Source organism: Pseudomonas putida (assembly GCF_028682475.1).
GTDB lineage: Bacteria > Pseudomonadota > Gammaproteobacteria > Pseudomonadales > Pseudomonadaceae > Aquipseudomonas > Aquipseudomonas putida_AG.
Genome location: NZ_JANHLE010000004.1, coordinates 1 through 115,343 on the forward strand (window position 1 = coordinate 1; position 115,343 = coordinate 115,343).

Here is a 115,343-nt window from a genome sequence, read left to right on the forward strand (position 1 = left end):
CTCCGGCATTACCTGGAACATCTAACTCGTTGAATCTCAAGGAGTTTTCCGTTCCGACTGCGCCGGAAGTGGGGCGAATTATAGAGAGATTAAACGGGGCGTCAAGGACTTATTTACGCTTTTGTTGCAGAAGCTGTTTTTCGACTCGCGAGACGCGGAATACGCTTGGCAAACAGCGGGATACGCAGCGCCAGCAGAACTGCGCCAATGCCCGCATAAACAGCCCACTCCGTGAGATCCGCCCGCACGATCCAGAGAAAGTGCAACAAACCCAACACCAGAATCACGTAGACCAGTTTGTGCAACTTCTTCCAGCGCGCCCCCAGACGTCGCTGACTATAGCGATTGGAAGTTATGGCCAAAGCCAGCAATCCCAAAAAGCCCAACGCCCCGACAATGATGTAGGGCCGCTTGCTCAACTCCACGCCCAACTGCCCCCAGTCCAACCCTAGAACGAAGACCATATAGGACGTCATGTGCAGCACTATATAAGCAAAGCACCACAACCCTAGCTGCCGACGCGAGACGATCCACCCCGCCCAACCGGTCAAACGCTGCAGTGGCGTCATGCTCAGGGTGATCAGAAGAAAGATCAGCGCGCCTAATCCCAGCCGGTCGACCAGAATCTTGCCAGGATCTGGCCCGAGCGCATTCATCGCCGCCTCATACAGCCACCACAACGGCCAGACGCTGGCCAGGACAAAGATGCCGAGACGAAACAGTGGATAGCGCATCAATAGTTCTTCCGCAGATCAAGCCCGCTATAAAGCCCCGCCACTTCCTCGGCGTAGCCGTTGAACATCTGGGTAGGCCGCACATTGGGACTGAACAGCCCACTGGGCAAGCGTCGCTCCCGGGCCTGGGTCCAGCGCGGATGATCAACCTCGGGATTGACGTTGGCATAGAAGCCATATTCTTCGGGCGCAATGGCCTGCCAGGTAGTACGCGGCTGCTCAGCCACCAGACTGATGCGCACAATCGACTTGATGCTCTTGAAGCCATACTTCCACGGCACCACCAGGCGTAACGGCGCCCCATTCTGATTGGGCAACTCGCGCCCATACATGCCAACAGCCAGAATCGCCAAAGGATTCATCGCCTCATCCAGACGCAAGCCTTCTACATAAGGCCAGTCGATGAGGGCAAAGCTGGAGCGCTGCCCCGGCATGCTCTTGGGGTCCTGCAGTGTCTCGAAGCGGATGTAGCGCGCCTTCGAGGTTGGCTCTACCTGCTTGAGCAGGGTCGACAGCGGAAAACCAAGCCAGGGAATGACCATGGACCAGGCCTCGACGCAACGCAGACGATAGATTCGTTCCTCCAGCTGATAAGGCTGCATGAAGTCTTCCAGCGCATAACGCCCAGGCTTGCCCACCTCGCCGTCAATCACCACCGTCCAGGGTTCGGTCTTCAGACTGCCGGCATTGGCCGCCGGATCGCCCTTGTCGGTGCCGAATTCGTAGAAGTTGTTGTAGTGAGTGGCGTCTTTGAAAGGCGTGGTCGCCTCCCCCGGCGCTGTGACCGCTTGCCAGCGGGTCACTGCCAGCTTGTCATTGAACCAGGCTGGCGCCGCACCCGCCTCGACATCGGCGTAGCGCGACATTTCAGCAGCGCTGGCCCATCGAGGCAGTGCAGACACCGCCAATGCGGCCGCCGTACCGCCGAGCAACGCGCGACGCGAGACATAGAGGGATTCTGGAGTGACGTCCGACTCGTGGCAATCGGAGGCTTTGGACAGCTTGATGAGCATGATGGCTCCGTAGAACTGGAGGACTGATGCACCAGTAGACTACGGAGCCCGAGCGAAATTACATCACTCGACGTTTTTACGCCGACGCATGCGCAACAGGTATTGCACAGGACCGGAGGCCGCATAGCCGAGGAACACCAGCAACAGAATGCGTGGTGGATCACTGAAGACTACCGCGAACACCAGCACCACGGCGAGGATCGCTACGAACGGCACACGCCCTTTGAGATCCAGCTCCTTGAAGCTGTTGTACTTGATGTTGCTGACCATCAGCATGCCCGCCGCTGCCACCAGCAAGGCCACCAGGAACGAAAGCTTCGAGCCCTGGATGCCAAAGTCGCTGAAGGCCCAGACAGTACCGGCCACCACGCCTGCCGCTGCCGGACTGGCCAGGCCGATGAAGTAGCGTTTGTCGGCCGTGCCGACCTGGGTGTTGAAGCGCGCCAGGCGCAACGCAGCGCCAGCGACATAGATGAAGGCGACCATCCAGCCGACCTTGCCCATGTCACCCAGAGCCCAGCCGAACGCCAGCAACGCAGGCGCCACACCAAAGGCCACCATGTCCGACAGCGAGTCGTACTCGGCACCGAAGGCGCTTTGGGTATTGGTCATACGCGCAACACGGCCATCGAGGCCGTCGAGCACCATGGCGACAAAGATGGCAATGGCGGCAAACGCGAAATACTTGCTCGCTTCACGCGGATCGCCAGCGCTCAGGGCAGCCTGGGCACTCATGGAATTGATGATGGAATAGAAACCGGCGAACAGGTTCGCGGTGGTGAACAGGTTGGGCAGCAGATAGATACCGCGATGCCGAACTTTGCGTCCTTCGGCGTCATGCCCTTCTTCAACATGCTCATCGATCGGTAGCAGGCTTTCGGCGTCAGAGGCCTTGTTCGGCTCTTCGGGACGTTCGCTCATGGACATTACCTTGCAACGGTGTGGAAAGTTTCGACAGAGGTCTGCGACGAGGGTTCGCCGACAGACGATGAAGCTTTATACCAGAAGCTGACCGCCTAAACGAAAAAACGCGGCCGAAGCCGCGTTTTCATCGCATCAGAACCAGATTAGTTCTTGGCCTTGTCGACGATTTTGTTAGCGGCGATCCAAGGCATCATCGAGCGCAGTTGCTCGCCGATGACTTCGATGCCGTGAGCGGCGTTGTTACGACGCTTGGCGGTCATCGATGGGTAGCCGGTAGCACCTTCGCTGATGAACATCTTGGCGTATTCGCCGTCCTGGATGCGCTTCAGGGCGTTGCGCATGGCCTGACGGGATTCGGCGTTGATGACTTCAGGGCCGGTCACGTACTCGCCGTATTCGGCGTTGTTGGAGATCGAGTAGTTCATGTTGGCGATACCGCCTTCGTACATGAGGTCAACGATCAGCTTCAGCTCGTGCAGGCACTCGAAGTAGGCCATTTCTGGCGCGTAGCCCGCTTCAACCAGGGTTTCGAAGCCAGCCTTGACCAGCTCGACGGTACCACCGCACAGAACAGCCTGCTCGCCGAACAGGTCGGTTTCGGTCTCGTCCTTGAAGGTGGTTTCGATGATGCCGGTACGGCCGCCACCGACGCCAGCGGCGTAGGACAGCGCAACGTTCTTGGCGTTGCCAGAGGCGTCCTGGTAGATAGCGATCAGATCAGGAATACCGCCGCCTTTGACGAACTCGGAACGCACGGTGTGACCTGGCGCTTTTGGCGCGATCATGATCACGTCCAGGTCAGCGCGTGGCACAACCTGGTTGTAGTGGATGGCGAAACCGTGGGAGAAGGCCAGGGTGGCGCCTTTCTTGATGTTCGGTTCGATTTCGTTCTTGTACAGCTGGCCTTGGAATTCGTCCGGGGTCAGGATCATGACCAGGTCGGCAGCCGCAACAGCAGAAGCCACGTCGGCAACTTTCAGGCCGTGAGCTTCAGCTTTGGCAACGGTGGCCGAGCCTTTACGCAGACCGACAGTGACATCCACACCGGAGTCTTTCAGGTTGCACGCTTGAGCGTGACCCTGGGAGCCGTAACCGATGATGGCAACTTTCTTGCCCTGGATGATCGAAAGGTCGCAGTCTTTGTCGTAGAAAACTTTCATGAACATACCCCTGTTATCTCGGCCCGATAGGGCCATCGCTAATTTTTTGAGTTAGATGCTGAGCACTTTGTCGCCACGGGCAATGCCGGTAACGCCGCTGCGCACTGTTTCGAGAATGGACGCGGTACCGATGGCCTGAATGAAGCTGTCAAGCTTGTCGCTGGCGCCAGTCAGCTGCACGGTATAGACGCTGCTGCTGACATCGACGATCTGCCCACGATAGATATCGGTGGTGCGCTTGATCTCGGCACGCTGTGCGCCCGTGGCCTTGATCTTGACCAGCATCAGTTCACGTTCGATGTGCGCGCTTTCCGAGAGGTCAACCAGCTTGACGACTTCAACCAGCTTGTTCAGGTTTTTGGTGATCTGCTCGATCACCTCATCATGACCGACCGTAGTCAACGTCAGACGCGACAGGGTCGGGTCTTCGGTCGGCGCTACGGTCAGGCTTTCGATGTTGTAGTTACGCTGCGAGAACAGACCCACCACGCGAGACAAGGCACCGGGTTCGTTTTCCAACAGCAGGGAAATAATGTGCCGCATGATTAGGTACGCTCCGTCTTGCTCAGCCACATGTCGCGCATAGAGCCGTCTTTGATCTGCATCGGGTAGACGTGTTCGCTGTTGTCGACCTGGATGTCGATGAACACCAGGCGGTCTTTCATCGCGAACGCTTCTTCGAGCTTGGGCTTGAGGTCCTTCAGGCTGGTGATGCGAATGCCCACGTGGCCATAGGCCTCAGCCAGCTTGACGAAGTCTGGCAGCGATTCCATATAGGAGTGCGAGTGACGGCTGTTGTAGGACATGTCCTGCCACTGGCGAACCATACCCAATACACCGTTGTTCAGGTTGACGATCTTCACCGGCAGGTCGTACTGCAGGCAGGTCGACAACTCCTGAATGTTCATCTGGATGCTTCCCTCGCCGGTGACGCAGGCAACGTCCTGGTCCGGGAAGTTCAGCTTGACGCCCATGGCCGCCGGGAAACCGAAGCCCATGGTGCCCAGACCACCGGAGTTGATCCAGCGATTGGGTTTGTTGAAGCGGTAGTACTGCGCCGCGAACATCTGGTGCTGGCCAACATCGGAAGTGATGAAGGCATCGCCCTTGGTCACTTCGCAGAGGGTTTCGATCACGGTCTGCGGCTTGATGACGTTACCGTCGCCCTTGTCATAAGGGAACATGTCACGATCACCGCGCCATTCTTCGATCTGCTTCCACCAGGCATCCATCGCCGCTTTTTCCGGCTGCTCGCCGATTTCGCGCAGGGTCGCAACCATCTCGGTCAGGACGCTCTCGACCGGACCAACAATCGGCACGTCGGCCTTGATGGTCTTGGAGATCGACGCCGGGTCGATATCGATGTGGATAACCTTGGCATTCGGGCAGAACTTGGCCGGGCCGTTGACCACGCGATCATCAAAGCGCGCACCGACTGCGAAAATCACGTCGGCGTGATGCATGGCCAGGTTGGCGGTATAGCTGCCGTGCATACCGAGCATGCCGAGGAACTGGCGATCGGTACCCGGATAGCCACCCAGACCCATCAGGGTATTGGTGACAGGCAGATTGAGCATCTGCGCGATCTCGGTCAGGGCAGCCGAACCGCCACCGAGGATCACGCCGCCACCGGCATAGACCACTGGACGCTTGGCAGCCAGGAGCATTTCAGCTGCTTTGCGGATCTGCCCCGAGTGACCACGGACAGCCGGGCTGTAAGAGCGCAGCTTGACCTTTTTCGGGTAGACGTATTCGAACTTCTCCGCCGGGTTGGTCATGTCTTTGGGGATATCAACCACCACCGGACCCGGGCGGCCAGACTGCGCCAGGTAGAAGGCTTTTTTCAGGACTTCCGGGATTTCCGAGGCATGTTTGATCATGAAGCTGTGCTTCACGATCGGCCGGGAAATACCGATCATGTCGGTTTCCTGGAAGGCATCGGTACCGACCATGGTGCTAGGCACCTGGCCAGAAAGGATAACCATCGGAATGGAGTCCATGTACGCAGTGGCAATACCGGTAATGGCATTGGTTGCGCCCGGACCGGAGGTTACCAGGACCACGCCGGCCTTGCCGGTGGCACGGGCATAACCGTCCGCCATATGGGTAGCCGCCTGCTCGTGACGAACCAGGATGTGGCTTACTTCCGGTTCTTTGAACAGGGCATCGTAAACATGCAGGAGAGCACCACCAGGGTACCCGTAGATGTGCTTAACGCCTTCGTCACGCAAAAAGCGGACGACCATCTCAGCGCCAGATAAAAGCTCCACGTTGTTCACCTCTAAAACGCCAGAATACCGCCCACGGTGGACGGGTCTTAATAGGTTTACTGCCAAGCAGAGCATGAGCGACGGAATCGCCGACTACGTCAGCACTGACTGAGCAAGTATTGGGAGCGCCCCAAAGTGTTGCGGGGTTTTCCCACCCAGCGCGAGGTAACGCGTTGCGGGGTGTAACAGGTCGGCGCGGGTGTGCGCCTCATGATCTGCTTAGCGGGTCTGCTTCTGGCAGTCCCTCTACAGCGGAATCTGGATTCTTCTTTTTCGGCGCGCGCAAGTCAAGAAAAATTATTGCCAATTTATCGCGAGGACGAACTACAGCCACCACTAATGCCAGTGACAGCAGCAGAAAAACAAACATTACAAACAAAAAGAGCCACAATCTGTGGCTCCAAGGGTGAAAAGAGGGAAATTCAGGCAGATGGACTGATCAATTGGTCAAACTCTGCTAGCAGCCTGCGTAGCTCGCGGCTTTGCTCCGAGCGATCGGCATAAACCGTTTCAGCCATGACCAGGATCCCGGAGGCGTTTGGTAGCGCCAGGCCCTTCTCGAGAATCTCTTTCATTTTCGGCAGGAAAATCCACTGCAGCCACTGATCGAAGTTCATGCTGTCGACCGCAAAGGGCACCGTGCTGGCCAGTGCCTGGGCACTCGGCGCAGTGTCACCCCACCAACCCTGGGCGTGCAGCTCGTGCTCGATCAGCAACAGGTGATCGGCGATATCCAGAATGCGCGGGTCCATTACAGGTTGACCTGGGCTTTCTGCCGCGCCAGCGCAGCACCGGCCGAGTCACCTTGTTTCTCGCGCGCCTGGGCAATGATGCCCCACAGGCCTGCTTGCAGGTCGGGACGGCCGTTGGCATAGGTCAGGGCACGACGGGCCAGCTGTTCCGATTGCGCTGCATCACCCTGAGCCAGGCGCACCTGGGCCAGACGGTAGAGCACCTGCGGCTCACGTGGGGCGATACGCTGGGCACGCTCCAGGCTCGACGAGGCACCGTTGTAATCACCACTGCCCTGCTGTTGCTGAGCGGTGGTCAGCAGCGCCAGCACCGGGCCGTCGAGCTGTTCGTCAGCCGACAGGCCACCACTGGCCGCGCCACTGCGTGGGATGCCGCTAGGCGCGCTCGGAGCGCTGGTACTCGGCATGGTGTAGCTGCCGGCATTGCTCGAACCGCTGTCGAACGGCACCGAATTGCCTGGCCCCGGCGTGATCGGGCCGGTGCTGATCGGCGCAGACGCCGTCGAAGCCGGGAATGTCTGGATCGGTGCCGCGCCCGCGCCCTGCGGAACCATCACGGTGACACCGGAGTCCTGCGGCACGGCCTGGGCCTGACGCGTACCGGCGTTGACCTGGGCACCACGGCTGGCCGTGACCCGTTCGCTATTGGACACACGCGTGCTCGAGTCGACCACGGGAATCGAGCCACGCTGAACGTTGGCGCAACCGTTGAGCAAAGCCAGTGCCGTCAAGGCAGGAAACCACCACTTGTTCACTTCACACCCTCTTTGCTTAATTCATCCAGCCCTTGACCCAGTCCATGACGGACTCGGCGGGATCCTGCGTACCGCCACAGGCGGCGCCGGCAGGCGGCTCACTGCCGCGAATATACGGCATCTGTACCGCGCCCGGGCAACTGCTGTCGGAGCCCTGCCCGGAGTGCGGGTCAATCCAGGCCTGGACGACGTTGTCAGGCAACGGCATGTCCAGCGGCAACGGGTCGGCCTTGCGCATGAAACTGGTCCAGACCTGCAGCGCGCCGGTGGCGCCGGTGAACGGCGTTTTGCCGTTATCGTCACGACCGAGCCAGACCACCGCCAGCAAATCCTGGCTGAAACCTGCGAACCAGCTGTCACGCGAATCGTTACTGGTACCGGTCTTGCCCGCCAGGTTCAACGAACTTGGCAAGACACTGTAGACCGAGCGCCCGGTGCCTTCGCGCATCACCCGCTGCATGGCGTTCTGGACCAGATAGATAGCCCCCGGATCGAAGCTCTGCTGGATCTGGAACGGATAACGCTTGAGCGGTTCGCCCTCGGCGGTCAGCACGCTGCGGATGCCGCGCATCGGCGTATTGAAACCACCGTTGGCCAGGGTCTGGTACATGGTCGCGACTTGCATCGGCGACATGCCGCCGGCGCCCAGCAGCATCGACGGGAAGGCCGGCCAATCGACATTCACGCCCAGCCGGCCAATGGTTTTGAGGACATTCGGCACGCCCAGTTCCAGGCCGAGCTTGGCCGTCGACAGGTTGTAGGAGTTGGCCAGGCCCTGGTACAGGTAGATGGTGCCATGCGAGCGACGGTCATAGTTCTGCGGCCGCCAGACCTGGCCATCGCCACCCTTGACCGAGAACGGTTCGTCCTGCACCCAGCTGGTCAGGGTGTATTGGCTCGGCTTTTCCAGCGCGGTCAGGTAGACCGCCGGTTTGACCAGCGAGCCGATCGGCCGTACGGCATCAATCGCCCGATTGAAACCGGCAAAGCCGGCCTGACGGCTGCCGATCAACGCCTGTACCTCACCGGTTTCAGGGTTGGTGACCACCATCGCGGCCTCGACCTCATCAGCACCTTTGCGTCCGGCCAGGCGCTTGAAGGTCTCGGACATCGCCGATTCGGACTTCATCTGCAGGATCGGGTCAAAGCTGGTGAAGATACGCAGGCCTTCTTCGGTCAAGTCTTCGTCACGGTAGTCCTGGCGCAACTGGCGTTTGACCAGATCAAGGAAGCCGGGGAACGAGCTGTCCGCCAGGCTGCCGCGCTTGGTCACACCCAGTGGCATTTTCTTCGCTGCGGCAACGGCTTCTGGCGTGGCCACGCCCTGCTCGGCCAGCAGGTCCAGCACCAGGTTACGGCGCACGGTGGCGCGGTCCGGGTAACGCCGCGGATTGTAGTAGGACGGTCCCTTGACCATGCCCACCAGCAACGCCACCTGATGCAGCTTCAATTCCGACAGCGGCTGGCTGAAGAAGAACTGGCTGGCCAGGCCAAAACCGTGCACCGCACGCTGACCATCCTGACCGACGAACACTTCGTTGAGGTAAGCCTCAAGGATCTCGCGCTTGTCGTAGTGCAGTTCCAGCAGCAAGGCCATCATGGCCTCGGTCAGCTTGCGACTGAGGCTACGTTCGTTGGTCAGGTAGAAGTTTTTCACCAGCTGCTGGGTCAGGGTACTGCCGCCCTGACGCATGGCACCCGACGATGTGTTGACCCACACCGCACGGGCAATCGACTTCGGCGATACGCCAAAGTGACTGTAGAAGTCGCGGTCTTCCACGGCCACCAGGGTTTCCAGCAGGTACGGCGGCACCTGATCGAGTTTGATCAGGATGCGGTCTTCAAGGTTCTTTGGATACAGGCCGCCGATCATCAGCGGCTCCAGGCGAACCACGTCGAGCTTGGAACCATTGAGGCCACTCAAGCCCGCCACATAGTCACCGGAGAAGCGCACGCGCACCGCTTGCGCCTGCTCCATGCCTTCATAGAACTGGAAACCACGGGTATTGAGGTCGACGGTATTGCCACTGACGGCGGCGGCACCCGGGCCGTTGGCGACGCTTTCACGGCGATAGCCCAGGGCATCGAGTTCGATGAGGAAGTCGTTTTTGCTCAGTTTCTGCCCGACGAACAGTTCCAGCGGCCGGGCATACACCTTGGCCGGGATGGTCCAGCGCTTGCCGGAGAACTTCTCCTGGACCACAGCATCGAGGTAAATGGCAAAGCCGGCCAGCACCACAAGGCCAACCAGGCTGAGCTTGATGGCCCAGCCCAGCCAGGCGCGCGAGCGGCCAGACGGGCGTTTTTTAGCGGTACGGGGGGATCGGGTACGAGTCATGGCGGCGGATTATACGCACTTTATTGATCCTCGACAGGCGCCCTCCGGCGGTTTGCACCAGCCTCACTTGCGGCCATAATGGCCCACTCGAAATCACCAAGACCCAGAAGGATCGCCCGTGAGCCAAGCCTTGATCACCGCGCTGCAGAACCCCGCCCTGTTCCCTCACCCGGTGAAGGAGTTTCAGCTCATCGAGACCCATATCTCCTGGGTACTGCTGACTGGCGACTATGCCTACAAGATCAAGAAGCCGATGAATTTCGGCTTCCTCGATTTCACCGAGCTGTCTGGACGCAAGCACTTCTGCAACGAAGAGCTGCGCCTGAACCAGCGCCTGACCGAAGGCCTGTACCTTGAAGTCCTGCCGATCACCGGCAGTGCCGAAGCGCCGCAACTGGGCGGCGAAGGCGAAGCGATCGAGTACGCGCTGAAAATGCGTCAGTTCCCGCAGAACCAGATGCTCAGCACCCTGCAAGCCAACGGTGAACTGAACGCCGAACACATCGACCAGATGGCCCGGCAGATCGCCGAGTTCCACTTGCAGGCACCCAAGGTTTCGGTGGAGCATCCGCTGGGCACCCCGGACAGCGTCATGGCACCGGTTGAGCAGAACTTCGAGCAGATTCGCCCGTTCCTCAGCGACAAAGCCGACCTGCAGCAACTCGATGCCCTGCAGGCCTGGGCTCAGGACAGCTTCAAGCGCCTTCACGGCCTGCTCGAAGCACGCAAGGCCGAGGGTTTCATTCGCGAGTGCCATGGTGACATCCACCTGGGCAACGCCACCCTGATCGACGGCAAGGTGGTGATCTTCGACTGCATCGAGTTCAACGAACCCTTCCGCCTGACTGACGTCTATGCCGACGTCGGCTTCCTGGCCATGGACCTTGAAGACCGTGGCCTGAAGTCGCTGTCGCGGCGCTTCATCAGCCAGTACCTGGAGCTGACTGGCGACTACGCCGGTCTGGAATTGCTGAATTTCTACAAGGCGTACCGCGCCCTGGTTCGGGCCAAGGTTGCGCTGTTCAGCATGCCGGCCAATGCCGATGCCGTGCAGCGCGCCACCACCCTGCGCACCTACCGCAATTATGCCAACCTGGCAGAAAGCTATAGCGCCATCCCTTCGCGCTTTCTGGCCATCACCCACGGTGTTTCCGCCGTCGGCAAGAGCCATGTCGCCATGCGCCTGGTCGATGCCCTGGGCGCGATCCGCCTGCGTTCGGACGTGGAGCGCAAGCGTATGTTCGGTGAACAGCAGACAGGCGATGTCGGTCAGTTGCAACAAGGCATCTATAACAACGATGCCAGCCAGGCCACCTATGCCCGCCTGCACGATCTGGCCAAAACCATCCTGCGTGCCGGTTTCCCGGTGGTCATCGACGCGACCTATCTCAAGCAGGCTCAGCGTCAGGTGGCAGCCAGCATTGCCGGCGACACCGGGGTGCCCTTCCTGATCCTGGACTGCAATGCACCAGACGCGGTCATCGCCAGTTGGCTGGCACAACGTCAGGCCGATCAGAACGACCCGTCGGACGCCACCCTGGAAGTGGTCAAGGCTCAGCAAGCCAGTCGTGACCCACTCAGCGCTGAAGAACTGCTGCAAAGCAAGCGCGTCGAGACCAATGAAAGCGGCAGTCTCGACCTGTTGGTCAAGCAGATCCGTCAGCGTCTGCCAGGGCTCTGATGCACCTCAGGACGTGAAGCAGTCGACACTTCACGCCTGATCTCCGGCGCCTCCGCAATGATGGCACTATAGTGTCATCTAAGTGCACACAAGGAGGCGCCCTCATGAATCAGCCACGGCAACTGGACAGCGCACTGTATGCGCTGGTGCATGACGAACAGATCGCCAGCTTCAACCGCGAAAAACCCAGGGACGCCAGCATCGACTTTCGCGGTGGCGATTTCCGCGGCCTCGACTTGCGGGAACTGGACACCAGCGGAATCGATTTCACCGATGCCTACTTCCGCGCCGCCGATCTGCGCGGCCTTGACCTGCGCCACAATGGACTCGAAGGTGCGAGCCTGTCGCATGCACAGATCTCCGGCACCTACTTCCCCAGTGAACTGAGCGCCGACGAAATTCTCATGTCGGTCAATTTCGGCACCCGCCTGCGCTATCGCACCCGCTAATTTACCGTTAAAGCCCCGCCTGCCGTGGCCTGGCGGGGTTCTTTCGGCTACTTGTCGGCAGCCCGATGGCAAAACGCCGCGTATTTCCCAAGTGCCGCTACACTGCTCATTGACCTGCCAACGATTCCTCCACAAGACCCGTTCAGCCGTCGCAAGGAGGCTTGATGAACGATGAACTCCAGCATCTGAAAAACCTTGGCAAGACTTCCGCGCAGTGGCTGCATGCGGTCGGCATCCACAGCGCTTCGGATCTGCGCCGACTGGGGGCGGTGAACGCCTACAAGGCGGTGCGCACCCGGGGCTTCCGGGCCTCGAAGGTGCTGCTCTACGCGATTGAAGGCGCCTTGCTCGACGTGCATTGGAATGACATTCCGGCCGAGCGCAAGGAGGCCCTGAACCAACAGCTCGATGCAAAAGCCGTTCAGAAAAATAATTGAGAATGTTAAGTAGCGACGGTTGACACCGTAATGATAATCGTTATGATTACCACAACTGGTCGCGAGACTGGTTGGGTAAGCTGAAAGCCCCTGGTTCGGACTCTCAGATTATCTCCTCATCAGGCTAATCACGGTTATTGACCCGGCTCTTTGCCGGGTCTTTTTTTTGCCCGGAGTTGGTATCGTTTGATAGCGTCAAACCAACAGTGACTCCAGGTAATTCCCCGCTATGCATTTTCTCTGCTCATCCGACCAATTAGGCGAAGGCCACAGTCGTGGCTTCAGCGTTGACGACACCGCGGTGTTTGCCGTGCGCCGCGCAGGCCGGGTCTACCTGTACCGCAACCGCTGCCCGCACCGCGGCATCCCGCTGAACTGGGAGCCGGATCAGTTTCTCGACAGCAGCGCCAGCCTGATCGCCTGCGGCCGACATGGCGCCCTGTTCCTGATCGAGTCCGGTGAATGCGTGGCCGGCCCCTGCGCCGGAGAGCAGCTGAGCGCCCTGGACTGCCTTGAAGACACCCAGGGCATCTGGCTCATGGCGTAAGCAGTACCGGCAACGCCCGGTCGATGTAGACCTGCTCGCCATCGACGCGCGTACCATAAGCCAGCACCTCGACGCCATCGGCCACCGCGGCGCGCAACGCTTGCGCGTAAGCCGCATCGATTTCATCGGCGGGCCGTACGGCTTCGACAGCGCTGAGATTGACGCAATACAGCTGCACCGCCCGCACGCCTTGGCGGGCCAGCGTCGCCAGTTCACGCAGATGCTTGGCGCCCCGCTGGGTGACCGCATCGGGAAAAGCCGCAACGGCTGAACCGTCAAAGCCCAGGGTCACGCTCTTGACCTCGACATAGGCCGGCCCATCGGCAAACTCCAGTCGAAAATCCACACGGCTGCGCTCCTCGCCGTAGGCCACTTCGCGTTTGAGCCCGGTAAAACCGGCCAGTTCGCTGATGATTCCGGCGCGCAGGGCTTCCTCGACCAGCGCATTGGCCCGCCCGGTATTCACACAGGCCAGGCGCCCTTGTGGTGTCTCACTGATTTCCCAGGTGCCAGGCAACTTGCGTTTGGGATCATTGGAGCGACTGAACCAGACCTGCCCACCTTCAACCATGCAATTGAGCATCGAGCCGGTGTTGGGGCAATGGATGGTGATCTGCTCGCCACTGGCCAGTTCGATATCGGCCAGAAAGCGTTTGTAACGGCGCAGCAGTCGCGCGGTTTCCAGAGGTGGAGAAAAACGCATCAGCCTTGCCAGCTCCGCAGACCACGGGCAATGCGCTCCACCGCTTCCTGCAGACGAGACAGGCTCTGAGTGTAGGCAAAACGCACATGGTGCCCGGCCTGATAGCGACCGAAGTCCAGGCCCGGGGTGAAGGCGACATGCTCGGTTTCGAGGAAATGCTGGCAGAAAGCGTAGGCATCACCGCCAAAGGCGCTGATATCGGCGTACAGATAAAACGCCCCCTGCGGCTCAACGGCAATCTTGAAGCCCAGTTCACGCAACGCTGGCAACAGGAAGTCGCGACGACGGCCGAATTCGGCACGACGTTCTTCCAGAATCGCCAGTGTCTGTGGCTGGAAACAGGCCAGAGCAGCATGTTGAGCCATGCTCGGGGCGCTGATGTAAAGGTTCTGTGCCAGCTTTTCCAGGTCACTGACCGCGGCCGGTGGCGCTACCAGCCAGCCAAGGCGCCAACCGGTCATCCCGAAGTATTTGGAAAAACTGTTCAGCACGAAGGCCTGGTCATCGACTTCCAGAACGCTGGCTGCATCCATGCCGTAGGTCAACCCGTGGTAGATCTCGTCGACTACCAGATGCCCATTGTGAGCGCGGGTTGCCGCAGACAGGCTGGCCAACTCGCTACGCTCGAGCACGGTGCCGGTCGGGTTGGCCGGGGACGCCACCAGTGCGCCGACGGTGTCCTGATCCCAATAGCGTTCGACCAGATCGGCGGTCAGTTGATAGTTGACCTCGGGGCCCACCGGTACCAGCTGCGCGCCGCCTTCGACCAAACGCAAAAAGTGCCGGTTGCACGGGTAGCCGGGATCGGCCAGCAGCCAGTGTTTGCCCGGGTCCACCAGCAAACTGCTGGCCAGCAGCAAGGCGCCGGAGCCGCCCGGGGTGATGAGGATTCGTTCGGGGTCGATGCTCAGGCCATAGCGCTGCTGGTAAAAGCCGGCAATCGCCTCACGCAGCGCCGGCAAACCCCGCGCCGCGGTGTAGCGGGTATGTCCGGCGGCCAGGGCAGCCTGGCCCGCCTCGACGATCGGCGCGGCGGTGGTAAAGTCCGGCTCGCCGATTTCCAGGTGAATCACATCACGACCGCTGGCTTGCAGCTCGTTGGCGCGGGCCAGCAGGGCCATGACGTGGAAGGGTTCTATGGCGCGGCTGCGCGCACTGTAGGACTGGGCCATCAACCTTCTCTCAATTAGGTCTAGAATGATGATTCTACCCGTGTGCTGAAGCGAACGTGTGGCTAAACCTGCTGTCAACCACGAAGACACCGGGAGTAGCGCGCCCCGATTCGATCTGGTAAGTTCGGCGGCTCGCAGTCGCAGGGCCGGCGGGCGCCGGAGATGGAGCAGCCTGCGCAATGGATTAGAAGAGTGAGAGGCGGTCTATTCATGTCCACCCAAGAAAAGCAACAAAGTCAACTCGTTCGCGGCTTCGAACCCTATAAAGAAACCAAGGGTGAGGAGTACATGGGTGTCCCCATGCGCGCGCACTTCACCAAGCTCCTGCAGAAATGGAAACTGGAGCTGATGCAAGGCGTGGACGCGACGGTGGACCACATGAAAGACGAGGCAGCCAACTTCCCTGACCCGGCCGATCGCGCCAGCCAGGAAGAAGAGTTCGCCCTGGAGCTGCGTAATCGCGACCGCGAACGCAAGCTGATCAAGAAAATCGACAAGACCTTGCAGTTGATCGAAGACGAAGAGTACGGCTGGTGCGAAAGCTGCGGCGTGGAAATCGGTATTCGTCGTCTGGAAGCCCGTCCGACTGCAGACCTGTGCTACGACTGCAAGACACTGGCGGAAATCAAGGAAAAACAGGTCGGCAAAGCCTGATCTGACCAGAACGGGGCGCTCAAGGCGCCCCGCTTCATTTATGGCCGTGACGATTGCCCAGTACCTGCATTGATGAGTATGAACAACCCTCGCTACATCGGGCGTTTCGCCCCTACCCCAAGCGGTTTCCTGCACTTCGGTTCGCTGGTCGCTGCGCTCGCCTCCTGGCTGGATGCCCGCGCGGTTGGCGGCCAGTGGCTGCTGCGCATGGAAGATATCGACCCGCCCCGCGAAGCCCCCGGTGCTCAGGCAGCAATCCTGCACACCCTGGAAAGCTACGGCCTGGAGTGGGATGGCGAGGTGGTCTACCAGAGTCAACGCCATAACGCCTACGCCGAGGTGGTCGAGCATCTGTTCCGCCAGGGCCTGGCCTATGCCTGCACCTGCTCGCGCAAGCAACTGGAGGGTTACAACGGCATTTACCCCGGTCTGTGCCGCAACCTCGGGCATGCCCAGCAGGATGCGGCCATTCGCCTGCGCGTGCCGGAGCTGACCTACCGCTTCGAAGACCGCGTTCAGGGCCTTTTCGAACAGCACCTTGGGCGTGAGGTGGGGGATTTCGTCATCCGTCGTCGCGACGGCCTCTATGCCTATCAACTGGCGGTGGTGCTGGATGATGCCTGGCAAGGGGTGACCGACATCGTGCGCGGCGCCGATCTGCTGGACAACACACCGCGCCAGCTTTACCTGCAGGAACTGCTGGGGCTGTCGCAGCCGCGTTACCTGCATGTGCCACTGATTACCCAACCCGATGGCCACAAGCTGGGCAAGAGCTACCGTTCCGCGCCGCTGCCCGCCGAACACGCCACGCCACTGCTGCTGCGAGCCCTGCGCGCCCTGGGACAAACCACCGATGCCAGCATGACGCAAGGCTCCCCGGCCGAAGTGCTGGCGCACGCTGCTTTACACTGGACCCCTGACGCTATCCCTCGTCGCCTGAGCGTGCCTGAAGCGGACCTTCACTGATCGGGTGGGAGCGGGCTTGCCCCGCGACATGATGCGACTGACAAACCGCAATCGCGGGGCAAGCCCGCTCCCACCTAGCCAAGCCTGTTACACCAACAAAGCCCAATAAATTCAAATCTTTGGCTAAATGGCTCAAGGACGTTTGCAGCCGTCAGCCCATCCGTTACCATCGCCGCAGCCATTTGCGCCAATAATAAGTCCAAGCCGCAGCGCCCTAACCTTTGAGGCCAGCATGTATATCTATCGTTTGGTCCTGCTTCTGGTCGTGGGGATCTATCTGTTCTCCCCGGCCATCATGGACTGGTGGATCGAGCCCACCGGAGCCTGGTATCGCCCTTACCTGCTCTGGCTGATCCTGATCGTCGTGACCTTTATCCTGCAGAGCCAACGTGATGCCGATGAGCTTTAGCCTGACCCAGATGATCCTGATCAGCGCCGCCTACCTGCTGGTGCTGTTCGGCGTGGCCTGGATCAGCGAACGCGGGATGATCCCGCGCGCGATCATTCGCCACCCCCTGACCTACACCCTGTCGCTGGGTGTCTATGCCAGTGCCTGGGCGTTCTACGGCTCGGTCGGCCTGGCCTATCAGTACGGCTACGGCTTTCTGGCCTGTTACCTGGGGGTTTCCGGTGCCTTCCTGCTCGCGCCAGTGCTGCTCTACCCGATTCTGAAGATCACCCGCACCTATCAGCTGTCGTCGCTGGCCGACCTGATCGCCTTCCGCTTTCGCAGCACCTGGGCCGGGGCGCTGACCACGGTGTTCATGCTGATTGGCGTACTGCCGTTGCTGGCCCTGCAGATCCAGGCCGTGGCCGACTCGATCACTATCCTCACCGGCGAGCCGGTCAAGGCCCGGGTGGCGCTGGCCTTCTGCGCCCTGATTACCTTGTTCACCATCTTTTTCGGCTCCCGGCATATCGCCACCCGGGAAAAACATGAAGGTCTGGTGTTCGCCATTGCCTTTGAGTCGGTGATCAAGCTGCTGGCCCTGGGTGGCATTGGCCTGTACGCGCTGTACGGGGTATTTGGCGGACCGCACCAGCTGGAAGTCTGGCTGCTGCAGAACCAGACCGCCCTGGCCGCCCTGCACACACCGTTGCAGGAAGGCCCATGGCGGACCCTGCTGCTGGTGTTCTTCGCCTCGGCCATCGTCATGCCGCACATGTATCACATGGCCTTTACCGAAAACCTCAACCCGCGCTCGCTGGTCAGCGCCAGCTGGGGTTTGCCGCTGTTCCTGCTGCTGATGAGCCTGGCCGTGCCTTTGATCCTCTGGGCAGGCCTGAAGATGGGTGCCAGCACCAGCCCGGAATACTTCACCTTGGGCCTGGGGATCGCCGCCAACAACCAGGCGCTGGCGCTACTCGCTTATGTGGGTGGGCTGTCAGCCTCCAGCGGCTTGATCATCGTCACCACCCTCGCCCTCTCGGGCATGGCCCTGAACCACCTAGTGCTGCCGCTGTACCAGCCACCGGCCGAGGGCAATATCTACCGTTGGCTGAAATGGACCCGCCGCGCACTGATCGTCGCGATCATCGCCGCCGGCTTCGGCTTCTACCTGACCTTGGGCAGCCAGCAAGACCTGGCCAACCTCGGCATCGTCGCCTTTGTCGCCACCTTGCAGTTCCTGCCGGGTGTACTCTCGGTACTGTACTGGCCGACCGCCAACCGTCGCGGTTTCATCGCCGGTTTGCTGGCCGGGATCCTGGTGTGGATGGTGACCATGTTGCTGCCCCTGGTGGGCAACCTGCAGGGCTTCTACATCCCGTTGCTGAACATGATCTATGTGCTCGACGACACCAGTTGGCACATGGCGGCCATTGCCTCGCTGGCGGCGAACGTGTTGCTGTTCACCTTGATCTCTCTGTTCACCAACGCCAGCAGTGAAGAAGTCAGCGCCGCCGAAGCCTGTGCGGTGGATAACGTCCGCCGCCCGCAACGCCGCGAGCTGCATGCCGCCTCGCCACAGGAGTTCGCCACGCAACTGGCCAAGCCGCTGGGGGCGAAGGCCGCACAGAAGGAAGTGGAACAGGCCCTGCGTGATCTCTACCTGCCCTTCGACGAACGCCGTCCCTATGCCTTGCGCCGCCTGCGTGACCGTATCGAAGCCAACCTTTCGGGGCTGATGGGGCCGAGTGTGGCCCAGGACATGGTCGAGACGTTCCTGCCTTACAAGTCGGGTAACGAAAACTACGTTACCGAAGACATTCACTTCATCGAAAGTCGCCTGGAAGACTACCACTCGCGCCTCACCGGCCTTGCCGCCGAGCTCGACGCCCTGCGCCGCTACCACCGCCAGACCTTGCAGGAACTGCCCATGGGCGTCTGCTCGCTGGCCAAGGATCAGGAGATCCTGATGTGGAACAAGGCCATGGAAGAGCTCACCGGCATTCCCGCCAAACGCGTGGTCGGTTCACGCCTGACAACCATCAGCGAACCCTGGCGCGGTCTGCTGCTGGGCTTCACCAACATCCCCGACGAACACCTGCACAAACAGCGCCTGGGCCTCGACGGCCAGACCCGCTGGCTGAACCTGCACAAGGCCGCCATTGACGAGCCGCTGGCGCCGGGCAACAGCGGCCTGGTGGTGCTGGTCGAAGACCTCACCGAGACCCAGGCCCTGGAAGACAAGCTGGTACATTCCGAACGCCTGGCCAGTATCGGCCGCCTTGCAGCCGGGGTGGCCCACGAAATCGGCAACCCGGTCACCGGCATCGCCTGTCTGGCACAGAACCTGCGCGAAGAGCGCGAAGAAGACGGCGAGATTACCGAGCTGAGCAGCCAGATCCTTGAGCAGACCAAGCGCATCTCCCGCATCGTCCAGTCACTGATGAGCTTTGCCCACGCCGGCAGCCATCAGCACAGCGACGAGCCGGTGTGCCTGGCCGAAGTGGCGCAGGACGCCATCGGTCTGCTGGCCTTGAACCGGCGCAATTTCGAAGTACAGTTTTTCAACCTGTGCGACCCCGAGCATTGGGTCGATGGCGACCCGCAACGCCTGGCCCAGGTCCTGATCAACTTGCTGTCCAACGCCCGCGATGCCTCACCGCCCGGCAGTGCCGTGCGGGTCAAGAGCGAAGCGAGCGAGCATACCGTTGACCTGATCGTCGAGGACGAAGGCAGCGGCATTCCGAAAAACATCATGGATCGTCTGTTCGAACCCTTCTTCACTACCAAGGACCCGGGCGAAGGTACCGGACTGGGGCTTGCTCTGGTCTATTCCATCGTGGAAGAGCATTATGGACAAATCACCATCGACAGCCCGGCCGATGCCCAGAGCCAGCGCGGCACCCGAATCCGAGTGACCCTGCCGCGCCATGTCGTAGCGACGTCCGCTGTGAACTGAGACCGTCGAGAGAATTGAATCAATGCCGCATATTCTGATCGTCGAAGACGAAACCATCATCCGCTCGGCACTGCGTCGACTACTGGAACGGAACCAGTATCAGGTCAGCGAAGCCGGATCGGTGCAGGAAGCACAGGAGCGCTTCAGCATTGCCACCTTCGACCTGATTGTCAGCGACCTGCGCCTGCCTGGCGCCCCGGGTACCGAACTGATCAAGCTCGGCCAGGGCACGCCGGTACTGATCATGACCAGCTACGCCAGCCTGCGCTCTGCCGTCGATTCGATGAAGATGGGCGCAGTCGACTACATCGCCAAGCCTTTCGACCATGACGAAATGCTCCAGGCCGTGGCGCGCATCCTGCGTGACCGCCAGAACGCGCCCGCCGCTCCCGCCGAGGCCCGCGGCAACGGCAAGAGCGGCATGGCCGACAAAGGCAGCAGCAATGCCGCCAATGGCGAGATCGGCATCATCGGCTCCTGCCCGCCGATGCAAGACCTGTACGGCAAGATCCGCAAGGTCGCCCCGACTGACTCGAATGTGCTGATCCAGGGCGAATCGGGCACCGGTAAAGAGCTGGTGGCCCGCGCCCTGCACAACCTCTCGCGCCGCGCCAAGGCACCGATGATTTCGGTGAACTGTGCCGCCATCCCGGAAACTTTGATCGAGTCGGAACTGTTCGGCCATGAGAAAGGCGCCTTCACCGGTGCCAGCGCCGGTCGTGCAGGTCTGGTCGAAGCCGCTGACGGCGGCACCCTGTTCCTCGACGAAATCGGTGAACTGCCGCTGGAAGCCCAGGCTCGCCTGCTGCGGGTACTGCAGGAAGGCGAGATCCGCCGGGTCGGTTCGGTGCAGTCGCAAAAGGTCGATGTGCGCCTGATCGCTGCGACCCACCGCGACCTGAAAAACCTCGCCAAGATCGGCCAGTTCCGTGAAGACCTTTATTACCGTCTGCACGTTATCGCCCTCAAGCTGCCAGCCCTGCGTGAGCGCGGTGCCGACGTCAACGAAATCGCCAATGCCTTCCTCGCCCGCCAAAGCGCGCGTGTCGGCCGTAACGACCTGCGCTTCGGCCATGATGCCGAACAGGCGATCCGTCATTACTCCTGGCCGGGTAACGTACGTGAGCTGGAAAACGCCGTTGAGCGTGCGGTGATTCTCTGCGAGAGCCCGGAAATTTCTGCCGACCTGCTGGGCATCGATATCGAGCTGAGCGACCTGGAAGACGACGAACCGTTCGCCAGCCTGTCCGGCAATGGCAGTACAGCCAACAACACCAGCCATGAACCCACCGAAGACCTGTCCCTGGAAGACTACTTCCAGCACTTCGTCCTCGAACACCAGGACCACATGACCGAGACCGAACTGGCGCGCAAACTCGGGGTCAGTCGCAAGTGCCTGTGGGAACGCCGCCAGCGCCTGGGCATCCCGCGGCGCAAGAGCGGTGCCACCAGCGACAGCTGATCCCTTTCAGCTGTCACCCGGGCGAAAAGCGGTAACACGGCGAAATGTGAAAAAACTGTTACCTCGCCACAATCTCGTAACAAAAACCGGGGCTTACGGTAACGAAGCCCCGGTTTTTTTTCGCCCCAGCAAGGCCACAAAAACGCTCCAAGCCCTTGTTTTACTGGGGTTTGCAAAAGTTGGCACGGCACCTGCTATATGTTTGGTACAAGAACAATAACAAGCACTGCAAAAGACAATAAAAATAAGACGAATCGGCTCACGCACAATAAGAACAAGACGGCGGAGGCGCAGCTAACTGATTCTTTTGGAGAGGAGTTGTATTTGGGGCTTGCCCCACAACCAGGCAGAGAACAATAAAAACTGCACTCAAGCAGGGCCTGAACTGGTTGGATCGCATGATCATTGCAACCTCAGCGACCAAAGCAATCCGTTTGCTCTTGAATCCCGGTTAGGGAGATCGTCCACAAGCTTTGCGTTTTGTGGATAGGGCACTCAACAAAAACAAGAAGCCCGGCAAAAAAATAATAAGAGCACACAACTACTTCTTGGGGAGCTTCGGCTCCCCTTGTAGTTTCTCCCCTCCGCATCACCCCTGCTTCGCTAGCGCCTACACCATCCCCCCAGTAAATGCTAGAATCCCCGCCCATCATGCGGCCATTCTTCGTTTTTGGCCGAACATTCCTTCAAACAGTGCATCCCATGCTGAAGAAGCTGTTCCAGTCGTTCCGTCCTCCCGTACGTGGCCCGCACCACAAGCGCACCACGCCTGAAGTGATCAATAGCGGTCAACACTCGCTGCAACGTGGCCAATTCAGTCGTCATGCGGTGAGTATCGTTGAGCGCCTGCAAAATGCTGGCTACCAGGCCTACCTGGTCGGCGGCTGCGTGCGCGACCAACTCCTGGGGATCACCCCCAAGGACTTCGATGTCGCCACCAGTGCCACCCCTGAGCAAGTCCGCGCCGAATTTCGCAATGCGCGCATCATCGGCCGCCGTTTCAAGCTGGTTCACATCCATTTCGGCCGTGAAATCATCGAAGTCGCCACCTTCCGCGCCAACCACCCGGAAAGCGAAGCAGAAGACAGCCACACCTCGTCGCGTAACGAGAGCGGGCGCATTCTGCGTGACAACGTCTACGGCACCCTGGAAGAAGACGCGCAGCGCCGCGACTTCACCATCAACGCCCTGTACTACGATCCGGTCAGCGAGCGCATCCTCGACTACGCCAATGGCGTGCACGACATCCGCAATCGTTTGATCCGCCTGATCGGTGACCCGACCCAGCGTTACCAGGAAGACCCGGTACGGATGCTGCGCGCCGTGCGTTTCGCCGCCAAGCTGAACTTTGGTATCGAGAAGCACACGGTGCAGCCGATCCGCCATCTGGCGCCGATGCTGCGCGAAATCCCGTCCGCCCGCCTGTTCGAAGAAACGCTCAAGCTGTTCCTCTCCGGGAACGCCGCCGACACCTTCGAGATGCTGGTCGACCTGCAGCTGTTCGATCCCTTGTTCCCGGCCAGTGCCGAAGCCCTGGAAGAACACCCGACCTACACCCACACCCTGATCAGCCAGGCCTTGGTCAACACCGACCTGCGCATCAAGCAGGGCAAACCGGTAACCCCGGCCTTCCTGTTTGCCGCCCTGCTGTGGCCGGCCTTGCCAGGTCGCGCCCTGCGCCTGCAAAGCCGTGGCATGCCGCCGATTCCGGCGATGAACGAAGCCGCGCACGAACTGATCAGCGAACAATGCCAGCGCATTGCCATTCCGAAACGCTTCACCTTGCCGATCCGCGAGATCTGGGACATGCAGGAGCGCCTGCCACGCCGCAGCGGCAAGCGTGCCGACCTGCTGCTCGACAACCCGCGTTTCCGTGCCGGTTACGACTTCCTGCTGCTGCGTGAAAGCGCAGGCGAGGAAACCGATGGCCTGGGCCAATGGTGGACCGACTACCAGGACTGCAACGACAGTGAGCGGCGCGACATGATCCGTGACCTGGGCAGTCGCGATGAAGGCGCCGCTGCCGGCCCGCGCAAACGCAAGCGCAGCCCGAGCAAGCGCAAACGTGCCGACGGCGGCGCAGGCGAATAAGCATGGAACGCGTGTACATCGGCCTGGGCAGTAATCTGGATGAACCCCAGGAGCAACTGCGCAGCGCAATCAACGCGCTGCGCGATCTGCCCGGCACAACGCTGGCAGCGGTTTCTGCTTTCTACAGCAGCGAATCGCTGTCACCCGGTCAACCGCGCTACACCAATGCCGTAGCCGCCCTGGACACCGCATTGGCCCCTCTGGACCTGCTCGACGGCCTGCAGGCCATCGAAGCCGCCCAGGGCCGTGAACGCAAGGAGCGCTGGGGGCCGCGCACCCTGGACCTGGATATCTTGCTGTATGGCGATCAGCTGATCGACATCCCGCGCCTTAAAGTCCCGCATTACCACATGCAGGCGCGACCGTTCGTCCTGTACCCACTGGCCGAACTGGTCCCGGCCGACTTCCTGCTGGCCGACCAGCGCAGCCTTGCACAGTTACTGGCAGATTGCCCGTTCGTCGGCCTGGAACGCCTGTAACCGGGCGTTCCCCCACAGGGTAACGCCCGTAACAGTGCATTCGTAACAATGCGGTAACAGGGTAATTGACTTCAGCCCCCACCCTCACGACTATAGGCGTCCGGTGGCGCCTGCGCGCCGCAAAAAGGCGTATATAGGCCTGGAACAGGTCGTAATTAAAACACCACGATCGATGATGTGCTGTTCCAGAAGATGAATACACGCGTTGTACGCAGTCGTTTTTCACAGCGCCTGAATGAGGATTCCTTTTCATGCCAGATGTAACCCTGACCACCCTGCAGAGCCTCAAGGCCAAGGGTGAGAAAATAGCCATGCTGACCTGCTACGACGCAACCTTCGCCCAGGCCGCCAGCCGTGCCGGCGTGGAAATCCTGCTGGTCGGTGACTCGCTGGGCATGGTCCTGCAGGGTCATGACAGCACCTTGCCGGTGACCAACGCCGAAATGGCTTACCACACCGCCTGCGTAAAACGCGGCAATGAAGGCGCATTGATTCTCGCTGACCTGCCATTCATGGCGTGTGCCACCATCGAGCAGGCTTTCGCCAACAGCGGCGCCCTGATGCAAGCCGGTGCGCACATGGTCAAAGTCGAGGGCGCTGCCTGGCTCGCGGAAACCATCCGCCTCCTGGCCGAACGCGGCGTTCCGGTCTGCGCGCATATGGGCTTGACCCCGCAAACCGTCAACATCCTCGGCGGCTACAAGGTCCAGGGCCGCCAGGAAAACCAGGCGCGGCAAATGCGTGCCGACGCGATCGCCCTGGAACAGGCTGGCGCAGCAATGCTGCTGCTCGAATGCGTACCCAGCGAGCTGGCTGCTGAAATCACCCAGGCGGTGAGTATTCCAGTGATCGGTATCGGCGCCGGCAGCGCGACCGACGGTCAGGTATTGGTGCTGCACGACATGCTCGGCTTGTCGCTGACCGGACGCGTGCCGAAGTTCGTGAAAAACTTCATGCTCGGCCAGAGCGATATCCAGGGTGCGCTCAAAGCTTACGTAACAGCCGTCAAGGACGTCAGTTTCCCAGGCAGCGAACACGGGTTCAGTGCATGAATACAGTCAAGACCGTCCGCGAACTGCGCGCCGCCGTGGCGCGGGCACGCAGTGAAGGCAAACGCATCGGTTTCGTACCGACCATGGGCAACCTGCACAGCGGCCATGCCGCGCTGGTGACCAAGGCCGCCCAGCGCGTCGATTTCGTCGTCGCCAGTATCTTCGTCAACCCGCTGCAGTTCGGCCCCAGCGAAGACCTCGACAAATACCCGCGCACGCTGGCCGCCGACCAGGAGAAACTGCTCCAGGCCGGTTGCCACCTGCTGTTCGCCCCCAGCGTCGAGGAGATGTATCCCGACGGAACGGACGGCCAGACCCGCGTCAACGTTGCGCAACTGTCCGAAGGCCTGTGCGGCGCCAGCCGTCCGGGGCATTTCGAAGGTGTGGCGACGGTGGTCAGCAAGCTGTTCAACATGGTCCAGCCGGATCTGGCCGTGTTTGGCCAGAAAGATTTCCAGCAACTGGCTGTTATTCGCGCCTTGGTGCGTGACCTGAACATGCCGATCCAGATCATTGGCGAGCCGACCGTGCGTGCCGAGGACGGCCTGGCGCTGTCGTCGCGCAACGGCTATCTGAGCGAAGAACAGCGCGCCATCGCTCCGGCGCTGTACCGGCTGCTGAGCCAGATGGCCAGCGCCATCGAACAGGGTGAGCGCGACTATCCAGCGTTGATCACCAACGGTCAGCAACAGCTGCAAAACGCAGGTTTTCGCCCCGATTACCTGGAAATCCGCCAGGCCCTGAGCCTGCGCCCGGCAACCGCCGAAGACCGCGATCTGGTGATCCTCGCCGCCGCCTTCCTCGGCGCCACCCGCCTGATCGACAACCTGCACCTGAACCTTGATAGCCAGTAACAAGGTCGCCCGCCGAGCCTACTCCCTGTAACCTGGGCTGATGCCTATAATTGGCATCAGCCTGCAAACGGGGCGCTGGTTTCAGTGTCCAAGGCAGTTCACGCAATAAGGAAATCTGCAGCGATGGCGTATTACCGCACCCCTCACGATGTCACCGTCCTGCCCGCCTGGCAGGCGCTCCAGCAGCACCGCGAAGCCATGCAGGACTTCAGCATGCGCGACGCATTCGCTGCCGAGCCGCAGCGCTTCGACCAGTTCTCCCTGAGCACCTGCGGACTGTTCCTCGACTACTCGAAGAATCTGATCAATGGCCAGACTCGCGACATGCTGGTCAATCTGGCCAATGAAGTTGGTCTGCAAGAGGCAATCAAGGCACTGTTCGCCGGCGAAATTCTCAACGCTTCCGAAGGCCGCCCCGCCCTGCACACCGCACTGCGCCGACCAGTAGGCGACAAATTGAGTGTCAACGGCGTCAACGTAATGCCCGAGGTGCACAAGGTCCTTAACCAGGTCACTGAGCTGGTTGGCCGCATCCATGACGGGCTGTGGCGCGGCTACAGCGAGAAGCCGATCACCGACGTGGTCAACATTGGTATCGGTGGTTCGTTCCTCGGCCCCGAGCTGGTTTCCGAGGCATTGCTGCCCTACGCCCAGCGCGGTGTACGCTGCCATTACCTGGCCAATATCGACGGCAGCGAGTTCCATGAGCTGTCGGCCAAGCTGCGCGCTGAAACCACCCTGTTCATCGTTTCCTCGAAATCCTTCAACACCCTGGAAACCCTGAAGAACGCCCAGGCCGCTCGCGCCTGGTACCTGGCCCAGGGTGGCTCGGAAGCCGAGTTGTACAAACACTTCATCGCCGTGTCGAGCAACAAGGCCGCCGCGGTGGCCTTCGGCATCCGCGAAGAAAACATCTTCCCGATGTGGGACTGGGTCGGTGGTCGTTACTCGCTGTGGTCGGCCATTGGTCTGCCGATTGCCCTGGCCATCGGTACCGCCAACTTCAAAGAACTGCTGTCCGGCGCCTACACCATGGACCAGCATTTCCAGAACGCGCCGTTCGAGCAGAACATGCCGGTGCTGCTGGCCCTGCTGGGTGTCTGGTACGGTAACTTCTGGGGTGCGCAGAGCCATGCGATCCTGCCGTACGATCACTACCTGCGAAACATCACCAAGCACCTGCAGCAGCTGGACATGGAATCCAACGGCAAGAGCGTTCGCCAGGACGGCACACCGGTCAACCACGACACCGGTCCGGTGATCTGGGGTGGCGTCGGTTGCAACGGTCAACATGCCTACCACCAGTTGCTGCACCAGGGCACGCAACTGATCCCGGCGGACTTCATCGTCCCGGTGGTCAGCTTCAACCCGGTTGCCGACCACCATCAATGGCTGTACGCCAACTGCCTGTCGCAGAGCCAGGCGCTGATGCTCGGCAAAACCCGTAGCGAAGCCGAAACCGAGCTGCGCGACAAGGGCATGAGCGAGGCCGATATCCAGAAGCTGGCGCCACACAAGGTGATCCCGGGCAACCGTCCGAGCAACACCCTGGTGGTCGAGCGCATCAGCCCACGCCGTCTTGGCGCGCTGGTGGCGATGTACGAGCACAAGGTGTTCGTGCAGAGCGTGATCTGGGGCATCAACGCCTTTGACCAGTGGGGCGTGGAGCTGGGCAAAGAGCTCGGCAAGGGCGTCTATCAGCGTCTGACCGGTGGTATCGAAGAGGCTGCCGAAGACGCGTCGACCCAAGGCCTGATCAACTTCTTCCGCAGCCGTCACCGCGGTTGATCGCCTGCGCTACCCCTGGCTGAACGAACACCGCCAGGGGTAGCGGCTACACTGTCCTGACAAAAACAATCAGGACAGGACCCCGCCATGTTCGATATCAGCGACTTTCCCCAAGCCGATGCCGTCAGCAAAGCGGCGCGTCTGAGCCAGGCCGATTATCAGCGCCTGTACCGCCAGTCCATTGAAGACCCCGATGCTTTCTGGGCCGAACAGGCCAAGGCCCTGGACTGGATCAAACCCTGGAGCAGCATTCAGCAGAGCGACATGAAGACCGGCCAGGCCATCTGGTTCAAGGACGCCCAACTCAACGTCAGCTACAACTGTATCGACCGTCACCTGGCCACTCGGGGCGACCAGCCGGCGATTGTCCGTGAAGGCGACAACCCCGCCGACTCCAGCGTCATCACCTACCGTGAACTGCACCAGCAGGTCTGCCGTCTGGCCAATGTCCTCAAGCAACGCGGAGTGAAAAAAGGTGATCGGGTGTGCATCTATATGCCCATGGTCCCCGAGGCTGCCTACGCCATGCTCGCTTGCAGCCGCATCGGGGCAATTCACTCGGTGGTGTTCGGTGGTTTCTCGCCCGACGCCCTGCGTGATCGCATCCTCGACGCCGATTGCCGCACCGTGATTACCGCCGATGAAGGCATTCGCGGTGGCAAGACCGTGCCGCTGAAGAACAACGTCGACAAGGCCTTGCTCAGTTGCCCGGCAGTCAGCAGCGTGGTGGTGATCAAGCGCACCGGTGGCAAGATCGACTGGAATGAAGGTCGCGATCTCTGGTACCACGACGCAATCAAGCAGGTCAGCGATAACTGCCCACCCGAGCCGATGGACGCCGAAGATCCGCTGTTCATTCTCTATACCTCCGGCAGCACCGGCAAACCCAAAGGCGTGCTGCACACCACTGCCGGCTATTTGCTGCAGGCCACCCTGACCTTCAGGACCGTGTTCGATTACCGCGATGGCGAGGTGTTCTGGTGCACCGCCGATGTCGGCTGGGTCACAGGCCACAGCTACATCGTCTATGGACCACTGGCCAACGGCGCGATCACCCTGATGTTCGAAGGCGTGCCTAACTACCCCGACGCCTCGCGCTTCTGGCAGGTAATCGACAAGCACCAGGTGAACATCTTCTACACCGCCCCCACCGCCCTGCGCGCCTTGATGCGTGAAGGTACAGGCCCGCTGCAGAACACCTCACGCAAAAGCCTGCGCCTGCTCGGCAGCGTGGGCGAGCCGATCAATCCGGAGGCCTGGGAATGGTACTTCGAGGCCGTAGGCGAGAAACGCTGCCCCATCGTCGACACCTGGTGGCAGACCGAAACCGGCGGCATCATGATCAGCCCATTGGTAAGCACCCGGCGGATAAAGCCTGGCTGCGCCACCCAACCAATGTTCGGCGTACAGCCGGTGCTGCTCGATGACCAGGGCAAGCTCATCGAAGGCCCGGGCAGCGGCATGCTGGCAATCAAGGCCAGCTGGCCCGGACAGATCCGCAGCGTGTATGGCGACCCGCAACGGATGATCGACACCTACTTCAAGCCGCTGCCCGGTTACTACTTCACTGGCGACGGCGCCCGCCGCGACGCCGACGGCGACCTGTGGATAACCGGGCGTATCGACGATGTGATCAACGTTTCCGGGCACCGTATCGGCACAGCCGAAATCGAAAGTGCGCTGGTATTGCACGACAGCATCGCCGAGGCCGCCGTAGTCGGGTACCCTCACGATCTCAAGGGGCAAGGCATCTATGCCTTTGTCACGCCCATGAACGGGGTCAACCCGGACGACACGCTCAAGCAGCAACTGCTGGCGCTGGTCAGCAAGGAAATCGGCAGCTTCGCCAAGCCGGAACTGATCCAGTGGGCGCCAGCGCTGCCCAAGACCCGCTCAGGCAAGATCATGCGCCGCATCCTGCGCAAGATCGCCTGCAACGAACTGGACAACCTGGGTGACACCTCGACCCTGGCCGACCCCAGCGTGGTCCAGGGCCTGATCGACAAACGTTTGAACACATAACCGGCAGCACCTCCTGGCTGCCTCGCACGCAAGGTAACCATGGAAGCGATTCGCCGCCGCATCGAAACCCAGGTGATGAGCCTGACCGGCTTGTCCCTGGGGCAACTTGACCTGGAAAACCCCAAAGGTGACCCCGGCCTGTTCGGCCCGGACAGCATCACCTGGCGAGTGCATGGCGACTTCCCGAGCATGCTGATCGGCGGTATCGGCGCCTTGCTCCTGCAACTCTTGCACCCGCTGGCACTGTCCGGCGTCTGGGATCACTCCAACTTTCGCCAGGACCTGCTCGGGCGCCTGCGGCGCACCAGCCAGTTCATCTCCGGCACCACCTTCGGCGCCACCGGCGATGCCAACTGGCTGATCGAAAAAGTCCGTACCATTCACCTGCAGGTGGTCGGCACCAGCGCTGACGGTCGCCCTTATGCCGCCAGCGATCCCGACTTGTTGACCTGGGTGCATGTGGCCGAGGTCAGCAGCTTTCTTGCCGCCCACCTGCGTTACCGCAATCCGCATCTGCCCCTCGCCGAGCAGGACGCCTACTACGCCGAAATCGCCCTGATCGCCGAACGCCTGGGGGCCCGGGATGTACCACGCTCTCGCCAACAGGTAAGCGACTACCTGCAGGCCATGCGTCCACAGCTGTATGCAGACGAACGCAGCCAGGAAGTAGTGCAGGTACTGCTCGATGCGCCTGCGCCCAGCCGTCTGGCCAAGCCGGTAGGCAACCTGATGCTGCGCGCTGGTATCGATCTGCTGCCGGAATGGGCCCGCGACATGCTGGAGCTGCAACAGCATCCATTGCAGCGGCGTTTGATTCGCCTGGGTATCAACAGCACGGCCCCGGTGCTGCGCTGGGCCATGCGAGACGGCTCGGCACATCGCGCACGGCGGCGTATGGGCATCCACTGAACACGACCGGGCGGTTCGCCATTGGCGATACCCGAAGCATCTATGCCACCATGGCGGTCGATCAAAGGCCCTACCGGGGCCCGTGCTGTTCTGACGCCAAATCGAATAAGAGTGAGGACCCGCGCCATGCAAGATGTTGTTATCGTTGCCGCCACCCGGACCGCTGTCGGTAGCTACCAGGGAGCGCTGGCCGCTATTCCCGCCGTCGACCTCGGCGCCGCGGTGATTCGCCAACTGCTGACTCTGACCGGCATCGATGCCGAGCTGGTCGACGAAGTGATCCTCGGCCAGGTGCTGACCGCTGGTGCCGGACAGAACCCTGCACGTCAGGCCGCCATCAAGGCGGGCCTGCCCCACGCAGTACCGGCAATGACCCTGAACAAAGTCTGCGGCTCCGGCCTCAAGGCCCTGCACCTGGCAACCCAGGCCATCCGCTGCGGCGACGCCGAGGTGATCATCGCCGGCGGTCAGGAAAACATGAGCCTGGCCAACTATGTCATGCCGGGCGCCCGTACCGGTTTGCGCATGGGCCACAGCGCGCTGATCGACAGCATGATCAGCGACGGCCTGTGGGATGCCTTTAACGACTACCACATGGGCATCACCGCCGAGAACCTGGTGGAAAAATACGGCATCAGCCGTGAAGACCAGGATGCCTTCGCCGCCGCCTCCCAGCAAAAAGCCGCCGCCGCCATCGAAGCCCGACGCTTCGTCGACGAAATCACCCCGATCCTGATCCCGCAGCGCAAGGGTGATCCAATTGCCTTCGCCACTGACGAACAACCGCGTGCCGGCACTACCGCCGAGTCGCTGGGCAAGCTCAAACCGGCCTTCAAGAAAGACGGCACCGTCACTGCCGGTAACGCCTCGTCGCTCAACGACGGTGCCGCTGCCGTGATGCTGATGAGTGCAGCCAAGGCCCAGCAGCTGGGGTTGCCCATCCTGGCGCGAATCAAAGCCTACGCCAACGCCGGTGTCGACCCTGCGATCATGGGCATCGGCCCGGTCAGCGCCACCCGCCGCTGCCTGGAAAAAACCGGCTGGGATCTGGCCGACCTGGACCTGATCGAAGCCAACGAAGCCTTCGCCGCCCAGGCCCTGTCTGTGGGCAAGGAGCTGGGCTGGGATGCCAGCAAGGTCAACGTCAACGGCGGCGCCATTGCCCTGGGCCACCCGATCGGCGCCTCGGGTTGCCGGGTGCTGGTGACCCTGCTGCACGAAATGATCAAGCGTGATGTCAGCAAAGGCTTGGCCACCCTGTGCATCGGCGGCGGTCAGGGCGTTGCCCTGGCGATCGAACGCTGATAGCTGCGGGAGGGGCTGCAACGGCCCCTCCCCTGGCTTGACCTGATAAACTGCACGTCCGCAAACCAAGGCCACGTGCATGTCCCTCTTGAATCAGGCGCTGCGCGCCGCCCTCGACGCCCGCCAGGGCCTAATCGCCGAACTGCATGCCCAGGGCACCGACTGCTATCGCCTGTTCCATGGCAGCCAGGAAGGCGCCAGCGGCCTGACCGTTGACCGTTATGGCCCGCAACTGCTGGTGCAGAGTTTTCACCAGACGCTTGAGCGCAGCGCCTTGCTTGAACTGCACGCCATGATTCAAGCGCAGCTTGGCCTTGAACTGCTGCTGGTCTACAACGACCGCTCCCAGGGCAACAGCCGCATCGACCGCCGTGACCCGGTGTACCAGGCCAGCGAAACGGCCCTGGCCGACCATGTCGGTCATGAATGGGGGCTGAACTACCGTGTCCGTGGCCGTCACGCCGGGCAAGACCCGCTGCTGTTCCTCGACCTGCGCAATGCCCGCGGCTGGGTCAAGCAACACAGTGCCGGCAAGCGTGTGCTGAACCTGTTTGCCTATACCTGCGGTGTCGGCCTCAGCGCTGCCGCGGGCGGTGCCCGTGAGGTGTGCAATCTGGACTTCGCTGAAGGCAACCTGGCGGTGGGCAAGGAGAACGCTGCGCTCAACCCGGAGCTGGCACCGATGGGGTTCATCCAGTCCGATTACTTCCCGGCGATCCGCCAGTTCGCCGGCTTGCCCATCAGCCAGCGCCGCGGTCACAAACTGCCGCCGTACCCACGCCTGGAGCAACGCCAGTTCGATCTGGTATTTCTCGACCCGCCGGCCTGGGCCAAGAGCGCCTTCGGCACCGTCGATCTGTTGCGCGACTACCAGAGCCTGCTCAAGCCGGCCCTGCTCAGCACCGCCGAGGACGGCGTACTGATCTGCTGTAACAACCTGGCCAAGGTCAGTCTCGACGACTGGCGCGAACAAGTGCTGCGCTGCGCCGAAAAAGCCGGGCGCCCGGTACGCGACTGCCAGGTGCTCACACCGGCCAGCGACTTTCCGTCGCAGGACCAGCAACCACCGCTGAAGACCTTGATTCTTCAGCTTTAAAACAAAGAACCGGGAATTTCCGAGCTATCTTCGGAACCGTTTTTACGTGCCATACTCCAAGCACTTCCGTTCCAGACAGACGACGCCGCACATGCCCAAAGGATTGAAACGCGCCCTCGGCGCCATGTTGGCCGCTTTGGCCCTGTACAGCCTGCTTGGCTTTCTGATTCTCCCAGGGGTTGCCCTGCGTATCGCCAACCAGCAATTGACCAACTACGCCACGGTGCCTGCGCACTTGCAGCGTATCGAGCTCAACCCCTTCAGCCTTGAGCTGACCCTCTGGGGCCTGCAAATTGGCGAGCCGGGCAAAGAGCAGGTCGGCTTTGAACGCCTGTATGCCAACCTTGAACTCGACAGTCTGTGGACCGGCGCCCTGCACCTGGCAGGCATCGAACTGGAAAAGCCGCGCACCGAATTGCTGTTCGCCAAAGACGGCAGCCTGAACCTGGCCCAGCTGTTCAAACTGCCGCCCAGTGAAACTAAACCCGAAGCGCCGCCGAGCGACCCTTTCCCGGTGCGCATCGGCAGCATCAAGCTCATCGAAGGCTATCTGCACTTCGAGGATCTGCGTCCCAGCGAGCCTATCGAGTTCCTCTACGACTCGATGAATCTTGAGTTGAAAAACCTCAGTACCCTGCCTGAAGACAGCTCCGACATGACCTTGGTAGCCATCGGACCACATGGCGGGCGCATAGACTGGAGCGGGACCATCAGCCTTGTGCCCATCGCTTCCGAAGGCACGCTGAAAGTCACCGAAGGCAAGATGAAAGGCTTCTGGCCCTATGTCCGCGATGCCGTGCCGCTGGTCCTGGAAGAAGGTGTCATCAGTCTCGACACCCACTACAAGCTGAACCTGTCGAAGGAAACCGAGCTGCTGCTCGACAACACTTCGGTGAGCATCGCGCCCTTTGCCATCAAGGCACCGGATGGTCGCCCACTGGCTCGCCTGGCACGCCTGGATATCAGTGAAACCTCTGTCGACCTTGCCAAACAATTGGTAACCGTAGGCAAGATCCGCAGCGAAAAGCTGGAAACCTGGGCCGCGCTGGAGGCCGATGGCCAACTCGACTGGCAAAAGTTGTTCGCCAGCCAGCCGGCCAAGGCCACGCCGAAGGAGAAAGCCGAACCTGCCGCAGCCGAACCTGATACCCAGGCGCAAGCGACCGCTGCCGAACCAGGCAAGCCCTGGCAGGTACTGCTCAAGGATGTGCAACTGCGTAACTATCAGGTCCACCTCGCCGACCGCTCGCAAAAGCAGCCGGTGGCGCTGGACGTGGCCCCGTTGAACCTCGACCTGCAGAACTTCGACAGCCTCAATCAGTCGCCTTTCACCCTCAAGCTCGATACCGGCGTGGGCAAGTCAGGCAAGTTGCAGGCGGCCGGTGAGGTCAACCTGGCACCCGTAACCGCCAAGCTCAAGGTCAGCACCCAGGACATTGACCTGCGTATCGCCCAGGCCTACATCACCCCGTACATCCGCCTGGAACTGCGCAGCGGCATGCTCGGCAGTGATCTCAACGTCAACCTCAGCAACGTTGACCCGCTGGCCTTCAGCATTGACGGCAAGGCGCAGGTCAACCAGCTGCATACTCTGGATACCATCAAGGACCGCGATTTCGTCAAATGGCAGCAACTCAACCTCGACGGGCTGTCCTACCGCCACGGTGACGCGTTGAGCATTGGAAAGGTCAGTCTGAAGCAGCCTTACGCGCGCTTCATGATCAACGAAGACCGCACCACCAGCGTCGATGACCTGCTGATCCCGCAACCAGCAACCGCGCAATCCAGCGCCCAGACAAAAACCAAGTCAGCAGCCAGCAGCGACAAGCCGCTAGGCATCCGCATTGGTGCAATCGATATCAACGATGGCTCGGCAAACTTTGCCGACTTCAGTCTGACCCCCAACTTCGCCACCGCCATCCAGCAGCTCAACGGACAGATCGGCACCATCGACAACCGCCAACCGAAGCCGGCCAAGGTCGATATCAAGGGCAAGGTTGATCGCTATGCCCCGGTGACCATCAAAGGCGCGCTGAACCCCTTCGACCCGATGGCCAGCCTGGATATCGCCACCAGCTTCAAACGCGTCGAGCTGACCACCCTGACGCCTTACTCGGGTAAATTTGCCGGCTTCCGTATCCGCAAGGGCCGGTTGAACATCGACCTGCACTACATCATCACCAACGGCAGGCTCAAAGCCGAAAACAAGGTGGTGGTCGAGCAGCTGCAGCTGGGCGAGAAGGTCGACAGCCCGGACGCGGTGGATCTGCCGATTCGCCTGGCCGTGGCCTTGCTCAAGGACACCGAAGGTAAAATCTCCATCGAACTGCCGGTGACCGGTGATCTGAACGATCCACAATTCAGTGTCATGCCGATTGTCTGGCAGACCTTGCGCAACCTGGTGCTGCGCGCCGCCCAGGCGCCATTCAAGTTCATCGGTGGCCTGATCAGCGGCGGCGACGCCCAGGACCTGGGCAGCGTCGCCTTCGCCGCCGGTTCCAGTGACCTGGCTCCCGATGCGCAAAGCGCCCTCGACAAACTTGCCGCGGCGCTCAAGGAACGCCCTGCCCTGCGCCTGGAGATCGAAGGCACCAGCGCCCAGAGCAGCGACGGGCCGTTGATTGCCCAGCAGCGTCTGGAGCGTGAATACCAGAGCACCTACTACAAGATCCTCCAGCGGCGCGGCGACAAGGTGCCGGCCCAGGCTTCGGAGCTCAAGGTCCCCGATGGTGACAAACCAGCGATGCTCGAAGGCATTTACCGTGCACGGATGAAACAGCAGCCACCCGCCGAATGGGAACAGCTGGACCGCGAGCAGCGCACCACGCAGCTGCGCAATGCGGTGCTCAAGTCCTGGGGTGAAAGCGCTCTGCTGCTGCGCCAGCTGGGTCAGGCCCGAGCCAGCAGTATCAAGGACTACCTGGTGGACAAGGCCAAGCTGGAGGACGATCGGGTGTACTTCATCGATGCCAGCCTCGGCCAGGCCGAAGCGGATGGCCGGGTGATCACGCCACTGCACCTGGATGCCGAGTAACCAACTGGTGGGATTGGCTCCCACCGGTATTTTCCCTGACCCGATAAAGAAGCCCCGGCAACCAGTTTATTCCCCCCAATTGGGGATACATAGCTGGGGACTTTTCAGCATTTTTCTACATCAATACCCCTTTCCGAGGGGTATTTTTTTGCTCCGTGAACGTGAAAGCCATACCGTGATCTAGCATGGTATGTAGACGCCATTCAGTTCTATGTAATCCATATGCGCCATAGGAAAGTGGATAGCAAACCAAAGCACAGATAGGGGGCGAGCTCATGTTTGTGACAGTCAGGGCTCGCGTCTATACAGATGCCACAGGTGTCTACACTGAGCTTCCAGTGCTTCTGACGCCCAGTGGTGTGTTGGAGCCGTTGCTCGACTACTACCTTTTCCGCAGCCACGACCGCAGCCTGACGTGGATGACGAAGGTTGCTCGCTCGGTTCGGATGTTCCTTGAGTATCTACAAATCAATCCTGAAGAATGCGACATCTTTCGACTCTTTCAGAATTTCGCTCAACGCCTCTACACCGGAACATTCAACCGCGATACAGGCCTCGACCCGACCGAATTATGCTGGGCTCCGAGATCTCCCCAAGATGCTTCGCACATCGTCACCCACCTGACTGACTTCTTCGAATGGCTTAGCGAGATGCGCCCCGAAGCTGCAAAGGTGAACCCACGGTACGCTGGTGGCGCCTTCGACCGACAGACTGAAGAGGCAGCTTACCAGTACCGACGCAGTAAGGCCTTTCTTGGCCACACTTGGGCGGCAAACGCATCCCCCATACAGACCGGACACCGGGTGCGAGGCCGACGCCTGCCCAAGGTGGAGAAACCTGAGCCGCCAAGTTTCCCGGAGGAGCGCTTTGAGGAGCTGCTGTACAAGGGGTTCTGCGTTGGCGGACGTTACGACTATCGCGGGATGCTCATCACATTGTTGCTGCACGGCGCGGGCTTTCGCGAGTCGGAGCCTTTTCATCTCTACATTCCTGACGTGATACCTGACCCTGTCAACAAGAGTAAAGCGGCGGTCCTCATTCACCATCCGTCGTACGGTTCGGCACCTGAGGATTGGCGCGATGAGCAAGGACGATCACGTAAAGGTAATCGAGCGGAATACCTCGTCCACCAGTTCAGCCTCGCGCCCCGTACTGACCTGATGAACCACCGTCACGCGGGCTGGAAAGGCGGACTGCACGATGGCCCCTACTACAAGCAGGCATTTTGGTTCTTGCCTGAGTATGGCGAGTGGTTCCTGAGCCTTTGGTATCGCTATCTGGAGCAGGTGGCGAACGTTGAACGCGACCACCCTTTCGCCTTCATAAACCTTAGTCGCGAGCCCGTCGGTGCGATGTACACGCTAACCCAGTACAACAAGGCACATGCCGCTGCCTCCGAGCGCATTGGTCTCACAGTCGGTAAAGCACTGGGAACTACGCCGCACGGCCACCGTCACGCGTATGGCCGCCGGCTGCGCAACGCTGGAATCGACAAAACGCTCATCCGTCGCTTCATGCATCACGCCTCGCTGGAAAGCCAGGAGGTTTATACGCAGGCGAATACCCGTGAGGCTCTAGCAGCACTAGAAACAGCAGCGCAGTTGCTGCGAGAAAAGCACACCGGGACATTCTCCGTGTCTAGCTAATTGTTTTCCATTATTGAAATCAAAGAACGAAGGGGGGCTGATGGCTGACAGAAAAAAGACTGTACTCAATCCCATCACTGTACCCCCCTCAAGGGTAGCCGGAGTTACACGTGAAACGGACATCACACTTGGCTGGGTCGAGCGTGACTATCCGCAACTAGCCGTCTGGCGCAACTTGGCTGTGGACTGGTTAGAAGGCGAGATGACAGGCGTCAGCGAAAAACTGTTTGGATTGGTGGCCTTCTTAGAGCGTTTTCTCATTCATCAAAACCTCCCACTTGATCCGGCGGTGATTCTAGCGCGAGACTCAGTTTTACCTGACTTTTACCGGGTGGCGTGCCCGGACTCGGCAAAAGGAGTCAGGTACAACAACTGCATCCATGCATTTCTAAGTTTCGTTCTGCTCCGTGACTTCAGTGAACTAGGAGACAACGGTCAGCCAATAGTCTCCCCAGCGTTCCATAATCCAGTGCCACGTCGCTCGGCTTCTGGCCTACCCAAGCGCGACGAAAGCGTGTACTCACCGTTGCCCTATGGCTACATCGAGGAGCTGCGGCAAATACTTGCTGCAGGGCCGGATTTTCGTGACTGGCATTGGGCCCAGGGGGGCCTTGGTGAAGTTGGTCTGTGCGGGCCCGGTGGGCCTGCTTGGTTCGAAGTGGTAGCGGAGCAAATTGATCGGAGCGACCCAGATTGCGTATGGCGTGAGCGATCGGTAAACGACAAGATACGTTTAGAGATGTGGAGCCCGGTTCGTTGGGTGGCGCTGTTAGTAAAACTTATCTTGCCACTCCGTACCTTACAGGTACGCATGCTGGACTCAGGCGAAGCTGACACTTGGCGCTATGCGGCAGAAACTTGGGAACTGAATAGAGGCCGACTTGCGCAGGGCAGCGAACGCAGACCTCTTCAACAGGGTGTATTTCGTCAAGGCACCCCACTCGCTGATGGCGAAGGGGCTTCGGTCGTGCTCTATGTCAACACTAACAAAACTGCTGATAAAGCCAAGCAAAGTTCCCAAAAAGGCTACTTACTTCCGTGGGCGCTCGGTGGCCCGGTGCATCAGGACGTGTTCTACTGGCTTGAAAAGCTCCGCAACTGGCAAGAAAAGTACAACCCAATTTCGCAGCGTACATCTTGGGCAAAGCTAGATAGTCGTCACATCAAAGCCAAGAGCAAGCTGCAACTAGCCGGATATTCCGATGCTTGCTTTCTGTTCCGTCTGGCGGAGGCGCGACCGAGCGAGCGTCATCTTCCGTTAACTCAAGACTCATTAGATAAACCTTGGTTCAACCTGCTTGACGCACTCGAGCTACGGCTTAATGAGCGCAGGGAGACCCACTCCAATGGGCAGTCAATAAAATTTCTTCCTCCTTTGGAGGAAAGAAAGACATCCTCGAAAAAAACTCTTTTTCCTCTGCATAGTTTGCGAGTCTCTCTCATCACCGCGCTTGCATTAGAGGGGATGGTGCCGTTTCCTATTCTTCAAAAGCTCGTAGGTCATAGCCGCCTGCTGATGACACTGTATTACACTAAACCAGGTGCTTCCTATATCAGCGACACGTTGTTAAAGGCTGTAGAGCGACTTGAAGCACACAAGGAAGCAAGCATTCAAAGCTTCCTTCTGGATACCGAATATGCCGAGCTCTTAGAAAAAGCCATCTGCAACAACGTGTCTGGTATTGCTGCAGCTATACCTCAGCATCCCGCAGCTAGGAATGCAGTTGGGTGGATGCCGATGCACCACGGGCTTTGCTTGGTCGGCGGCAACACTAGCGAAATTGAAGATAATGGCTCGGTTGGCGGGTGCTACAACGGTGGGCCGTTAACAGGGTCACCGAGTTTGAAAGTGCATGGACCCGTGCCGGGTGGTAGTAGAAATTGCGTTCGTTGTCGCTGGTTCGTTACTGAGCCACACCACCTACCTGCACTGGCTTCCCATTTCAATACATTGGCCTATCACTTTGACGAGGCGCGTAACGCTTGCATAGCCAACGAGAAAAAGTTGCATGACTTGAAAAAACAGAGAGCCGACGCAGAGGAAGAAAACCGACCATTTGTGCGGATCGACGCATATCGGCAGTCAGAGCGAGTGTGGGAGAAAAGCATGAAATGCTTCAGCGACCTTGCCGAGGACTTAGTCGCCTGCTGGCGTCTCATTGAGCGCTGTAAGGCTACTCTTGACGCCCCTATAGGCGATGGTACGCAACTGGTTGCTGCTGGCACGGTAGCTGATGTGAATATTGTATTCGAAGAGTCAGAGTCGGAGTTACTCCAGCTAGCAGGTGTATGTGAAAGCGTTGAGGTCTATCCAGACCTAGAACCGGGTAGGGCAGTCTTCCGCCGTAGCCAGTTGCTCGATGCAGTTCTTTATCGTGAGGGACAACCTCCTGTGTTTATGCTCTTGACAGAACAGGAGCAATTGCTCGCCGGCAATATGTTCATGCGTCACCTTGCTCAGAAAATGAACCCAGAGAATCCCGTACTCGGCCAACGGCAAGTGATTCATTTGATTGACTCAGGGGTGAGCCTCAGTCATCGCTTCGACGTGGACCTGACTACCCTGCTACCGACGGCAAACGGCATCCGGGATTCTTTCGCCAGGCATCAAGTGCAAGGAGGAGATGAAACATGAACGGCAATACGGACATCCATCCGGATGCTATCTTGGAGGCGTTGCTCGCCAAAGGCGGACGCTCAAACCGGCGTGCCAACCTTACGAAGGTGCACGACCTTTGCCGCAAACAGCATGAGGGTAACTCTCGAGACTTTTCATTGCCTGCTATTGGTCGCCTGGTGGAGGCGGATGGCATCATGAAGGGGCGGGCGCTTTATAACGCTCAATCCGCTGATTATCGAGTGCTCATTGAGGCTTGGGCAACTTACGCTGGGCCGCCTAGACCAAAGCAGGCAAAGATGCTGGCGAGTCATGAATATCTGATGCGCATTGAAGATCCAGCCATCCGTTCCATCATGCAAGCCATCATTGCCGAGCGAGACAAGCTCAAGGCACAACTCAACGTCCTGAAGGCCAACACGCAAGTGACTGTAGATCGGCGTCCACTGGGTGTAAACATTGCGGCTGCTCCTGGAGTGCAGCCGATGGCGGTGCTCGCCCTTGCCGCGCAACTGACGGCATCAGAGCATGAAGCCTTGCTTAAGGCGGTATCACCCGAGTACTTAGAAAAGTGCGGTCTACGGGAAGGCAGTCACGGCGAAATTATCAATGAACGCGGGCGGACGCTGTTCGAAGTTGGCTTTGCTCGGGCGATTCGCAAGGTACTGGGCGATTGAATCCTGATCAGAACTAAGTCTGATTTTTACCGACAAGGCCAGTGGTAGCTGGGATAGGTCCACTGAAAAAACATGGGGCACTATATGACTATGACACCATTAGATGACTTTCTTGGGTTTATTGAACAAAAGCATGGCGAGGAGACTTGGGTTTCACTCTATAAGCGAATAACCAAGGATGACAAGAGTGAGGATGGCGCGTTTTATTCTGCGCTTGTCAGCCAAAGTGCAACGGAAAGAGCTATAAGGCAGCCAAGTTGGGACTTGATGCTCGGCGGAGGGGGCCCTGGCCTCGTCATGGGCTACGAAAATGGTGAAGAGGTAACTACATATTTAGCACAAGGCGATGGCGAATATCGTCGCATCGTGATATATCGAGATTTTCATGGAAGAAAAGACAATTACTTCGAGATCCTAGAAGAGTTTCGATTATTTCATAATCTTTATTTCGACCAAAAATCGTCTACCTACTTAGCCTTTGATGACGCGGGGGATGAAGTCGAAGTCATAAAAATTCTCCCCTCCGAAATCAAAGTCAGGAAAGGATATTTGAAGTCTTTCATGGCAGCCACACAGACGAATTTATTACTTTACTTTGAGTTTACAAGGCACTTCACGTCTAATATTGGCTATAAAGACGACATAAAGAATGACAATCTCTGCATAGTGATTTACTCTGGCCAATCCTACTCAGAGGGATTTAGCTATTTCACTAGGGCTCTGGGAAAAAAGCTGATCCGCTGCGAGACGATTGAGAAGTCTGGAGTATGGCCTTTCACTGCAGCGAAGAAGTATGAAGATTTCATAATAGGCGGCGACCTTGACGCACCTATCGAGTACAACTGTGACCCTGATGAGTTAGCTAATTATTTCGGCGCAAACCCGAATGCTCCGCACTATTTAACACCTGTATTTTTCAAAAAAGAGGTTATGCAAAAATACTACAACTCCTGTGACTATGAAATTAGTGATGGCTACCTGTCTAGAAAAGGCTCATGGAGTCTACGATTCGATAACAATGCGCCAGGACATGTATCGGTTTTTTTAGGTGACCTAGGGAGAGACCTACCATCTAAAGAGCAGGTTTATTGGAAGAGCTTCAACTTTGTTCCTGATGGACACAGCATTAGCGAGACAAATTACCAAAGAAGTTTTCTTGGGAACTTCTATGATCCAGAAAGCCCCGAGCATAAATTTAAATATGCATTTGTAGAAGTCCAAAAAATCTGCTCAGAAAAGCTTGGGTGGTCACTATTTCTACCCTTGGCAGATAAAGACACTCACTTTCTTAACTCCATTCGCTCAATGCTCACTCGCGAACAATCAGAATTTGACGCATTGATTTTAGCTATTGCGAAAATTACTATTGACTCCGTCAACGTCAAGGGGCTTAGAAAATATTTAGACCAAGATGACGAAAGCAAGTCCATTGTACTGCTCGGAATGTTCCTACAGAAGTTGAATATTCAAAATCATGAGGAGTTATCAACTTTTCTTAGAGGAGTTCAGTCCGTACGATCTAGCGGCGTTGCTCATAGAAAAGGTACAGAGTATGACAAGGTCATAGCCAAACTGAACATAGATGAAGACAATTATCAGGCGGAGTTTGATGAAATACTTTCAAAATTTGTCTCATTATTTGAATCCATTGTGAAAGCAATTTGACATTTAAATTATTGTTAGATTCCAGTAACTAGCTAGTTCTGGAAACTAACAATATAGCTTGACACATGCCCACGGAGCCCCACTGGTAGTACGCGACCCTATACGGGAGGGCGGAACGAGGAGTACATCGCTCCGGTGGAAGGGATCGGCCCCCCGTGAAGTTCCTCCGCCATCCGAATTTTTGCGTCCATCCATTCCCGATACACGTCAATGCGCTCGTTGATTAGGGGGTGATTATCCGCAGACGCCGCAACCACGAACGCAATTGCCTGCCCTACCTCGACACAGGCCAGCAGCCCCAGGTTAACGTGCCAACTGTTTTGTCCATACACACCAGTCAATGAAAATCCGTGCATTCCATTGTCAATCGGACCAGAATCTTCTAAGTGATCGATCACGGATTTCCGGTTGGGGTGTGCCCCGAAGTCGATCGAGGCAGCATAGTGCGCCTGAACATACTCGGCCATCAGAGTATTAATCGACTTAAGTTCTTTCACCGCCTTTGCAACTGTGAAAACGTCCCGACAATTCTTGTGGTCCTTCTCCGAATCATGCCGACGAAACCAGATGTCAGCGTTCGCCCCGTCGCGTGCAATCAGGAATGCATAGCAGGCTGATTCAAGAGCTGTCCGGACAATAGGAAACGTCGATACCACGTGCCCCGAAAGCGCCTGACGCACTGCGCTGAGCAGCATGGTATAGGCATTCATTACCAAGAGTCCGGAAGTTGGGTCAGCCTTGAAATCGCAAGCGAAAATCTCCTCCTGAAAAATCTGATCCATCTGATTAACGAGATACATGAGCTGGGGCGGCTCGTTGGCATGATCCTGAGCGTTCTCGGAGGTTGCTACCAGGTAATCCTGCAAACTGCCGGCTTGGATCTTCATTCTGTCTCGCCCATGTATGAGAGGTATTTACTGATCTATTGACGGTTGATCGTAGTCGCTGGTCAACATAATGACACGTCTCGGGGCGCTTGTATGGCTTCCCAGACGTCTCAATCAATATTCTATTTCAACAAATTAATTAATTCGCGTAACTCTTCAGATGCTGATTTAATGATTTCCGGTCCCGGTACCTCAACCCCATGAACAAGGTAATTCCGAAATTTCTGCAGTCGTTGAGCTGCTTGTCCAAATGCGTTAGCCACGTCTGGGAATGACCGGCGAAGGACTTCGAACGGACGCATAACATTACCTGCATGAAGTTTATTCGGATAATGGTCTTTCGAGGCCTCAAGTAAGATTCTCTCATACTCGATCCACAACTGAATAAACTCACCAATAGCCTCATGTTGAAGGTAAGAGTCATTTGCTGCAGCGAGAGACATGGAGGGCGTGGACTCCACACGTCTAACTTTCTCATACATGGCGTAACGACTTGAGTCTTCACTCAAAATCTGGTCGATAACCTGTTCTGACAACGGTCGCTTTTCGAAATCGTTATGCAGAGGTTGTACGTATTTAGCGAGAGCCTCTGGCTTATTCAGGCCTAAAGATTTTAGCAGTTCGAATAGAGTATCCACTCGACCAACGGCTGCCTCGGTTAGAGTCGCCTCACCAAGTGCGGTTCTTGCCAACTCTATTAACGACGCAGCCAAATCGTAATGATTGGAAAACTCCCGTCCTTGAGTTGACGCCCGTAGTTCACCGGCACGCTGCAAGCGCTCCAGTGCGATTTCGCCCGATAAAACTAAACCGTTCAACTCGTCAAGGATGGAGTACTCCTCGACGGAGAGTTCACCCTGCAGCGGCTTATAGACCAGGTCGTGCTCGACTTCTGACCATGCGTGCATAAGCACTGAAGCAACTTGAATTTCTACTTTAGCCTCGGCATATCTTTGTTGAGATTCATGAAGCGAAGCCTCTTTCAAAACCACTCTGTAGTGCGTAGCCCAATAGCCGGAAAACCGTTTATTGTAAGAGGGGGCTGCCTCGGTAGGGAACTCCTTCGGTTCTTCAGTCAGGTCGAAGAGCGACCGAACAATACGTCCTACCTCCTGCCTTTCGCCTGGGAAATACAGAGCAACCCGCACGCCCGCCAAGTCTACAATATCTTCAAATATCGCAGAAACGTTTTGGTATTGGCGTTTAACTGCCCGTTGGCGAACTTTAGCTTCCAGACGAGCATGATTTTTTGCACGTGATGTGACGATAGCTCTAACACCGGCGGAGCGCAGATTCGCCTCCAATGCCTGTGCAACCATTCGACAAGCTTGCTCGTAAAAATCGTATTCCTTGCGGTACCGCGCGATGAATTCTGCGATCAAATCCAAAGTCTTCATCCATTGAATTACAGGTAATTCGAACAACCTATCGTACTGTCATAATGATGTCCATGAGGACATGAGGTCTCGCCAGGTTCGTGAGCCCAGAGACGTGCTGGAGCAGCCAAGGAGAAGGCTTCGGGCATGCCTGTGGTCGACGATCGATCTCCCTTCTAGCGGGGTGAAGAAGGTGTCAGGCATGACACCGGATGGGCTGCCACGTTGTTGACTTGGAGACGACGGTATCAATTTCGAACAGGCAACTTCATGAACAGTTGCTTGGCCACACCTTCAGCTTGACTGAAAGCAAGGAGCCAAGGGGCACGCTTAGGGGTGAATCGGGAACAAAGAAGCGCCGACGTTGCCGTTGGCGCTTAGGAATTATGATGCATTAGGATGTATTTCGACATCGTAAGGCTAGGATGCTCCAAAGCCGTTCCTGCTAGGTCTTCGTTCCCTACATCAAAAACTATGTACCATTAGGGTATAAGTCTTTTTAGGCCGGGGCTTTGAGTGACCAAGTCCTTTTGGTCTTTCGCATGAACCTGCAAGGGTCAGCGAGTCGGGAAAAGCTTCTGCTTAATTGGTTTTCAGGCCATCGGCCGATACAGCCTTAACGCCTTTGATGTTCTTGGCGATGGTCACCGCCATGGATTTCTGCGAATCAGTCAAGGCGACATCCGAAGACAGGGAAACCACACCTTTATTGGTCTCGACTTTGATGTCGGTGCCTGGCACGCCTTTTTCGGTCATCAGGTCAGCTTTGACCTTGGTGGTGATCCAGGTGTCCGAGCCCGCTTCAGCTGCCTGGGTCATTTCACCGGCAGCAAGGGTCAGTGGAGCCTGGGCAGGCTGTTGGGCGAATGCCGCGTTAGCCAGGGTCAGAGTCAGGGCGGTGGCAGTAGCGGCAGCAATAGCGAACTTCTTCATACGAGACACTCCTGTTTTTCGAAAAGTCTGCGCCGTAAGTCCTGGCAGCAGGGGTATGACTACCTTTGCAGGGCCTGTGCCAGCTTTCGCAATAAATTATTCCCTTATAAATCAATGTATTACGAAATCGCACAAAACTCGTGATCGTGCAATTTGCATGGCCTGGGAAAATCCTGCATGCAAGATGCAAGTCCGCAAGACAATTGCTACCGGCATAAAAAAAGGACCCCGAAGGGTCCTTTTCTTTACGCTACGTTCTTAGACGCCGGATGCCTTGGCAGCAGCAACGTCCTTGATCGACAGCTTGATACGGCCGCGGTTGTCGACGTCCAGTACCAGTACTTCGACTTCCTGACCTTCTTTGAGGATGTCGGTCACTTTCTCGACGCGAGCATCGCTCAGCATGGAGATGTGAACCAGACCGTCCTTGCCCGGCAGGATGTTGACGAAGGCACCGAAGTCAACGATGCGCTCGACCTTACCGACGTAGATCTTGCCGATCTCGGCTTCTGCAGTGATGCTCAGAACGCGCTGACGAGCAGCTTCAGCGGCGTCTTTGGTTTCACCGAAGATCTTGATCGAGCCGTCGTCTTCGATATCGATCGAAGCCTTGGTTTCTTCGCAGATGGCACGGATGGTCGCGCCGCCTTTACCGATAACGTCACGGATCTTGTCAGTGTCGATCTTCATGGCGATCATGGTCGGAGCATTTTCCGACAGCTCGCTACGCGACTGACCGATGATCTGGTTCATCTGACCGAGGATGTTCAGGCGCGCTTCCAGGGCCTGGCCCAGGGCGATTTCCATGATCTCTTCGGTGATGCCGTTGATCTTGATGTCCATCTGCAGCGCGGTAACACCTTTGGCGGTACCGGCTACTTTGAAGTCCATGTCGCCCAAGTGGTCTTCGTCACCGAGGATGTCGGTCAGGATGGCGAATTTCTCGCCTTCTTTAACCAGACCCATGGCGATACCGGCAACCGGCGCCTTCATCGGTACACCGGCGTCCATCAGGGCCAGGGAAGCACCGCAGACCGAAGCCATGGAGCTGGAACCGTTGGATTCGGTGATTTCCGATACCACGCGAATGGTGTACGGGAACACGTCAGCGGCAGGCAGCATGGCCTGGACCGAACGACGGGCCAGACGACCGTGACCGATTTCACGACGACCAGCGCCGCCCATGCGGCCACACTCGCCCACCGAGAACGGCGGGAAGTTGTAGTGCAGCATGAAGGGGTCTTTCTTCTCGCCTTCGAGGGTGTCCAGCAGCTGGGCGTCACGGGCAGTACCCAGGGTCGCAACGACCAGGGCCTGGGTTTCGCCACGGGTGAACAGTGCCGAACCGTGAGTCTTCGGCAGCACGCCGACTTCGATGTTCAGCGGACGTACGGTCTTGGTGTCGCGGCCGTCGATACGTGGCTTGCCGTTAACGATGTTTTCGCGAACGGTGCGGTATTCGATTTCACCGAAGATTTCTTTGACTTCGGCAGCCGATGGCTGGCCTTCTTCACCGGAGAACTTGGCAATCGCCTGATCGCGCAGCTCACCCAGGCGAGCGTAACGGTCGGCCTTGACGGTGATGGTGTAAGCCTGGGAAACCGCTTCGCCCAGTTCAGCGCGAATGGCGCTCAGCAGGGAAGTGTTCTCAGCCTTGGCAGTCCAGTCCCAGGTAGGCTTGGCAGCTTCGGCGGCCAGCTCTTTGACAGCCTGGATCACAGCCTGGAATTCGTCGTGGGCGAACAGAACGGCGCCCAGCATCTGGTCTTCGGTCAGCTCTTTGGCTTCCGATTCAACCATCAGGACGGCGTCGGAGGTACCGGCAACGACCATGTCCAGGCTCGATGCAGCCAGTTGCTCGTAAGTCGGGTTCAGCAGGTAGCCGGTGCTTTCATGGAAAGCAACGCGCGCGGCACCGATCGGGCCTTCGAACGGAATGCCGGAGATGGCCAGGGCAGCCGAGGTACCGATCATCGCAGCGATGTCCGGATCGGTCTTCTTGCTGGTGGAAACGACGGTGCAGACAACCTGCACTTCGTTCATGAAGCCTTCTGGGAACAGCGGACGGATCGGACGGTCGATCAGACGCGAGGTCAGGGTTTCTTTCTCGGAAGGACGGCCTTCACGCTTGAAGAAACCACCAGGGATCTTGCCGGCGGCGTAGGTCTTTTCCTGATAGTGAACGGACAGGGGGAAGAAGCCTTTGCCTGGATCGGCCTGTTTGGCACCGACCACGGTCACCAGTACGGTGACATCGTTGTCGACGGTGACCAATACGGCGCCGGACGCTTGACGAGCAATACGGCCCGTCTCGAGGGTAACGGTCGATTGACCGAACTGGAATTTCTTGATTACCGGGTTCACGGTTTCCTACCTTCTTCAGTGGCTCTGGGGGAACGGGTTCTTGCGAATTCTTGGGCAGCACAGGGAATCGGCCCTGTCGGCAGTCCAGATAAAACTAGAGGTTGGGAGCCTGCCCTGCCCTTGCGGTAAACCGCTCAGGCGAGGCAGACAGCCAACCTCATAGATACGCGCGGCGTGCTCATCGCTCCCGACGCCAGGCATCGGGAGCGAAGAATGCAACACGCCGTGCACACCACTGGCCAGGCCGCTATTAGCGACGCAGACCCAGGCGACCGATCAGGGCGCTGTAACGAGTGGTGTCTTTGCCCTTCAGGTAGTCCAGCAGCTTACGACGCTGGTTAACCATGCGGATCAGACCACGACGGGAGTGGTGGTCTTTACCGTTGGCCTTGAAGTGGCCTTGCAGCTTGTTGATGTTGGCGGTCAGCAGTGCAACTTGCACTTCTGGGCTACCGGTGTCACCGGCGGCTTGCTGGTATTCGCCAACGATCTTTGCTTTTTCTTCAACGCTGAGTGCCATCTGGCTTCTCCAAATCAAGGGAAACCGAACAAACGGTTTCCAATAGGCCAGGGACAAATCCCTGTATTCATAAAGTGAGGCGTAACCGTGCCTATTAACAGCCATCCTCTTTGCCACCAGTGCCAGGCCGGGGCCCGACACTGAAGGTTTCGATCATTCTGACCGAATCAGTCGACGCGGCGCGATGCGCCCGTCTTCGCTCACTTCACCTATACCGATGAAACGACCGTTGTGATCCTGTACCCGGACCATGCCGAACTTCGGCGCGTCGGGGGCTCTGACCGGCTGACCATGCAGCCAGTAGAAAGCACTGTGCTCGGAGAATTGCAGCAGAGGCCAGTCTTGCAGGCCGCTGTCCGAGGGCATCAGGAAGCGATCGACCGCTTCGTTGCCACCTTCGGCGTGTACTGCCTCGAGCGCTTCGAGGGTCACCGTCTGCGCCAGCTCAAAGGGCCCGGCGTGGGTACGACGCAGTTCGGCGACATAAGCACCACAGCCAAGCATCTCGCCGATATCTTCGACCAGGGTGCGGATGTAGGTGCCTTTGCTGCAGCCGACCGACAGTCGAACACGGGTGCCTTCGCACTCGAGCAACTCCAAGCGGTTAATAGTAACAGAACGCGCCTCGCGCTCCACTACTTCACCTGCACGGGCAAGCTTGTACAGCGGCTGTCCGTCACGCTTGAGGGCCGAGTACATCGGTGGTATCTGACTGATTTCACCACGAAATTGTGGCAGAACGGCTTCAACATCGGCGCGACCAACGGTCACTTCGCGGGTTTTCAGCACTTCACCTTCGGCATCGCCGGTGGTGGTGGTCTGCCCCAGTTGCATGACCGTCTCGTAACCTTTATCGGAATCGAGCAGGTACTGGGAAAACTTGGTGGCCTCACCGAAGCACAGCGGCAGCACGCCACTGGCGAGCGGGTCGAGACTGCCGGTGTGACCGGCCTTCTCGGCATTGAGCAGCCAGCGGACCTTCTGCAGGGCAGCGTTGGAGGTAAACCCCAACGGCTTGTCGAGCAGGATGATGCCACTGACGTTACGGCGAATACGTTTGACCTGGGCCACCGCTTACTCCTTGGTGTCCGGGGTATCGGCGGCCTGGTGCTGGCTGTCTTCGGCAACCGCACGCTCGATCAGCGCCGACAGGTGGGCGCCACGCGTCACGCTCTCGTCGTAGTGGAAATGCAGCTGCGGCACACTGCGCAGTTTCATTTCCTTGCCCAATTGCATGCGCAGGAAACCTGCAGCGGAATTGAGCACTTTAAGGCTTTGCTTGATGTCTTCAGCGCTGTCCTGGCCCATCACGGTGATGTACACCTTGGCGTGGCCGACATCGCGGCTGACGTCGACGGCAGTGATGGTCACAAGACCCACGCGTGGATCTTTGACTTCGCGACGAATCAGTTGTGCCAGCTCGCGCTGCATCTGATCGCCAATGCGTTGGGTACGGCTATATTCTTTGGCCATTTTTGCTACCTGTAACTAAAGCGGCAAACGCCCGACCAGGCTTGAGCCTGACCGGGCGTTGCGTTCAGAGGCGCTGACAACCGCCTTGCGACGGGCATTTCGCGCTTCCCATGCTCGATGCTTAGAGCGTACGAGCCACTTGGACTTTCTCGAAGACTTCGATCTTGTCACCGACTTTGACGTCGTTGTAGCTCTTCACGCCGATACCGCATTCCATGCCGGCACGTACTTCGGACGCATCGTCCTTGAAGCGACGCAGCGATTCCAGCTCGCCTTCGAAGATCACCACGTCGTCGCGCAGTACGCGGATCGGACGGTTGCGGTAAACCACACCCTCGGTGACCATACAGCCAGCGATGGCGCCGAACTTCGGCGAACGGAACACATCACGCACTTCGGCGATACCCAGGATGTTCTCGCGAACATCGCTGCCGAGCATACCGGTCAGGGCTTTCTTGACGTCTTCAATGATGTCGTAGATCACGTTGTAGTAACGCATATCCAGACCTTCCTGCTCGACGATCTTGCGCGCGCCGGCATCGGCACGCACGTTGAAGCCGAACAGTACTGCATTGGAAGCCAGTGCCAGGTTGGCGTCGCTCTCGGTGATACCACCGACACCGCCACCGATCACACGCACCTGTACTTCGTCGTTGCCCAGGCCACTCAGGGAGCCCTGCAGGGCCTCGAGAGAACCACGTACATCGGACTTGAGAACGATGTTGAGGGTCTTCTTCTCTTCCTGGCCCATGTTCTCGAAGATGTTTTCGAGCTTGCCGGCATGTGCGCGAGCCAGTTTGACTTCGCGGAACTTGCCTTGACGGAACAGCGCGACTTCACGGGCTTTCTTCTCGTCAGCCACCACCGACAGCTCGTCACCCGCATCCGGGGTGCCGTCCAGGCCGAGGATCTCGACCGGGATAGCCGGACCGGCTTCCTTAACAGGCTTGCCGTTTTCGTCGAGCATGGCCCGCACGCGGCCGTAGTTCGAACCGCACAGGACCATATCGCCCTGACGCAGGGTACCGTCCTGAACCAGCACGGTAGCCACCGGGCCGCGGCCCTTGTCCAGACGCGACTCGACGACAACACCACGACCCGGGGCCGATGGCGTGGCCTTGAGCTCGAGGATCTCGGCTTGCAGCAGAACGGCTTCAAGCAGTTCGTCGACACCGGTACCCATCTTCGCCGAAACCTTGACGAACGGCGTGTCTCCACCCCAGTCCTCGGAGGTAACGCCTTCGACGGACAGCTCGTTACGGATGCGATCCAGATCAGCGCCCGGCTTGTCGATCTTGTTCACGGCAACAACCAGTGGAACGCCAGCAGCCTTGGCATGCTGAACGGCTTCACGGGTTTGCGGCATCACACCATCGTCCGCCGCGACCACGAGGATCACGATGTCGGTAGCCTTGGCACCACGGGCACGCATGGCGGTAAACGCGGCGTGACCAGGGGTGTCGAGGAAGGTGACCATGCCGCGGTCGGTTTCCACGTGGTAGGCACCGATGTGCTGGGTGATACCACCGGCTTCGCCAGCAGCTACCTTGGCACGACGGATGTAGTCGAGCAGCGAGGTCTTACCGTGGTCAACGTGGCCCATTACGGTCACGACCGGTGCACGGGTCTCGGTCTCACCTTCAAACTTCAGCGATTCGGCCAGGGAGTCTTCCAGGGCAGTGTCGCTGATCAGGGTGACCTTGTGGCCCAGCTCTTCGGCGACCAGCTGAGCGGTCTCCTGGTCGAGCACCTGGTTGATGGTCACCGGAGTGCCCAGCTTGAACATGAACTTGACCACTTCAGCGCCCTTGACGGACATCTGGTTGGCCAGGTCGGAAACGGTGATGGTCTCGCCGATCTGCACGTCACGGATAACCGGACCGGTCGGGCTCTGGAAACCATGGGCATTGCGCTTCTTCGGCTTGCCCTTGCCACGGCCACCACGACGGAAGCCATCGCTTTCTTCGTCGGTGGTACGTGGAGCAGCACGCGGAGTTGGCGCCTTTTCCTTTTCCTTGACCTTGACCGAAACGCGCGGCGCTTCGTTACGGCGCTCGCCACCACGACGATCGTCGTCACGCGACTTGTCGTTGCGACGTACGTCGTCTTTCTTGCGCTCGGCAACCGGCGCCGGAGCGACGTCGGCAGTCTCGATCACCGGGGCCGGAGCCGGGGCAACCGGGGCAGCGGCAGCAGGTGCTGCAGCTGGCTGGCGACGGGCGTCTTCCTCGGCACGCTGACGTGCTTCGGCGTCGGCTTTCTCACGGGCAGCGTTGTCGGCTGCACGGCGCTCTTCCAGCTCGCGTTTCTGCTCGGCCTGGATCTCTTCCGGGCTGCGCTGAACGAATACTTTCTTCTTGCGTACTTCTACGCTGATGCTCTTGCTACCGGCAACACGCAGGGTGCTGGTGGTCTTGCGCTGCAAGGTGATCTTGCGCGGCTCTTCCACCTTCGCCTTGTGGCTGCTCTTCAAATGAGCGAGCAGAGCCTGCTTCTCATTGTCGGTCACTACCTGACCGGCGTCGGTGTGCGGCAGACCTGCCTCACGCATCTGCTGCAGCAGGCGCTCTACCGGTGCAGCGACCTCTTGGGCCAATTCTTTCACCGTGACTTGCGTCATGCACTTCTCTCCTCAGGCCGCGCCTAATTACTCGAACCAGTGGGCTCGGGCGGCCATGATCAACTTGCCGGCACGCTCTTGGTCGATGCCGTCGATGTCGAGCAGGTCGTCAATCGACTGCTCGGCCAGGTCTTCGCGGGTAACTACGCCGCGCACCGCCAGTTCCATCGCCAAATCCTTGTCCATACCCTCAAGCGAGAGCAGGTCTTCGGCCGGATGGGCGTCTGCCAGCTTTTCCTCAGTAGCGATGGCCTTGGTCAACAAACGATCCTTGGCGCGAGCACGAAGCTCATTGACGATGTCTTCGTCAAAGCCGTCGATGTTGAGCATTTCTTCCAACGGTACGTAGGCAATCTCTTCCAGGCTGGTGAAGCCTTCATCGACCAGCACCTGTGCCAGTTCTTCGTCGACTTCCAGCTCGTCGATGAAGTTGCGCAGGATGTCACCGGTTTCAGCTTGCTGCTTGGCCTGGATGTCCGATTCGGTCATCACGTTCAGGGTCCAGCCGGTCAACTGGCTGGCAAGACGCACGTTCTGGCCACCACGGCCAATTGCCTGGGCCAGGTTGTCGGCACCCACGGCGATGTCCATGGCGTGGGCATCTTCATCGACGATGATCGCCGCGACTTCAGCCGGCGACATTGCGTTGATGACGAACTGTGCAGGGTTGTCGTCCCACAGGACGATATCCACACGTTCGCCGCCCAGTTCACCGGACACCGCCTGGACACGCGAACCGCGCATGCCGATACAGGCACCTTGCGGGTCAATGCGCTTGTCCTTGGAGCGTACGGCGATTTTGGCGCGCGAGCCCGGATCACGGGACGCGGCCATGACTTCGATCAGGCCCTCGGCGATTTCCGGCACTTCGATGCGGAACAGTTCGATCAGCATCTGTGGCGCGGTACGCGACAGGATCAACTGCGGGCCGCGGTTCTCGGTGCGGATTTCCTTGAGCAGGGCGCGCAGGCGCACACCGACACGGAAAGTCTCGCGAGAGATGATGTCTTCACGGGCCAGCAACGCTTCGGCGTTGTTGCCCAGGTCAACGATGACGTTGTCACGGGTGACCTTCTTGACGGTACCGGAGATGATCTCGCCCAGACGCTCGCGGTAGGCATCTACCACTTGAGCGCGCTCGGCTTCACGGACCTTCTGGACAATGACTTGCTTGGCGGTCTGGGCGGCAATACGGCCGAACTCGATCGACTCGATCTTTTCTTCGATCACGTCACCGACTTTGGCTTCAGGATGAGTTTCCTGAATCTTCGCCGGCCACACTTCGATCGCCGGATCGTCCAGATCTTTCTCTTCGACGACAGTCCAGCGACGGAAGGTTTCGTAGCTACCGGTGTGGCGGTTGATTTCCACACGCAGGTCAACTTCGTCGTCAAAACGTTTTTTGGTTGCAGTGGCCAGAGCCACTTCCAGCGCTTCAAAAATTACGCCGGCCGGTACGCCCTTTTCGTTGGATACCGACTCAACAACCAGCAGTACTTCTTTGCTCATCGTACGCCTCGCCTTTCGCAAGCCATTGGATCCGCGCGGTCCGCGGGATCCGGCACGTCTCAGTCAAAACTGGGAATAATGTTGGCCTTGTCGATCGAATCGATCGGCAACAGGAACTCTTGGTTGTCTACCTGAACAACCACATCCTGATCCTCCACGCCACGGAGAAGGCCCTGAAAGTTACGACGACCTTCAAAGGGCGTACGCAGCTTGATCTTCACTTGTTCGCCGGCATGCGAAGCAAACTGTTCCAAAGTGAACAGCGGGCGATCCATGCCAGGAGAGGACACTTCAAGGGTGTATTCGGAACTGATTGGATCTTCGACGTCCAGAATTGCACTGGCCTGGTGACTGACGATTGCGCAGTCATCAACCAGAATGCCTTCCTCTTTATCGATATAGATACGCAGGACCGAATGTTTGCCTTGAGAGATGAATTCGATCCCCCAGCATTGATAGCCAAGAGCCTCGACCACCGGGGCCAACAAGGCCTGCAACTGTTCTAGCTTGCTCGACACCTGAACCCCCTCGTGCATGCTATGCAAATAAAAAATGGGCAAAGCGCCCATCCCTGATACGCCGTTGAATACCGGCGTTATGACTGTTCAGCCAAGAAAAAGCCCCTGCAAAAGGGGCTCCGCTGAAACTGGTTGCGGGGGCTGGATTTGAACCAACGACCTTCGGGTTATGAGCCCGACGAGCTACCAGACTGCTCCACCCCGCGACAAAGCTGGGGCGAAAGTATACGACCGAACCCTGACAGGGTCAATCTAACCTCCACCTACAAGAAAGCCCGCTGTAGCGGGCTGTCTTGTTTCAATTGGTACCGAGAAGGGGACTCGAACCCCTACACCCTATGGGCACAACCACCTCAAGGTTGCGTGTCTACCAATTCCACCACCTCGGCAATACTACTTTGAAACCCGTTACTTCTGCTCTTGAGCGGGAGGAACATCGCCAGCGTTAGTGGCTTCGCTCTTCTGCTCCTGGAGCACCGGTACATCATCTGTTGCCGGTTTTTGCTGCTTCACTTCCAACACCGCTGGATCTGGCAACCCTACCTGAGTCAGCTCATGAGCTTTCTCTTTAGCAAAGTATCCTAACCCAAGAGCAGTTAAGAAGAAAGAGGCAGCTAGTATAGCAGTAAACTTACTCAGAAAGGTAGCAGAACCTTGGCTTCCGAACACAGTATTTGAAGCACCTGCGCCGAAAGATGCACCCGCTTCCGCACCTTTACCCTGTTGCAGCAACACCAGCACTACCAAACCCAGTGCGCCCATCAGATGCAAAACAACGATCACTGTTTCCAGCATTTTTCAGTTTCCTGCGGCGCGACAAATTGCACCGAATTCGTCTGCGTTCAGGGAAGCCCCACCAATCAGGCCCCCATCGATATCCGGCATGCCGAACAGTTCAGCCGCATTGGCCGCCTTCACGCTGCCGCCGTATAGAAGTCGCACCTTCTTCGCGACTTCCGGGTTCTTTGCCGCCAGCTGCTCGCGAATGGCCTTATGCACATCCTGAGCCTGCTGTGGCGAGGCTGTCAGCCCTGTACCGATGGCCCATACAGGCTCATAAGCAATCACCGCACTGGCGAAGACATCAACACCGAACGCTTCGATGACGCTGTCCAGCTGACGCCCGACAATCTCAAGCGTTTTACCTGCTTCGCGCTCTTCGAGGGTTTCCCCTACACAGAGCACCGGCTTCAAACCGCAAGCCTGTGCCGCAGCGAACTTGCGATTGAGGACTTCGTCGTTCTCGCCAATGATCTGGCGGCGCTCGGAGTGCCCAATCAGTACCAGCTCGCAACCTGCCTCAGCCAGCTGGCTCGGTGCAACTTCACCGGTCAGCGCGCCTTGTTCAGGCTGTACCGCAGAATTCTGAGCGCCAACGGCGATCGACTTACCCTGCAATCCATCAATCACCTGATTGATGTACAGCGAGGAAGGAAACACCGCGACCTCAACACCGCTCGGCAAGGCCTGATTGCTCAAGTCCTTGATCAGCTCAGCGACGCTGGCGCGGGTACCGTGCATCTTCCAGTTACCAGCTACCATAGGGCGACGCATGCTGTACCTCGTCGGTCAAAGTGGGCGCAGATGTTACCCAACCAAATCACTGCTGGCAAGCGTATTTCAAACGCAAACTTCACTTACCAGTTTTGCCAGGGCTTCGGCGTGTGCGCGAACCTGACTTTCGTCATCGCCTTCGACCATTACCCGCACCAAAGGCTCTGTTCCGGACTTGCGCAGCAACACCCGACCACGCCCGGCCATTTCTTCGGTCACCCGGGCAGCGGCTTCTTTTACTGCCGAATGCTCCAGCGGATCGACCTTGCTGGCCCCGAAGCGCACATTGATCAGCACCTGCGGGCACTTGCGCAGGGCCTGGCGCGACTGCGCAAGGGTCTCCCCGCGGCGTTTGAGGGCCATCAGCACCTGCAGCGCAGCGATGATCGCGTCCCCGGTGGTGGTGTGGCTGAAGCACACCACATGGCCGGAATTCTCACCACCGAGAACCCAGTCGCGCTCGAGCAACTCAGCCATCACATAGCGGTCACCAACCTTGGCACGCACGAAGGGGATATCAAGATCCTTGAGCGCCAGCTCCAGGCCCAGATTGCTCATCAGCGTGCCAACGACCCCGCCCTGCAGCTTGCCGCGCTCCTGCAGGTCACGGGCGATGATGAACAGCAGCTCATCACCATCAACGACCGCACCGGTATGGTCGACCATCAACACCCGATCGCCATCGCCATCGAAGGCAATACCCAGGTCAGCATGACCAACCAGAACCGCGGCCTGCAGCGACTCGATATGGGTCGAACCACAATTTTCGTTGATGTTCAGGCCATCTGGCTGCGCCGACAACACCGTGACATCAGCACCCAGCTCGCGAAACACGCTTGGCGCCACCTTGTAGGTAGCACCGTGCGCGCAATCGACCACCAGCTTGAGGCCGGCAAAATCGGTACTGGTCGGCACACTGCTCTTGCAGAACTCGATATAGCGCCCGGCAGCATCGTTGATTCGCGACACCTTGCCCAGCTTGCTTGACTCGACCACGGTCATTGGCTGATCGAGCAATTCTTCGATCATCAGTTCGACTTCGTCAGGCAGCTTGGTACCCTGGCCGGAGAAGAACTTGATGCCGTTGTCGTCATGCGGGTTGTGCGAGGCACTGATAACGATGCCCGCCTCGGCATGGAAGGTCCGGGTCAGGTAGGCGATGGCCGGGGTCGGCATCGGCCCGAGCAGCATCACATCGGCGCCTGCAGCGGACAGACCGGCCTCCAGGGCAGACTCGAACATGTAGCCGGAAATACGCGTATCCTTGCCAACCAGCACCCGGCAAGCACCTTGCTTGCGAAAGGCCATGCCTGCCGCCCAGCCGAGCTTTAACATGAAGTCAGGGGTGATGGGGTATTCACCGACACGGCCACGAATACCGTCGGTACCAAAATATTTTCTGCTCATAGATGCTCCATCACGCTTATTCGGCGGTTTGAACCGCTGCAATCATCCGCACTACATCGGCGGTTTCGGCGACATCGTGAACACGCAGGATGCTCGCACCCTTGGTCATCGCCAGCGCAGCCAGGGCAAGGCTGCCATAGAGCCGTTCTCCGACCGGACGGCCCAGGGCCAGACCGATCATGCTCTTGCGTGAAACGCCCACCAGTAATGGACGCCCCAGCTGATAAAGCGCTTCCATGTGCTTGAACAGGCTAAGGTTGTGTTCCAGCGTCTTGGCAAAGCCGAAACCCGGATCGAGGATGATCCGTTCAGCCTCGATACCGACTGCCGCACACGCCGCCATTCGCTCTTCAAGATAGCTCGCCACCTCGGCGGTGACATCCTGGTAATGCGGATCGTCCTGCATGTCGCCCGGTTCGCCGCGCATATGCATCAGGCACACGGGCAAGCCGGTTGCTGCAGCAGCGTCCAGAGCGCCATCACGACTGAGCGAGCGCACATCGTTGATCAACCCGGCGCCAAGCCTGGCCGACTCACGGATCACCGCTGGGGTCGAGGTATCGACCGAGATGATCACATCGAGTTCACGATTGATGGCTTCGACGATCGGGGCAACGCGCTCAAGCTCTTCAAGCGCAGACACCGCTCGAGCACCAGGGCGAGTGGACTCGCCACCGACATCGACCAGGGTCGCACCGGCAGCCACCATCGCCTCGGCATGACGCAATGCCGCATCACGCTGGGTGAAACGACCGCCATCGGAGAAGGAATCGGGGGTGATATTGAGGATACCCATGACATGGGTACGGGACAAATCAAGAACCCGGTTGCCGCAAGGCAACCGGGTTGGGTACTGCTGTGACGTCATAAGAGCCCTTAGATTTGCGCCGCCGGGCCGCCAATCGGCGATTCCGGGCGATCACTCTGCGGTGCAGGCGTACCCGAGCCATCTTCCCAGTCACGTGGCTCGCGCGGAGTACGGCCGGACATGATGTCGTCGATCTGCTCGGCATCAATGGTCTCGTACTTCATCAACGCATCGGCCATGGCGTCGAGCTTGTCGCGGTTATCCGTAAGGATCTGCTTGGCGGTGGCATAGCACTGATCGATGATGCTGCGCACCTCGGAGTCGATCAGCTTGGCCGTTTCGCCCGAAACGCTGGCATGCTGGGAACCGGCGCTGCGACCCAGGAACACTTCACCTTCTTCCTCGGCATACATCAGCGGCCCAAGTTTTTCCGACAGACCCCATTTGGTGACCATGTTCCGGGCAATCTGGCTGGCCCGCATGATGTCGTTGGAAGCACCGGTGGTCACGCCGTCGAAGCCCAGGGTCATTTCCTCGGCGATACGGCCGCCGTACAGCGAGCAGATCTGACTGATCAGCGCACGCTTGGACAGGCTGTAACGATCTTCCTCAGGAAGGAACATGGTGACACCCAAGGCGCGACCACGCGGAATGATCGACACTTTGTAGACCGGATCATGCTCAGGCACGACGCGACCAACGATGGCATGACCGGCTTCGTGATAAGCGGTATTGCGCTTCTCTTTCTCGGACATGACCATGGTTTTGCGCTCAGCGCCCATCATGATCTTGTCTTTGGCCAGTTCGAATTCTTTCATTTCGACCACGCGCTTACCGCCACGGGCAGCGAACAGCGAGGCTTCGTTGACCAGGTTGGCAAGGTCGGCACCGGAGAAGCCAGGCGTACCACGGGCGATGACTGCCGGGTTGACGTTGTCGCCGACCGGCACTTTGCGCATGTGCACCTTGAGGATCTGCTCACGACCGCGAATATCCGGCAAGCCGACCACGACCTGACGGTCGAAACGACCAGGACGCAGCAGCGCAGGGTCGAGCACATCAGGACGGTTGGTGGCGGCAATGACGATGATGCCGTCATTCATCTCGAAGCCATCCATCTCCACCAGCAACTGGTTGAGGGTCTGCTCGCGCTCGTCGTGACCGCCACCCATGCCGGCGCCACGATGGCGACCAACGGCGTCGATTTCGTCGATGAAGATGATGCACGGGGCGTGTTTCTTCGCCTGTTCGAACATGTCGCGAACACGGCTGGCGCCGACACCGACGAACATTTCGACGAAGTCGGAACCGGAGATGGTGAAGAACGGAACCTTGGCTTCACCGGCAATGGCCTTGGCCAGCAGGGTTTTACCGGTACCCGGTGGGCCGACCATCAACACGCCACGCGGGATGCGGCCACCCAGACGCTGGAACTTGCCTGGATCGCGCAGGAACTCTACCAGCTCGCCAACCTCTTCCTTGGCTTCGTCGCAACCTGCGACATCGGCGAGGGTGGTCTTGACCTGGTCTTCGGACAGGAGGCGCGCCTTGCTCTTGCCGAAGCTCATCGGCCCGCCCTTGCCACCTGCACCACCTTGCATCTGGCGCATGAAGAACATGAATACGGCAATGATGACCAGGATCGGGAAGCTGGCGACCAGCAGCTGGGTCCAGATGGACTGCTGTTCAGGCTGCTTGCCTTCGACCACGACGTGGTTGTCGACCAGATCGCCGATCAGGCCGTTGTCCTGAATGGCCGGACGGATGGTCTTGAAGCTGTCGCCATCGGTACGCTTGCCGGTGATGACATAGCCATCGACCGCTACGCGCTCGACCTTGCCATCCTTGACCTGCTGAATGAAGTCGGAATAGTTGAGGGTCTGTGGCTCATTCGGGCTGGAGAAGTTGTTCATCACTGTCACCAGGACAGCTGCGATGATCAACCACAGGATCAAGTTCTTTGCCATATCGTTCAATTAGCTACCCTCTGAAGCCGGCTGACGGCGCAGCCGTGCCTCGCATGATATTCACCGGCCTAACTTACTACATAACCTACACATCTGCAGGCGCCGTCTGTAACCCTTTGTGAAACCTAGACTACACGATGTTCATCCAGGTCAGGCAGGACAGCCGATTGGAAAAAACTATCGGGCACCCTGAAAGCCTCCGGCCTGAAGCCTTACTCGCCGCGATAACCCCTCGCCAGCAAGTACTGCTCGCGGGAGCGGTCCCGCGAAGAATCCGGCTTGATCATCTGAACCTTGTCGAATTTCTGACGAGCGTCCTTCAGATATACGTCAAAGCCTTCGCCCTGGAAAATCTTGATGAGGAAATCTCCACCCGGTTTGAGCACCCGGCTCGCCAGATCAAGGGCCAGTTCACAGAGGAACATGGACTTGGGGATATCCACAGCAGGCGTACCACTCATATTGGGGGCCATATCGGAAATCACAAGGTCTACGTGTGAATTACCGACCGCCGCAAGGATCTGCTCCAGCACTTCGTCCTGGGTGAAGTCGCCCTGAACGAAGGTAACGTCCGGAATACTGTCCATTTCGAGGATGTCCGAGGCAATCAGACGACCCTGACCGCCAATCAGACGACTGGTCACCTGCGACCAGCCACCCGGGGCAGCACCGAGGTCGACTACGCTCATACCTGGGCGGATAATCCGGTACTTTTCCTGGATTTCCAGCAATTTGTAGCTCGCTCGCGAGCGATAACCATCCTTTTGCGCCTTTTTGACGTAAGGATCGTTGAAGTGTTCTTTCAGCCAGCCAAGGCTTGTCTTGGAACGCGCCACTGGGCACCTCGATGATTAGGGTCGTGATTAACTGGGCGGATCCACGGGCCCTCGGGTAAAATGGCCGCCATTTTTACAGAATCAGACACAAGGGTCAGATTATGCCGCTCAATAACGAGCAGAAGAAACAGTACAAATCCATTGGCCACGATCTGAAACCAGTTCTGATTGTGGCAGGCAACGGGCTGACTGAGGGCGTTATCGCCGAACTCGAACGCGCTCTGGCCGATCACGAACTGATCAAGGTCGAGATTCGCTCGGAAGATCGGGAAGAACGTGCCGCCGCAATCGCCGCACTGTGCAAAGCCGGTCGCGCCGAACTGGTGCAGACCATCGGCAAAAAGGCGCTGATCTACCGCCGCAACCCACAGCCGAACAAGCAGTTGTCGAACATCCATCGCTACAAGTGATGTTCGCCGCGGTCAGTGGCGCGCCCTGCGCGCCCTGCCCGGCACCGGCTGCATGACCAGCAACAATCCGGTTAGACCCAGCACCAGGTAACAGAACAACTGCCAGCGCAGTTCCTGGGGCAATCCCACGCGCAAGGCGAAATACGCCACGCACGCCAGCATCGCCATCAACAGCAACTGCCCACGCATGTCCCGCCACAGACTGGCCAGGCCCTGCGCCTGAATCAGCACCAGTGCCTGCACGCCTGCGCAAAACGCCGCAAACGCCACCAGCAACGATGCCATCAGGCTACCGATATCCTCGATCAACAACGGCGCCAGGCCAATCTGGCCCAACGCCGGCAGCAGACCGAAATGCAGCATCCACAGGCTACCCACCCAGAACACCTGGGTCAGTTGCCAGATTGCCGGGGCAGCAGCAAAGCCCCGGCGACGTTCAGATGTGCTTGACTTCGACAATCTCGTACTCGACCGTACCGCTTGGCGTCTTGATCACCACGGTATCACCCTCTTCCTTGCCAATGATGGCACGGGCGATCGGAGCACCAACCGAGAGCTTGCCCTGCTTGACGTCCGCTTCGTCCTCACCAACGATCTGGTAAGTCACCTGCTCGCCGGTCTCGGTGTTTTCCAGGTCCACGGTGGTACCGAAAATCACCTTGCCGGTGTGGGCGATGGTGGTGACGTCGATCACCACCGAGTTCTGCAGACGGCCTTCGATATCACGAATACGCGCCTCGACCATACCCTGCTCTTCACGGGCAGCGTGGTACTCGGCGTTTTCCTTGAGATCGCCCAGCTCGCGGGCCTCACCAATAGCCTGGCTCAGGCGCGGACGCTCGGTCTTGCTCAGGAACAGGTGCTCTTCCTCCAGGGCGCGAGCGCCCTGAACGGTCATCGGGTACTTGGTAATGCTCATGCTTCGAGTCCTGCATGCAGATCCTGCAAGCGGCGAACGGTCTTTTCAGGACCAAATTTCAGCGCTTCGCAGATGGCTTCACCGGCCGCAATGGTGGTGGTGCAGTAGATCTTGTGCTGCAACGCATTGCGACGAATCGAGTAGGAATCGGCAATCGACTGACGGCCTTCGGTGGTGTTGATGATCAACGACACTTCGTCGTTCTTGATCATGTCGACCACGTGCGGACGACCTTCGGTCACCTTGTTCACGCGACGCACTTTCAGGCCAGCCGCTTCGATAACCTTGGCGGTACCGACGGTGGCAACCACTTCGAAGCCCAGGGCGATCAGGTCGCGAGCAACACCGGCCACTTGTGGCTTGTCGTCGTCACGCACGCTGATGAACGCAGTACCACCGGTCGGCAGCACTTCGCTGGCACCCATCTGGGCCTTGGCAAACGCTTCACCGAAGCTGTCGCCGACACCCATGACTTCACCGGTGGATTTCATCTCAGGGCCGAGGATCGGGTCAACACCCGGGAACTTGGCAAACGGGAACACCGCTTCCTTGACGCTGTAGAAGTTAGGAATGATTTCCTTGGTGAAACCGATTTCCTTCAGCGATTTACCAGCCATGACGCGCGCGGCAATCATCGCCAGCGAAGTGCCGATGCACTTGGAAACGAAAGGCACGGTACGCGAAGCGCGCGGGTTGACTTCGATCACGTAGATCTTGTCGCCCTGCAGCGCCAGCTGGACGTTCATCAGGCCGACAACACCCAGCTCCAGGGCCATTTTCTTGACCTGCTCGCGGACTTCGTCCTGAACATGGGCTGGCAGCGAGTACGGTGGCAACGAGCAAGCCGAGTCACCGGAGTGAACACCCGCCTGTTCGATGTGCTGCATGATCGCACCGATCACCACGTCCTTGCCGTCGCAGACCGCATCCACGTCCATCTCGATGGCGCAGTTGAGGAAGTGGTCGAGCAGTACCGGGCTGTCGTTGGACACTTGCACCGCTTCACGCAGGTAGCGCTTGAGCTCGTCCAGCTCGTAGACGATCTCCATCGCACGGCCGCCCAGTACGTAGGACGGGCGCACCACCAGCGGGTAACCGATGACACCGGCAGCACGAATCGCTTCGTCTTCGCTGCGTACGGTAGCGTTTGGCGGCTGCAGCAGGTTCAGACGCTGAACCATGTGCTGGAAGCGCTCACGGTCTTCAGCACGGTCGATGGCGTCAGGGCTGGTACCGATGATCGGTACGCCGGCTTCTTCCAGGGCACGCGCCAGTTTCAGCGGAGTCTGGCCGCCGTAGTGGACGATCACGCCTTTTGGCTTCTCGACGCGAACCACTTCCAGCACGTCTTCCAGGGTCAGCGGCTCGAAGTACAGGCGGTCGGAAGTGTCGTAGTCGGTGGAGACGGTTTCCGGGTTGCAGTTGACCATGATGGTCTCGTAACCGTCTTCACGCAGGGCCAGTGCCGCGTGTACGCAGCAGTAGTCGAACTCGATACCCTGACCGATACGGTTAGGACCGCCACCGAGGATCATGATCTTGTCGCGGGTCGACGGGTTGGCCTCGCACTCTTCCTCGTAGGTCGAGTAAAGGTAGGCGGTGTCGGTGGCGAACTCGGCCGCGCAGGTGTCAACGCGCTTGTAGACCGGGAACACTTCCAGCTTGTGACGGTGACGACGCAGATTCTTGTCGGTGATACCCAGCAGCTTGGCCAGACGCTGGTCGGAGAAGCCCTTGCGCTTCAGACGCAGCATCAGGTCCTTGTCGATGGCCGACAGGGCCAGGGTCTTGACCTTCTCTTCTTCTTTGATCAGGTCTTCCATCTGCACCAGGAACCAGTGGTCGATACCGGTCAGGGCGAAGATTTCATCACAGGTCATGCCCGAACGCATGGCGTCGGCCACGTACCAGATGCGCTCGGCGCCCGGCACGGTCAGCTCGCGCTTGAGGATGCTGGCAGCGTCAGGGCTGGCCAGGTCGACTTTCGGGTCGAGGCCGCAAACACCGACTTCCAGACCGCGCAGGGCTTTCTGCAGGGATTCCTGGAAGGTCCGGCCGATGGCCATGACTTCACCCACGGACTTCATCTGGGTGGTCAGGCGGGCGTCGGCTTTCGGGAATTTTTCGAAGGCGAAACGTGGCAGCTTGGTAACGACGTAGTCGATCGACGGCTCGAAGGAAGCCGGGGTACGGCCGCCAGTGATGTCGTTCTGCAGCTCGTCGAGGGTGTAACCGACGGCCAACTTGGCGGCGATCTTGGCGATCGGGAAGCCGGTAGCTTTCGATGCCAGGGCCGAGGAGCGCGACACCCGCGGGTTCATCTCGATCACGACCATACGGCCGGTGTCCGGGCAGATACCGAACTGCACGTTGGAACCGCCGGTTTCCACACCGATTTCACGCAGCACCGCCAGCGAGGCGTTGCGCATGATCTGGTATTCCTTGTCGGTCAGGGTCTGTGCCGGCGCCACGGTGATCGAGTCACCGGTGTGCACGCCCATCGGGTCAAAGTTCTCGATCGAGCAGACGATGATGCAGTTGTCCTTTTTGTCGCGGACCACTTCCATCTCGTACTCTTTCCAGCCGATCAGCGATTCGTCGATCAGCAGCTCTTTGGTCGGCGACAGGTCCAGACCACGGGCGCAGATTTCTTCGAATTCTTCACGGTTGTAAGCAATGCCGCCACCGGTGCCGCCCATGGTGAAAGACGGACGGATGATGCACGGGAAGCCGAGCTTCTCGAGCACTGCGTTGGCTTCTTCCATGCTGTGGGCAATGCCGGAGCGCGGGCATTCCAGGCCGATGGCCTTCATCGCGGTATCAAAGCGCGAACGGTCTTCGGCTTTGTCGATGGTGTCGGCGTTGGCACCGATCATTTCCACGCCGAACTTTTCCAGAACGCCTTCGCGCTCCAGGTCCAGGGCGCAGTTCAGGGCAGTCTGGCCACCCATGGTCGGTAGCAGTGCGTCCGGGCGCTCTTTTTCGATGATCTTGGCAACGGTCTGCCACTTGATCGGTTCGATGTAGGTGGCGTCGGCCATGGCCGGGTCGGTCATGATGGTGGCCGGGTTGGAGTTCACCAGGATGACGCGATAGCCCTCTTCGCGCAGGGCTTTACAGGCCTGGGCGCCGGAGTAGTCGAATTCGCAGGCCTGGCCGATCACGATCGGGCCAGCGCCAAGAATCAGGATGCTTTTAATGTCTGTACGTTTTGGCATGGGTATCACTCAATTCCGCAGGTCAGTCGGCAAGCCGCTTTGAACATTCTTGGGGCAGCACCTGAACGCGGCTTGCACCGGTTCAGGGCCTCCTCGCAGGTGCTCAGCGGCGCTTGGCCATGGCATCGATGAAACGGTCAAACAGAGGCGCGACGTCAGTCGGACCCGGGCTGGCTTCAGGGTGACCCTGGAAGCTGAACGCGCTCTTGTCGGTGCGCTCGATCCCTTGCAGGGTACCGTCGAACAGCGACTTGTGGATGGCGCGGACGTTGCCTGGCAGGGTTGCCTCATCAACTGCGAAACCGTGGTTCTGGCTGGTGATCATCACCACGCCGGTATCCAGGTCCTGGACCGGGTGGTTGGCACCGTGGTGACCATGACCCATCTTGACGGTCTTGGCACCGGAGGCCAGGGCCAGCAGTTGGTGACCCAGGCAGATACCAAATACCGGAATCTCGGTTTCGAGGATGTCCTTGATCGCCTGGATCGCGTAGTCGCATGGCTCCGGATCACCAGGGCCGTTGGACAGGAACACGCCATCGGGGTTGAGCGCCAGGACTTCGCTGGCCGGGGTTTGCGCCGGCACTACGGTCAGGCGGCAGCCGCGGGCAACCAGCATGCGCAGGATGTTCAGCTTGACGCCGAAGTCGTAGGCAACCACGTGGTACGGCAGCTCGGCGGCGTCGATGGTCGCGTGGCTGTCGGTTTTCAATTCCCAGACGCTGGAGCGCCATTCATAGCTGGACTTGGTGCTGACGACTTTCGCCAGGTCCATGCCCTTGAGGCCAGGGAAACCGCGAGCGGCGGCGATTGCAGCCTCTTCGCTGATGTTGTCGCCGGCCAGGATGCAACCGTTCTGCGCGCCCTTCTCACGCAGGATGCGCGTCAGACGACGCGTGTCGATACCGGCGATCGCAACCACGTTGTTGGCTTTGAGGTAGTCAGGCAGCGACTGCTTGTTGCGCCAGTTGCTCGCAATCAGTGGCAGGTCGCGAATCACCAGACCGGCCGACCAGACACGGTCGGACTCGGCGTCTTCCGGCGTGGTGCCGGTGTTGCCGATGTGCGGGTAAGTCAGGGTAACGATTTGCTGCGCATAGGAAGGGTCAGTCAGGATTTCCTGATAGCCGGTCATTGCGGTGTTAAACACCACCTCACCAACGGTTTGTCCGTCGGCTCCAATGGCTTCACCGCGAAAAATGCTGCCATCGGCAAGGGCGAGTATGGCTGGCTTAGTCAAGAAGACCTCCCGTAAATCTAGCCTGAAGGGGCGATCGCAGGTTGCAAAAAAGCGGAATGACGTATAGACACGTCACCCCGCTTTCTTAATCGAATTATCTGCGCGCTTTTAGTGGACACACTAAAGCTGTAGCTTACAGAAAAACGCTTTTTTGGTCTACCACTGATGTGCCTGAAAGACGCAGGAATGCGACAGTGGGAGCGGGCTTGCCCCGCGATGCGGTGTAAGCCTCAAAAAGCAATCGCGGGGCAAGCCCGCTCCCACAGGCAATTGCCCCCGCTTGACAGGGCGGATCAACGCAGGTCGAGCACGTCCTGCATGTCGTACAAGCCAGGCGCGCGCCCGTCCAGCCACAGCGCGGCACGCACCGCACCCTTGGCAAAGGTCATGCGGCTGGAGGCCTTGTGGGTGATCTCCAGGCGCTCACCATCAGCAGCGAACAGCACGGTGTGATCACCGACCACATCACCGGCACGCACAGTGGCGAAGCCGATGGTCTGGCGATCACGCGCACCGGTCTGACCTTCACGACCATACACCGCCACTTCCTGCAGATCGCGCCCCAGCGCATTGGCAACGACCTCACCCATGCGCAGCGCGGTACCCGACGGGGCATCGACCTTGTGCCGGTGGTGAGCCTCGATGATTTCGATATCGACATCATCACCGAGCACCCGCGCAGCCATGTCCAGCAGCTTCAGGCTGAGGTTGACGCCAACACTGAAGTTGGCGGCAAAGACGATCGGAATGTCTTTACCCGCTTCGGCCAGCAGCTGCTTCTCTTCGACGCTGAAACCGGTAGTGCCGATGATCATGGCCTTGCCTGCTTTACGGCAGAACTCCAGGTTCTTCAGGGTTACCGACGGATGAGTGAAATCGATCAGCACGTCGAACTCATCGGCAACCTTGGCCAGATCGTCAGACAGCGGTACGCCGATTCGACCCAGCGCCGCCAACTCACCGGCATCAGCCCCGACCAGTGAACTGTCCGGACGATCAATCGCCGCCGTCAGGCCGGCACCCGGCGCCTGCTGCACCGCTTCGATCAGGGTTTTACCCATGCGCCCTGCCGCACCCATTACCGCTATACGTCGCATGCCCTATTCCTTCTTACAAGTCGCCGAAGAAGCGCTTAACGCCTTCGAACCAGCCATTGGCTTTCGGCGAGTGGGAACTGTCGCCTTCCAGCGAATCGCGCAGCTCTTCGAGCAGCTCACGCTGGCGACGGCTGAGATTGACCGGTGTTTCGACGGCGACGCGGCACATCAGGTCGCCAGCGCCACCGCCACGAACCGGCGCCACACCCTTACCACGCAGACGGAACTGCTTGCCGGTCTGGGTACCTTCCGGAATCTTCAGCTTGACCCGACCATCGAGGGTCGGCACTTCCAGCTCGCCACCCAACGCAGCATCGGTGTAGCTGATCGGCACTTCGCAGTACAGGTGCTTGCCGTCACGCTGGAAGATCGGGTGTTCACGCACGTTGATCACAACGTACAGGTCACCGGTCGGACCACCATGAGAACCGGCTTCACCTTCACCGGACAGACGAATGCGATCGCCTGTATCGACACCGGCCGGCACCTTGACCGAAAGGGTTTTGTACTCTTCGACACGACCTTCGCCGTGGCAGGAACCGCACGGATCAGTGATGATCTTGCCCTGGCCATGGCAACGCGGGCAGGTCTGCTGGACCGAGAAGAAGCCCTGCTGCATGCGCACCTGACCGATACCACCACAGGTCGGGCAAGTCGAAGGCGACGAGCCCTTCTTGGCGCCGGAACCGTCACACGGCGCACAATTGACCAGTGTCGGCACACGGATATTGACCGTGGTGCCACGCACCGCTTCTTCCAGGTTCAGCTCCAGGGTGTAACGCAGGTCGCTGCCACGCTGGGCACCGCCACGCGAACCACCGCGGCCACCACCGAAGAAGTCGCTGAACACGTCACCGAAAATATCGGAGAAGTTCGCGCCACCAAAGCCGGCACCGCCGCCACCCATGCTCGGATCGACACCGGCATGACCGTACTGATCATAGGCGGCGCGTTTGCTGGCATCGGAGAGCACTTCGTAAGCCTCGTTGGCTTCCTTGAATTTCTCTTCCGAGTCTTTGTCATCAGGGTTACGGTCCGGGTGATGCTTCATCGCCAGACGACGATAGGCCTTCTTCAGGTCCGCTTCACTGGAGCCGCGCTCAACTCCCAGAACTTCGTAATAGTCACGCTTTGCCATAAGTCTTTGCACTCTTGAGGACGTTCGGCAAACCTCTGCGCATTCCGCGCTGTGCCGCCAGCAGCTGCCTCAACCCCCTCCAGGAGGCCTGACAGATGCTGTAAAAATTCGGGTATTGCAGACACGCCAACGCGGGAGCAAGCCCCCGCGCGGCGACATCCTACCAGCCAACTACCAACAAGCAGTCAACCGGCCGACAACCTGTAGCAATTACTTGTTGTCTTTGACTTCTTCGAACTCAGCGTCGACGACGTCGTCGTGCTTGGCTTCTGCTTCAGCTTGCTGAGCGCCGCCCTGAGGCTGTTCGGCCTGCTGCTCGGCGTACATCTTCTGAGCAACTGGAGCCGAGACTTTCGACAGCTCTTCGACTTTGGCGTCGATGGCAGCCTTGTCGTCGCCTTTGATAGCGGCTTCCAGGGCAACCACGGCAGCTTCGATCGCAGTCTTCTCTTCAGCAGTGACCTTGTCACCGGCGTCAGCGACCATCTTGCGAGTCGAGTGAACCAGTGCGTCACCCTGGTTGCGGGCAGCGGCCAGTTCTTCGAACTTGCGGTCTTCTTCCGAGTTCGCTTCAGCGTCGCGGATCATCTGCTGAATTTCTTCATCGGACAGACCGGAGTTGGCCTTGATCACGATCGACTGAGTCTTGCCAGTAGCCTTGTCTTTGGCGCCTACGTGCAGAATGCCGTTGGCGTCGATGTCGAAGGTTACTTCGATCTGTGGCACGCCACGTGGTGCTGGTGGAATCTCGGCCAGGTCGAACTTGCCCAGGGACTTGTTCTGTGCAGCCTGCTTACGCTCACCCTGCAGCACGTGAATGGTCACGGCGCTCTGGTTGTCATCGGCAGTCGAGAACACTTGCGACTTCTTGGTCGGGATAGTGGTGTTCTTCTCGATCAGCGCGGTCATCACACCGCCCATGGTTTCGATACCCAGGGTCAGCGGGCTGACGTCCAGCAGCAGTACGTCTTTGACATCACCGGCCAGTACCGCACCCTGGATCGCAGCACCCATGGCAACCGCTTCGTCAGGGTTGACGTCTTTACGTGCTTCTTTACCGAAGAAATCGGTAACAGCTTTCTGTACCAGCGGCATACGGGTCTGACCGCCGACCAGGATCACGTCGTCGATCTTGCTGACGTCGATACCGGCGTCTTTCATCGCGATGCGGCAAGGCTCGATGGTGCGCTGAACCAGGTCTTCGACCAGCGACTCCAGCTTGGCGCGGGAGATCTTCACGTTCAGGTGCTTAGGACCGGTGGCATCTGCAGTGATGTACGGCAGGTTGACGTCGGTCTGCTGGCTCGAGGACAGCTCGATCTTGGCTTTTTCAGCGGCTTCTTTCAGGCGCTGCATGGCCAGCGGGTCACCTTTGAGGTTCATGCCGCTTTCTTTCTTGAACTCGTCGACGAGGTAGTCGATCAGGCGAATGTCGAAGTCCTCACCACCGAGGAACGTGTCACCGTTGGTGGCCAGTACTTCGAACTGGTGCTCGCCATCGACTTCGGCGATTTCGATCACCGAAACGTCGAAAGTACCACCACCGAGGTCATAAACGATCACGGTGTGGTCGCCTTTGGCCTTGTCCATACCGTAAGCCAGTGCGGCGGCGGTTGGTTCGTTGATGATACGTTTTACGTCCAGACCTGCGATGCGACCGGCATCCTTGGTGGCCTGACGCTGGCTGTCGTTGAAGTAGGCCGGAACGGTGATGACCGCTTCGGTCACTGGCTCGCCGAGGTAGTCTTCGGCGGTTTTCTTCATCTTTTTCAGGATTTCAGCCGAGATCTGTGGCGGTGCCATTTTCTGGCCGTTGACTTCAACCCAGGCGTCGCTGTTGTCCGCTTTGACAATCTTGTACGGAACCATCTGGATGTCTTTCTGCACGACGTCTTCTTCGAAGCGACGGCCGATCAGACGTTTTACCGCGTACAGGGTGTTGTGCGGGTTGGTGACCGCCTGACGCTTGGCCGACTGGCCAACCAGGATCTCGCCATCGTTGGCGTAAGCGATGATCGACGGCGTGGTACGCGCGCCTTCAGCGTTTTCGATGACCTTGGCGGTGCCGTTTTCCAGGATGGAGACGCAGGAGTTGGTGGTCCCCAGGTCGATACCGATGATTTTGCCCATGTTAACTCTCCCGAAACTTGAATTTGGTTGCCGCAGCAGTGGTGGCTAACTGCGGTAATACTTGAATGCTTGACACCTAGATGGGGGCGCCAGAAACGATTTCAAGCCTGCTCGTCAATCGACGGCGAAACCGCTGCTGGAGCCTTGCTGACCACGACCATGGCCGGGCGCAGCAGTCGACCGTTGAGCTGATAGCCCTTCTGGAACACCTTGAGCACGCTATTGGGCTCGACCTCGGCGCTTTCCTGCATGGCCATGGCCTGGTGGTGCTCGGCGTTGAAGGGCTCGCCGTGCGGGTCGATCGCCTCAAGGTTGTAGCGCTTGAGGGTGTCGTGGAACATCTTCAGGGTCAGCTCGATGCCTTCGCGCATTGGACGAATGCTCTCGTCGTCCGGGCTGGACAGCTCCAGGCCGCGCTCCAGGCTATCGATGATCGGCAGCAAGTCAGCGGCGAATTTTTCCAGGGCGAACTTGTGCGCCTTTTCTACGTCCTGCTCGGCGCGACGGCGCACGTTCTGCAGGTCGGCGGCGGTGCGCAGGGATTGATCCTGGGCCGCCGCCAGCTGCTCTTCGAGCACCTGCACGCGGGCGCTCAGGTCTTGGTCGCCAGTCGCTTCGGCGTTCAGATTCTGTTCATCCAGCTGTTCGTCAGCCATAAAATCTCTCCTCTCGAATAAGGTCTGCGAGCATTACTCGCGCGTCTGCCGCCTATATGGGGTCGCAAAACCCAGGTTCAAGGGCTGTGAAGCAGCGCGCGCACATTCGCTCATAACCCATCGCAATCAGAACCTCGCCCTGATAACCAAATTGAACTAAACACCGGCATTGTCAGCGGATTTGAAAACACTGTATAAATAACCAGACTTAACGCCTGGGAGCCGCCCCAATGCTGGTGCACCTGTCCGTACACAACTATGCCATCGTCGAACACCTGGACCTCGAACTCGCCCGCGGGATGAGCGTCATCACCGGTGAAACCGGGGCCGGCAAATCGATCATGCTCGACGCCCTGGGCCTGACTCTGGGTGATCGTGCCGACAGTGGCGTGGTACGCCCAGGCGCCGACAAGGCCGACATCCTAGCCACCTTCGACCTGGCGGACATCCCCGAGGCCCGCACCTGGCTGGCTGAGCGCGATCTGGACAACGATGGCCCGTGTATCCTGCGCCGGGTGATCACCGCCGAAGGCCGCAGCCGCGGCTATATCAACGGTACGCCCTGCCCGCTCGGCGACCTCAAGGCCCTCGGCGAGCTGCTGATAGATATCCACAGCCAGCACGAGCACCAATCGCTGCTGAAGTCCGATACCCACCGCCGCCTGCTCGACGAGTACGCGGGCGCCACCGACCTGGCCCGCCAGGTACAACTGGCCGCCCAGCGCTGGCGCCAGACCCGCCAGGAGCTGGAGCGCCTGTCCAACTCCGGTGACGAGCAGCGCGCGCAACATCAATTGCTCAGCTACCAGCTGGAAGAACTCGACAACCTCGGCCTGGGCGAGAACGAACTGGAGCAGCTGGAGCAGGAACACAAGAACCTGACCAACGCCGAGGCGCTGTTCGGTATTTGCCGCCAGGTCATCGACCACTGCAGCGAAAACGACTCGGGCAACGTGCTCAACGCCCTGACGGCCAGCCTCAATCGCCTGACTGCGGTGCAGAATGCGCCCAAGGCACTGGGCGAAGCCGCCAACATGATCGCCAGCGCACAGATCCAGGTTGAAGAAGCGGTCGGCGAGCTGAACCGCTTCCTGGATCACTTCGATGCCGACCCCGCGCGCCTGCAGCAACTCGAAGAACGCCTCGACAGCATCTATACCCTCGCCCGCAAGCACCGCGTGCACCCGACCGAGCTGGCGAGCCTGCAGCAACGGCTGATGGAAGAACTCGAAGGCCTGAATGCCAATGACGAGTCCATCGAGCGTCTTGGCGAGGAACTGGCGGCCTTTGCCCGTCATTACCAGGACAAAGCCGGTGAGCTGAGCGCCCTGCGCGGCCAGGCCGCCAGCCAGCTGGCTGGCGCGGTCGAGCAGGAAATCCAGCGCCTGGGCATGCCCGGCGGCCGCTTCAGCATCGAGCTGCACGCCAATGGCAGCGACGAGCTGTCGCCCCACGGCCTGGAACAGGTGGAACTGCTGGTCAGCGCCAACCCCGGCCAGCCACTCAAAGGCTTGGCCAAAGTCGCCTCCGGGGGTGAACTGTCCCGGATCAGCCTGGCCATCCAGGTGATCACTGCGCAAACTTCACGCATTCCGACCCTGGTCTTCGACGAAGTCGATGTCGGGATCGGTGGCCCGACGGCAGAGATTGTCGGTCAATTGCTGCGACGCCTGGGCGAGCGCGGCCAGGTGCTGACTGTGACTCACCTGCCCCAGGTAGCCGCTCAAGGCCATCATCATCTGTTTGTCCACAAGGTGCGCAACAGTGACGCCACGCATACCGCCGTGGCCAATCTGGGCAAGCGCGAACGGGTTGAAGAAGTCGCACGGATGCTCGGCGGTATCGACCTGACCAAGGAATCCCTGGCCCACGCCCGCAAGATGGTGGTCACCAGCAAGGCCTGATGTCCGCTCCAGAAAGCACAAAGGCGACCCCAGGGTCGCCTTTGATGCTGTGCAGCAAGAAGAAGTGTTACTTACTTTTTCTTGCGCACGTACAGGACCAGATTATGGTCAACCAGTTCAAAACCGTGCTCTTCCACGATTTGCTTCTGGCGCTTCTCGATTTCACTGTCGAAGAATTCGATGACTTCACCGGAGTCCACGACGACCATATGGTCGTGGTGGCCGCCATCGGCCAGCTCGAACACGGCGTGGCCGCCATCGAAGTTGTGGCGCACTACCAGGCCGGCAGCTTCGAACTGGGTCAGAACACGGTAGACCGTGGCCAGACCGACATCCTCGCCTGCCTCCATCAGCGCCTTGTAGACATCTTCAGCACTCATGTGACGTTGCTCGGTAGAGTCGAGCATCTGTAGAATTTTAACTCGAGGCAGTGTCACCTTGAGACCGGCTTTGCGCAGTTCGCTATTTTCAACCATGGTCAGCTTTCTCGCCGATGCTGCTTCGCAGCTTCTCTGAATACGGGTATGATCGGGGTTTACGTTGTCCAGCCAAGATAGTGGAAGTCGCCCACCGATGCAAAACACCAAGCTCTTGCTAACCAGCCTCACCTTTGTGGGACTGCTCGCACTCGCCGGTTGCTCGTTCCCCGGGGTTTACAAAATCGACATCCAGCAGGGCAATGTCGTCACGCAAGACATGATAGACCAATTACGCCCCGGAATGACCCGTCGGCAAGTACGGTTTATCATGGGTAACCCGCTGATCCAGGATACCTTCCACACCAATCGCTGGGATTACCTGTACAGCTTGCAACCTGGTGGCGGCCAACGCCAGCAGGAGCGCATGAGTATCTACTTCAACGAAAACGATCAGTTGGTCAGCCTGTCCGGCGACTTCATGCCAGGCGTCAGCCGCGATCAGGAAATCCTTGGCGGCAGCGGCGACACCAGCGTCAGCCCGGCACAGCCAGAGACCACCACCGAACCGGTTGAGCAGGTCAAGGAAACCCCGGCCAAACCAGGCTCCCTGGAAGAGAAGATCCAGCGCGAAGTCGATACCATCAAAACCATCCCGGTACCGACCCCCGCGCCACTGGAAACCTCGCCGCAGTAAGCATTCTGCAGGCAAAGAAAAGCCCGGAGATTCCGGGCTTTTTTGTGCCTGTCATTCAGCGCTTGGCTTTCTTGAACACCCTTGCCACCTTGGCGGCGCGCTGCTTGCGCACCTCCTTTGGGTCGATCAGCAAAGGCCGGTACAACTCGATGCGGTCACCTTCAGCGACCACCTGCTGCGCAGCATCGTTGACGACCTTGCCGAAAATACCAAGCGGGCACGCGGCTGTATCCAGACCCGGCACTTGTTCGGCGATCCCCGACAACCGCACTGCTTCACGCAGCGTCGTGCCGGGCGCCACGTCCACAGCCAGCAACCATTGCTGCTCGGCTGTGGCGTAGACCACCTCAACCCGCAAGTTGTTTTGCCCGCTGGCAGAAAGCATCGACCAGGGTATTGGCCGCCTGATTGAACAGCGGCCCGAGGGTCGCCCGCACCAGCGGTCCGGCGTAGTCGAACGACAGGTCGAGGCTGATCTTGCAGGCTTTCTCGCCCAACGGCTTGAAGATCCACAGGCCGTGCAATTGATTGAACGGCCCCTCCTCCAGGTTCATCTCGATGGATTGCCCGGGCACCAGCACATTGCGGGTGACAAACTTCTGACTCATGCCGCCCTTGGCTACTTCCAGGCTGGCACGCATCAACTCGTCATTGACCTCGAGCACAGTGCTGGAGGAGCACCAGGGCAGGAACTCCGGGTAACGCGCAACATCGTTGACCAGGTCGTACAACGCCTGGGCCGGATAGGGCAGCAGGGCCGAACGTTGAATATGGGTAGTCATCTAGGTGTCACTTCCAAAGCTGAGCGGCAAACACAACCAGAATGCCGAGTGGCGCCACATAGCGCATCAAGAAGAAAGTCAGAGCAAACAGCAACGGGCTGCGCATTGCCAGTTCATCGCGCACCGCCTCACGCCCCATGATCCAACCCGCGAATATCACAAAGCACAAACCACCCAGCGGCAACATGATCCGCGAAGTGAAAAAATCGATCACGCCGAAGAAGTCCAGCCCGCCGCTCACACCCCATTGGTAGAGCTGAAAACCGCTGCCGTCGCTGACGAAAAAGCGTGCCTGCTGCCAGATATTGAACGAAAACACTGTCCCCAGCCCGACCAGCCAGCAACTGAAGGCCAGCCAGGTGGTGATCCAGCCACGCCGCACACCGGTGCGCTCCACCAGGTAGGCAACCATGGGCTCAAGCAGGGAAATCGCCGAGCTCCAGGCCGCAACTGCCACTAGAACAAAGAATACGACGCCCATCAATTGGCCAAAGGCCACATTACCGAAGGCAAACGGCAAGGCAACAAACATCAGGCCCGGCCCTTCGCTGGGGTTCAGGCCGGCAGCGAACACAATCGGGAACAGGGCCAGGCCAGCCAGCAGCGAAACAAAGGTGTCGAGTAAGGCCACGGCGACAATGGTACCGCCGATGGAAGCGCCTTTGGGCATGTAAGCGCCGTAGATCAACAGCGAACCAACACCGACACTCAACGAGAAGAAGGCGTGCCCCATGGCCGGCAACAAACCGTCCAGCAGACGCGAGGTGTCGAAGTCGAACATGAAATGCAGGCCCTGCATGAAGTGCCCGGTCGTCAGGCTGTACCCGAGCAGGATCACCAGCAGCAGGAACAGCAGCGGCATCATGATCCGCAGGCTTTTCTCCAGCCCGGCGACCACGCCACGGGCAATCACCAGCGCCGACAGCAACATGAACAGGCTGTGCCACAGCACCAGGCGCCAAGGGTCGCTGATCACACCATTGAAGTAACCGCCGACCTGATCAGCCGTCACGCCCTGGAAGTCGCCCCGGCCCATATTGATGATGTAGTCGAACGACCAGCCACCCACCACGCTGTAGAACGACAGGATCAGCAACGCCGTGATCATCCCGGCGAATGCCCACCAGGACCAGCGCGGCGACTGCCCGGCTTCCAGCGCCAGATCGCGCAAGGCGTTGGCCGGGCTTTGCCGGGTGCGGCGGCCGATCAAGGTTTCAGCCAGCATCACTGGAATACCGATCAAGGCAATACAGGCCAGAAACACCAGGACAAAGGCACCGCCACCATAGACGCCGACCATGTAGGGGAATTTCCAGATACTCCCCAACCCCACCGCGGCACCGGTCGCCGCCAGTACAAATACCCAGCGACTGGCCCAGCCACCATGGACAGAAACCTTGTCCGTCGACATCAACACGCTCAACTGTGGAAAAAAAGAGCGCGCATTGTCCGGGATTCACCTCACAGGCTCAAGCGCACTGCTACCCCGTAGCCGACGGCGCAACGACTGCCTATAATGCCGCCCCTATGGCTAAACAAACGAAACATCCGACAGGGACCATCGCGCAGAATAAAAAGGCGCGACACGATTACTTCATCGAGCACAAGTTCGAGGCCGGATTGGTCCTGTCCGGTTGGGAAGTAAAAAGTCTGCGTGCCGGCAAGGCGCATCTGACCGACAGTTACGTGGTGCTCAAAGATGGCGAGGCGTGGCTGATGGGCAGCCATATCACGCCGCTGACGGCCGCCAGTACGCACGTCATTGCCGACCCGACACGCACCCGCAAACTGCTGCTCAATAAACGCGAGCTGGAGCGCCTGCATGCGGCCGTCCAGCAAAAGGGCTACACCTGCGTAGCCTTGTCGATTTATTGGAGCAAGCACCTGATCAAGTGCGAGATCGCGCTCGGCAAGGGCAAGAAGGAATACGACAAGCGCGATACCCAACGCGAGCGTGATTCCAATCGCGAATTGCAGCGTGCAGTGCGCAACAAGGGCAAGGAAGACTGATTTCAGTCTGAGGCGCCTTTATCGCGGGGCAAGCCCGCTCCCACCAGGATTGCATAAACCTGTGGGAGCGGGCTTGCCCCGCGATAGCTTCAGCGCCCGCTACGCCGCTCCGCTCGCGCCGTTCGTTGCACTTCCTGGCGCACCTCATCGAGCACTTCCTGCACATACAGAATGTGTCGGCTGGACACTTCGCGAGCCTCCTCTGCCCGCCCTTCGACGATCGCCAGGTACAGCTCACGGTGCTGATTGATCAGCATGTCGCGGGTTTCGGCGCGTTGCTTGTACATGCCGCCGATGTTGGTCACCACGTTGCGCTTGAGCAGATCGAACAGGCCACGAATGGTGTGCAGCAACACTGCGTTGTGACTGGCTTCGGCAATTGCCAGGTGAAAGCGCGCATCGGCAGCGCCCTCCTCGGCCCGATCCACTTCACCAGAGCGGGCGTAACAATCCTGCAAGGCATCGAACGCTGCCTTGAGCCGCTGACGATCCGGCTCGGTCGCGCGAATGGCCGCGTAATAGGCGCACGATGCCTCCAGGGTATGCCGGAACTCCAGCAGATCGCGCTGCGCTTCGGGGTTGCATTCCAGCAGCTGCAACAACGGATCGCTGAAGGTCGAACCCAACGCCTCGGCCACATAATTGCCACCGCCCTGGCGACTGACCAGCAGCCCTTTGGCCACCAGCTTCTGGATCGCTTCACGCAATGACGGCCGCGACACCCCGAACTGTTCAGCCAACGCCCGCTCGGCAGGCAGCCGCTGACCGGCACTGAGGGTGCCCTCAAGAATCATCCCTTCCAGCCGCTCGACGATATCGTCGGACAAACGGCGTTGGCGGACCTGATCAAAAACCATCACATGCTCTCCACAATCCCGGGTGCTTTCGGGGCTGTCTATTCTGGCCTATCCGCTCTCCGCCGACACCCATCAGATTGCAACTTTCGCTGCTGCTCAGGGCATTTCGCCGACACCCATCCGAGGAAAGTTTTCTTGGGACAAATTGACACACCCACAGCGAGGCTTTTAACCTAGCGCCTCGACATTGTAAATTGGTCTTACCAATTATCCAATGCCAGTGCTGACCAACAACAATTAGGGGCCACCCCATATGCAAACCTGGCAACAGCTCTACAGTCCGCTTGGTAGTCTTGGTCTGTCCGCGCTCGCGGCAGTCATCCCGATCGTGTTCTTCTTCCTCGCTCTGGCGGTGTTCCGGCTCAAGGGCCACGTCGCTGGCAGCATCACTCTCGGTTTGTCGATCCTGGTGGCGATCTTCGCCTTCCAGATGCCCGCCGACATGGCGCTTGCCGCCGCCGGTTACGGTTTTGCCTATGGCCTGTGGCCAATCGCCTGGATCATCGTCGCTGCGGTGTTCCTCTACAAACTGACGGTCAAGAGCGGCCAGTTCGAAGTGATCCGCAGCTCGGTGCTGTCGATTACCGACGACCAGCGCCTGCAGGTACTGCTGATCGGTTTCTGCTTCGGCGCCTTCCTCGAAGGTGCGGCAGGCTTCGGCGCACCGGTGGCAATTACCGCCGCGCTGCTGGTCGGCCTGGGCTTCAACCCGCTGTACGCCGCCGGCTTGTGCCTGATCGCCAACACCGCGCCGGTGGCCTTCGGCGCGCTCGGCATCCCGATCATCGTCGCCGGTCAGGTGACCGGTATCGACGCCTTCAAGATCGGCGCCATGACCGGCCGCCAGCTGCCGTTGCTGTCGCTGTTCGTGCCGTTCTGGCTGGTGTTCATGATGGACGGCCTGCGCGGCGTCAAAGAGACCTGGCCTGCCGCACTGGTAGCCGGCCTGAGCTTTGCCGTGACCCAGTACTTCACCTCGAACTTCATCGGCCCGGAACTGCCGGACATCACCTCGGCCCTGGTCAGCCTGGTTTCCCTGACCCTGTTCCTCAAGGTCTGGCAGCCCAAGCATTCCTTCGCCGGCGCCACCGGCAGTGTCGGTGCAGCGGTGGTCAACGGCGGCAGCCAGCCTTCGCCGTACAGCCTCGGCGAGATCTTCAAGGCCTGGTCGCCGTTCCTGATCCTCACCGTGCTGGTCACCATCTGGACCCTCAAGCCGTTCAAGGCGGCCTTCGCCGCTGGCGGTTCGATGTACAGCTGGGTGTTCAACTTCGCCATCCCGCACCTGGATCAGCTGGTCATCAAGACCGCTCCGATCGTTGCGACCCCGACCGCGATTCCGGCCGTGTTCAAGCTCGACCCGATTTCCGCCACCGGTACGGCGATCTTCTTCTCGGCGCTGATCTCCATGCTGGTTCTGAAGATCAACTTCAAAACTGGTCTGACCACTTTGAAAGAGACCTTCTTCGAACTGCGCTGGCCGATCCTGTCGATCGGCATGGTGCTGGCCTTCGCTTTCGTCACCAACTATTCGGGCATGTCTTCGACCATGGCCCTGGTACTGGCCGGCACTGGCGCGGCCTTCCCGTTCTTCTCGCCGTTCCTCGGCTGGCTGGGGGTGTTCCTGACCGGTTCCGACACCTCGTCCAACGCCCTGTTCAGCTCGCTGCAGGCCACCACGGCGCACCAGATCGGGGTCAACGACACCCTGCTGGTCGCGGCCAACACCAGTGGCGGCGTGACCGGCAAGATGATTTCGCCACAGTCGATCGCGGTAGCCTGTGCGGCCACCGGCCTGGTCGGCAAGGAATCCGACCTGTTCCGTTTCACCCTCAAGCACAGCCTGTTCTTCGCCACCATCGTCGGCCTGATCACTCTGGTCCAGGCTTATTGGCTGACCGGCATGCTGGTTCACTAAAGTGTCAGAGGCCGGGTGCGTAACAGCGCGCCCGGCATCCGCCCCTTACAACCGACGCAGCGAGACCACATGATCATTTCTGCCTCTACCGACTACCGCGCCGCAGCGCAACGCAAGCTGCCGCCGTTCCTGTTCCACTACGCCGACGGCGGCGCCTACGCCGAGTACACCCTGCGCCACAACGTCGAAGACCTGGCGAGCATTGCCCTGCGTCAGCGCGTGCTGAAAAACATGTCCGAGCTGAGCCTTGAGACTCAGCTGTTCAACGAAACGCTGAGCATGCCGGTGGCGCTGGCGCCTGTCGGTCTGACCGGCATGTATGCACGGCGTGGTGAGGTCCAGGCCGCCCGTGCGGCAGCCGCCAAAGGCATCCCCTTCACGATGTCGACAGTGTCGGTGTGCCCGATCGAGGAAGTCGCCCCGGCCATCAACCGCCCAATGTGGTTCCAGCTCTACGTTCTCAAAGACCGCGGCTTCATGCGCAACGCTCTGGAGCGGGCGAAAGCCGCCGGTGTCACCACGCTGGTGTTCACCGTCGACATGCCGGTACCTGGCGCCCGCTACCGTGACGCACACTCGGGCATGAGCGGCCCGAACGCACCACTGCGCCGCGTCTGGCAAGCCATGACCCATCCGCAGTGGGCCCTGGATGTCGGCCTGCTGGGCAAGCCGCACGATCTGGGTAACATCTCCACTTACCGTGGCAGCCCGACGGGCCTGGCCGACTACATCGGCTGGCTGGGCGCCAACTTCGACCCGTCGATTTCCTGGAAGGACCTGGAGTGGATCCGCGAGTTCTGGGACGGCCCGATGGTGATCAAGGGCATCCTTGATCCGCAGGATGCCAAGGACGCGGTGAAGTTCGGTGCCGACGGTATCGTCGTCTCCAACCACGGCGGCCGCCAGCTCGATGGCGTGCTGTCCAGCGCCCGCGCCCTGCCGGCGATCGCCGATGCGGTAAAAGGCGACCTGAAGATCCTCGCCGACTCCGGCATTCGCAGCGGCCTCGACGTGGTGCGCATGATCGCCCTGGGTGCCGACACGGTGTTGATCGGCCGTGCATTCCTCTATGCGCTGGCCACCGCCGGTGAAGCCGGGGTGAAGAACTTGCTGGACCTGTTCGAGAAAGAAATGCGCGTTGCCATGGTGCTTACCGGCGCCAAGACCATCAGCGAAATCACCCGTGATTCGCTGGTACGCGAACTGGGCGCCTGATTGCCGCGCCCGCACCCGTCACCGCCTGATTGACCGGGACACCTGGCGCACCAGACGCCGCGGTCCCGCGAGGAGATTGCATGAGTCTGCCCGCCGCGTTCCTCGACACGGTTGAACACCTGATCCCCCGCGAGCGGCGTTTCGACGACCCGCTCTCGACCCTGGCCTTCGGCACTGACGCCAGCTTCTACCGGCTGATTCCCAAGCTGGTGATCCGCGTCGAGAGCGAAGATGAAGTTGTCACCCTGCTCAAGGCGGCGCACGCCGAGCAGGTTGCGGTCACCTTCCGCGCTGCCGGCACCAGCCTGTCCGGTCAGGCCGTGAGCGACTCGGTTTTGATCGTGCTGGGTGACAACTGGAACGGTCGCGACATCCGCGATGACGGCAAGCAGATCCGCCTGCAACCGGGCGTGATCGGCGCCCAGGCCAACGCTTGGCTGACCCCGTTCGGGCGCAAGATCGGCCCGGACCCGGCCTCGATCAACGCCTGCAAAATCGGCGGTATCGTCGCCAACAACGCCAGCGGCATGTGCTGCGGCACTGCGCAGAACAGCTACCACACCCTCGCCGGCATGCGCCTGCTGCTGGCCGACGGCACGCTGCTCGACAGCGAAGTCCCCGAGAGCGTCGCGCGCTTGCGTGCAAGCCACGGCGCGCTGCTTGAGCAACTCGGCGAGCTGGGCCGGCAGACCCGTGCCAACACCGAACTGGCGGCCAGGATCCGGCACAAGTACCGGCTGAAAAACACCACCGGCCTGTCACTGAACGCGCTCGTGGACTACGACGAACCGGTGGATATCCTCACCCACCTGATGGTCGGTTCCGAAGGCACCCTCGGCTTCATCAGCGCCGTGACCTACAACACCGTGCCGGACCATCCGCACAAAGCCAGTGCACTGATTGTCTTCCCCGATGTCGAGACCTGCTGCAACGCGGTACCGGTGCTCAAGCAGCAACCGGTGTCCGCAGTCGAACTGCTCGACCGCCGCAGTCTGCGCTCGGTGGAGAACATGCAGGGCATGCCGGTGTGGGTGAAGAGCCTGTCCGCCAATGCCTGTGCGCTGCTCATCGAGTCCCGCGCCGCCACACAATCGCTGCTGCATGAACAACTGGCACACGTCAGTGCCTCGATCGCCGGATTCCCGGTGGAAAAGCAGGTTGATTTCAGCGAAGACCCGCTGGTTTACAACCAGCTCTGGCGCATCCGCAAAGACACCTTCCCGGCGGTTGGCGCAGTGCGCGAGACCGGCACCACGGTAATCATCGAAGACGTCACCTTCCCGGTGGAGAAACTGGCCGAGGGCGTTAACCGCCTGATCGCACTGTTCGACAAGCACGGCTATGACGAGGCGATCCTGTTTGGCCATGCGCTGGAAGGCAACCTGCACTTCGTCTTCACCCAGGGCTTCGACTCGCCCGAGCAGGTTGCGCGCTACTCGGCCTTTATGGATGACGTCGCACAGCTGGTGGCCGTGGAATACGGCGGCTCGCTGAAAGCCGAGCACGGCACCGGACGCAACATGGCGCCCTTCGTCGAACTGGAATGGGGCAGCGATGCCTACCAGCTGATGTGGCAGCTCAAGCGCCTGCTCGACCCGAGCGGTATCCTCAACCCCGACGTGGTACTGACCGACGATCCACAGCTGCACCTGAAAAACCTCAAGCCCCTGCCGGCCGCCGACGAGATCGTCGACAAATGCATCGAATGCGGCTTCTGTGAGCCGGTGTGTCCGTCCAAAGGGCTGACACTCAGCCCGCGCCAGCGCATTGTGATGTGGCGCGACATCCAGGCGAAAAAACGCGCGGGTGACGATACCCGACAGCTCGAACGTGACTACCAGTACCAGGGCATCGACACCTGCGCCGCCACCGGCTTGTGCGCCCAGCGCTGCCCAGTAGGCATCAACACCGGCGAACTGGTGAAGAAACTGCGTGGCCAGGCCGCAGACCATGTGAAAACCGCCGACTGGCTGGCAGAGAATTTCCACACCGCCCTCAGTGGCGCCCGCTTTACCTTGCAGGCCGCCAACAGTGCACGCAAGTTGCTCGGCGCCCCGCGCCTGAGCCGCTTCAGCGCCCACCTCAGCAAGCTCAGTCACGGTCGCCTGCCGCAGTGGACCGCAGCCATGCCGCAACCACTGAAGAGCATTTCGTTCAGCCCGCCGAGCAACGATGCGCGGCCACGGGTGGTGTACCTGGCCGCCTGCGTGTCGCGCGTGATGGGCCCGGCGGCCAGCGACCGCGAGCAAACCTCGTTGCTCGACAAAACCCGCGCGCTGCTGGAAAAAGCCGGCTATCAAGTGGTGTTCCCGGACAACCAGGACAACCTCTGCTGCGGCCAGCCCTTTGCTTCCAAAGGCTACGCCGAACAGGCCGAACACAAGCGCCAGGAACTGATCAACGCGCTGCTGCATGCCAGCCGTGGCGGGCTTGATCCGATCTACTGCGACACTAGCCCGTGCACCCTGCGCCTGGTGCAGGACCTGGCCGAAACCCGCCTGGACCTTTATGACCCGGTACGTTTCATCCGCACCCACCTGATCGACAAGCTGGAGTTCACCCCCCAGGACGAACCGATTGCCGTGCACGTGACCTGCAGTACCCAGCACCTGGGTGAAAGCCAGGCACTGATCGATCTGGCGCGACGCTGCAGCAAGCAGGTGGTGATTCCTGAAGGCATCCACTGCTGTGGCTTTGCCGGCGACAAGGGCTTCACTACCCCCGAGCTCAATGCCCACTCGCTGCGCAGCCTCAAGGACGCCGTGCAGTACTGCAGCGAAGGGATTTCCACCAGCCGCACCTGTGAGATCGGCCTGTCGGATCATGGCGGGATCGATTATCACGGGCTAGTTTATCTGGTGGACCGCGTGACCCGGCCTCGGAACCTCTGAACGCCGATTGCGGGGCAAGTTGCCCCGCGATAGAGGCCATCCAATCTGAACCCCCGGCAAGCGTCGCAGTCCATCCAGAAAGGCCCTCTTTCCCAGGGCCATCCCGCCAAGGAGATTCACATGAAGCGTACTGCGATTTCCGGACTGTTGATCACCGCCGCACTGCTTGCCTCCCCTGTGTTCGCGGCTGAAGACCTGTGCACGGCCAACCTGCAAAAGATCAGCGACGCCACCACCACGGCCGGCGCGACGTCAGAGGGACTGGACGAAACCATCGCCAAACATGTTGAAGACGCCAAGAAAGCCCAGGCCGCTGGCAACGACAAGGATTGCATCGCCATCACCAGCAAAGTGCTCGAGCGCCTGGAAAAAACCGAAAAAGGCGGCCAGTAGCGGTTTAGCAGGGCGACTGGAACCGCAGTCGACGTCGCCCGACCGATGGCGTATACTGACCCCCGAGCGTTGAAAAACGCTTCAGCTAGAGCGCAACAAATGGGGCCGATTAGGATTCGACGCCGGTAGTGAAACTCTAGGTGCATGCCGAGTTGGTAACAGAACTCGTAAATCCACTGTTGCAACTTTCTATAGTTGCCAATGACGAAAACTACGGGGAAGTACGCTTCGCTGCGTAAGCAGCCTAGAGCTTCCTTCTGGTAGCTTCGGCTCCAGCAATCATCAGGGGATGCCTGTAAACCCGAAGTGATTGTCATACAGAACAGGATCGCCGTGCAGTACGTTGTGGACGAAGCGGCTAAAACTTACACAACTCGTCCAAAGCACCCTGCCCGTCGGGCGGCTGCGGATTAACTCAATAGACACGGCTAAGCATGTAGGACCGACAGCGGAGCACTGGCGGACGGGGGTTCAAATCCCCCCGGTTCCACCAAATAGGTAAAACGAAAAAGGCATCTGACGCTCTGCGCAGATGCCTTTTTTGTTGCCTATGAGAAATGAATCCTTACCATCCGCCTGGCAACCAGCCAAATGCACTGGCAATCGCATACGCCATGCTGCACAGGTACAGCACCACCACCAGCACCTGAATCAGCGGATGGGCGATCCAGCCGCACTGCCAGGCCGGAACGATGTCACCGTTCTTGCGCGCCGAACGCAGCATCAGGATCGGCATGATCGAGAGGATCACGCCGCTGAACACACCGGCGAAGTACAGCGCATTGACGAAGCCGACCATGCCGCTGTAAGCGAGGATGAACGGCGGAACGCAGACAATGCCGAGCACCAGCAGACGGTTCTTGGGATTGCTTTCCGAGCCCAGGCTTTTGAACTTGTCGAAAATGTTGGTCAGGAAGCTGCCGCCCAGGCCCCAGTACGAGGTCATCATGGCGCACAGGGCAAAGGTGTTGGCGGTGTAGAACGCCCACTGCCCAAGCGCCTGCCCCCAGGCCAGGGTGGCGACTTCAGTCTGGTTTTCCAGGCCGTTCAGGGCAATCACCGACATCGGTACGATCGCCAGCAAGATGAAGGTGATCACCATGCCCGTGATCACGGCGACAGGCAGGCGCTTGGGCGCGTGACTGAAACCACGGGCCATTTCCGGGACCACGTACTGTGCCGAGAAGCAGAACACGGCGATGTTGAACACCGGGATCATGTAGATCCAGCTGCCCTCGAACAGGTTGGCAAAATCGGTGCGTTCGTTGATCAGTGTCGCAATCACCAGCACCAGGGTCATCGAGACCATGCCAATGCTGATGAACTTCTCACCCTTGCCGATCGCCTTCAGCCCCAGGTACAGCACGAACGCGGCGGGCAGGAAGAACAGCATGCTGCCCAGCGCCGGGCTGATACCGAAGAACTCGCTGAGGATCTTGCCGCTACCGCTCATGTAGGCGGTCAGGGCACCAATGCTGTTAACCGCCACCGAAAGGAAGATCGCCCAGGCACCGAAGGAGCCGACATAGCGTTGCGCCAGGCCACTCAACTGGTGGTGGCTGCGGGTACGCAAGGTGGTTTCCGAGACATAGAGCATGGAGATGGTGGTGAAGACACCGGCAACCGCCAGCCACAAAAGCAGCGGCATGTAACCGGCCAGGCGGCTGGCATAGGCCATCGACAACACACCGGCACCGATGTTGGTGCCGACGATCATTGCCACGGCCTCGACGAAGGTCAGGCGTTTGACCTCCAGGCCCGATGATTCGGAAACGGACGCGTCAGCACCGCCCACGGCGATGTTGGGGTTTGCACTCATGATCACACTCACTGCGTATTTATATTTATTACCGGAAGCACCTGAAGCGATGCGTCACAGGCCCCTCGTCACGACGGTGGCTCTGTGCCATGGATTTTTCGAGCGGCGGGCAAAATATCACACAAGGTGTTCGGAATAACATCCAGACGAGGCGTAAGAGTGTGAATCAAAATTTCGGAAAAATTATTTAAAAGCAGATAGTTAGCGGATTTGAGGGGCAACGCGCAGAGGTCAAGCCCGACCAAGGTCGGGCTGCCTCAGTGGTGAGTACGATCAGAACTCCAGGCAGATCTTGCCGAAATGCTGGTTGCTTTCCTGGTAGCGGAACGCGTCGACGATCTGCTCCAGGGCGAAGGTTTTATCGATGACCGGACGCAAACCGTTGGCATCGATGGCCCGCACCATTGCCTGCTGTTGGGCCCGACTGCCGACCAGCACACCTTGCAGGCGGATCTGGCGCACCAGCGCCTGCACCAGCGGCAACTGGCCGGCGACTCCGGTGAGGATTCCGATCAGCGAAATGTGCCCGCCGATGCGTGCGGCGATCATCGATTGCTCAAGCGTCGCCGGGCCACCCACTTCGATGACGTGATCGACCCCACGATTGCCGGTGAGCTGGCGCACCGTTTCGCCCCAGGCCGGGGTCTTGCGGTAGTTGATCAGGTGATCGGCGCCCATGGCCTTGAGGCGTTCGAGCTTGTCGTCACTGGACGAGGTGGCAATCACCGTGGCGCCGGCCAGTTTGGCGAACTGCAGGGCGAAGATCGAAACACCGCCCGTGCCTTGTACCAGCACGGTATCGCCCGGCTTGAGTGAGTCGTCGGCCATCAGCGCGCGCCAGGCGGTAAGCCCTGCGGTGGTGAGGGTCGCCGCCTCGGCATGGCTGTAGCCTTTGGGGGCATGGGTAAACGAGGTAGCACGCGCGGTGACCTGTTCGCGGGCATAGCCATCGATACCGTCTCCTGGCACCGTCGCAAAGCCTTCCACCAGCGCCTGGCCGTCAAGCCAGTCGGGGAAGAAGGTGCTGACCACGGCATCACCCACGGCAAACTCCGTCACGCCGCTACCCACAGCCGTGACCACGCCGGCACCGTCGGCCATGGGGATGCGTGACTCGGCTGGTCCCCACATGCCGCTGACCACGGCAAAATCATGATAGTTGAGCGAGTTGGCGTGCAACCGGACGGTGATCTCCCCGGACTTGGGTGCGGCGGCCTCGCAGGTGCCGACTTGAACCTTGTCGTAACCACCACCCGCCTGGACATAAATAGCCTTGCTGCTCATGCGAACCTCCTGGTTGGATCGGGTAAATAGCTGGTCAGTCTTGGCCTCGACTTGCCAGCGGTCAAGCGCCAGCGCTTGCGAAATATCCAGACAAACAACAATAATGCGACTAATTATCAATTACTGCGCTGGTTGTCGTTCATGCCCGCTCCCGATCATGCTGCTCTGCATACGCTCTACAGCGAACACCACGGTTGGCTGAAAAGCTGGCTACGCGCCCGCCTGGGCAACGCCAGCGATGCCGCTGACCTGGCCCAGGACACCTTTATCCGGGTGCTGACCGCGCGCAATGCCCAGACCATTCGCGAGCCGCGCAGTTATCTGGGCGCCATCGCCAATGCGCTGATGATCGATAAATTCCGTCGCAAGGCGCTGGAGCAGGCTTACCTTGCCGAACTGGCAAACCGCCCGGAACGGATGGCCGATTCGCCGGAAACGCGCTTGCTGATCCTCGAAACCCTGGTGGCCGTCGACACCCTGCTCGACGGATTGGGGGAGCGCACCCGCCGCATCTTCCTCGCCGTGCAACTGGAAGGCCTGAGCTATGTCGCCACCGCTGAGCGCCTGGGGGTTTCGGTCACCACGGTGAAAAAGCACCTGATCCGCGCCATGACTCACTGCCTGCTGCTGACGGACGACTGAATGGCTCAAGCGCTGGATTACCGTACCCTCGAAGCCGCTGCGACCTGGTATGTCCAGCTCAACGCGGCGCAGCCCAGTGATGCCCAGCTGCAAGCCTGGCAAGACTGGCTGGGCAAAAGCCAGGCGCATGCCCAGGCATGGGCCCGGGTGGAAAAGCTGCAACGCCAGTTTGGCAGCCTGCCGGCCGATGTCGCCCTGCCGACCCTGGCCGGCGTCCGCGCGCGCCGTCGTGCAGTGGTAAAGACCCTGGCCGTGCTCCTGTCCGTCGGTGCCGCCGGCTGGAGCGTGCAGCAAAGCACTCCGGCCCAGGCCCTGATGGCCGAACTGCGCACCGGCAAGGGGCAACGGCGCCAGGTCAGGCTTAGCGATGGCAGCCAGCTCGAACTCAATTCCGACAGTGCCGTGGATATCCACTTTGATGACCAGCAGCGCCTGTTGCGCCTGTACCGCGGCGAGATCATGGTGCAGACCGCCAGCGACCCTGCCGCCCGCCCCTTCGAAGTGCAGACCGCCGAGGGCCGCGTGCGCGCCCTGGGCACGCGTTTCAGTGTGCGCAGCGACGACGGCCAGAGCCGGGTCAGCGTGTTGCAGCACGCAGTGGAGATTCGTCCTGTGGATAACCCGCTGCTGATGCGGCGCCTGGATGCCGGGCAAACGGTCAGCTTCGACCCGCGGCAGATCGGTAGCGTCCATAGCGCAGCACCCGGCACTGGCGCCTGGACCCAAGGCATGTTGACGGTGATCGAATGGCGCCTGGCCGACTTTGTCAGCGAGCTGCGCCGCTACCGCCCGGGCATGCTGCGCTGCGCTGAAGGCATTGCCGATTTGCGCCTGTCCGGTGCCTTTCGCATCGACGATACCGACACCATTCTGGAAAACCTCAGCGCCTCGTTGCCAGTCAAGGTGCGCTACCTCACCCGCTACTGGGTCAGCATCGAGGCGGTCTGAACAATTTCAACAAAAGGGTTGCCGATTTTCATTCTCATTCGGCTACGCAGTTAAAGCAGCAAATCCAGCTGCACCTCTGCCCAGCCAATCGAAGGAAAACCTGCATGACCCGCATTTGCCCCCGGGCACCCCGCCCTCTGGTTCGCGCCGCTCACCTGGCATTGTTCGGCCTGACCCTGGCGCCGCTGCCGCTGTTGGCCTTGCTGCCGACGCAGGCCATGGCACAGAGCGCCAGCAAGAACTTTCAGATCGCGCCGGGGGCGCTGGGCACCAATCTCAGTCTGTTTGCCACCCGCGCCAACATCACCCTGTCGTTCGATGCCCGCCAGACTCAGGGCCGGCAATCGGCGGGGCTGCAGGGTGATTATTCGGTGGAAGAAGGCCTGGCGCGGCTGCTGCAGGGCAGCGGCCTGCAGGCCCAGCGCCAGAGCAACGGCGGCTATGTGCTGGTCCCGGCCGATACCAGCGGCGCGCTGGAGCTGGGGGCGACCAGTATCAACGGCCAGCTCCTCGGCGAAACCACGGAAAACACCGGCTCCTACACCACCGCCGCTTCCCGGACTGCGACCAAGCTGCCGCTGTCGATTCGCGAAACACCGCAATCGATCACCGTTGTCACTCGCCAGTTGATGGATGACCAGGGCGCCCAGAGCATCTCCGATGTGTTGCGCAATACCCCCGGCGTATCGGCGCAGACCTACGACAGCGACCGCACCGAATTTTCCAGCCGCGGCCTGGTCATCACCAACTACCAGTACGACGGTGTGAACACCATTTACGACGGGGTCTACGACGAAGGCACCGCCCATGTCGACATGGCCATCTATGACCGGGTCGAAGTGCTCAAGGGCGCGACCGGGCTGATGACCGGCTCCGGCGATCCTTCGGCGACGGTCAACCTGATCCGCAAGAAACCCACCGCACAGTTCCAGGCCTCGCTGACCGGCAGTGCCGGCAGTTGGGACAACTATCGCGGCGAAGGCGATGTTTCCGGGCCGCTGAACAGCAGCGGCACCCTGCGCGGCCGCTTTGTCGGCGCACAACAGGACAAGAAGGGTTATCAGGATCACTACCAGCAGAAGAAAGAGGTGTACTACGGCATTCTCGAAGCCGACATTACCCCCGACACCCTGCTGACGGTCGGTATCGACCAGCAGAACACCACTCCGCGCGGTACCTCCTGGACCGGCAACCCGGTGTACTTTGCCGACGGCGGTCGTACCGATTTCTCCCGTTCGTTCAACCCAGGCGCCGACTGGAGCCGTCGCGACTTCCAGAACCGCACCTACTTCGCCTCCCTGGAACAGGCACTGGTCAACGACTGGTCGCTCAAGTTCAGCGTCAACCAGCTGCAAAGCGACCACGACACCCGTCTGGCCTCGGCCAGTGGTGGCTCACCGGATCGCGACGGCAATGGCATGTCCTTCTTCTGGGGGCGCTGGGAAGGACATCGGGTACAGAACTCTGCCGACCTGAACCTCTCCGGCCCCTTCAGCCTGTTCGGTCGCCAGCATGATCTGGTGGTCGGCTATAACACCTCATTCTCGCGCCAGACCGGCAGCACCTGGGACACCACCAAAAGCGGCGAAACCGGTATGGTGCCGGGCAGTATTTTCGATTGGGACGGCCACATCGGCGTGCCGGACTTCCCGAAAAACGGCAAGTACGAACAGAAGAAGAGCCAGAGCGGCGCCTACATCGCCACCCGCCTGCGCCCCACCGACGACCTGTCGGTGATCCTCGGTACCCGTGTCAGCACCTTCAAGTATCACGATAATTATGACTACGACGGTCTGAACCCGGATGTCTTCGCCGACAACTCGGCCAGCTACAAACAGCATGGCGTGGTCACGCCCTATGCCGGCGTGGTGTATGACCTGAACGACACCTACTCGGTGTACACCAGCTACACCTCGATCTACCAGCCGCAGAGCAACAAGGACAGCAACGGCGTCACTCTCGATCCGGTTGAAGGCGACAGCTACGAAGCCGGTCTGAAGGCGGCCTACTTCGACGGCAGGCTCAATGCCAGCCTGGCCTTCTTCCGCATCGAGCAGGACAACGTCGCCGAGTCGATCGGCACCAACCCGGTCACCAACGAAGGCATCTACAAGGCCACCAGCGGTGCAATCACCAAGGGCCTGGAGCTGGAAATCGCCGGCGAGCTGCAAGAAGGCTGGAACCTCTCGGCCGGCTACACCTATGCGCGCACCCGCGATGCCGACGAGCAGCGCATGTACGGCTTCCCGATGAGCACCAGCAAGCCTGAGCATCTGGTACGTGTGTTCACCACTTATCGCCTGCCGGGGATGCTGGACAAAGTCACGGTCGGTGGCGGGGTGAACTGGCAGAGTGCGTTCTACGGCAAGATCTACAGCAGTGCGGTGAGCGACTACACCTACATCAAGCAAGGCGGCTATACCCTGGTCGACCTGATGAGCCGCTACCAGTATGACGAGCACCTGAGCTTCACGGTCAACGCCAACAACGTGTTCGACAAACGCTACCTGAGCGGCCTGGGCAACTTCGACACCACCTACTATGGTGAGCCGCGCAATGTAATGCTGACTACGCGCTGGGACTTTTGAGGCCTGATCGCGGGGCAAGCCCGCTCCCACTGGACAACGCCAAAGCGGTGGGAGCGGGCTTGCCCCGCGATAGCTTCAACCTTGCAACAACGCCTGCAACGCCCGGCAATCCGCCGCATGCCAGTCGGTCAATTCCGGCCAGGGATTGTCCGGCAGATTGACCAGGACAGTCCGCGAGCCCGCCGCACGGCCGCAATCGAGGTCAAAACGGTAATCACCGACCATGACCATCTCGGCCGGCGCTACATTCCACGCCTCGGCCAGCTTCAACAAGCCACCGGGATGCGGCTTGGGTGGCGCTTCGTCACGTCCCAGCACGTACGGCTCGGCAAAGCAGTCCGCCAGGCCGATAGCTTCCAGCGTCACATGCGCCAGCTCACGCGCATTGCGGGTAAGGATACCCAGCTGACAACCCCGCCCGGCCAGCTCACGCACCAGCTCCACCGCGCCGACTGCAGCCTGCGAGCCAATCGCCAGATCACGTTCATGCTCCAGTAACCAGGCATGCTTGGCCGCAGCTTCGGCAGCAGGCAATGCCGCCAGGTGGGTAAGGATGTCGTCCGCCGGCGGAATCTCCAGGGCCTCGCGAATGGCCGCGAAGTCATGCACCGCGACAGTCAGGGTGCCGTCCATGTCGAACACCCAATGGCGGATATCCTTGAGGCTCATGCCCAGTCCTTGCGATGGCGAATCAAGCCTTCCTGGCAGGACGAAGCCACCAGTTGCCCAGCCTGGTTGAATATGTTGCCGCGGGAAAAGCCGCGAGCATTACCGGCCCACGGGCTGTCCATGGCGTACAGCAGCCACTCGTCAGCCCTGAGGTTGCCGTGGAACCACAGCGCATGGTCGAGGCTGGCAATCTGCATGTCTTTCTGCCACACCGATTTGCCATGGGGCAGCAGCGAGGTGGTCAACAGGCCGAAGTCCGAGGCATAGGCGAGCAGGTATTTGTGCAACGCCGGCACGTCCGGCAGGTTGCCATCGGCACGGAACCAGATGTACTTCACCGGCTCGCCCGGTTTGGGATTGAACGGGTCTTCTGCGGTGACCGGGCGCATTTCGATCGGCTTGGCGCACAGCATCTTGTCGCGGATCGTTTCAGGCAGGCGATCGGCCATGCGCTGAAACAACTCCACTTCCGACGGCAGGTTTTCCGGACCCACCACCGCAGGCATCTGCGTCTGGTGGGCGAAACCCTCTTCGTCGTACTGGAACGAGGCGCTGCAGGTAAAGATCGGCTGGCCCTTCTGGATCGCCGTCACCCGCCGGGTACTGAAGCTGCCACCATCGCGTACCCGGTCCACCGAGTAGACCACCGGCATCGACGCATCACCCGGACGCAGGAAATAACCGTGCAATGAATGCACATGGCGCGCTTCTTCGACCGTCTGGCTGGCGGCCGACAACGATTGCCCCAGCACCTGGCCACCGTACAGCTGGCGAAAACCCAGATCCTGACTGCGTCCGCGAAACAGGTTTTCCTCAATGGCTTCCAGACTCAGCAAGTCGACCAGATCGTCCAACACGTGGCTCATTCAAGATTCTCCAAAGCAATGCGCAACTGCGACAAATGATACAGGGTTTGTCATAGCTCACCTGTATGTTGTGCAATTCAGCCACGCAGGGTCTCTTGCCACTGGGCCCGGTTGATGCGGTACAGCACATGGGCACGCAGCGGATGGTCCTCGGACAGTTTCGGGTGCAGAAAACCGCCGTCGAGGTCCTGCTGCATGCCGATGGCCTGCATGACCTTCTGCGACGGTAGATTGCTTTCAGCAGTGAACGACACCACCTGCTCCAGGCCCAATTGGGCAAAGGCGCAGCGCAGGCTGGTCCAGGCCGCTTCGCTGGCAAAACCCAGGCCCCAATGGCGACGCGCCAGACGCCAGCCGATCTCCACGGCTGGCGCGAAGTCGGCATCGAAGCTGACATTGAGCAGGCCGGTCATGCCGATGAAAGCGCCAGAGTCCTTGCGCTCCAACGCCCACAAGCCAAAACCGTATTCGTTGAAATGGCCCCGGATGCGGCCGATCAGTGCGGCGCTCTCAAGGCGCGTCAGCGGGGCGGGAAAATAACGCATGACCTGAGGGTCGGCGCACAGGGCGGCGAACTCGTTGAGGTCGTCATCCTGCCATTGGCGCAGCACCAATCGTGCGCTTTCCAATTCGAGTATGGGGGTCATTGCCTGCTCCTGAACACATCACTTGCAGTGTACAGCGTAGGCAGAGGCAGGAAAGCTGGCGACAGGGGCCAGGAAAAATCAGCGTCTCGACAGTGCAGGCCAGGCCATCACTGTCGAGACGTTCAGGGCGGGAGCGATCAGAACGTGAAGCTTGCGGTCAGCTCCGCCGAGCGGCCCGGTGCCACGGTGGCGAACAGACCGACATGGGACGCATCGTAAATGGTTTCGTCGGTCAGGTTGAGGACGTTGAGCTGCAGGTCGAGGTTCTTGCTGACCTTGTAGCCAACCATTGCGTCGTAGCGCCAGTAGTCATCCACGGTAATGGTGTTGGCGTCGTTCATGTAGCGATCATCCATGTAGTTGGCACCGCCACCGACTCTCCAGCGCTCAGTGATGTCGTAGGAGCTCCACAGGCTGAAACTGTTGGGGGCAATGAACTTGGACTGATTGCCGTCGTTGCTGCGGTCACCACCGGACTTCACCACTTCAGCGTCCAGGTAGGTGTAGCCGGCCCAGATGGCCCAGGCGTCGGTGATTCGTCCGGTGGCTTGTAGCTCGAAGCCGGTGACTTTCTGATCGCCATCAAGGGCCACCAGGCCAGTGAGCGGGTCGGTTACCCGGGCGTTGGTTTTTTCCGTGCGGAAAACCGCGGCGGTCAGCGACAGCTGCTCGTTGAGCACATCCCACTTGGTACCCAGCTCCACACTGCGCGCTTTTTCCGGGTCCAGGTTGGCCTTGTTGCCGTTCAGGTTACCGGCACCCGCGCCATCAGCACCGCCGGACTGGGTGTTCTCCCCCGAGGGGTTGGACGATGTGCCGTAGGACAGATAGATGCTGCCATTGGGCATGGGCTTGAAGACTACACCGACCTGATAGTTCCACAGCTCGGTGGACGATTCGGCACCACCGGCAACGCGGTTTTTCACGTCGTAGTCGTCGTAGCGCAGGCCCAGGTTCAGGTCCCACTGCTCATGCAGCCCCAGGGTGTCGAAGGCGTACAGCGATTTGACCTCGGTCTGGTACTTGCTGGTGACTTGGCCAGTACCCGGCAACAGCGTCCAGCCACCGTCATGGGGGTTGGGGTTTTCCAGGTCGGCAGGACGACCGTTATTGCCTTTGTGCTTATCCTTGTCGGTAATGGTTTCGCGGCTGAGTTCCAGGCCGGTGGCATAGGTATGTTTGATGTTGCCGGTGTGGAAAGTACCAAACAGGTCGGTCTGGTTGATCAGCGTCGTGTTGACCACATTGCGTGGCCGGAAACCCCGCCCGACCAGTCCGCTTTCTTCTTGCTCGACATTGGCAAATACCGGACGGCTCATGACGTAGTTCTGCATGCTACGACCACCCCGCAAGGTGTTTCGTAGTTTCAGCTCTTCGGAAAAGTCGTGTTCGAGCATCAACGTTGCCAGGTCGGCAGAAGTCTTGCGGAAGTCGCGATCGACCAGGCCATAGAAATTGTCACGATCAACCTTGGCCGGCTTGTTGGTGATCAGCGAAATCGGGTGCCCCTGATCAGGAATGTCGTCCGTTTCAAGGTGGTAGTAACTGGCGGTGACACGGGTCGGCCCCTGCAGGCCCCAGGTGATGGTCGGGGCAATGCCCCAGCGCTTGACCTCGACATCGTCACGGCCGGGGGTATCGGCTTCGTGCTTCATCGCGTTCAGACGCAAGGCCAGGTCCTGCTCAGGCAGGTACTGGTTGATATCAACGGTGCTGCGCCACAGCTGGTCGGTACCCATGGTGACGGTACCGCCGATGGCGTCTTCCATCTTCGCGGCCTTGCTCACCAGGTTGATCGTGCCGCCGGTCGACCCCCGACCGCTATAGGACGAGCCCGGCCCCTTGACGATTTCCACCGATTCGACGTTGAACGCCTCATGGGACATGCGCCCCAGATCACGTACGCCGTCAATCTGGATGTCGGTACTGGCTTCGAAACCACGAATGAACGGACGATCGCCCAGCGGGGTGCCGCCTTCGCCAGCGCCCAGGGTAATGCCCGGGGTAGTGCGCAGCACGTCGGTCAACGATGTTGCGCCACGCTCTTTGATCAAGGCTTCATTGATGATGGTGATCGACTTGGGCGTTTCAAGCAGGGGGGCGGTGAACTTTGGCGATGACATTTCATCGACTTTGAACGTTTCGTGTGGCTTCCCGGTGATATCGGTTGCATCCAGCTCCACCGCTGTTGCCGGCGCAACCGTGGCAGCGGAAGTTTGCGCCAGACTGACGGAAGACCAGGAAGCCACTGCCAAGCCAAGTGCAGTGTAAAGATGACCTGATTCTGAACGACGTGTTATTTCAGCCTTATGTGCCATTAGTATTGCCACCACCAGAAAATGATGCGCAATGCTATTTACGAGGAATTATCAGATGAAGTTAATTTACATTATTTACGCAGAGTAACAATTCGTTTCAAAGATCAAACTTAGTTACATATATTTAGTTACAAATATAAAGTTACAAACTGCACTGACACAGTGCAGCCAAGTACAACTTGTACGCTATGACAAACTTCTAAACGTTTTGTTCAATTGCGCCGCCCAATAGCGCAAAAACGCCGTTTATCGCTTTCGTCCCATCAAGATTTTTTTCACATCCACTTCACCTTCTCTCCACGGGGTGCCGCCTACAGTGCCGCCACGCTCGTGGTACCTGCCCCAACCGGCTGCCACCCGATCCGATTGCGCGTTATGGAGTCGCAGCATGTTGCCCGGAACTATTCGAAACCCCGTCCTTACAGCGCTCAAGCACCGACGTATCAGAACAATGCTCATCGGCCTGTGCGTCATGCTGGCATTGGCCACGCTGACCACCTGGGCAGCAACGAGAACGCGAATTGTAGACTTGGGCAGTGACAATCAAATGCACAGCAGTGGTGTTTACAGTGAATGGTCCAAAGGTTCGGTGATCGTGTTGATCCGCCACGCTGAACGCTGTGATCGCTCAAGCAACGCTTGCCTTGGCGACCCGACCGGGATCACCGTGGCCGGCAGTCAGGCCGCCATGGACGTCGGTAATGGCTTGCAGCACCTGGGCCTGGGTAGTGCCGATGTGTTCAGCAGCCCGGAAGTCAGGACCCGGCAGACCGCGCACTTCATCTTCGGCAAAGCCATCAACAGCGAAGACTGGGTGCAACAGTGTGACGCGGACTTCGCCCAAACAGCCCTGGCGCACAAGGCACCAGAGCACAACCTGGTGCTGGTGACCCACAGCGGCTGCATCGACCATATGGAGCGCCAGCTGAACGTGCCCGGTGGTCAGCGCTCCAGCGACTATGCCAGTGCCTTGTTCGTCTCGGTCGCCGCCAACGGCAAAGCGAGAATCCTCGGCCAGATGAACGCCAGCGAATGGCAAAAAATCCTCAGCAGTACACGCACCTGAGCATGCAAAAGCCGGCTCAACGCCATGCCAGCATCACGACGCCCACGGTGATCAGGCTGATGCCCGCCCACTGACGCAGATCGAGCTTCTCGCCGAGCAGGGTCACCCCGAGCACGGCGACCAGCACCACGCTGAGTTTATCCACAGGGGCAACCTGAGACGCCTGGCCCAGTTGCAGGGCGCGGAAATAGCAGATCCAGGAAGCCCCGGTGGCCAGCCCGGACAACACCAGAAACAGATAGCTGCGCGGCGAAATCGAAGCCAGTGACTGGTACTGCCCGGTGGCGTAGAGAATCAGTGCCAGGCTGATCAGCACCACCACGGTACGCAGCAAGGTGGCGAAGTCGGAATTGATACCGCTGATGCCGACCTTGGCAAAAATCGCGGTCAGCGCCGCAAAGACCGCCGAGAGCACGGCCCAGAACGTCCAGGAAGCCAGCATTTGCAGTTCGCCTGTGGAAAAGTCTTCATTCAGCTTACAAAGTAGCGCAACCGCAAGCGCAACTGGCAAGATCGGACTCTGACCTGCTCAAGAACCTGCCATGGCCCTGCCCCTGATCTACCACGACGACTACAGCCCGGCGTTTCCCGCCGAGCACCGCTTTCCGATGGACAAGTTCCGCCTGTTGCGCGACCACCTGGTCGACAGCGGGCTGACCACCGATCAGGCCTTGCTGCGCCCGCAGATCTGCCCCAACGATATCCTCGCCCTGGCCCATGACCGCGATTACATCGAGCGCTACATGAATGGCGAGCTGTCACGCGAGGATCAACGCCGCCTCGGCCTGCCCTGGAGTGAAGCCCTGGCGCGACGCACGGTCAGAGCGGTCGGTGGCTCGTTGCTGGCCGCCGAGCAGGCCCTGGAACATGGCATTGCCTGTCACCTGGCCGGCGGCACCCACCACGCCCACTACGACCACCCTGCCGGCTTTTGCATCTTCAACGACCTGGCGGTGATCAGCCACTACCTGCTGGAAGCCGGACGGGTGCACAAGGTGCTGATCTTCGATTGCGACGTGCACCAGGGCGACGGCACCGCGCGGATACTTCACAACACCCCCGACGCCATCACCGTTTCCTTGCATTGCGAGCAGAACTTCCCGGCACGCAAGGCCCAGAGCGACTGGGATATCCCCTTGCCCCGCGGCATGGGCGATCAGGCCTATTTGAAGGTGGTGGAGGACGCGTTGAATTACCTGTTGCCGCTGTACCGCCCGGACCTGGTGCTGTATGACGCTGGCGTCGATGTGCACAAGGACGATGCCCTGGGTTACCTGCAACTGACCGATGAAGGCGTCGCAGCCCGTGATGAGCATGTCCTGCGCCAGTGCCTGGGCCGCGATATCCCGGTGGTCGGGGTGATCGGTGGCGGCTACAGCAAGGACCGCCAGGCCCTGGCCCGCCGCCATGGCATTCTCCATCACAGTGCCAAGCGGGTGCTGGGTTACTCACAATGACTGTGGAACCGCCTGTGGATAACCTGCGTGAAAGCCACTGCAGCCCTTTGCCCGTGTGGGTTTGAAGCGACTGTTCATTTTTTGCTCAGTGTTTCCGCCTGCCGCGCTGAGGTAGAATGCCGGCTCTTTTTCCCAGCTTGCAGCCGACCATGACCGACACCCGCTCCGCCAACCGCCCACACGTTGTCATTATCGGAGGCGGGCCGGCCGGGCTGATGGCCGCCGAAGTGCTCGGCCAGGCCGGGGTCGCGGTGGATCTGTACGACGCCATGCCTTCGGTGGGACGCAAATTCCTCCTGGCCGGGGTCGGTGGCATGAACATCACCCATTCCGAACCCTATCCGGCGTTCATTTCCCGTTATGCCGAGCGCAGCGCTGAAATCGCCGGATTGCTCGAAGGCTTCGACGCCGACGCCCTGCGCCAGTGGATTCACGATCTGGGCATCGAAACCTTCGTCGGCAGCTCTGGCCGGGTGTTTCCCCGCGACATGAAAGCCGCCCCGCTGCTACGTGCCTGGCTCAAGCGCCTGCGCGACAGCGGGGTAGTTATCCACACCCGTCACCGCTGGCTTGGCTGGAATGCCGATGGCAGCTTGCGAGTCGCTTATCCACAGGGCGAACTGGCGCTCAAGCCTGCTGCCACCATTCTGGCCTTGGGCGGCGGCAGCTGGGCGCGTCTGGGTTCCGATGCGAGCTGGTTACCCTGGCTTGTGGATAAAGGCGTACAGGTTGCGCCGTTGCAGGCTGCCAACAGCGGATTCGAGGTGCATGCCTGGAGTGATCTGCTCAAAAACAAGTTCGCCGGCGCGCCATTGAAGAACATCGCCCTGAGCCTTGCGGGTCAGGCGCCGCGCCTGGGTGAGTGCATTGTCACCGCGCAAGGTTTGGAGGGCAGCCTGGTGTATGCCTGGTCTGCGCAGATCCGTGAAGCGATCAACCGCGCAGGCAGCGCCACGGTGCTGCTCGACCTGCTGCCCAACCGCACTGTGGATAACATTCACAAGGCCCTGTCCAAGCCACGCGGCTCACGCTCGATGGCCAAGCACCTGCACAGCCAGTTGGGCCTGGACGGGGTCAAGGCGGCGTTGCTGCGCGAGCTGACCGATGCGCCGACCTTCGCCGATCCGGCATTGCTGGCCCAGGCGATCAAGGCCCTGCCGATTGTTCTGGTGCGCCCTCGCCCGCTGGATGAAGCGATCAGCAGCGCCGGCGGGGTGGTGTTCGAGGCGATGGATCAGCGCTTGATGCTCAACGCGCTGCCGGGGGTGTTTTGTGCCGGCGAGATGCTCGACTGGGAGGCGCCGACCGGGGGGTATCTGTTGACGGCGTGTTTTGCCAGTGGCCGTAAGGCCGGGCTTGGGGTTCTGGACTGGCTGGAAAACTGATCGCGGGGCAAGCCCGCTCCCACACTGTAGGAGCGGGCTTGCCCCGCGATAACTACCTCAAGGCTTACGCTTGCGCGGCCCGGTATTGAACGTCGGCACCTTGCGCACCGGTTTGGCCGCAGGCGCTGCCGCCGGCGTCTCGCCACTGTCCATCCAGCGCCCCAGGCTACGCTTGCTGCTGTTTTCCTTGGGCTTCTTCGGTTTCTTCGGCTTCTTCAGTACCTGACCGTTGGCATCAGTCATCGGCACCTTGTGATCCGGGATGAAATCCGGCTCTTCGTGACGCGGCAGGGTCTTGCGGGTCAGGGTTTCGATCGCCGATAGCAGCTGCACTTCATCGGCGCACACCAGCGAGATCGCCTCGCCGCTGTTGCCTTTACGACCGGTGCGGCCAATACGGTGGATATAGTCTTCCGCCACAATTGGCAGGTCGAAGTTGACCACCAGGGGCAGGTCGTCAATGTCCAGGCCGCGCGCAGCAACATCGGTGGCCACGAGGATCTGGATCTCACGTGCCTTGAAACTGTCCAGGGCCCGCTGGCGGGTCGCCTGGGGCTTGTCGCCATGGATGCCGTCGGCGTTCACGCCCAGACCACGCAAGCGCTCGACCAGTTGATCGACACCGTTGCGGGTCTTGGCGAACACCAGCACCTGTTTCCAGCGCTGTTTGCGCATCAGGTGGCTGAACAGCTCCGGTTTGCGCTTCTTGTCCACCGGGACGATCCACTGCTTGACCGTGCTGGCAGTGACGTTGCGCGGGCTGACTTCGATGCTCAACGGATCGTTCAGGGTCTGCGCAGCCAGCTGGCGGATTTCGTCGGAGAAAGTGGCCGAGAACAGCAGGGTCTGCCGACGCGCCGGCAAGGCGGCATAGACCGCACGCAGCTCTTCGGCAAAACCCAGGTCGAGCATGCGGTCGGCTTCGTCGAGCACCAGCGCCTGAAGCTGATTGAACTTCACTGCGTTCTGGCGGAACAGATCGAGCAAACGCCCGGGCGTTGCCACCAGCAGGTCAATGCCCTTGCGCAGCTTCATCATCTGCGGGTTGATGCTGACGCCACCGTACACCGCGTAGGTGCTCAGCGGCAGGTGTTCGGCGTATTCGCGGATGTTGCTGTGCACCTGTTCGGCCAGCTCACGGGTGGGCACCAGCACCAGGGCACGCACCGAGTTGCTGGCCACCTTGGCGCCTTCCAGGGTCAGGCGCTGCAAAAGCGGCAGGGCGAACCCTGCGGTCTTGCCGGTACCGGTCTGGGCCGCGGCCATCAGGTCACGCCCGGCCAGTACGGCAGGAATGGCCTGGGCCTGGACCGGCGTCGGGGTGTTGTAGTCCAGGCGCTCAAGCGCGCGCAGCAAGGGTTCAATCAGGCCGAGTTTGGCGAATGTCATGGCAGTACCGTCAGGGGAATTCAGCAATGGCGGCAGTTTACCTTGTTCCGCCAGCACCTTCCTGACAAACCGCTGCTACTTGCACAGCTCGCCGTCTGCCTGCGCTTGCGGCTTGCTCATCTCGACTGTCGGCTTGCGCCACTGCGGCAGACCGATCAACACCACCGCACCGATGATCACCGCCATGGCCACGCATTCCTCGAAACCGATCTGCTCGCCGGCAAACAGGATCCCGAGCAGCACCGCGACTGCGGGGTTGACGTAGGCGTAGCTGGTGGCCGCCGCCGGACGCACATGCTTGAGCAGATACATGTAGGCGCTGAAGGCCAGGATCGAGCCGAAGAACACCAGATAAGCCAATGCCCCCCAACCCGCGGCGGTAGGCATCTGGGTCATGCGCTCGCCGCTCAGGGCGCTGCCCAGCAGCAAGGCCGCACCCCCCACGAGCATCTCGGCGGCGCTGGCCATCGGCCCCTGAGGCAGTGGCAGGCTTTTGCTCCACACCGAGCCGAACGCCCACGATGCGGCGGCAAACAGGATCAACGCGGCGCCCATGGGACTGGCCTGCAGGTTGGAACCCAGGTTAAGCATGGCAATACCGACCAGCCCGAGGACGATCCCGGCCCATTCCAGGCGGGTGTTGCGCTGGCCCCAGAACAGGCCGAACACCAGGGTGAACAACGGCACCGTGGCCACCGCAAGGGCGGCAACCCCGGACGCCACGCCGGCATGCTCGGCCAGGGTCACGCCGCCATTGCCGCAGCTGAGCAACAGCACACCGATTGCGCCGGCTGCGCGCCATTGCGGCCAGGTCGGTGCTGGCACGCCGCGCCAGCGCAAAAAACCGTACAACAAGGTACCGGCGATCACAAAGCGCACGCCCGCCATCAGCAACGGTGGCCAGGACTCGACACCGATACGGATCACCAGGTAAGTCGAGCCCCACACCAGGTACAAGGCGAGGAAAGCGCCGATCAAAACCAATGGAAAGCGACGAGGGGCAGGCATGGGGGGCTCGAATTCTGATTGTCGGGGGGTTAGTTTAGAAAGGCATGCGCGCAAACATAAGTTACAAAACCTGTTTAAACAAACCGTACACTTTTGAAAGCACGGTTCTTCAGGCCATCAACCTTTGATTCGAAACACGCCTCGGGAAGTCCATGGACAAGTACGATCGAATACTCCTCAGCGCTTTGCTGGAAAACGGCCGCGCCTCGTTTGCGGAGCTCGCACGCAAGGTCAATCTGTCTGCTCCGGCGGTTGCCGAACGGGTCGCCAAACTTGAAGCCAGCGGCGTGATCACCGGCTACCAGGCCAAGGTCGATCTGGAGAAAATCGGCTTGCCGATCCAGTGCGTGATTGAACTGCGCCTGGCCAGCCACGGTAATCAGCAGACCTATGAAGAACTCTCGCAGATCCCGCAATTGACCGAGTGCCACCGGGTCACCGGTGATCCTTGCGTGATCATGCAGGCGGCCGTGGCCTCGATGCCGGAACTGGAGGCGTTGATCAACCGTGTCGCCCAGTTCGGCTTCAGCAAGACCTCGATCATTCTCTCCAGCGCTGTGGAGCGGCGCTTGCCGCTGGGCCACCTCGAGCACAACGGCAAGAAAACCTAGCGGTAGGTTTTCAGCGCCTCGGCGATCTTCGCCGCCGGGACTTTCTGCAAGCTGCAGAACAACTGGTGAGACACCGCACTGACGCCTTGCTCACGCAACTGACCGGCCAGGTGCTGGGCCAGGTTGGCGGCCATTTCCGCGTCGGCCATGGCCCGGTGAGCGGTGCCGGTGTCGGGCAGCCCAGCCCAACGGGTCAGGGTGCCGAGCTTGTGGTTCGGCGCCGCCGGCATCAGGCGCCGGGCCAGGAGCATCGAACAGGCGAAGCGCTGGCTCCGGCTGCGACCGATCTGCGCCAGTTCATAGTCCCAGAACTTCTGGTCGAACGAGGCGTTGTGCGCCAGCATCGGGGTATCGCCGACGAACTCGGCGACCTCGTTCATCACCCGTGCAACAGGCGGGGCACTGCGCAGCATGGCCGTGGTGATACCGGTCAGCGAGGCAACGAAGGCCGGCACCGGCAACCCTGCATTCATCAGGCTCTGGTAGCGCTCGACGATACGCCCCCCTTCGAGCATGACCACCGCCACTTCAGTGGCCCGGCAATTTGCACCGGGCGAAATGCCGGTGGTTTCGAAGTCGATGACAGCAATACGTTCCAAAACAAAACCTCAGTAAAACCTAGTGCCTGAGCAGCAGGCCGCCCTCGATGGGCACATAGCGGCTGGCCGCGCGAATCAGCGAGTTGGCAGTAAGCCCCGGAACGCCATAAGCGACGGCTTCAATCCCGTGACGGCTGATGACCCGCTCCAGCAATAAATCAAAATCACCGTCGCCGGAAGCCAGCACCACTTCATCGACCCGCGCTGCGGCGTCGATCACGTCCAGGGTGATACCCACATCCCAATCGCCCTTGGCCGAGCCATCGCTGCGCTGAATGTAGGGTTTGAGTTTGACGGTGAAACCGAGGTTGCGCAGGATCTGCTGAAACTGCTGCTGTTTGCTGTCGCCGCGGTCAATGGCATAGGCAACTGCCTCGACAATCTGCCCATGCTGGCTGATATCGGCCCACAGCGCGGCGTAATTGAAATGACAGCCATAGGCCTGGCGCACGGTGTAGTAGAGGTTCTGCACATCGGCGAACACCGCAATCTTCTTCACCGTTCTTCCTCATGGCGCCGTGGCGCGGTTGCCGGCCGCCGCACACCGGGGCCGTTTCGGCGCCCAGTATGCCAGCCTGGAGGCGGTGCGGGTATGCGTGCTCAGACGAAGCTGTCGTCGCCGCCGAAGAATCCGCCGTCGTCGCTACCGTAATCGCTATCCATGAAACCGCCCTGATCGTTGCCATAGTCGCTGTTGTCAGCGCTCAGGCGCTGCTCGTCATTACTGCCCCAGCCACCGCTATCGCTGGCAGGCACGGGCTCCTCCTTGATCACCTCGACCACTTCTTCGGGTTGCGACTGATGGTTGAACAGGCTGCTGATGCCTTGGGCCAGCATCACCCCGCCCGCCACCCCGGCTGCAGTCTGCAAGGCACCACCGAGGAAACTGCTGGCACCACCACGGGCTGGCGTCTGGGCAGGCGCGGCATTGAAACCTTGCTGGGCAGCAACGCCCGGCTGATTGAACGAACGCGACGGCTCACGCCAGCCACCCCCGCTCGCGGCGCTGGCCGGTGCTTGTGGCTGCGGTTGAGGATCACGGGTACCGCTACCGAAGATGCTCGAAAGAAAGCGGCCGCTGTTGCTCGGCGTGGTGGCTGCCACTTGTGCCTTGGCCTGATTCAGTTCGGCCTGCAGTTGCTTGTTCTGCTCGTCCAGGCGTTTGAGCGCAGCTTCCTGAACCAGGATTGCCTGTGCCATGTAGTAGGGCGCCGCCGGTTGCTGCTGCAGGTGCTCGGTGATGCGCGCCTGAGCCTGGGCATCACGGGGGACGTTCGGGTCCTCGGCTTGCCTGAGTCGGCCGAACAGGCCATCGATCAAGGTTTGTTCTTCACTGTTCATGGGCAACCTCACACAAGAGCCGGGGGAATTCAGGTTCACTGAAAATGGGGTGCCAGGGCCGTGGATTCAACACAAGGCGCGATGAAACTTTCTTCAGGTTGGGGGCTGGCTGGGCTAAAGTTACGCCCTGCTTTTTTCAACTGCGATATCGACCGATGAATCCGCTCAGTGTTCTGCGTGACTCCCTGTATTTCTTCCGCCGCCACCTGCTGAGCATCGCCCAGCTCTGTTTGCCGCTGGTGGTGCTCGAGGCACTCTGCACCCAACTGCTCTACCAACAGTTGGGCAAGGACGCGTCACAGGCCTATGGCATGCTTGCCAGCCTGTTGTTCTACCCACTGTACAGTGCCGCGCTGATTCTCTACCTCGACACCCGCAGCAACGGCTACACCCCGCTCAAGCGCAACCTGCTGGCCATGGCCCTGCGCCTGTGGCCATCGTTCGCCCTGATGGTGATGCTCAGCTCACTGTTGATCATGGCCGGCGCCGCACTGTTCATCCTTCCGGGGATCTGGGTGATGATCAACCTGGTGTTTGCCGAGTACCTGCTGGTGCTGCGCGGCCTGCCGCCTCTGGCCGCCATGCGCGAGAGCTTCCAGATGACCAGCGGCAACTTCTGGCGCATCCTCACCTGCATCCTCGGTGTGCTCGCCCCGTTGTGGTTGATCGATGGCCTGAGCCAGATGCTGATCCCTGAGCCTTCGCCGCTGGTGCAACTGGCCATCGACAGCGTCAATGGCTTCCTGCAGTTGTTCAGCACGGTGGTGATGTTCCGTCTGTACATGCTGGTCAGTGACGCGGCCGTGGAACCGCCAGCGCCCTGACCTGTTGCGCGGCCGGGTGGCTACTTGCGCGGCTTGGCCCGCGCTGTAGCCTCGGCGATCAGCGGGTCGTCCGGCCAGTAGTGTTTCGGGTAGCGGCCCTTGAGATCCTTCTTCACCTCGGCATAGGTACTGCGCCAGAAGTTGGCCAGGTCCTGGGTCACCTGCACCGGGCGCCGCGCGGGCGACAGCAGGTGCAGCAACACTTGCTGACGCCCCTGGGCAATCCGCGGGGTTTCGGCCAGACCGAACAATTCCTGCAGGCGCACGGCAAGGATCGGCGGTGTTTCGCTGTAGTCCAGGCGGATGTTCGAACCCGAAGGCACGCTCAGGTGCATCGGCGCCCACTCATCGAGGCGCTGGGGCAGCGGCCAGGGCAGCAGATTGCGCAGCATCGACGAAAGGTCGAGCTGGGCAAAATGGCTCAGGCGGGTAACCTTGCCCAGGTAGGGTTGCAGCCACTCCGGCAGACTTGCCAGCAGAGCGTCGTCGCTTAGATCAGGCCATTCACTTTCGCCATCGGCTGCCAGATCGAGCTGGCGCAGCAGCGCAACCCGCGCTTGCCACTGACGCAGCTCGGGTGTCCATGACAGCAGCTCCAGGCCTTTTCGTCGCACCAGCTCGAGCAGCGCCCGGGCGCGGGCATCCTCATCCAGACCGGTCAACGGCTCACGGCTGAGCACCAGTTCGCCGACTTTGCGCTGACGCTCGGCGCGCAATACGTTTTCACGCTCGTCCCAATCGAGGAGGTCGACGCTGCGCACCTGCTCGGCCAGTACCCCGTCGAACAAAGCCGGATCGAATTCCGCGGCCAGATAGATGCGCTCTTCGCGTTGCCCCTGGCGACTGCCGAGATCGGCGACCACCAACCACGGACACTTCATCAACGCATCGGGCTCGCCAAACAGCGCCGCACGGCCGTTGGCCAGACGGTATTCGCCGCCACCGGCACGGCGCTGCTGAGCCACCCGGTCCGGATAAGCCAGCGCCAGCAATGCACCCAGCCAACGGGAATGCTCGGGGTCGGCAACCGCAGAGCGCGCATTGCCACGCAGATAACCACGATACTGCCGGGCCAGTTGCCGGGCGCGCTGCACCCCACCCTGCCCGCCTCTGCTTGTGCGGGCTTCACCACTGAGCAAGGCCAGGCGGCTGTGCACATCAGCGCCAGCGCCACGCAGAATATCGCGCTCGCCCAACAAAGCGGCGACGTCACAGGCCATGGCTGCCAGGCCCAGGTCCTGGCCACGCAATAACAGATGGGCGATGCGCGGGTGTGCCGGCAACTCGGCCATGGCCTGGCCGTGCTCATTCAAGCTGTCCCGACTGTCAGCCTTGAATGCTCCCAGGCGCTGCAACAGATCCAGCGCCTGTGCATAAGCCGCCGCAGGAGGCTGGTCGAGCCAGCGCAATTGCTCCGGCGTGACGCCCCAGCGCGCCAGCTGCAAGGCCAATCCAGCGAGATCGGCCTGAAGAATTTCGGCACTGCCGTAGGCGGCCAACTGCTCATGCTGGGCCTCGGACCACAAGCGGTAGCACACCCCCGGTTCAAGGCGACCGGCGCGACCAGCGCGCTGGGTGGCGCTGGCTCGGGAGATACGCTGGGTATCGAGCCGGGTCATGCCGCTGCCCGGGTCGAAGCGCGGCACGCGCGCCAGCCCGGCATCGATCACCACGCGCACGCCATCGATGGTCAGGCTGGTCTCGGCAATGTTGGTCGCCAGCACCACCTTGCGTTTACCCGGAGGCGCGGCATCGATGGCCGCCCGCTGGGCATTGAGCTCCAGCTCGCCGTGCAACGGGCACAACAGGATGTCCTGACGCTCGCCCAGCGCTTCCTGCAACGATTGGTGCACCCGGCGGATTTCGGCCTGACCAGGAAGGAACACCAGCAGGCTGCCCGACTCATCGGCGATGGCCTGCAATACGCTATCGACCACTCGCGGCTCGATGTACTCGCCCGGCTGGAAAGGCCTGCCCCAACGTACATCGACCGGGTACATGCGCCCTTCACTGCTGATCACCGGCGCCTCATCAAGCAAGCTCGACAAGCGTTCGCCTTCGAGGGTTGCCGACATCAGCAGAATCTTCAGCGGCGGCTCGTCACGCAGCAACTCACGGCCATTGAGACTCAGGGCCAGGGCCAGGTCGGCGTCGAGGCTACGTTCGTGGAATTCGTCGAAGATCAGCAGACCGACACCCTCCAACGCCGGATCGGCCTGCAGGCGGCGGGTGAGGATGCCTTCGGTGACCACTTCAATCCGGGTTTTGGGACCGACTTTGCTGTCCAGCCGGATCCGGTAGCCGACCGTCTGCCCGACTGACTCACCCAGTTCACTGGCCAGTCGCTCGGCGGCGGCACGCGCTGCCAACCGGCGTGGCTCAAGCATGAGGATGGTCTGTCCCTGCAGCCACGGCTCGTCGAGCAACGCCAGTGGCACACGGGTGGTCTTGCCGGCGCCCGGTGGCGCTTCCAGCACCGCTTCATGGCGCAGGCTCAAAGCCTCACGCAAGGCGGGCAGTACGGCATCGATCGGTAACGAAATCATGGTGGCCCTCAAACAATTCGCCCAGTATACCGGCGAACCGAGCCCGCATTATCATGGTCTTAGCTGTAGATAACGGCTCTTTGCCTGTATCGTTGTGGCCCTCACTCCGGAGATTTCCATGCGTATTCCCTCCCGCGTCATCGGCGGCGTCCTGATAGCATCCTTGCTGACCCAACTGACGGCCTGCGGCACTATTTTCTACCCTGACCGGCGCGGCCAGATCGAAGGCAAGATCGACCCTGTGGTGGCCGCAATGGATGCCATCGGCATCCTGTTCTACGTACTCCCCGGTCTGATCGCTTTTGGCGTCGACTTCGCCACCGGTGCCATCTACATGCCTGCAGGGCGACACGCGCAGGTCGCCCCGGAAAAACTCAACCAGGCCATCAGCGCTGACGGCAAGGTCGACAACAGCAAGCTGCAGGCTATCCTCGAAAGCGAGCTGGGCCTGCGCCTGCCGCTCAACGACCCGCGCCTGATCCAGCACAAGGGCAGTGTCGAGCAACTGGCAATGTATGGTCTCAAGCCCGCCGCTTGAGCAACAGACAGGAAGCCTGCGCCAGCATGACCCCTTCGACTGAACATCAACGTCTGCTGCGCCTGGCCACCCGCGCGTCACTGGCGGTGGCCAGCATCCTGATCCTGACCAAGGCGGTGGCCTGGTGGCTCAGCGGTTCGGTGAGCCTGCTGGCCGGCCTGACCGACTCGGCACTCGACGGCGTGGCCTCGTTTCTCAACCTGCTGGCAGTGCATTACGCCTTGCGCCCGGCCGACGACGATCACCGTTACGGTCACGGCAAGGCCGAAGCCATGGCCGGCATGGCCCAGGCGCTGTTCATCGCGGTGAGCGCGGTGCTGATCGGTGTACAGGCCGTGGAACGCCTGCAAAATCCCCAACCGCTCGGTGATACGGCCATCGGCATTGCGGTGATGCTGCTGTCGCTGGCCCTGACCGTGGCCTTGCTGATGCTGCAGGCGCGGGTGATACGCATCACCGGATCAACGGCGGTGCGTGCCGATTCACTGCATTACCGCTCTGACCTGTTGCTCAACGGCAGCATCCTGATTGCCCTGGTCCTGGCCCGCGTGGGCTGGCCGCAACTGGACGCCTTCTTCGGCTTGGGTATCGCTCTGTACATATTCTGGAGCGCGCTGCAGATCGCCCGGGAAAGTACGTCGATCCTGATGGACAAGGAGCTGCCCGGCGATATCAGCGAACAGATGCTGGCCCTGGCCTGCAACGTACCTGGCGTGCGCGGTGCGCATGATTTGCGCACACGGGTTTCCGGCAGTCACTGGTTCGTCCAGGTGCATCTGGAGTTACCGGGTAACATGCCGCTAACCGATGCGCATGCGCTGTGCGATCAAGCGGCAGCAGCCATTCATGGACAGTACCCGAAAGCGGAAGTGTTGGTACATGCCGATCCGGTGGACTGAACCGGCGTATCAGTTGACGCTGTAGCCCCGCCCGCTCAAGCAAGCCCTCAGCGCTTGCCGGTAGCTGTCCGACACTGGTAAAGCCGGTGCATAAGTCGCTTTGGCCGGATCGAAGCCGCTTTGTTGCACCGCCCAACGGTGGCACTCGTAGCGATCCCGATCAGCCTGCTCCGGGCTTTGCCCCGAAACCGGATTGGCAACGACGTCGTAGTCATTTTCCATTGGTTGTGGCTCTGTGCTGGCCACCGGCGGATTGACCACAACGTACTCGTTGCTGTCTTGCAGATACTGGTAGTAGGTACCTGCCACCAGGAAATACAGTGAATCGGCAACCCATACTTCGCGGGCGTAATCCGGCAAGTAGCCGACCCGCATACCATAATGAGGCGCTACCACCACATAGCGCGGCCCTTGCGGACGGTACCAGTAGCCCCCGGAATAAAAGTATTCACTGCCACGGTAAGGCACACGCCAGTACTGGTCGGGAAACTGCTCAATCACCTGACCGGGCTGATATCGCGGGCCGCTGCCCCAGCCATTGCCATGACCATCAGGCCGCCCCGGCCAGTTATCCTGCGGTCGCTGTTGCGGCCCGCCCGCCTGGTAGTAGCGGTTGCCATTGTTGTGCCGAGGAATGTCCTGGTAGTAACCGGTTCGCGGTGGCTGGGTCTGGCGCACCTCGTCCGGGCGCGACTGCAGCGGCGACGTCCCTTGAGACTGCCCGGCGCCTTGTCCGCCATACCCATCAGCAGATCCACCCTGCCCCTCGGCCAATGCCTGCAGGTTGATACTGATGCACAACAAACCTGCACCGGCCAGACACCAGCTACGCGACTTCATGTTGTTCCTCTCGGACCGATGAGATGGGCCTGTGGATAAGAGTGGAAAAACCACGACGGGTTTCCCAACAATTTATCAGGCTGTCCGGACGAGGTATCGGCGCCACGATGAAAAATTACAGGCAATTTCGTGGGGGACTATGATCTTGGGACTGGGCTGGGCTGGGTTTCGAATGGGAGCTTATCCATTCGCTGTGGCGCCGCTGCCGACCCCTTCCGCCTTTACGGCGGCCTACTTTTTTCTTGGAAAAAGTAGGCAAAACCGCCTGCTCCTACATACGGCCCTACGCTGCGCTCCGGGTCCCCTCGCTTCGGTGCCTTCCAGGGGCATCGCGGCCTACGACTTGCTGCGCCAAGTCTACGGCTCGCGAACTTCGGCTTAGGCCGAAGGGTGCTGCGCACCAGCCCCCTCCAGACACCTCCGCTCGGCCTCCTGAAGTCGCAAAGTTACGGGCGGCGCCTGCGCTGACGCATCTTCGAAATCAAACTTTGGCGGAGCCAGGCTGATGCCATCGCGGGGTCAAGCCCGCTTCAAGGTGTTGATCTTGACCTTCATGCACGCAAGTTCAATCGCCGCGGACTGCGACTTCAGGAGGCTGAGCGTAGGTGCCTGTAGGGGCCGGTGCGTAGCACCTTCGGCGTAGCCGAAGAGCGCGAGCCGCAGACTTGGCGAAGCAAGTCGTAGGCCGCGTGGCCCCGGAAGGTGCCATAGCGAAGGGACCCGGAGCGCAGCGTAGGGCCGGATGCAGGAGCGAGCGGCTTTGCCTACTTTCCCCAAGAGGAAAGTAGGCCGCCGTAAAGGCGGAAGGGGCCGGCAGCATCGCCACATCGAATGGATAAGCTCGCAGCCTCAGCACCCAGCCCAGCCCAGCCCAGCCCAGCCCAGCCCAAAAATCATAGCCCCCGACAATTCCATGAAGGCAATAAAAAAGGGAGACCCTGGGGTCTCCCTTTGAGAATTTTGTCCGTGCTCGACGCTTGTGACGTCGGCTCACCTCACGCTGTCTTGTGAACAGTGTGTAGCCCGGGGGCCGAGCACAACCCTGTTGGGTTGCTGGCCGCAGCTGCCCTGATAAGGCCAGCTGCACTGGACTGATGTCCGGGCAGTGATTCTGGGTATAAGCATAGGGCTAGAGCGGCAGCAGAGGATTGCGAAGATTGCTCAATCAAATAGCACTTGCGCAATTTTTACCTACGGATCGATAATTCAACGCAATCAGAACAGAGAAGGCATGATCCATGAGCAAACTGGACCGCTACGACCTGAGCATTCTTGCCGAATTGCAGCGCGATGCACGCATCTCCAACCAGGAACTGGCCGAGCGTATCGGTCTGTCGCCTTCGCCCTGCTCGCGCCGGGTCAAGCAACTCGAAGACGACGGCTACATCGCCCGCCAGGTGGCGCTGCTCGACCGCAAGAAGCTCGGTTTGAGCCTCACGGCCTACGTATTGATCGGCATGGATCGCCACACCCCGGAACGTTTCGAAGCGTTCGAAACCGCCATCCGCAACCTGCCCCAAGTGCTCGAATGCAGCCTGGTTACCGGGATGGATGCCGACTATCAGCTCAAAGTGGTGGTCCCGGACATGGATCACTATCAGCAACTGCTGCTCGGCCACCTGACCCGTATCGAAGGGGTGACCAGCGTGCGCTCCAGCTTCGTGCTCAACCAGGTGCTGGCCAGCACCGAACTACCGTTGACGCACCTGCGTTAGTCAGACCGGCAAGCGCGGCGTATAATCGCGCGCCTCAACTTGCCGGAGAATATCGATGGATCCTGCGTTGTTCGAAGAGTGGATGATGACTGTCCTGGTCACCATCCTGATTGGTTTCATGGGTTTTATCGTCTGGGACCTGGCGAAGAAGTCCAAAGCCGGTAAGTTCGGCACCTTCATTCTGTTTTTCGTGCTGGGCCTGGGTATCCTCGCCTTCATCATCAAAAGCGTGGTGATTGGCTACATCGAAGGCGTTTAACGCCTAGGCGGAACTTCCCGCCATTGCCCCTGATCCAGACCGTCCAGGGTCCAGTCGCCGATCCGCACCCTGACCAGGCGCAGGGTCGGCAGACCGACGGCAGCGGTCATGCGCCGCACCTGGCGGTTGCGCCCTTCCTTGATCACCAGTTCCAGCCAGCTGGTCGGTATGCTCTTGCGAAAACGTACCGGCGGGTTGCGCGGCCACAACTGCGGCTCTTCAAGCTGCCGGGCCTGGGCGGGCAAAGTCGGCCCGTCATTGAGCTCAACGCCGTCGCGCAAACGCTGCAGCTGCTCGTCTGTCGGCTCACCCTCGACCTGCACCCAGTAGGTTTTCGCCAGCTTGTGCTTCGGATCGGCAATCCGCGCCTGCAGCTGGCCGTCATTGGTCAACAACAGCAAACCTTCGCTGTCGCGGTCCAGGCGCCCGGCTGGATAAACGCCGGGAATGTCGATGAAGTCCTTGAGGGTCGCGCGCCCTTCGCCATCGCTGAACTGGGTCAGTACGTCAAAAGGCTTGTTGAACAGGATCAACCGCGGCTCGGCCGGCGGCGCCTTGGGCTGGCGACGCGGGCCTGCGGGTTTGGCCGCGCCATGGCGCGGCTTGGAGCGTGGGGGTAACGGCATGGGGCCTCAGCGGAACGGCGGCTCGTCGAAACTGCGCAGTTTACGCGAGTGCAGCGAATGCAGCTCGGTGCGCAGCAGGTCGAGTGCGGCGATACCGATTTTCAGGTGCTGGCTGACCGCCCGGTTGTAGAAGGCGTTGGCCGCGCCCGGCAGCTTGATTTCGCTGTGCAGCGGCTTGTCCGAAACGCACAGCAAGGTGCCATAGGGGACGCGCAAGCGATAACCCTGAGCGGCGATGGTGCCGCTTTCCATGTCGACCGCCACCGCCCGTGACAGGTTGATCAGCGGACGTTCCTGAGCCCAGCGCAGCTCCCAGTTACGGTCGTCGTAAGTCAACACCGTGCCGGTGCGCAGACGCTTTTTCAGCTCGTCACCGCGCTCGCCGGTCACTTGCGCCGCCGCTTCCTGCAGCGCCATCTGCACCTCGGCCAGGGCCGGAATCGGAATATGCGGCGGTACCACCCGATCCAGAATGCCGTCACGGCGCATGTAAGCGTGCGCCAGCACGTAATCGCCGATGGTCTGCGACTGCCGCAGGCCGCCGCAGTGACCGATCATCAGCCAGCAGTGCGGACGCAGCACCGCCAGGTGGTCGGTGATGTTCTTGGCGTTGGACGGGCCGACACCGATGTTGACCAGGGTGATGCCATCGCCATCGGCGGCGATCAGGTGATACGCCGGCATCTGGTAACGGTGCCAGACCACGCTCGCCACCAGCGACTGGGCCTCACCGTTGTCCATGCTCTTTTCGATGATCACATTGCCCGGCAGGACCATGCGCACAAAGCGTGGGTCATCGCGCAGCTGCTCCAGGCCATGGCTGACGAACTGGTCGACATAGCGGTGGTAGTTGGTCAGCAGGATCCACGGCTGCACATGGCGCCAGTCACTGCCGGTGTAATGCACCAGGCGGCGCAAGGAAAAGTCCACCCGCGCCGCGTCGAACAGCGCCAGCGGCAGAGGATCGACGTTGGCCCAGTCGTACAGGCCATCGGCGATGCCATCGGTGGCAGCCGACAGGTCGGTGCTGGGGAAAACCCGCGCCAATGCGGCGGCAGTGATACCGCTACCGGCCAGTTCGTCGCCGTGCTCGACCACGTAAGGGTAAGGAATGTTCTGCTGGCTGACACCGACTTCAACGGTGACAGTGAAGTCGCGCATCAGTGGCTTGAGCTGCTCCAGCAGATAGCCACGGAA

At 60.0% G+C, this 115,343-nt stretch carries 99 protein-coding genes, 2 tRNA genes and 1 other RNA gene (1 of these 102 running past the window's edge); 44 read left to right on the forward strand and 58 right to left on the reverse strand.

The window, feature by feature from the left end; genetic code table 11:
* Window positions 1-113: 113 nt before the first annotated feature.
* The 9 genes from msrQ to mrcB all read right to left on the reverse strand — a co-directional run bounded on the left by msrQ (window position 114) and on the right by mrcB (window position 9,946).
* Window positions 114-734 (reverse strand): protein-methionine-sulfoxide reductase heme-binding subunit MsrQ, encoded by a 621-nt coding sequence (gene msrQ, locus NPS47_RS04605; RefSeq protein WP_274293925.1) that lies wholly within the window; start codon window positions 732-734, stop codon window positions 114-116.
* Complete coding sequence (gene msrP, locus NPS47_RS04610; RefSeq protein ID WP_274293926.1) at window positions 734-1,747, reverse strand: protein-methionine-sulfoxide reductase catalytic subunit MsrP; 1,014 nt, start codon at window positions 1,745-1,747, stop codon at window positions 734-736. The genes msrQ and msrP overlap by 1 nt, the downstream gene beginning before the upstream one ends.
* Window positions 1,748-1,810: 63 nt before the next feature.
* On the reverse strand, window positions 1,811-2,668 hold the full coding sequence (gene pssA / locus NPS47_RS04615) for a CDP-diacylglycerol--serine O-phosphatidyltransferase (RefSeq protein WP_157191116.1): 858 nt from the start codon (window positions 2,666-2,668) through the stop codon (window positions 1,811-1,813).
* A gap of 146 nt (window positions 2,669-2,814) precedes the next feature.
* A complete protein-coding gene (gene ilvC, locus NPS47_RS04620; protein ID WP_038616234.1) occupies window positions 2,815-3,831 on the reverse strand; it encodes a ketol-acid reductoisomerase in 1,017 nt (338 codons plus the stop codon).
* Window positions 3,832-3,882: 51 nt separating this feature from the next.
* Window positions 3,883-4,374 (reverse strand): acetolactate synthase small subunit, encoded by a 492-nt coding sequence (gene ilvN, locus NPS47_RS04625; protein WP_010223016.1) that lies wholly within the window; start codon window positions 4,372-4,374, stop codon window positions 3,883-3,885.
* Window positions 4,375-4,376: 2 nt separating this feature from the next.
* The gene (locus NPS47_RS04630) at window positions 4,377-6,101 is read right to left on the reverse strand and encodes an acetolactate synthase 3 large subunit (RefSeq protein WP_274293927.1); all 1,725 of its coding nucleotides are present in this window, start codon (window positions 6,099-6,101) and stop codon (window positions 4,377-4,379) included.
* A 422-nt stretch (window positions 6,102-6,523) separates the two neighbouring features.
* Window positions 6,524-6,853, reverse strand: coding sequence for a YqcC family protein (locus NPS47_RS04635; RefSeq protein WP_274293928.1), 330 nt, complete (start codon window positions 6,851-6,853; stop codon window positions 6,524-6,526).
* Window positions 6,853-7,608 carry a tetratricopeptide repeat protein gene (locus NPS47_RS04640; RefSeq protein ID WP_274293929.1) on the reverse strand — a complete coding sequence of 252 codons (756 nt, stop codon included), beginning with the start codon at window positions 7,606-7,608 and terminating at the stop codon, window positions 6,853-6,855. Before NPS47_RS04640 ends, NPS47_RS04635 begins: the two co-directional genes overlap by 1 nt.
* 16 nt (window positions 7,609-7,624) lie before the next feature.
* The gene (gene mrcB, locus NPS47_RS04645; protein WP_274293930.1) at window positions 7,625-9,946 is read right to left on the reverse strand and encodes a penicillin-binding protein 1B; all 2,322 of its coding nucleotides are present in this window, start codon (window positions 9,944-9,946) and stop codon (window positions 7,625-7,627) included.
* 118 nt (window positions 9,947-10,064) lie between these two features.
* On the opposite strand from mrcB, the gene NPS47_RS04650 reads away from it, so the two are divergent.
* From NPS47_RS04650 to NPS47_RS04665, 4 genes are all read left to right on the forward strand, one after another.
* Window positions 10,065-11,627: an AAA family ATPase gene (locus NPS47_RS04650; RefSeq protein WP_274293931.1), complete on the forward strand. Its 1,563-nt coding sequence runs from the start codon at window positions 10,065-10,067 to the stop codon at window positions 11,625-11,627.
* A gap of 104 nt (window positions 11,628-11,731) precedes the next feature.
* Window positions 11,732-12,076 carry a pentapeptide repeat-containing protein gene (locus NPS47_RS04655; RefSeq protein WP_274293932.1) on the forward strand — a complete coding sequence of 115 codons (345 nt, stop codon included), beginning with the start codon at window positions 11,732-11,734 and terminating at the stop codon, window positions 12,074-12,076.
* Between the two features lie 164 nt (window positions 12,077-12,240).
* Window positions 12,241-12,513 carry a TfoX/Sxy family protein gene (locus NPS47_RS04660; protein WP_157191111.1) on the forward strand — a complete coding sequence of 91 codons (273 nt, stop codon included), beginning with the start codon at window positions 12,241-12,243 and terminating at the stop codon, window positions 12,511-12,513.
* Window positions 12,514-12,742: 229 nt separating this feature from the next.
* Window positions 12,743-13,060, forward strand: a complete 318-nt coding sequence (locus tag NPS47_RS04665) for a Rieske (2Fe-2S) protein (protein ID WP_274293933.1) — start codon at window positions 12,743-12,745, stop codon at window positions 13,058-13,060.
* Here NPS47_RS04665 and sfsA read toward each other — a convergent pair.
* Together sfsA and NPS47_RS04675 are read right to left on the reverse strand one after the other, a co-directional pair.
* Window positions 13,050-13,763, reverse strand: coding sequence for a DNA/RNA nuclease SfsA (gene sfsA, locus NPS47_RS04670; RefSeq protein ID WP_274293934.1), 714 nt, complete (start codon window positions 13,761-13,763; stop codon window positions 13,050-13,052). The two genes, NPS47_RS04665 and sfsA, sit on opposite strands and share 11 nt — an antisense overlap.
* Window positions 13,763-14,935: a pyridoxal phosphate-dependent aminotransferase gene (locus tag NPS47_RS04675; protein WP_274293935.1), complete on the reverse strand. Its 1,173-nt coding sequence runs from the start codon at window positions 14,933-14,935 to the stop codon at window positions 13,763-13,765. Before NPS47_RS04675 ends, sfsA begins: the two co-directional genes overlap by 1 nt.
* Window positions 14,936-15,145: 210 nt before the next feature.
* Here NPS47_RS04675 and dksA point away from each other — a divergent pair, with 210 nt between their 5' ends.
* From dksA to NPS47_RS04770, 19 genes are all read left to right on the forward strand, one after another.
* Complete coding sequence (dksA, locus tag NPS47_RS04680) at window positions 15,146-15,589, forward strand: RNA polymerase-binding protein DksA (RefSeq protein WP_038606824.1); 444 nt, start codon at window positions 15,146-15,148, stop codon at window positions 15,587-15,589.
* 78 nt (window positions 15,590-15,667) lie between these two features.
* The gene (gene gluQRS, locus NPS47_RS04685) at window positions 15,668-16,555 is read left to right on the forward strand and encodes a tRNA glutamyl-Q(34) synthetase GluQRS (protein ID WP_274293936.1); all 888 of its coding nucleotides are present in this window, start codon (window positions 15,668-15,670) and stop codon (window positions 16,553-16,555) included.
* A 232-nt stretch (window positions 16,556-16,787) separates the two neighbouring features.
* Window positions 16,788-16,964, forward strand: coding sequence for a hypothetical protein (locus NPS47_RS04690; RefSeq protein ID WP_003250005.1), 177 nt, complete (start codon window positions 16,788-16,790; stop codon window positions 16,962-16,964).
* Window positions 16,948-19,902 (forward strand): sensor histidine kinase, encoded by a 2,955-nt coding sequence (locus NPS47_RS04695; RefSeq protein WP_274293937.1) that lies wholly within the window; start codon window positions 16,948-16,950, stop codon window positions 19,900-19,902. Before NPS47_RS04690 ends, NPS47_RS04695 begins: the two co-directional genes overlap by 17 nt.
* Window positions 19,903-19,924: 22 nt before the next feature.
* Window positions 19,925-21,364 carry a sigma-54-dependent transcriptional regulator gene (locus NPS47_RS04700; protein ID WP_274293938.1) on the forward strand — a complete coding sequence of 480 codons (1,440 nt, stop codon included), beginning with the start codon at window positions 19,925-19,927 and terminating at the stop codon, window positions 21,362-21,364.
* Between the two features lie 702 nt (window positions 21,365-22,066).
* On the forward strand, window positions 22,067-23,455 hold the full coding sequence (locus NPS47_RS04705; RefSeq protein WP_274293939.1) for a polynucleotide adenylyltransferase PcnB: 1,389 nt from the start codon (window positions 22,067-22,069) through the stop codon (window positions 23,453-23,455).
* Window positions 23,456-23,457: 2 nt separating this feature from the next.
* A complete protein-coding gene (gene folK / locus NPS47_RS04710; RefSeq protein WP_274293940.1) occupies window positions 23,458-23,934 on the forward strand; it encodes a 2-amino-4-hydroxy-6-hydroxymethyldihydropteridine diphosphokinase in 477 nt (158 codons plus the stop codon).
* 251 nt (window positions 23,935-24,185) lie between these two features.
* On the forward strand, window positions 24,186-24,986 hold the full coding sequence (gene panB, locus NPS47_RS04715) for a 3-methyl-2-oxobutanoate hydroxymethyltransferase (protein ID WP_274293941.1): 801 nt from the start codon (window positions 24,186-24,188) through the stop codon (window positions 24,984-24,986).
* Window positions 24,983-25,840, forward strand: a complete 858-nt coding sequence (gene panC, locus NPS47_RS04720) for a pantoate--beta-alanine ligase (RefSeq protein WP_274293942.1) — start codon at window positions 24,983-24,985, stop codon at window positions 25,838-25,840. The genes panB and panC overlap by 4 nt, the downstream gene beginning before the upstream one ends.
* Window positions 25,841-25,963: 123 nt before the next feature.
* Complete coding sequence (pgi, locus tag NPS47_RS04725) at window positions 25,964-27,628, forward strand: glucose-6-phosphate isomerase (protein ID WP_274293943.1); 1,665 nt, start codon at window positions 25,964-25,966, stop codon at window positions 27,626-27,628.
* Window positions 27,629-27,715: 87 nt separating this feature from the next.
* Window positions 27,716-29,650 (forward strand): acetate--CoA ligase, encoded by a 1,935-nt coding sequence (gene acs / locus NPS47_RS04730; protein WP_274293944.1) that lies wholly within the window; start codon window positions 27,716-27,718, stop codon window positions 29,648-29,650.
* A gap of 39 nt (window positions 29,651-29,689) precedes the next feature.
* Complete coding sequence (locus NPS47_RS04735; protein WP_274293945.1) at window positions 29,690-30,559, forward strand: oxygenase MpaB family protein; 870 nt, start codon at window positions 29,690-29,692, stop codon at window positions 30,557-30,559.
* A 126-nt stretch (window positions 30,560-30,685) separates the two neighbouring features.
* A complete protein-coding gene (locus tag NPS47_RS04740; RefSeq protein ID WP_274293946.1) occupies window positions 30,686-31,864 on the forward strand; it encodes an acetyl-CoA C-acetyltransferase in 1,179 nt (392 codons plus the stop codon).
* A gap of 79 nt (window positions 31,865-31,943) precedes the next feature.
* Window positions 31,944-32,960, forward strand: a complete 1,017-nt coding sequence (locus NPS47_RS04745) for a class I SAM-dependent rRNA methyltransferase (protein ID WP_274293947.1) — start codon at window positions 31,944-31,946, stop codon at window positions 32,958-32,960.
* 91 nt (window positions 32,961-33,051) lie between these two features.
* On the forward strand, window positions 33,052-35,994 hold the full coding sequence (locus NPS47_RS04750; protein WP_274293948.1) for a DUF748 domain-containing protein: 2,943 nt from the start codon (window positions 33,052-33,054) through the stop codon (window positions 35,992-35,994).
* A gap of 275 nt (window positions 35,995-36,269) precedes the next feature.
* Entirely contained in the window at window positions 36,270-37,640 is a 1,371-nt protein-coding gene (gene gmtY / locus NPS47_RS04755) for a gamma-mobile-trio recombinase GmtY (protein ID WP_274293949.1), read from the forward strand.
* A gap of 40 nt (window positions 37,641-37,680) precedes the next feature.
* Window positions 37,681-40,275: a gamma-mobile-trio integrase GmtZ gene (gmtZ, locus tag NPS47_RS04760; protein ID WP_274293950.1), complete on the forward strand. Its 2,595-nt coding sequence runs from the start codon at window positions 37,681-37,683 to the stop codon at window positions 40,273-40,275.
* Entirely contained in the window at window positions 40,272-40,934 is a 663-nt protein-coding gene (gene gmtX / locus NPS47_RS04765) for a gamma-mobile-trio protein GmtX (protein ID WP_274293951.1), read from the forward strand. The genes gmtZ and gmtX overlap by 4 nt, the downstream gene beginning before the upstream one ends.
* A gap of 84 nt (window positions 40,935-41,018) precedes the next feature.
* Window positions 41,019-42,599, forward strand: coding sequence for a hypothetical protein (locus NPS47_RS04770; protein ID WP_274293952.1), 1,581 nt, complete (start codon window positions 41,019-41,021; stop codon window positions 42,597-42,599).
* A 98-nt stretch (window positions 42,600-42,697) separates the two neighbouring features.
* On the opposite strand, the gene NPS47_RS04775 is transcribed toward NPS47_RS04770, so the two are convergent.
* From NPS47_RS04775 to rlmE, 18 genes are all read right to left on the reverse strand, one after another.
* Window positions 42,698-43,486 carry a hypothetical protein gene (locus NPS47_RS04775; protein ID WP_274293953.1) on the reverse strand — a complete coding sequence of 263 codons (789 nt, stop codon included), beginning with the start codon at window positions 43,484-43,486 and terminating at the stop codon, window positions 42,698-42,700.
* Between the two features lie 122 nt (window positions 43,487-43,608).
* Window positions 43,609-44,874: a RelA/SpoT domain-containing protein gene (locus NPS47_RS04780; protein ID WP_274293954.1), complete on the reverse strand. Its 1,266-nt coding sequence runs from the start codon at window positions 44,872-44,874 to the stop codon at window positions 43,609-43,611.
* 570 nt (window positions 44,875-45,444) lie between these two features.
* The gene (locus tag NPS47_RS04785; protein WP_274293955.1) at window positions 45,445-45,795 is read right to left on the reverse strand and encodes a BON domain-containing protein; all 351 of its coding nucleotides are present in this window, start codon (window positions 45,793-45,795) and stop codon (window positions 45,445-45,447) included.
* Between the two features lie 258 nt (window positions 45,796-46,053).
* Window positions 46,054-48,159, reverse strand: coding sequence for a polyribonucleotide nucleotidyltransferase (pnp, locus tag NPS47_RS04790; RefSeq protein WP_128323006.1), 2,106 nt, complete (start codon window positions 48,157-48,159; stop codon window positions 46,054-46,056).
* 250 nt (window positions 48,160-48,409) lie between these two features.
* Window positions 48,410-48,679 carry a 30S ribosomal protein S15 gene (gene rpsO, locus NPS47_RS04795; RefSeq protein ID WP_010222985.1) on the reverse strand — a complete coding sequence of 90 codons (270 nt, stop codon included), beginning with the start codon at window positions 48,677-48,679 and terminating at the stop codon, window positions 48,410-48,412.
* A gap of 153 nt (window positions 48,680-48,832) precedes the next feature.
* Window positions 48,833-49,750, reverse strand: a complete 918-nt coding sequence (gene truB / locus NPS47_RS04800) for a tRNA pseudouridine(55) synthase TruB (RefSeq protein WP_274293956.1) — start codon at window positions 49,748-49,750, stop codon at window positions 48,833-48,835.
* Between the two features lie 3 nt (window positions 49,751-49,753).
* Window positions 49,754-50,152 carry a 30S ribosome-binding factor RbfA gene (gene rbfA, locus NPS47_RS04805; RefSeq protein ID WP_038606777.1) on the reverse strand — a complete coding sequence of 133 codons (399 nt, stop codon included), beginning with the start codon at window positions 50,150-50,152 and terminating at the stop codon, window positions 49,754-49,756.
* 121 nt (window positions 50,153-50,273) lie between these two features.
* Window positions 50,274-52,772, reverse strand: a complete 2,499-nt coding sequence (gene infB / locus NPS47_RS04810; protein WP_274293957.1) for a translation initiation factor IF-2 — start codon at window positions 52,770-52,772, stop codon at window positions 50,274-50,276.
* Window positions 52,773-52,799: 27 nt separating this feature from the next.
* On the reverse strand, window positions 52,800-54,281 hold the full coding sequence (gene nusA, locus NPS47_RS04815; RefSeq protein ID WP_038606771.1) for a transcription termination factor NusA: 1,482 nt from the start codon (window positions 54,279-54,281) through the stop codon (window positions 52,800-52,802).
* Between the two features lie 59 nt (window positions 54,282-54,340).
* The gene (rimP, locus tag NPS47_RS04820; protein ID WP_274294092.1) at window positions 54,341-54,799 is read right to left on the reverse strand and encodes a ribosome maturation factor RimP; all 459 of its coding nucleotides are present in this window, start codon (window positions 54,797-54,799) and stop codon (window positions 54,341-54,343) included.
* A 129-nt stretch (window positions 54,800-54,928) separates the two neighbouring features.
* Window positions 54,929-55,005, reverse strand: a tRNA-Met gene (locus NPS47_RS04825).
* Window positions 55,006-55,102: 97 nt separating this feature from the next.
* Window positions 55,103-55,188 (reverse strand) — tRNA-Leu (locus tag NPS47_RS04830).
* 19 nt (window positions 55,189-55,207) lie between these two features.
* A complete protein-coding gene (gene secG, locus NPS47_RS04835; protein ID WP_274293958.1) occupies window positions 55,208-55,594 on the reverse strand; it encodes a preprotein translocase subunit SecG in 387 nt (128 codons plus the stop codon).
* Between the two features lie 3 nt (window positions 55,595-55,597).
* A complete protein-coding gene (tpiA, locus tag NPS47_RS04840; RefSeq protein ID WP_274293959.1) occupies window positions 55,598-56,353 on the reverse strand; it encodes a triose-phosphate isomerase in 756 nt (251 codons plus the stop codon).
* A 66-nt stretch (window positions 56,354-56,419) separates the two neighbouring features.
* Window positions 56,420-57,760, reverse strand: a complete 1,341-nt coding sequence (glmM, locus tag NPS47_RS04845; protein ID WP_274293960.1) for a phosphoglucosamine mutase — start codon at window positions 57,758-57,760, stop codon at window positions 56,420-56,422.
* Window positions 57,761-57,776: 16 nt separating this feature from the next.
* Window positions 57,777-58,628 (reverse strand): dihydropteroate synthase, encoded by an 852-nt coding sequence (folP, locus tag NPS47_RS04850; protein WP_274293961.1) that lies wholly within the window; start codon window positions 58,626-58,628, stop codon window positions 57,777-57,779.
* Window positions 58,629-58,636: 8 nt separating this feature from the next.
* Window positions 58,637-60,535: an ATP-dependent zinc metalloprotease FtsH gene (gene ftsH / locus NPS47_RS04855; RefSeq protein WP_274293962.1), complete on the reverse strand. Its 1,899-nt coding sequence runs from the start codon at window positions 60,533-60,535 to the stop codon at window positions 58,637-58,639.
* Window positions 60,536-60,747: 212 nt separating this feature from the next.
* Window positions 60,748-61,371: a 23S rRNA (uridine(2552)-2'-O)-methyltransferase RlmE gene (gene rlmE, locus NPS47_RS04860; protein WP_107026437.1), complete on the reverse strand. Its 624-nt coding sequence runs from the start codon at window positions 61,369-61,371 to the stop codon at window positions 60,748-60,750.
* Between the two features lie 101 nt (window positions 61,372-61,472).
* Between rlmE and yhbY the strand changes: the two genes are divergently transcribed.
* Window positions 61,473-61,781, forward strand: coding sequence for a ribosome assembly RNA-binding protein YhbY (gene yhbY / locus NPS47_RS04865; RefSeq protein ID WP_038606752.1), 309 nt, complete (start codon window positions 61,473-61,475; stop codon window positions 61,779-61,781).
* A 12-nt stretch (window positions 61,782-61,793) separates the two neighbouring features.
* Here yhbY and NPS47_RS04870 read toward each other — a convergent pair whose 3' ends face one another.
* The 8 genes from NPS47_RS04870 to grpE all read right to left on the reverse strand — a co-directional run bounded on the left by NPS47_RS04870 (window position 61,794) and on the right by grpE (window position 72,179).
* The gene (locus NPS47_RS04870; RefSeq protein ID WP_274293963.1) at window positions 61,794-62,240 is read right to left on the reverse strand and encodes an MFS transporter; all 447 of its coding nucleotides are present in this window, start codon (window positions 62,238-62,240) and stop codon (window positions 61,794-61,796) included.
* On the reverse strand, window positions 62,218-62,700 hold the full coding sequence (gene greA / locus NPS47_RS04875) for a transcription elongation factor GreA (RefSeq protein WP_191831486.1): 483 nt from the start codon (window positions 62,698-62,700) through the stop codon (window positions 62,218-62,220). Before greA ends, NPS47_RS04870 begins: the two co-directional genes overlap by 23 nt.
* On the reverse strand, window positions 62,697-65,918 hold the full coding sequence (gene carB, locus NPS47_RS04880; protein WP_274293964.1) for a carbamoyl-phosphate synthase large subunit: 3,222 nt from the start codon (window positions 65,916-65,918) through the stop codon (window positions 62,697-62,699). The genes greA and carB overlap by 4 nt, the downstream gene beginning before the upstream one ends.
* Before the next feature lie 103 nt (window positions 65,919-66,021).
* Window positions 66,022-67,158, reverse strand: coding sequence for a glutamine-hydrolyzing carbamoyl-phosphate synthase small subunit (carA, locus tag NPS47_RS04885; protein WP_274114777.1), 1,137 nt, complete (start codon window positions 67,156-67,158; stop codon window positions 66,022-66,024).
* Between the two features lie 293 nt (window positions 67,159-67,451).
* A complete protein-coding gene (dapB, locus tag NPS47_RS04890; RefSeq protein ID WP_274293965.1) occupies window positions 67,452-68,255 on the reverse strand; it encodes a 4-hydroxy-tetrahydrodipicolinate reductase in 804 nt (267 codons plus the stop codon).
* A gap of 13 nt (window positions 68,256-68,268) precedes the next feature.
* A complete protein-coding gene (gene dnaJ, locus NPS47_RS04895; protein ID WP_274293966.1) occupies window positions 68,269-69,393 on the reverse strand; it encodes a molecular chaperone DnaJ in 1,125 nt (374 codons plus the stop codon).
* Window positions 69,394-69,603: 210 nt separating this feature from the next.
* Window positions 69,604-71,523: a molecular chaperone DnaK gene (gene dnaK / locus NPS47_RS04900; protein ID WP_274293967.1), complete on the reverse strand. Its 1,920-nt coding sequence runs from the start codon at window positions 71,521-71,523 to the stop codon at window positions 69,604-69,606.
* 101 nt (window positions 71,524-71,624) lie between these two features.
* The gene (gene grpE / locus NPS47_RS04905; protein ID WP_274293968.1) at window positions 71,625-72,179 is read right to left on the reverse strand and encodes a nucleotide exchange factor GrpE; all 555 of its coding nucleotides are present in this window, start codon (window positions 72,177-72,179) and stop codon (window positions 71,625-71,627) included.
* Between the two features lie 230 nt (window positions 72,180-72,409).
* Here grpE and recN point away from each other — a divergent pair, with 230 nt between their 5' ends.
* Entirely contained in the window at window positions 72,410-74,083 is a 1,674-nt protein-coding gene (recN, locus tag NPS47_RS04910; RefSeq protein WP_274293969.1) for a DNA repair protein RecN, read from the forward strand.
* Window positions 74,084-74,154: 71 nt separating this feature from the next.
* Here recN and fur read toward each other — a convergent pair whose 3' ends face one another.
* The gene (fur, locus tag NPS47_RS04915; protein WP_107026445.1) at window positions 74,155-74,559 is read right to left on the reverse strand and encodes a ferric iron uptake transcriptional regulator; all 405 of its coding nucleotides are present in this window, start codon (window positions 74,557-74,559) and stop codon (window positions 74,155-74,157) included.
* Window positions 74,560-74,656: 97 nt separating this feature from the next.
* On the opposite strand from fur, the gene NPS47_RS04920 reads away from it, so the two are divergent.
* A complete protein-coding gene (locus NPS47_RS04920) occupies window positions 74,657-75,196 on the forward strand; it encodes an outer membrane protein assembly factor BamE (protein ID WP_274293970.1) in 540 nt (179 codons plus the stop codon).
* A 55-nt stretch (window positions 75,197-75,251) separates the two neighbouring features.
* On the opposite strand, the gene NPS47_RS04925 is transcribed toward NPS47_RS04920, so the two are convergent.
* Genes NPS47_RS04925 through NPS47_RS04935 form a run of 3 tightly spaced genes read right to left on the reverse strand, consistent with a single transcriptional unit; the run spans window position 75,252 to window position 77,389 of the window.
* A complete protein-coding gene (locus NPS47_RS04925) occupies window positions 75,252-75,581 on the reverse strand; it encodes an RnfH family protein (protein ID WP_274293971.1) in 330 nt (109 codons plus the stop codon).
* Window positions 75,544-75,978 (reverse strand): type II toxin-antitoxin system RatA family toxin, encoded by a 435-nt coding sequence (locus NPS47_RS04930; protein WP_038606715.1) that lies wholly within the window; start codon window positions 75,976-75,978, stop codon window positions 75,544-75,546. Before NPS47_RS04930 ends, NPS47_RS04925 begins: the two co-directional genes overlap by 38 nt.
* Window positions 75,979-75,985: 7 nt before the next feature.
* A complete protein-coding gene (locus tag NPS47_RS04935) occupies window positions 75,986-77,389 on the reverse strand; it encodes a sodium-dependent transporter (protein ID WP_274293972.1) in 1,404 nt (467 codons plus the stop codon).
* 116 nt (window positions 77,390-77,505) lie between these two features.
* Here NPS47_RS04935 and smpB point away from each other — a divergent pair, with 116 nt between their 5' ends.
* Complete coding sequence (gene smpB / locus NPS47_RS04940) at window positions 77,506-77,988, forward strand: SsrA-binding protein SmpB (protein WP_038606709.1); 483 nt, start codon at window positions 77,506-77,508, stop codon at window positions 77,986-77,988.
* A gap of 89 nt (window positions 77,989-78,077) precedes the next feature.
* On the opposite strand, the gene NPS47_RS04945 is transcribed toward smpB, so the two are convergent.
* Window positions 78,078-78,845 carry an FCD domain-containing protein gene (locus tag NPS47_RS04945; RefSeq protein ID WP_274293973.1) on the reverse strand — a complete coding sequence of 256 codons (768 nt, stop codon included), beginning with the start codon at window positions 78,843-78,845 and terminating at the stop codon, window positions 78,078-78,080.
* 253 nt (window positions 78,846-79,098) lie between these two features.
* Here NPS47_RS04945 and NPS47_RS04950 point away from each other — a divergent pair, with 253 nt between their 5' ends.
* From NPS47_RS04950 to ssrA, 5 genes are all read left to right on the forward strand, one after another.
* Entirely contained in the window at window positions 79,099-80,763 is a 1,665-nt protein-coding gene (locus tag NPS47_RS04950; RefSeq protein WP_274293974.1) for a lactate permease LctP family transporter, read from the forward strand.
* 69 nt (window positions 80,764-80,832) lie between these two features.
* Window positions 80,833-81,978: an FMN-dependent L-lactate dehydrogenase LldD gene (gene lldD, locus NPS47_RS04955; RefSeq protein ID WP_038606701.1), complete on the forward strand. Its 1,146-nt coding sequence runs from the start codon at window positions 80,833-80,835 to the stop codon at window positions 81,976-81,978.
* An 80-nt stretch (window positions 81,979-82,058) separates the two neighbouring features.
* Window positions 82,059-84,869, forward strand: a complete 2,811-nt coding sequence (locus NPS47_RS04960; protein WP_274293975.1) for an FAD-binding and (Fe-S)-binding domain-containing protein — start codon at window positions 82,059-82,061, stop codon at window positions 84,867-84,869.
* A 120-nt stretch (window positions 84,870-84,989) separates the two neighbouring features.
* The gene (locus tag NPS47_RS04965) at window positions 84,990-85,262 is read left to right on the forward strand and encodes a hypothetical protein (RefSeq protein WP_274293976.1); all 273 of its coding nucleotides are present in this window, start codon (window positions 84,990-84,992) and stop codon (window positions 85,260-85,262) included.
* A gap of 101 nt (window positions 85,263-85,363) precedes the next feature.
* Window positions 85,364-85,755, forward strand: a transfer-messenger RNA (tmRNA) gene (gene ssrA, locus NPS47_RS04970).
* Window positions 85,756-85,827: 72 nt separating this feature from the next.
* Here the strand turns inward: ssrA and NPS47_RS04975 are convergent.
* Both NPS47_RS04975 and NPS47_RS04980 read right to left on the reverse strand, forming a co-directional pair.
* Window positions 85,828-87,081, reverse strand: a complete 1,254-nt coding sequence (locus NPS47_RS04975; RefSeq protein ID WP_274293977.1) for an aromatic amino acid transport family protein — start codon at window positions 87,079-87,081, stop codon at window positions 85,828-85,830.
* A gap of 273 nt (window positions 87,082-87,354) precedes the next feature.
* Complete coding sequence (locus NPS47_RS04980; protein WP_274293978.1) at window positions 87,355-88,365, reverse strand: zinc-dependent alcohol dehydrogenase family protein; 1,011 nt, start codon at window positions 88,363-88,365, stop codon at window positions 87,355-87,357.
* Window positions 88,366-88,506: 141 nt separating this feature from the next.
* Here NPS47_RS04980 and NPS47_RS04985 point away from each other — a divergent pair, with 141 nt between their 5' ends.
* The 3 genes from NPS47_RS04985 to NPS47_RS04995 all read left to right on the forward strand — a co-directional run bounded on the left by NPS47_RS04985 (window position 88,507) and on the right by NPS47_RS04995 (window position 92,543).
* Complete coding sequence (locus NPS47_RS04985; protein ID WP_274293979.1) at window positions 88,507-89,007, forward strand: sigma-70 family RNA polymerase sigma factor; 501 nt, start codon at window positions 88,507-88,509, stop codon at window positions 89,005-89,007.
* Window positions 89,008-89,955 (forward strand): FecR domain-containing protein, encoded by a 948-nt coding sequence (locus NPS47_RS04990; protein WP_274293980.1) that lies wholly within the window; start codon window positions 89,008-89,010, stop codon window positions 89,953-89,955. It begins immediately after the preceding gene.
* A gap of 104 nt (window positions 89,956-90,059) precedes the next feature.
* Window positions 90,060-92,543 carry a TonB-dependent siderophore receptor gene (locus tag NPS47_RS04995; protein ID WP_274293981.1) on the forward strand — a complete coding sequence of 828 codons (2,484 nt, stop codon included), beginning with the start codon at window positions 90,060-90,062 and terminating at the stop codon, window positions 92,541-92,543.
* A gap of 75 nt (window positions 92,544-92,618) precedes the next feature.
* Here NPS47_RS04995 and NPS47_RS05000 read toward each other — a convergent pair whose 3' ends face one another.
* The 4 genes from NPS47_RS05000 to NPS47_RS05015 form a co-directional block, all read right to left on the reverse strand.
* A complete protein-coding gene (locus NPS47_RS05000; RefSeq protein WP_274293982.1) occupies window positions 92,619-93,212 on the reverse strand; it encodes an HAD family hydrolase in 594 nt (197 codons plus the stop codon).
* A complete protein-coding gene (gene tesB, locus NPS47_RS05005; RefSeq protein WP_274293983.1) occupies window positions 93,209-94,078 on the reverse strand; it encodes an acyl-CoA thioesterase II in 870 nt (289 codons plus the stop codon). Before tesB ends, NPS47_RS05000 begins: the two co-directional genes overlap by 4 nt.
* Before the next feature lie 77 nt (window positions 94,079-94,155).
* Window positions 94,156-94,725: a GNAT family N-acetyltransferase gene (locus tag NPS47_RS05010; protein WP_274293984.1), complete on the reverse strand. Its 570-nt coding sequence runs from the start codon at window positions 94,723-94,725 to the stop codon at window positions 94,156-94,158.
* A 137-nt stretch (window positions 94,726-94,862) separates the two neighbouring features.
* Window positions 94,863-96,848, reverse strand: a complete 1,986-nt coding sequence (locus tag NPS47_RS05015; RefSeq protein WP_274293985.1) for a TonB-dependent receptor — start codon at window positions 96,846-96,848, stop codon at window positions 94,863-94,865.
* A 583-nt stretch (window positions 96,849-97,431) separates the two neighbouring features.
* Between NPS47_RS05015 and NPS47_RS05020 the strand changes: the two genes are divergently transcribed.
* On the forward strand, window positions 97,432-98,109 hold the full coding sequence (locus tag NPS47_RS05020) for a histidine phosphatase family protein (RefSeq protein WP_274293986.1): 678 nt from the start codon (window positions 97,432-97,434) through the stop codon (window positions 98,107-98,109).
* 16 nt (window positions 98,110-98,125) lie between these two features.
* On the opposite strand, the gene NPS47_RS05025 is transcribed toward NPS47_RS05020, so the two are convergent.
* Window positions 98,126-98,551: an EamA family transporter gene (locus NPS47_RS05025; RefSeq protein ID WP_274293987.1), complete on the reverse strand. Its 426-nt coding sequence runs from the start codon at window positions 98,549-98,551 to the stop codon at window positions 98,126-98,128.
* Window positions 98,552-98,651: 100 nt separating this feature from the next.
* Here NPS47_RS05025 and NPS47_RS05030 point away from each other — a divergent pair, with 100 nt between their 5' ends.
* Together NPS47_RS05030 and NPS47_RS05035 are read left to right on the forward strand one after the other, a co-directional pair.
* Window positions 98,652-99,566, forward strand: a complete 915-nt coding sequence (locus NPS47_RS05030) for a histone deacetylase family protein (protein ID WP_274293988.1) — start codon at window positions 98,652-98,654, stop codon at window positions 99,564-99,566.
* A gap of 149 nt (window positions 99,567-99,715) precedes the next feature.
* Window positions 99,716-100,951 carry a TIGR03862 family flavoprotein gene (locus NPS47_RS05035; protein ID WP_274293989.1) on the forward strand — a complete coding sequence of 412 codons (1,236 nt, stop codon included), beginning with the start codon at window positions 99,716-99,718 and terminating at the stop codon, window positions 100,949-100,951.
* A gap of 57 nt (window positions 100,952-101,008) precedes the next feature.
* Here the strand turns inward: NPS47_RS05035 and NPS47_RS05040 are convergent, their stop codons facing one another.
* Together NPS47_RS05040 and yedA are read right to left on the reverse strand one after the other, a co-directional pair.
* Entirely contained in the window at window positions 101,009-102,340 is a 1,332-nt protein-coding gene (locus NPS47_RS05040) for a DEAD/DEAH box helicase (protein ID WP_274293990.1), read from the reverse strand.
* Between the two features lie 75 nt (window positions 102,341-102,415).
* Window positions 102,416-103,348 carry a drug/metabolite exporter YedA gene (yedA, locus tag NPS47_RS05045; protein WP_274293991.1) on the reverse strand — a complete coding sequence of 311 codons (933 nt, stop codon included), beginning with the start codon at window positions 103,346-103,348 and terminating at the stop codon, window positions 102,416-102,418.
* 152 nt (window positions 103,349-103,500) lie between these two features.
* Here yedA and NPS47_RS05050 point away from each other — a divergent pair, with 152 nt between their 5' ends.
* Entirely contained in the window at window positions 103,501-103,959 is a 459-nt protein-coding gene (locus tag NPS47_RS05050; RefSeq protein ID WP_274293992.1) for an Lrp/AsnC family transcriptional regulator, read from the forward strand.
* On the opposite strand, the gene NPS47_RS05055 is transcribed toward NPS47_RS05050, so the two are convergent.
* The 3 genes from NPS47_RS05055 to NPS47_RS05065 form a co-directional block, all read right to left on the reverse strand.
* Window positions 103,956-104,558, reverse strand: coding sequence for a 3'-5' exonuclease (locus tag NPS47_RS05055; RefSeq protein WP_274293993.1), 603 nt, complete (start codon window positions 104,556-104,558; stop codon window positions 103,956-103,958). The two genes, NPS47_RS05050 and NPS47_RS05055, sit on opposite strands and share 4 nt — an antisense overlap.
* A 19-nt stretch (window positions 104,559-104,577) precedes the next feature.
* The gene (locus NPS47_RS05060) at window positions 104,578-105,057 is read right to left on the reverse strand and encodes an NYN domain-containing protein (protein WP_045182683.1); all 480 of its coding nucleotides are present in this window, start codon (window positions 105,055-105,057) and stop codon (window positions 104,578-104,580) included.
* Window positions 105,058-105,158: 101 nt separating this feature from the next.
* Window positions 105,159-105,899: a DUF2076 domain-containing protein gene (locus tag NPS47_RS05065; RefSeq protein WP_274293994.1), complete on the reverse strand. Its 741-nt coding sequence runs from the start codon at window positions 105,897-105,899 to the stop codon at window positions 105,159-105,161.
* Between the two features lie 155 nt (window positions 105,900-106,054).
* Between NPS47_RS05065 and NPS47_RS05070 the strand changes: the two genes are divergently transcribed.
* Window positions 106,055-106,723 carry a hypothetical protein gene (locus NPS47_RS05070; protein WP_274293995.1) on the forward strand — a complete coding sequence of 223 codons (669 nt, stop codon included), beginning with the start codon at window positions 106,055-106,057 and terminating at the stop codon, window positions 106,721-106,723.
* Window positions 106,724-106,743: 20 nt separating this feature from the next.
* Here NPS47_RS05070 and hrpB read toward each other — a convergent pair whose 3' ends face one another.
* Window positions 106,744-109,269: an ATP-dependent helicase HrpB gene (hrpB, locus tag NPS47_RS05075; protein ID WP_274293996.1), complete on the reverse strand. Its 2,526-nt coding sequence runs from the start codon at window positions 109,267-109,269 to the stop codon at window positions 106,744-106,746.
* A 118-nt stretch (window positions 109,270-109,387) separates the two neighbouring features.
* Here hrpB and NPS47_RS05080 point away from each other — a divergent pair, with 118 nt between their 5' ends.
* Both NPS47_RS05080 and NPS47_RS05085 read left to right on the forward strand, forming a co-directional pair.
* Window positions 109,388-109,807: a polyribonucleotide nucleotidyltransferase gene (locus NPS47_RS05080; protein ID WP_274293997.1), complete on the forward strand. Its 420-nt coding sequence runs from the start codon at window positions 109,388-109,390 to the stop codon at window positions 109,805-109,807.
* Between the two features lie 26 nt (window positions 109,808-109,833).
* Window positions 109,834-110,706 carry a cation diffusion facilitator family transporter gene (locus tag NPS47_RS05085; protein WP_274293998.1) on the forward strand — a complete coding sequence of 291 codons (873 nt, stop codon included), beginning with the start codon at window positions 109,834-109,836 and terminating at the stop codon, window positions 110,704-110,706.
* 9 nt (window positions 110,707-110,715) lie between these two features.
* Here the strand turns inward: NPS47_RS05085 and NPS47_RS05090 are convergent, their stop codons facing one another.
* The gene (locus tag NPS47_RS05090; protein ID WP_274293999.1) at window positions 110,716-111,546 is read right to left on the reverse strand and encodes a DUF6515 family protein; all 831 of its coding nucleotides are present in this window, start codon (window positions 111,544-111,546) and stop codon (window positions 110,716-110,718) included.
* Window positions 111,547-112,784: 1,238 nt separating this feature from the next.
* On the opposite strand from NPS47_RS05090, the gene NPS47_RS05095 reads away from it, so the two are divergent.
* Window positions 112,785-113,261, forward strand: a complete 477-nt coding sequence (locus NPS47_RS05095; protein WP_038606626.1) for an Lrp/AsnC family transcriptional regulator — start codon at window positions 112,785-112,787, stop codon at window positions 113,259-113,261.
* 55 nt (window positions 113,262-113,316) lie between these two features.
* On the forward strand, window positions 113,317-113,520 hold the full coding sequence (locus NPS47_RS05100; RefSeq protein ID WP_038606624.1) for a DUF2788 domain-containing protein: 204 nt from the start codon (window positions 113,317-113,319) through the stop codon (window positions 113,518-113,520).
* On the opposite strand, the gene NPS47_RS05105 is transcribed toward NPS47_RS05100, so the two are convergent.
* Entirely contained in the window at window positions 113,517-114,146 is a 630-nt protein-coding gene (locus NPS47_RS05105) for a pseudouridine synthase (RefSeq protein ID WP_274294000.1), read from the reverse strand. The genes NPS47_RS05100 and NPS47_RS05105 overlap by 4 nt on opposite strands.
* A 6-nt stretch (window positions 114,147-114,152) precedes the next feature.
* Window positions 114,153-115,343 carry the 3' portion of an AMP nucleosidase gene (gene amn / locus NPS47_RS05110; RefSeq protein ID WP_425313477.1) on the reverse strand. 315 nt of this gene lie beyond the right edge of the window, so the window shows 1,191 of its 1,506 coding nt (coding positions 316-1,506); its start codon lies off the right edge, out of view; its stop codon occupies window positions 114,153-114,155.

Excerpts from the sequence above, each read along its gene's own strand:
- msrQ (WP_274293925.1), bottom strand. The coding sequence starts at position 734 with ATGCGCTATCCACTGTTTCGTCTCGGCATCTTTGTCCTGGCCAGCGTC.
- msrP (WP_274293926.1), bottom strand. The coding sequence starts at position 1,747 with ATGCTCATCAAGCTGTCCAAAGCCTCCGATTGCCACGAGTCGGACGTC.
- pssA (WP_157191116.1), bottom strand. The coding sequence starts at position 2,668 with ATGAGCGAACGTCCCGAAGAGCCGAACAAGGCCTCTGACGCCGAAAGC.
- ilvC (WP_038616234.1), bottom strand. The coding sequence starts at position 3,831 with ATGAAAGTTTTCTACGACAAAGACTGCGACCTTTCGATCATCCAGGGC.
- ilvN (WP_010223016.1), bottom strand. The coding sequence starts at position 4,374 with ATGCGGCACATTATTTCCCTGCTGTTGGAAAACGAACCCGGTGCCTTG.
- NPS47_RS04635 (WP_274293928.1), bottom strand. The coding sequence starts at position 6,853 with ATGGACCCGCGCATTCTGGATATCGCCGATCACCTGTTGCTGATCGAG.
- mrcB (WP_274293930.1), bottom strand. The coding sequence starts at position 9,946 with ATGACTCGTACCCGATCCCCCCGTACCGCTAAAAAACGCCCGTCTGGC.
- NPS47_RS04655 (WP_274293932.1), top strand. The coding sequence starts at position 11,732 with ATGAATCAGCCACGGCAACTGGACAGCGCACTGTATGCGCTGGTGCAT.
- NPS47_RS04660 (WP_157191111.1), top strand. The coding sequence starts at position 12,241 with ATGAACGATGAACTCCAGCATCTGAAAAACCTTGGCAAGACTTCCGCG.
- NPS47_RS04665 (WP_274293933.1), top strand. The coding sequence starts at position 12,743 with ATGCATTTTCTCTGCTCATCCGACCAATTAGGCGAAGGCCACAGTCGT.
- sfsA (WP_274293934.1), bottom strand. The coding sequence starts at position 13,763 with ATGCGTTTTTCTCCACCTCTGGAAACCGCGCGACTGCTGCGCCGTTAC.
- NPS47_RS04675 (WP_274293935.1), bottom strand. The coding sequence starts at position 14,935 with ATGGCCCAGTCCTACAGTGCGCGCAGCCGCGCCATAGAACCCTTCCAC.
- dksA (WP_038606824.1), top strand. The coding sequence starts at position 15,146 with ATGTCCACCCAAGAAAAGCAACAAAGTCAACTCGTTCGCGGCTTCGAA.
- gluQRS (WP_274293936.1), top strand. The coding sequence starts at position 15,668 with ATGAACAACCCTCGCTACATCGGGCGTTTCGCCCCTACCCCAAGCGGT.
- NPS47_RS04690 (WP_003250005.1), top strand. The coding sequence starts at position 16,788 with ATGTATATCTATCGTTTGGTCCTGCTTCTGGTCGTGGGGATCTATCTG.
- NPS47_RS04695 (WP_274293937.1), top strand. The coding sequence starts at position 16,948 with ATGCCGATGAGCTTTAGCCTGACCCAGATGATCCTGATCAGCGCCGCC.
- NPS47_RS04700 (WP_274293938.1), top strand. The coding sequence starts at position 19,925 with ATGCCGCATATTCTGATCGTCGAAGACGAAACCATCATCCGCTCGGCA.
- NPS47_RS04705 (WP_274293939.1), top strand. The coding sequence starts at position 22,067 with ATGCTGAAGAAGCTGTTCCAGTCGTTCCGTCCTCCCGTACGTGGCCCG.
- folK (WP_274293940.1), top strand. The coding sequence starts at position 23,458 with ATGGAACGCGTGTACATCGGCCTGGGCAGTAATCTGGATGAACCCCAG.
- panB (WP_274293941.1), top strand. The coding sequence starts at position 24,186 with ATGCCAGATGTAACCCTGACCACCCTGCAGAGCCTCAAGGCCAAGGGT.
- panC (WP_274293942.1), top strand. The coding sequence starts at position 24,983 with ATGAATACAGTCAAGACCGTCCGCGAACTGCGCGCCGCCGTGGCGCGG.
- pgi (WP_274293943.1), top strand. The coding sequence starts at position 25,964 with ATGGCGTATTACCGCACCCCTCACGATGTCACCGTCCTGCCCGCCTGG.
- acs (WP_274293944.1), top strand. The coding sequence starts at position 27,716 with ATGTTCGATATCAGCGACTTTCCCCAAGCCGATGCCGTCAGCAAAGCG.
- NPS47_RS04735 (WP_274293945.1), top strand. The coding sequence starts at position 29,690 with ATGGAAGCGATTCGCCGCCGCATCGAAACCCAGGTGATGAGCCTGACC.
- NPS47_RS04740 (WP_274293946.1), top strand. The coding sequence starts at position 30,686 with ATGCAAGATGTTGTTATCGTTGCCGCCACCCGGACCGCTGTCGGTAGC.
- NPS47_RS04745 (WP_274293947.1), top strand. The coding sequence starts at position 31,944 with ATGTCCCTCTTGAATCAGGCGCTGCGCGCCGCCCTCGACGCCCGCCAG.
- NPS47_RS04750 (WP_274293948.1), top strand. The coding sequence starts at position 33,052 with ATGCCCAAAGGATTGAAACGCGCCCTCGGCGCCATGTTGGCCGCTTTG.
- gmtY (WP_274293949.1), top strand. The coding sequence starts at position 36,270 with ATGTTTGTGACAGTCAGGGCTCGCGTCTATACAGATGCCACAGGTGTC.
- gmtZ (WP_274293950.1), top strand. The coding sequence starts at position 37,681 with ATGGCTGACAGAAAAAAGACTGTACTCAATCCCATCACTGTACCCCCC.
- gmtX (WP_274293951.1), top strand. The coding sequence starts at position 40,272 with ATGAACGGCAATACGGACATCCATCCGGATGCTATCTTGGAGGCGTTG.
- NPS47_RS04770 (WP_274293952.1), top strand. The coding sequence starts at position 41,019 with ATGACTATGACACCATTAGATGACTTTCTTGGGTTTATTGAACAAAAG.
- NPS47_RS04775 (WP_274293953.1), bottom strand. The coding sequence starts at position 43,486 with ATGAAGATCCAAGCCGGCAGTTTGCAGGATTACCTGGTAGCAACCTCC.
- NPS47_RS04785 (WP_274293955.1), bottom strand. The coding sequence starts at position 45,795 with ATGAAGAAGTTCGCTATTGCTGCCGCTACTGCCACCGCCCTGACTCTG.
- rpsO (WP_010222985.1), bottom strand. The coding sequence starts at position 48,679 with ATGGCACTCAGCGTTGAAGAAAAAGCAAAGATCGTTGGCGAATACCAG.
- rbfA (WP_038606777.1), bottom strand. The coding sequence starts at position 50,152 with ATGGCCAAAGAATATAGCCGTACCCAACGCATTGGCGATCAGATGCAG.
- infB (WP_274293957.1), bottom strand. The coding sequence starts at position 52,772 with ATGACGCAAGTCACGGTGAAAGAATTGGCCCAAGAGGTCGCTGCACCG.
- nusA (WP_038606771.1), bottom strand. The coding sequence starts at position 54,281 with ATGAGCAAAGAAGTACTGCTGGTTGTTGAGTCGGTATCCAACGAAAAG.
- secG (WP_274293958.1), bottom strand. The coding sequence starts at position 55,594 with ATGCTGGAAACAGTGATCGTTGTTTTGCATCTGATGGGCGCACTGGGT.
- tpiA (WP_274293959.1), bottom strand. The coding sequence starts at position 56,353 with ATGCGTCGCCCTATGGTAGCTGGTAACTGGAAGATGCACGGTACCCGC.
- glmM (WP_274293960.1), bottom strand. The coding sequence starts at position 57,760 with ATGAGCAGAAAATATTTTGGTACCGACGGTATTCGTGGCCGTGTCGGT.
- folP (WP_274293961.1), bottom strand. The coding sequence starts at position 58,628 with ATGACGTCACAGCAGTACCCAACCCGGTTGCCTTGCGGCAACCGGGTT.
- ftsH (WP_274293962.1), bottom strand. The coding sequence starts at position 60,535 with ATGGCAAAGAACTTGATCCTGTGGTTGATCATCGCAGCTGTCCTGGTG.
- yhbY (WP_038606752.1), top strand. The coding sequence starts at position 61,473 with ATGCCGCTCAATAACGAGCAGAAGAAACAGTACAAATCCATTGGCCAC.
- greA (WP_191831486.1), bottom strand. The coding sequence starts at position 62,700 with ATGAGCATTACCAAGTACCCGATGACCGTTCAGGGCGCTCGCGCCCTG.
- carB (WP_274293964.1), bottom strand. The coding sequence starts at position 65,918 with ATGCCAAAACGTACAGACATTAAAAGCATCCTGATTCTTGGCGCTGGC.
- dapB (WP_274293965.1), bottom strand. The coding sequence starts at position 68,255 with ATGCGACGTATAGCGGTAATGGGTGCGGCAGGGCGCATGGGTAAAACC.
- dnaJ (WP_274293966.1), bottom strand. The coding sequence starts at position 69,393 with ATGGCAAAGCGTGACTATTACGAAGTTCTGGGAGTTGAGCGCGGCTCC.
- dnaK (WP_274293967.1), bottom strand. The coding sequence starts at position 71,523 with ATGGGCAAAATCATCGGTATCGACCTGGGGACCACCAACTCCTGCGTC.
- grpE (WP_274293968.1), bottom strand. The coding sequence starts at position 72,179 with ATGGCTGACGAACAGCTGGATGAACAGAATCTGAACGCCGAAGCGACT.
- recN (WP_274293969.1), top strand. The coding sequence starts at position 72,410 with ATGCTGGTGCACCTGTCCGTACACAACTATGCCATCGTCGAACACCTG.
- fur (WP_107026445.1), bottom strand. The coding sequence starts at position 74,559 with ATGGTTGAAAATAGCGAACTGCGCAAAGCCGGTCTCAAGGTGACACTG.
- NPS47_RS04920 (WP_274293970.1), top strand. The coding sequence starts at position 74,657 with ATGCAAAACACCAAGCTCTTGCTAACCAGCCTCACCTTTGTGGGACTG.
- NPS47_RS04925 (WP_274293971.1), bottom strand. The coding sequence starts at position 75,581 with ATGCTTTCTGCCAGCGGGCAAAACAACTTGCGGGTTGAGGTGGTCTAC.
- NPS47_RS04930 (WP_038606715.1), bottom strand. The coding sequence starts at position 75,978 with ATGACTACCCATATTCAACGTTCGGCCCTGCTGCCCTATCCGGCCCAG.
- NPS47_RS04935 (WP_274293972.1), bottom strand. The coding sequence starts at position 77,389 with ATGTCGACGGACAAGGTTTCTGTCCATGGTGGCTGGGCCAGTCGCTGG.
- smpB (WP_038606709.1), top strand. The coding sequence starts at position 77,506 with ATGGCTAAACAAACGAAACATCCGACAGGGACCATCGCGCAGAATAAA.
- NPS47_RS04945 (WP_274293973.1), bottom strand. The coding sequence starts at position 78,845 with ATGGTTTTTGATCAGGTCCGCCAACGCCGTTTGTCCGACGATATCGTC.
- NPS47_RS04950 (WP_274293974.1), top strand. The coding sequence starts at position 79,099 with ATGCAAACCTGGCAACAGCTCTACAGTCCGCTTGGTAGTCTTGGTCTG.
- lldD (WP_038606701.1), top strand. The coding sequence starts at position 80,833 with ATGATCATTTCTGCCTCTACCGACTACCGCGCCGCAGCGCAACGCAAG.
- NPS47_RS04960 (WP_274293975.1), top strand. The coding sequence starts at position 82,059 with ATGAGTCTGCCCGCCGCGTTCCTCGACACGGTTGAACACCTGATCCCC.
- NPS47_RS04965 (WP_274293976.1), top strand. The coding sequence starts at position 84,990 with ATGAAGCGTACTGCGATTTCCGGACTGTTGATCACCGCCGCACTGCTT.
- NPS47_RS04975 (WP_274293977.1), bottom strand. The coding sequence starts at position 87,081 with ATGAGTGCAAACCCCAACATCGCCGTGGGCGGTGCTGACGCGTCCGTT.
- NPS47_RS04980 (WP_274293978.1), bottom strand. The coding sequence starts at position 88,365 with ATGAGCAGCAAGGCTATTTATGTCCAGGCGGGTGGTGGTTACGACAAG.
- NPS47_RS04985 (WP_274293979.1), top strand. The coding sequence starts at position 88,507 with ATGCCCGCTCCCGATCATGCTGCTCTGCATACGCTCTACAGCGAACAC.
- NPS47_RS04990 (WP_274293980.1), top strand. The coding sequence starts at position 89,008 with ATGGCTCAAGCGCTGGATTACCGTACCCTCGAAGCCGCTGCGACCTGG.
- NPS47_RS04995 (WP_274293981.1), top strand. The coding sequence starts at position 90,060 with ATGACCCGCATTTGCCCCCGGGCACCCCGCCCTCTGGTTCGCGCCGCT.
- NPS47_RS05000 (WP_274293982.1), bottom strand. The coding sequence starts at position 93,212 with ATGAGCCTCAAGGATATCCGCCATTGGGTGTTCGACATGGACGGCACC.
- tesB (WP_274293983.1), bottom strand. The coding sequence starts at position 94,078 with ATGAGCCACGTGTTGGACGATCTGGTCGACTTGCTGAGTCTGGAAGCC.
- NPS47_RS05010 (WP_274293984.1), bottom strand. The coding sequence starts at position 94,725 with ATGACCCCCATACTCGAATTGGAAAGCGCACGATTGGTGCTGCGCCAA.
- NPS47_RS05015 (WP_274293985.1), bottom strand. The coding sequence starts at position 96,848 with ATGTCATCGCCAAAGTTCACCGCCCCCCTGCTTGAAACGCCCAAGTCG.
- NPS47_RS05020 (WP_274293986.1), top strand. The coding sequence starts at position 97,432 with ATGTTGCCCGGAACTATTCGAAACCCCGTCCTTACAGCGCTCAAGCAC.
- NPS47_RS05025 (WP_274293987.1), bottom strand. The coding sequence starts at position 98,551 with ATGCTGGCTTCCTGGACGTTCTGGGCCGTGCTCTCGGCGGTCTTTGCG.
- NPS47_RS05030 (WP_274293988.1), top strand. The coding sequence starts at position 98,652 with ATGGCCCTGCCCCTGATCTACCACGACGACTACAGCCCGGCGTTTCCC.
- NPS47_RS05035 (WP_274293989.1), top strand. The coding sequence starts at position 99,716 with ATGACCGACACCCGCTCCGCCAACCGCCCACACGTTGTCATTATCGGA.
- NPS47_RS05040 (WP_274293990.1), bottom strand. The coding sequence starts at position 102,340 with ATGACATTCGCCAAACTCGGCCTGATTGAACCCTTGCTGCGCGCGCTT.
- yedA (WP_274293991.1), bottom strand. The coding sequence starts at position 103,348 with ATGCCTGCCCCTCGTCGCTTTCCATTGGTTTTGATCGGCGCTTTCCTC.
- NPS47_RS05050 (WP_274293992.1), top strand. The coding sequence starts at position 103,501 with ATGGACAAGTACGATCGAATACTCCTCAGCGCTTTGCTGGAAAACGGC.
- NPS47_RS05065 (WP_274293994.1), bottom strand. The coding sequence starts at position 105,899 with ATGAACAGTGAAGAACAAACCTTGATCGATGGCCTGTTCGGCCGACTC.
- NPS47_RS05070 (WP_274293995.1), top strand. The coding sequence starts at position 106,055 with ATGAATCCGCTCAGTGTTCTGCGTGACTCCCTGTATTTCTTCCGCCGC.
- hrpB (WP_274293996.1), bottom strand. The coding sequence starts at position 109,269 with ATGATTTCGTTACCGATCGATGCCGTACTGCCCGCCTTGCGTGAGGCT.
- NPS47_RS05080 (WP_274293997.1), top strand. The coding sequence starts at position 109,388 with ATGCGTATTCCCTCCCGCGTCATCGGCGGCGTCCTGATAGCATCCTTG.
- NPS47_RS05085 (WP_274293998.1), top strand. The coding sequence starts at position 109,834 with ATGACCCCTTCGACTGAACATCAACGTCTGCTGCGCCTGGCCACCCGC.
- NPS47_RS05090 (WP_274293999.1), bottom strand. The coding sequence starts at position 111,546 with ATGAAGTCGCGTAGCTGGTGTCTGGCCGGTGCAGGTTTGTTGTGCATC.
- NPS47_RS05095 (WP_038606626.1), top strand. The coding sequence starts at position 112,785 with ATGAGCAAACTGGACCGCTACGACCTGAGCATTCTTGCCGAATTGCAG.
- NPS47_RS05100 (WP_038606624.1), top strand. The coding sequence starts at position 113,317 with ATGGATCCTGCGTTGTTCGAAGAGTGGATGATGACTGTCCTGGTCACC.
- NPS47_RS05105 (WP_274294000.1), bottom strand. The coding sequence starts at position 114,146 with ATGCCGTTACCCCCACGCTCCAAGCCGCGCCATGGCGCGGCCAAACCC.